Annotated in this window: 102 protein-coding genes, 1 other RNA gene and 3 pseudogenes (1 of these 106 cut by a window edge); 59 read left to right on the top strand and 47 right to left on the bottom strand. The window is 71.5% G+C overall.

What is annotated here, in order from left to right:
* The 4 genes from ACZ63I_RS24995 to ACZ63I_RS24980 form a co-directional block, all read left to right on the top strand.
* A protein-coding gene (locus tag ACZ63I_RS24995) for an ABC transporter permease (protein WP_469341228.1) crosses the window boundary here: on the top strand, positions 1-27 show its end. It extends 942 nt beyond the left edge of the window; 27 of the gene's 969 nt are visible here — the last part of the coding sequence; its start codon lies off the left edge, out of view; it ends in the stop codon at positions 25-27.
* Positions 24-1,025: an ABC transporter permease gene (locus ACZ63I_RS24990; protein ID WP_469341227.1), complete on the top strand. Its 1,002-nt coding sequence runs from the start codon at positions 24-26 to the stop codon at positions 1,023-1,025. Before ACZ63I_RS24995 ends, ACZ63I_RS24990 begins: the two co-directional genes overlap by 4 nt.
* Positions 1,026-1,121: 96 nt before the next feature.
* The gene (locus tag ACZ63I_RS24985; RefSeq protein ID WP_469341226.1) at positions 1,122-2,171 is read left to right on the top strand and encodes a LacI family DNA-binding transcriptional regulator; all 1,050 of its coding nucleotides are present in this window, start codon (positions 1,122-1,124) and stop codon (positions 2,169-2,171) included.
* Positions 2,172-2,300: 129 nt separating this feature from the next.
* On the top strand, positions 2,301-3,479 hold the full coding sequence (locus tag ACZ63I_RS24980) for an aldose epimerase family protein (protein ID WP_469341225.1): 1,179 nt from the start codon (positions 2,301-2,303) through the stop codon (positions 3,477-3,479).
* On the opposite strand, the gene ACZ63I_RS24975 is transcribed toward ACZ63I_RS24980, so the two are convergent.
* The 3 genes from ACZ63I_RS24975 to ACZ63I_RS24965 form a co-directional block, all read right to left on the bottom strand.
* Positions 3,470-6,835: a discoidin domain-containing protein gene (locus ACZ63I_RS24975; RefSeq protein ID WP_469341368.1), complete on the bottom strand. Its 3,366-nt coding sequence runs from the start codon at positions 6,833-6,835 to the stop codon at positions 3,470-3,472. The genes ACZ63I_RS24980 and ACZ63I_RS24975 overlap by 10 nt on opposite strands.
* A gap of 430 nt (positions 6,836-7,265) precedes the next feature.
* Complete coding sequence (locus ACZ63I_RS24970; protein WP_469341224.1) at positions 7,266-7,589, bottom strand: nuclear transport factor 2 family protein; 324 nt, start codon at positions 7,587-7,589, stop codon at positions 7,266-7,268.
* Between the two features lie 145 nt (positions 7,590-7,734).
* A complete protein-coding gene (locus ACZ63I_RS24965) occupies positions 7,735-8,148 on the bottom strand; it encodes a MarR family winged helix-turn-helix transcriptional regulator (RefSeq protein WP_469341223.1) in 414 nt (137 codons plus the stop codon).
* Positions 8,149-8,225: 77 nt separating this feature from the next.
* Here ACZ63I_RS24965 and ACZ63I_RS24960 point away from each other — a divergent pair, with 77 nt between their 5' ends.
* On the top strand, positions 8,226-8,834 hold the full coding sequence (locus ACZ63I_RS24960; RefSeq protein WP_469341222.1) for a TIGR03086 family metal-binding protein: 609 nt from the start codon (positions 8,226-8,228) through the stop codon (positions 8,832-8,834).
* Between the two features lie 84 nt (positions 8,835-8,918).
* Here ACZ63I_RS24960 and ACZ63I_RS24955 read toward each other — a convergent pair whose 3' ends face one another.
* The gene (locus tag ACZ63I_RS24955; RefSeq protein WP_469341221.1) at positions 8,919-9,785 is read right to left on the bottom strand and encodes a GNAT family N-acetyltransferase; all 867 of its coding nucleotides are present in this window, start codon (positions 9,783-9,785) and stop codon (positions 8,919-8,921) included.
* Between the two features lie 164 nt (positions 9,786-9,949).
* Between ACZ63I_RS24955 and ACZ63I_RS24950 the strand changes: the two genes are divergently transcribed.
* Together ACZ63I_RS24950 and ACZ63I_RS24945 are read left to right on the top strand one after the other, a co-directional pair.
* A complete protein-coding gene (locus ACZ63I_RS24950; RefSeq protein ID WP_469341220.1) occupies positions 9,950-11,218 on the top strand; it encodes an aspartate aminotransferase type Ic in 1,269 nt (422 codons plus the stop codon).
* 130 nt (positions 11,219-11,348) lie between these two features.
* On the top strand, positions 11,349-11,951 hold the full coding sequence (locus ACZ63I_RS24945) for a TetR/AcrR family transcriptional regulator (RefSeq protein WP_469341219.1): 603 nt from the start codon (positions 11,349-11,351) through the stop codon (positions 11,949-11,951).
* Here the strand turns inward: ACZ63I_RS24945 and ACZ63I_RS24940 are convergent.
* Genes ACZ63I_RS24940 through ACZ63I_RS24930 form a run of 3 tightly spaced genes read right to left on the bottom strand, consistent with a single transcriptional unit; the run spans position 11,948 to position 14,672 of the window.
* Positions 11,948-12,679 carry a class F sortase gene (locus tag ACZ63I_RS24940; protein WP_469341218.1) on the bottom strand — a complete coding sequence of 244 codons (732 nt, stop codon included), beginning with the start codon at positions 12,677-12,679 and terminating at the stop codon, positions 11,948-11,950. The two genes, ACZ63I_RS24945 and ACZ63I_RS24940, sit on opposite strands and share 4 nt — an antisense overlap.
* Positions 12,680-12,684: 5 nt before the next feature.
* The gene (locus tag ACZ63I_RS24935) at positions 12,685-13,620 is read right to left on the bottom strand and encodes a DUF4397 domain-containing protein (protein WP_469341217.1); all 936 of its coding nucleotides are present in this window, start codon (positions 13,618-13,620) and stop codon (positions 12,685-12,687) included.
* Between the two features lie 32 nt (positions 13,621-13,652).
* Complete coding sequence (locus tag ACZ63I_RS24930) at positions 13,653-14,672, bottom strand: hypothetical protein (RefSeq protein ID WP_469341216.1); 1,020 nt, start codon at positions 14,670-14,672, stop codon at positions 13,653-13,655.
* Between the two features lie 536 nt (positions 14,673-15,208).
* On the opposite strand from ACZ63I_RS24930, the gene ACZ63I_RS24925 reads away from it, so the two are divergent.
* Positions 15,209-15,610: an ATP-binding protein gene (locus ACZ63I_RS24925; RefSeq protein ID WP_469341215.1), complete on the top strand. Its 402-nt coding sequence runs from the start codon at positions 15,209-15,211 to the stop codon at positions 15,608-15,610.
* Between the two features lie 47 nt (positions 15,611-15,657).
* On the opposite strand, the gene ACZ63I_RS24920 is transcribed toward ACZ63I_RS24925, so the two are convergent.
* Entirely contained in the window at positions 15,658-16,248 is a 591-nt protein-coding gene (locus ACZ63I_RS24920) for a mismatch-specific DNA-glycosylase (protein ID WP_469341214.1), read from the bottom strand.
* 133 nt (positions 16,249-16,381) lie between these two features.
* Between ACZ63I_RS24920 and ACZ63I_RS24915 the strand changes: the two genes are divergently transcribed.
* Positions 16,382-17,173, top strand: coding sequence for an SAM-dependent methyltransferase (locus ACZ63I_RS24915; RefSeq protein ID WP_469341213.1), 792 nt, complete (start codon positions 16,382-16,384; stop codon positions 17,171-17,173).
* 27 nt (positions 17,174-17,200) lie between these two features.
* Here ACZ63I_RS24915 and ACZ63I_RS24910 read toward each other — a convergent pair whose 3' ends face one another.
* Positions 17,201-17,731 carry a TetR/AcrR family transcriptional regulator gene (locus ACZ63I_RS24910; RefSeq protein ID WP_469341212.1) on the bottom strand — a complete coding sequence of 177 codons (531 nt, stop codon included), beginning with the start codon at positions 17,729-17,731 and terminating at the stop codon, positions 17,201-17,203.
* A 116-nt stretch (positions 17,732-17,847) separates the two neighbouring features.
* On the opposite strand from ACZ63I_RS24910, the gene ACZ63I_RS24905 reads away from it, so the two are divergent.
* Positions 17,848-18,561 (top strand): MBL fold metallo-hydrolase, encoded by a 714-nt coding sequence (locus ACZ63I_RS24905; RefSeq protein WP_469341211.1) that lies wholly within the window; start codon positions 17,848-17,850, stop codon positions 18,559-18,561.
* On the opposite strand, the gene ACZ63I_RS24900 is transcribed toward ACZ63I_RS24905, so the two are convergent.
* On the bottom strand, positions 18,542-19,939 hold the full coding sequence (locus ACZ63I_RS24900; RefSeq protein WP_469341210.1) for an MFS transporter: 1,398 nt from the start codon (positions 19,937-19,939) through the stop codon (positions 18,542-18,544). The genes ACZ63I_RS24905 and ACZ63I_RS24900 overlap by 20 nt on opposite strands.
* 384 nt (positions 19,940-20,323) lie before the next feature.
* Between ACZ63I_RS24900 and ACZ63I_RS24895 the strand changes: the two genes are divergently transcribed.
* From ACZ63I_RS24895 to ACZ63I_RS24885, 3 genes are read left to right on the top strand one after another with little or no spacing between them, the layout of a single operon-like run.
* Positions 20,324-22,048 (top strand): PP2C family protein-serine/threonine phosphatase, encoded by a 1,725-nt coding sequence (locus ACZ63I_RS24895; RefSeq protein ID WP_469341209.1) that lies wholly within the window; start codon positions 20,324-20,326, stop codon positions 22,046-22,048.
* On the top strand, positions 22,045-23,148 hold the full coding sequence (locus ACZ63I_RS24890) for a cobalamin B12-binding domain-containing protein (RefSeq protein WP_469341208.1): 1,104 nt from the start codon (positions 22,045-22,047) through the stop codon (positions 23,146-23,148). Before ACZ63I_RS24895 ends, ACZ63I_RS24890 begins: the two co-directional genes overlap by 4 nt.
* Positions 23,145-23,576 carry an STAS domain-containing protein gene (locus tag ACZ63I_RS24885; protein ID WP_469341207.1) on the top strand — a complete coding sequence of 144 codons (432 nt, stop codon included), beginning with the start codon at positions 23,145-23,147 and terminating at the stop codon, positions 23,574-23,576. Before ACZ63I_RS24890 ends, ACZ63I_RS24885 begins: the two co-directional genes overlap by 4 nt.
* A 26-nt stretch (positions 23,577-23,602) precedes the next feature.
* Here ACZ63I_RS24885 and ACZ63I_RS24880 read toward each other — a convergent pair whose 3' ends face one another.
* Positions 23,603-24,409, bottom strand: a complete 807-nt coding sequence (locus ACZ63I_RS24880) for a DUF899 family protein (protein WP_469341206.1) — start codon at positions 24,407-24,409, stop codon at positions 23,603-23,605.
* Positions 24,410-24,608: 199 nt separating this feature from the next.
* Here ACZ63I_RS24880 and ACZ63I_RS24875 point away from each other — a divergent pair, with 199 nt between their 5' ends.
* Together ACZ63I_RS24875 and ACZ63I_RS24870 are read left to right on the top strand one after the other, a co-directional pair.
* Positions 24,609-25,523 carry a DUF3152 domain-containing protein gene (locus ACZ63I_RS24875; protein WP_469341205.1) on the top strand — a complete coding sequence of 305 codons (915 nt, stop codon included), beginning with the start codon at positions 24,609-24,611 and terminating at the stop codon, positions 25,521-25,523.
* 140 nt (positions 25,524-25,663) lie between these two features.
* A complete protein-coding gene (locus tag ACZ63I_RS24870) occupies positions 25,664-26,686 on the top strand; it encodes an alcohol dehydrogenase (RefSeq protein ID WP_469341204.1) in 1,023 nt (340 codons plus the stop codon).
* 63 nt (positions 26,687-26,749) lie between these two features.
* Here the strand turns inward: ACZ63I_RS24870 and ACZ63I_RS24865 are convergent, their stop codons facing one another.
* The 3 genes from ACZ63I_RS24865 to ACZ63I_RS24855 are packed head-to-tail and all read right to left on the bottom strand — an operon-like array spanning position 26,750 to position 31,656.
* Complete coding sequence (locus tag ACZ63I_RS24865; RefSeq protein WP_469341203.1) at positions 26,750-29,116, bottom strand: FdhF/YdeP family oxidoreductase; 2,367 nt, start codon at positions 29,114-29,116, stop codon at positions 26,750-26,752.
* Between the two features lie 52 nt (positions 29,117-29,168).
* Entirely contained in the window at positions 29,169-30,197 is a 1,029-nt protein-coding gene (locus ACZ63I_RS24860; RefSeq protein ID WP_469341202.1) for a cytochrome d ubiquinol oxidase subunit II, read from the bottom strand.
* A gap of 1 nt (position 30,198) precedes the next feature.
* Positions 30,199-31,656 carry a cytochrome ubiquinol oxidase subunit I gene (locus tag ACZ63I_RS24855; protein WP_469341201.1) on the bottom strand — a complete coding sequence of 486 codons (1,458 nt, stop codon included), beginning with the start codon at positions 31,654-31,656 and terminating at the stop codon, positions 30,199-30,201.
* 130 nt (positions 31,657-31,786) lie between these two features.
* Between ACZ63I_RS24855 and ACZ63I_RS24850 the strand changes: the two genes are divergently transcribed.
* Positions 31,787-32,911: a PP2C family protein-serine/threonine phosphatase gene (locus ACZ63I_RS24850; protein ID WP_469341200.1), complete on the top strand. Its 1,125-nt coding sequence runs from the start codon at positions 31,787-31,789 to the stop codon at positions 32,909-32,911.
* A gap of 66 nt (positions 32,912-32,977) precedes the next feature.
* Here ACZ63I_RS24850 and ACZ63I_RS24845 read toward each other — a convergent pair whose 3' ends face one another.
* The gene (locus ACZ63I_RS24845) at positions 32,978-33,970 is read right to left on the bottom strand and encodes a glycoside hydrolase family 6 protein (protein ID WP_469341199.1); all 993 of its coding nucleotides are present in this window, start codon (positions 33,968-33,970) and stop codon (positions 32,978-32,980) included.
* A 319-nt stretch (positions 33,971-34,289) separates the two neighbouring features.
* Positions 34,290-34,690: RNase P RNA component class A (gene rnpB / locus ACZ63I_RS24840), an RNA gene on the bottom strand.
* A 120-nt stretch (positions 34,691-34,810) separates the two neighbouring features.
* Between rnpB and yaaA the strand changes: the two genes are divergently transcribed.
* Both yaaA and eda read left to right on the top strand, forming a co-directional pair.
* Positions 34,811-35,626 (top strand): peroxide stress protein YaaA, encoded by an 816-nt coding sequence (gene yaaA, locus ACZ63I_RS24835; RefSeq protein ID WP_469341198.1) that lies wholly within the window; start codon positions 34,811-34,813, stop codon positions 35,624-35,626.
* 102 nt (positions 35,627-35,728) lie between these two features.
* Positions 35,729-36,358 (top strand): bifunctional 4-hydroxy-2-oxoglutarate aldolase/2-dehydro-3-deoxy-phosphogluconate aldolase, encoded by a 630-nt coding sequence (gene eda / locus ACZ63I_RS24830; protein ID WP_469341197.1) that lies wholly within the window; start codon positions 35,729-35,731, stop codon positions 36,356-36,358.
* Between the two features lie 17 nt (positions 36,359-36,375).
* On the opposite strand, the gene ACZ63I_RS24825 is transcribed toward eda, so the two are convergent.
* Genes ACZ63I_RS24825 through ACZ63I_RS24815 form a run of 3 tightly spaced genes read right to left on the bottom strand, consistent with a single transcriptional unit; the run spans position 36,376 to position 39,276 of the window.
* Entirely contained in the window at positions 36,376-37,233 is an 858-nt protein-coding gene (locus ACZ63I_RS24825; protein WP_469341196.1) for a GNAT family N-acetyltransferase, read from the bottom strand.
* A gap of 54 nt (positions 37,234-37,287) precedes the next feature.
* Positions 37,288-38,583 (bottom strand): bifunctional RNase H/acid phosphatase, encoded by a 1,296-nt coding sequence (locus ACZ63I_RS24820; RefSeq protein ID WP_469341195.1) that lies wholly within the window; start codon positions 38,581-38,583, stop codon positions 37,288-37,290.
* A 9-nt stretch (positions 38,584-38,592) separates the two neighbouring features.
* A complete protein-coding gene (locus tag ACZ63I_RS24815) occupies positions 38,593-39,276 on the bottom strand; it encodes a zinc ribbon domain-containing protein (protein ID WP_469341367.1) in 684 nt (227 codons plus the stop codon).
* On the opposite strand from ACZ63I_RS24815, the gene ACZ63I_RS24810 reads away from it, so the two are divergent.
* Entirely contained in the window at positions 39,235-39,357 is a 123-nt protein-coding gene (locus ACZ63I_RS24810) for a hypothetical protein (protein WP_469341380.1), read from the top strand. The genes ACZ63I_RS24815 and ACZ63I_RS24810 overlap by 42 nt on opposite strands.
* Here the strand turns inward: ACZ63I_RS24810 and ACZ63I_RS24805 are convergent.
* Positions 39,333-40,169 (bottom strand): Nif3-like dinuclear metal center hexameric protein, encoded by an 837-nt coding sequence (locus tag ACZ63I_RS24805; protein ID WP_469341194.1) that lies wholly within the window; start codon positions 40,167-40,169, stop codon positions 39,333-39,335. The two genes, ACZ63I_RS24810 and ACZ63I_RS24805, sit on opposite strands and share 25 nt — an antisense overlap.
* Before the next feature lie 271 nt (positions 40,170-40,440).
* A complete protein-coding gene (locus tag ACZ63I_RS24800; RefSeq protein ID WP_469341193.1) occupies positions 40,441-41,472 on the bottom strand; it encodes an ABC transporter substrate-binding protein in 1,032 nt (343 codons plus the stop codon).
* 227 nt (positions 41,473-41,699) lie between these two features.
* Here ACZ63I_RS24800 and ACZ63I_RS24795 point away from each other — a divergent pair, with 227 nt between their 5' ends.
* The 4 genes from ACZ63I_RS24795 (at position 41,700) to ACZ63I_RS24780 (ending at position 46,137) form a co-directional block, all read left to right on the top strand.
* Entirely contained in the window at positions 41,700-42,890 is a 1,191-nt protein-coding gene (locus tag ACZ63I_RS24795; RefSeq protein WP_469341192.1) for a hypothetical protein, read from the top strand.
* A gap of 402 nt (positions 42,891-43,292) precedes the next feature.
* A complete protein-coding gene (locus ACZ63I_RS24790) occupies positions 43,293-44,243 on the top strand; it encodes an ABC transporter ATP-binding protein (protein WP_469341191.1) in 951 nt (316 codons plus the stop codon).
* Entirely contained in the window at positions 44,243-44,971 is a 729-nt protein-coding gene (locus ACZ63I_RS24785) for an ABC transporter permease (RefSeq protein WP_469341190.1), read from the top strand. Before ACZ63I_RS24790 ends, ACZ63I_RS24785 begins: the two co-directional genes overlap by 1 nt.
* Positions 44,968-46,137, top strand: a complete 1,170-nt coding sequence (locus tag ACZ63I_RS24780) for a sensor histidine kinase (protein ID WP_469341189.1) — start codon at positions 44,968-44,970, stop codon at positions 46,135-46,137. Before ACZ63I_RS24785 ends, ACZ63I_RS24780 begins: the two co-directional genes overlap by 4 nt.
* A gap of 363 nt (positions 46,138-46,500) precedes the next feature.
* Here the strand turns inward: ACZ63I_RS24780 and ACZ63I_RS24775 are convergent, their stop codons facing one another.
* On the bottom strand, positions 46,501-47,133 hold the full coding sequence (locus ACZ63I_RS24775) for a response regulator (protein ID WP_469341366.1): 633 nt from the start codon (positions 47,131-47,133) through the stop codon (positions 46,501-46,503).
* Positions 47,134-47,258: 125 nt separating this feature from the next.
* Positions 47,259-48,722, bottom strand: coding sequence for an MFS transporter (locus ACZ63I_RS24770; protein WP_469341188.1), 1,464 nt, complete (start codon positions 48,720-48,722; stop codon positions 47,259-47,261).
* A gap of 269 nt (positions 48,723-48,991) precedes the next feature.
* Here ACZ63I_RS24770 and ACZ63I_RS24765 point away from each other — a divergent pair, with 269 nt between their 5' ends.
* The 4 genes from ACZ63I_RS24765 (at position 48,992) to ACZ63I_RS24750 (ending at position 53,661) form a co-directional block, all read left to right on the top strand.
* Positions 48,992-50,770, top strand: a complete 1,779-nt coding sequence (locus tag ACZ63I_RS24765) for an MFS transporter (protein ID WP_469341187.1) — start codon at positions 48,992-48,994, stop codon at positions 50,768-50,770.
* Positions 50,771-50,930: 160 nt separating this feature from the next.
* Positions 50,931-51,578, top strand: a complete 648-nt coding sequence (locus ACZ63I_RS24760; RefSeq protein WP_469341186.1) for a class I SAM-dependent methyltransferase — start codon at positions 50,931-50,933, stop codon at positions 51,576-51,578.
* A 101-nt stretch (positions 51,579-51,679) separates the two neighbouring features.
* The gene (locus tag ACZ63I_RS24755) at positions 51,680-52,606 is read left to right on the top strand and encodes an N-acetylmuramoyl-L-alanine amidase (RefSeq protein ID WP_469341185.1); all 927 of its coding nucleotides are present in this window, start codon (positions 51,680-51,682) and stop codon (positions 52,604-52,606) included.
* A 179-nt stretch (positions 52,607-52,785) separates the two neighbouring features.
* Positions 52,786-53,661, top strand: a complete 876-nt coding sequence (locus ACZ63I_RS24750) for a hypothetical protein (protein WP_469341184.1) — start codon at positions 52,786-52,788, stop codon at positions 53,659-53,661.
* A gap of 110 nt (positions 53,662-53,771) precedes the next feature.
* Here ACZ63I_RS24750 and ACZ63I_RS24745 read toward each other — a convergent pair whose 3' ends face one another.
* The gene (locus tag ACZ63I_RS24745) at positions 53,772-54,584 is read right to left on the bottom strand and encodes a maleylpyruvate isomerase family mycothiol-dependent enzyme (RefSeq protein WP_469341183.1); all 813 of its coding nucleotides are present in this window, start codon (positions 54,582-54,584) and stop codon (positions 53,772-53,774) included.
* 74 nt (positions 54,585-54,658) lie between these two features.
* Between ACZ63I_RS24745 and ACZ63I_RS24740 the strand changes: the two genes are divergently transcribed.
* On the top strand, positions 54,659-54,952 hold the full coding sequence (locus ACZ63I_RS24740; protein ID WP_469341182.1) for a hypothetical protein: 294 nt from the start codon (positions 54,659-54,661) through the stop codon (positions 54,950-54,952).
* An 11-nt stretch (positions 54,953-54,963) separates the two neighbouring features.
* Here ACZ63I_RS24740 and ACZ63I_RS24735 read toward each other — a convergent pair whose 3' ends face one another.
* The 3 genes from ACZ63I_RS24735 to ACZ63I_RS24725 form a co-directional block, all read right to left on the bottom strand.
* Complete coding sequence (locus ACZ63I_RS24735; protein ID WP_469341181.1) at positions 54,964-56,070, bottom strand: prenyltransferase; 1,107 nt, start codon at positions 56,068-56,070, stop codon at positions 54,964-54,966.
* On the bottom strand, positions 56,067-56,801 hold the full coding sequence (locus tag ACZ63I_RS24730; RefSeq protein WP_469341180.1) for a class I SAM-dependent methyltransferase: 735 nt from the start codon (positions 56,799-56,801) through the stop codon (positions 56,067-56,069). The genes ACZ63I_RS24735 and ACZ63I_RS24730 overlap by 4 nt, the downstream gene beginning before the upstream one ends.
* Positions 56,802-56,961: 160 nt before the next feature.
* Positions 56,962-58,332: a glycosyltransferase family 4 protein gene (locus tag ACZ63I_RS24725; protein ID WP_469341179.1), complete on the bottom strand. Its 1,371-nt coding sequence runs from the start codon at positions 58,330-58,332 to the stop codon at positions 56,962-56,964.
* Positions 58,333-58,459: 127 nt separating this feature from the next.
* On the opposite strand from ACZ63I_RS24725, the gene ACZ63I_RS24720 reads away from it, so the two are divergent.
* Positions 58,460-59,374, top strand: a complete 915-nt coding sequence (locus tag ACZ63I_RS24720; protein WP_469341178.1) for a TIGR03620 family F420-dependent LLM class oxidoreductase — start codon at positions 58,460-58,462, stop codon at positions 59,372-59,374.
* Between the two features lie 62 nt (positions 59,375-59,436).
* Here the strand turns inward: ACZ63I_RS24720 and ACZ63I_RS24715 are convergent, their stop codons facing one another.
* Positions 59,437-60,027, bottom strand: coding sequence for a DUF6461 domain-containing protein (locus tag ACZ63I_RS24715; protein ID WP_469341177.1), 591 nt, complete (start codon positions 60,025-60,027; stop codon positions 59,437-59,439).
* Positions 60,028-60,385: 358 nt separating this feature from the next.
* Between ACZ63I_RS24715 and ACZ63I_RS24710 the strand changes: the two genes are divergently transcribed.
* The gene (locus ACZ63I_RS24710; RefSeq protein ID WP_469341176.1) at positions 60,386-61,756 is read left to right on the top strand and encodes a prenyltransferase/squalene oxidase repeat-containing protein; all 1,371 of its coding nucleotides are present in this window, start codon (positions 60,386-60,388) and stop codon (positions 61,754-61,756) included.
* Positions 61,757-61,783: 27 nt separating this feature from the next.
* Here the strand turns inward: ACZ63I_RS24710 and ACZ63I_RS24705 are convergent, their stop codons facing one another.
* Positions 61,784-63,910, bottom strand: coding sequence for a bifunctional glycosyltransferase 87/phosphatase PAP2 family protein (locus tag ACZ63I_RS24705; protein ID WP_469341175.1), 2,127 nt, complete (start codon positions 63,908-63,910; stop codon positions 61,784-61,786).
* Positions 63,911-64,087: 177 nt separating this feature from the next.
* Here ACZ63I_RS24705 and ACZ63I_RS24700 point away from each other — a divergent pair, with 177 nt between their 5' ends.
* Positions 64,088-64,771 (top strand): O-methyltransferase, encoded by a 684-nt coding sequence (locus ACZ63I_RS24700; RefSeq protein ID WP_469341174.1) that lies wholly within the window; start codon positions 64,088-64,090, stop codon positions 64,769-64,771.
* A gap of 186 nt (positions 64,772-64,957) precedes the next feature.
* Here ACZ63I_RS24700 and ACZ63I_RS24695 read toward each other — a convergent pair whose 3' ends face one another.
* The 3 genes from ACZ63I_RS24695 to ACZ63I_RS24685 all read right to left on the bottom strand — a co-directional run bounded on the left by ACZ63I_RS24695 (position 64,958) and on the right by ACZ63I_RS24685 (position 68,950).
* Positions 64,958-65,965 carry a hypothetical protein gene (locus ACZ63I_RS24695; protein ID WP_469341173.1) on the bottom strand — a complete coding sequence of 336 codons (1,008 nt, stop codon included), beginning with the start codon at positions 65,963-65,965 and terminating at the stop codon, positions 64,958-64,960.
* On the bottom strand, positions 65,965-66,588 hold the full coding sequence (locus ACZ63I_RS24690) for a hypothetical protein (protein WP_469341172.1): 624 nt from the start codon (positions 66,586-66,588) through the stop codon (positions 65,965-65,967). The genes ACZ63I_RS24695 and ACZ63I_RS24690 overlap by 1 nt, the downstream gene beginning before the upstream one ends.
* A 295-nt stretch (positions 66,589-66,883) precedes the next feature.
* Complete coding sequence (locus ACZ63I_RS24685) at positions 66,884-68,950, bottom strand: MFS transporter (RefSeq protein WP_469341171.1); 2,067 nt, start codon at positions 68,948-68,950, stop codon at positions 66,884-66,886.
* A 207-nt stretch (positions 68,951-69,157) separates the two neighbouring features.
* Between ACZ63I_RS24685 and ACZ63I_RS24680 the strand changes: the two genes are divergently transcribed.
* Positions 69,158-70,105: a peptidoglycan-binding protein gene (locus ACZ63I_RS24680; protein ID WP_469341170.1), complete on the top strand. Its 948-nt coding sequence runs from the start codon at positions 69,158-69,160 to the stop codon at positions 70,103-70,105.
* A gap of 22 nt (positions 70,106-70,127) precedes the next feature.
* Here the strand turns inward: ACZ63I_RS24680 and ACZ63I_RS24675 are convergent, their stop codons facing one another.
* On the bottom strand, positions 70,128-71,111 hold the full coding sequence (locus ACZ63I_RS24675; RefSeq protein ID WP_469341169.1) for a quinone oxidoreductase family protein: 984 nt from the start codon (positions 71,109-71,111) through the stop codon (positions 70,128-70,130).
* Positions 71,112-71,212: 101 nt separating this feature from the next.
* Here ACZ63I_RS24675 and ACZ63I_RS24670 point away from each other — a divergent pair, with 101 nt between their 5' ends.
* The 3 genes and pseudogenes from ACZ63I_RS24670 to ACZ63I_RS24660 all read left to right on the top strand — a co-directional run.
* Positions 71,213-71,857, top strand: a complete 645-nt coding sequence (locus tag ACZ63I_RS24670; RefSeq protein ID WP_469341168.1) for a TetR family transcriptional regulator — start codon at positions 71,213-71,215, stop codon at positions 71,855-71,857.
* A 270-nt stretch (positions 71,858-72,127) separates the two neighbouring features.
* A complete protein-coding gene (locus ACZ63I_RS24665; RefSeq protein ID WP_469341167.1) occupies positions 72,128-72,475 on the top strand; it encodes a transcriptional regulator in 348 nt (115 codons plus the stop codon).
* A pseudogene (locus ACZ63I_RS24660) lies at positions 72,472-72,812 on the top strand (hypothetical protein); the annotation flags it as partial. The gene ACZ63I_RS24665 and the pseudogene ACZ63I_RS24660, both read left to right, overlap by 4 nt.
* Before the next feature lie 182 nt (positions 72,813-72,994).
* On the opposite strand, the pseudogene ACZ63I_RS24655 reads toward ACZ63I_RS24660, so the two are convergent.
* Positions 72,995-73,231: pseudogene (locus ACZ63I_RS24655) on the bottom strand (YdcF family protein); the annotation flags it as partial.
* Positions 73,232-73,455: pseudogene (locus ACZ63I_RS24650) on the bottom strand (hypothetical protein); the annotation flags it as partial.
* A gap of 235 nt (positions 73,456-73,690) precedes the next feature.
* Here ACZ63I_RS24650 and ACZ63I_RS24645 point away from each other — a divergent pair.
* The 4 genes from ACZ63I_RS24645 (at position 73,691) to ACZ63I_RS24630 (ending at position 76,203) form a co-directional block, all read left to right on the top strand.
* Entirely contained in the window at positions 73,691-74,311 is a 621-nt protein-coding gene (locus tag ACZ63I_RS24645; RefSeq protein WP_469341365.1) for a hypothetical protein, read from the top strand.
* Positions 74,308-74,961 carry a hypothetical protein gene (locus ACZ63I_RS24640; RefSeq protein WP_469341166.1) on the top strand — a complete coding sequence of 218 codons (654 nt, stop codon included), beginning with the start codon at positions 74,308-74,310 and terminating at the stop codon, positions 74,959-74,961. The genes ACZ63I_RS24645 and ACZ63I_RS24640 overlap by 4 nt, the downstream gene beginning before the upstream one ends.
* Positions 74,924-75,370 (top strand): NUDIX domain-containing protein, encoded by a 447-nt coding sequence (locus ACZ63I_RS24635; protein ID WP_469341165.1) that lies wholly within the window; start codon positions 74,924-74,926, stop codon positions 75,368-75,370. The genes ACZ63I_RS24640 and ACZ63I_RS24635 overlap by 38 nt, the downstream gene beginning before the upstream one ends.
* Positions 75,371-75,549: 179 nt before the next feature.
* Complete coding sequence (locus ACZ63I_RS24630) at positions 75,550-76,203, top strand: HAD-IA family hydrolase (RefSeq protein WP_469341364.1); 654 nt, start codon at positions 75,550-75,552, stop codon at positions 76,201-76,203.
* Here the strand turns inward: ACZ63I_RS24630 and ACZ63I_RS24625 are convergent.
* On the bottom strand, positions 76,193-76,768 hold the full coding sequence (locus tag ACZ63I_RS24625) for an XRE family transcriptional regulator (RefSeq protein ID WP_469341164.1): 576 nt from the start codon (positions 76,766-76,768) through the stop codon (positions 76,193-76,195). The genes ACZ63I_RS24630 and ACZ63I_RS24625 overlap by 11 nt on opposite strands.
* 47 nt (positions 76,769-76,815) lie before the next feature.
* Between ACZ63I_RS24625 and ACZ63I_RS24620 the strand changes: the two genes are divergently transcribed.
* The gene (locus ACZ63I_RS24620; RefSeq protein WP_469341163.1) at positions 76,816-77,709 is read left to right on the top strand and encodes a class I SAM-dependent methyltransferase; all 894 of its coding nucleotides are present in this window, start codon (positions 76,816-76,818) and stop codon (positions 77,707-77,709) included.
* 142 nt (positions 77,710-77,851) lie between these two features.
* Here ACZ63I_RS24620 and ACZ63I_RS24615 read toward each other — a convergent pair whose 3' ends face one another.
* Complete coding sequence (locus tag ACZ63I_RS24615; protein WP_469341162.1) at positions 77,852-78,781, bottom strand: RNA polymerase sigma-70 factor; 930 nt, start codon at positions 78,779-78,781, stop codon at positions 77,852-77,854.
* 257 nt (positions 78,782-79,038) lie between these two features.
* Positions 79,039-79,335, bottom strand: coding sequence for a zinc-binding dehydrogenase (locus tag ACZ63I_RS24610; RefSeq protein ID WP_469341161.1), 297 nt, complete (start codon positions 79,333-79,335; stop codon positions 79,039-79,041).
* Here ACZ63I_RS24610 and ACZ63I_RS24605 point away from each other — a divergent pair.
* The gene (locus tag ACZ63I_RS24605; protein WP_469341160.1) at positions 79,335-79,961 is read left to right on the top strand and encodes a TetR/AcrR family transcriptional regulator; all 627 of its coding nucleotides are present in this window, start codon (positions 79,335-79,337) and stop codon (positions 79,959-79,961) included. The two genes, ACZ63I_RS24610 and ACZ63I_RS24605, sit on opposite strands and share 1 nt — an antisense overlap.
* Here the strand turns inward: ACZ63I_RS24605 and ACZ63I_RS24600 are convergent.
* A complete protein-coding gene (locus ACZ63I_RS24600) occupies positions 79,951-80,535 on the bottom strand; it encodes a TMEM165/GDT1 family protein (RefSeq protein WP_469341159.1) in 585 nt (194 codons plus the stop codon). The two genes, ACZ63I_RS24605 and ACZ63I_RS24600, sit on opposite strands and share 11 nt — an antisense overlap.
* Positions 80,536-80,898: 363 nt before the next feature.
* Here ACZ63I_RS24600 and ACZ63I_RS24595 point away from each other — a divergent pair, with 363 nt between their 5' ends.
* From ACZ63I_RS24595 to ACZ63I_RS24585, 3 genes are all read left to right on the top strand, one after another.
* Positions 80,899-81,579, top strand: coding sequence for an HNH endonuclease family protein (locus ACZ63I_RS24595; protein ID WP_469341158.1), 681 nt, complete (start codon positions 80,899-80,901; stop codon positions 81,577-81,579).
* A gap of 189 nt (positions 81,580-81,768) precedes the next feature.
* Complete coding sequence (locus tag ACZ63I_RS24590) at positions 81,769-83,448, top strand: alkaline phosphatase D family protein (RefSeq protein WP_469341157.1); 1,680 nt, start codon at positions 81,769-81,771, stop codon at positions 83,446-83,448.
* A gap of 191 nt (positions 83,449-83,639) precedes the next feature.
* Positions 83,640-84,347, top strand: a complete 708-nt coding sequence (locus tag ACZ63I_RS24585) for a DedA family protein (protein ID WP_469341156.1) — start codon at positions 83,640-83,642, stop codon at positions 84,345-84,347.
* 35 nt (positions 84,348-84,382) lie between these two features.
* Here the strand turns inward: ACZ63I_RS24585 and ACZ63I_RS24580 are convergent, their stop codons facing one another.
* Together ACZ63I_RS24580 and ACZ63I_RS24575 are read right to left on the bottom strand one after the other, a co-directional pair.
* A complete protein-coding gene (locus ACZ63I_RS24580) occupies positions 84,383-84,613 on the bottom strand; it encodes a DUF2277 domain-containing protein (protein ID WP_469341155.1) in 231 nt (76 codons plus the stop codon).
* 115 nt (positions 84,614-84,728) lie between these two features.
* The gene (locus ACZ63I_RS24575; protein ID WP_469341154.1) at positions 84,729-85,763 is read right to left on the bottom strand and encodes a LacI family DNA-binding transcriptional regulator; all 1,035 of its coding nucleotides are present in this window, start codon (positions 85,761-85,763) and stop codon (positions 84,729-84,731) included.
* Between the two features lie 141 nt (positions 85,764-85,904).
* Here ACZ63I_RS24575 and ACZ63I_RS24570 point away from each other — a divergent pair, with 141 nt between their 5' ends.
* The 5 genes from ACZ63I_RS24570 (at position 85,905) to sigJ (ACZ63I_RS24550) (ending at position 92,486) form a co-directional block, all read left to right on the top strand.
* Complete coding sequence (locus tag ACZ63I_RS24570) at positions 85,905-87,203, top strand: ABC transporter substrate-binding protein (RefSeq protein WP_469341153.1); 1,299 nt, start codon at positions 85,905-85,907, stop codon at positions 87,201-87,203.
* Between the two features lie 30 nt (positions 87,204-87,233).
* A complete protein-coding gene (locus tag ACZ63I_RS24565; protein ID WP_469341152.1) occupies positions 87,234-88,112 on the top strand; it encodes a carbohydrate ABC transporter permease in 879 nt (292 codons plus the stop codon).
* Positions 88,109-88,948, top strand: a complete 840-nt coding sequence (locus tag ACZ63I_RS24560) for a carbohydrate ABC transporter permease (protein ID WP_469341151.1) — start codon at positions 88,109-88,111, stop codon at positions 88,946-88,948. The genes ACZ63I_RS24565 and ACZ63I_RS24560 overlap by 4 nt, the downstream gene beginning before the upstream one ends.
* A gap of 8 nt (positions 88,949-88,956) precedes the next feature.
* A complete protein-coding gene (locus ACZ63I_RS24555) occupies positions 88,957-91,359 on the top strand; it encodes a beta-xylosidase/alpha-l-arabinosidase (protein ID WP_469341150.1) in 2,403 nt (800 codons plus the stop codon).
* A 155-nt stretch (positions 91,360-91,514) separates the two neighbouring features.
* Entirely contained in the window at positions 91,515-92,486 is a 972-nt protein-coding gene (gene sigJ / locus ACZ63I_RS24550) for an RNA polymerase sigma factor SigJ (protein WP_469341149.1), read from the top strand.
* Between the two features lie 60 nt (positions 92,487-92,546).
* Here sigJ (ACZ63I_RS24550) and ACZ63I_RS24545 read toward each other — a convergent pair whose 3' ends face one another.
* From ACZ63I_RS24545 to ACZ63I_RS24530, 4 genes are all read right to left on the bottom strand, one after another.
* Positions 92,547-92,819 carry a DUF4873 domain-containing protein gene (locus ACZ63I_RS24545; protein WP_469341148.1) on the bottom strand — a complete coding sequence of 91 codons (273 nt, stop codon included), beginning with the start codon at positions 92,817-92,819 and terminating at the stop codon, positions 92,547-92,549.
* 58 nt (positions 92,820-92,877) lie between these two features.
* The gene (sigJ, locus tag ACZ63I_RS24540) at positions 92,878-93,687 is read right to left on the bottom strand and encodes an RNA polymerase sigma factor SigJ (protein WP_469341363.1); all 810 of its coding nucleotides are present in this window, start codon (positions 93,685-93,687) and stop codon (positions 92,878-92,880) included.
* A gap of 91 nt (positions 93,688-93,778) precedes the next feature.
* Positions 93,779-94,702: an NAD-dependent epimerase/dehydratase family protein gene (locus tag ACZ63I_RS24535; protein ID WP_469341147.1), complete on the bottom strand. Its 924-nt coding sequence runs from the start codon at positions 94,700-94,702 to the stop codon at positions 93,779-93,781.
* 104 nt (positions 94,703-94,806) lie between these two features.
* Positions 94,807-95,088, bottom strand: a complete 282-nt coding sequence (locus ACZ63I_RS24530) for a hypothetical protein (RefSeq protein ID WP_469341146.1) — start codon at positions 95,086-95,088, stop codon at positions 94,807-94,809.
* A 255-nt stretch (positions 95,089-95,343) separates the two neighbouring features.
* Here ACZ63I_RS24530 and ACZ63I_RS24525 point away from each other — a divergent pair, with 255 nt between their 5' ends.
* The 9 genes from ACZ63I_RS24525 (at position 95,344) to ispG (ending at position 106,641) form a co-directional block, all read left to right on the top strand.
* Positions 95,344-96,342 (top strand): 4-hydroxy-3-methylbut-2-enyl diphosphate reductase, encoded by a 999-nt coding sequence (locus ACZ63I_RS24525; RefSeq protein ID WP_469341145.1) that lies wholly within the window; start codon positions 95,344-95,346, stop codon positions 96,340-96,342.
* Positions 96,343-96,462: 120 nt separating this feature from the next.
* Entirely contained in the window at positions 96,463-97,527 is a 1,065-nt protein-coding gene (locus ACZ63I_RS24520) for a polyprenyl synthetase family protein (RefSeq protein ID WP_469341144.1), read from the top strand.
* 28 nt (positions 97,528-97,555) lie between these two features.
* Positions 97,556-98,632 (top strand): Gfo/Idh/MocA family oxidoreductase, encoded by a 1,077-nt coding sequence (locus ACZ63I_RS24515; protein ID WP_469341143.1) that lies wholly within the window; start codon positions 97,556-97,558, stop codon positions 98,630-98,632.
* Entirely contained in the window at positions 98,622-99,551 is a 930-nt protein-coding gene (locus tag ACZ63I_RS24510; RefSeq protein ID WP_469341142.1) for a sugar phosphate isomerase/epimerase family protein, read from the top strand. Before ACZ63I_RS24515 ends, ACZ63I_RS24510 begins: the two co-directional genes overlap by 11 nt.
* Entirely contained in the window at positions 99,548-100,867 is a 1,320-nt protein-coding gene (locus tag ACZ63I_RS24505) for a M20/M25/M40 family metallo-hydrolase (RefSeq protein WP_469341141.1), read from the top strand. Before ACZ63I_RS24510 ends, ACZ63I_RS24505 begins: the two co-directional genes overlap by 4 nt.
* Positions 100,864-102,021, top strand: coding sequence for an Ldh family oxidoreductase (locus ACZ63I_RS24500; protein WP_469341140.1), 1,158 nt, complete (start codon positions 100,864-100,866; stop codon positions 102,019-102,021). The genes ACZ63I_RS24505 and ACZ63I_RS24500 overlap by 4 nt, the downstream gene beginning before the upstream one ends.
* The gene (locus ACZ63I_RS24495) at positions 102,018-102,980 is read left to right on the top strand and encodes a Gfo/Idh/MocA family protein (protein WP_469341139.1); all 963 of its coding nucleotides are present in this window, start codon (positions 102,018-102,020) and stop codon (positions 102,978-102,980) included. The genes ACZ63I_RS24500 and ACZ63I_RS24495 overlap by 4 nt, the downstream gene beginning before the upstream one ends.
* Before the next feature lie 14 nt (positions 102,981-102,994).
* Complete coding sequence (gene dxs, locus ACZ63I_RS24490) at positions 102,995-105,343, top strand: 1-deoxy-D-xylulose-5-phosphate synthase (RefSeq protein ID WP_469341138.1); 2,349 nt, start codon at positions 102,995-102,997, stop codon at positions 105,341-105,343.
* 146 nt (positions 105,344-105,489) lie between these two features.
* On the top strand, positions 105,490-106,641 hold the full coding sequence (gene ispG, locus ACZ63I_RS24485) for a flavodoxin-dependent (E)-4-hydroxy-3-methylbut-2-enyl-diphosphate synthase (RefSeq protein WP_469341137.1): 1,152 nt from the start codon (positions 105,490-105,492) through the stop codon (positions 106,639-106,641).
* A gap of 119 nt (positions 106,642-106,760) precedes the next feature.
* Here the strand turns inward: ispG and ACZ63I_RS24480 are convergent, their stop codons facing one another.
* Positions 106,761-108,347: an AMP-binding protein gene (locus ACZ63I_RS24480; protein ID WP_469341136.1), complete on the bottom strand. Its 1,587-nt coding sequence runs from the start codon at positions 108,345-108,347 to the stop codon at positions 106,761-106,763.
* Positions 108,347-110,605, bottom strand: coding sequence for an ATP-binding protein (locus tag ACZ63I_RS24475; protein WP_469341135.1), 2,259 nt, complete (start codon positions 110,603-110,605; stop codon positions 108,347-108,349). The genes ACZ63I_RS24480 and ACZ63I_RS24475 overlap by 1 nt, the downstream gene beginning before the upstream one ends.
* A 202-nt stretch (positions 110,606-110,807) precedes the next feature.
* On the opposite strand from ACZ63I_RS24475, the gene ACZ63I_RS24470 reads away from it, so the two are divergent.
* The coding region (locus ACZ63I_RS24470) for a 2-oxoacid:acceptor oxidoreductase family protein (protein WP_469341134.1) at positions 110,808-111,352 on the top strand (545 nt) is incomplete at its 3' end.

Below are 111,352 nucleotides of genomic sequence, written 5' to 3'. Positions count from 1 at the left end.
GCCTCCCAGGAGCGAGGTACCCGATGAGCACCACCGCTCTCAGTCCCGCGGCCCCGGCCGCCGCCACCGCCCCCGCGCTGCGCGAGCGGCTGGCGTCCCAGGTGCAGCGGCGCGGCGCGCTCGCCGTGCTCGTACTGGTCGTCGTCATCGCCTCGGCCACCTCCGACACGTTCCCCACCTGGTCCAACATCAGTGGCATCCTCGGCAGCAACGCCTTCATCTGGCTGCTGGCGCTGGGCATGACCTTCGTCATCATCACCGGCGGCATCGATCTGTCCGTCGGTTCGATGTACGCGCTCGGCGGTGTCCTCGGCGCGTACGGCGCCCATACGGGCGGGACGTGGCTCGCGATCGTGCTGCCGCTCGCCGTCGGCGCGACCTGGGGTCTGGTGCAGGGGCTGCTGATCGCCCGCGCGGGGATGGCGCCCTTCATCGTCACGTTGGCGGGGCTGCTCGGGGCGCGCGGTCTGCTGCAGGCCATCACCGACGAAGGCGCCACCACCAACCTCGTCCCCGCGGGGTCGGCGTTCCGCCATCTCGGCCAGGGAGTGTGGACGCCGGTCATCATCGTCGCCGTGTTCTTCGGCCTCGGCGCGCTGCTGCTGACCCGTACCCGCTTCGGCGGTGTGCTGACGGCCATGGGCGGCAACGAGAACGCGGCCGAGTTGATGGGGCTGCCTGTCGTACGCACGAAAGTGCTGGTGTATCTGCTGTCCGGCACCCTGGCGGCCGCCGCGGGCGCACTCGGCAGTGCGCGGCTCGGCTCCGGCGTCACCACCATCGGGATCGGCTACGAACTCACCGCCATCGCGGCCGTCGTCATCGGCGGCACACTGCTCACCGGTGGCAGCGGGTCAGTGGCGGGAACGGTCAGTGGGGTGCTGCTGCTCGCGGTGATCCACAACCTGATCGACCACTACTTCTCGCAGTACGGCTCGGCCTTCACCGACGCGGTCAACGGCGGCTTCCTCGCCGTGGTGGTCCTGTTGCAGACGCTGCTCAGCCGTACCCAGCAACTGGCGTAGCGGACCAGCGGGAGCGCGTGGCGACGATACGGAAGCGCGTGCCCGACGAGCCGAACCAGCCGAACGAACGGGGCGAGACGAGAGAGTGGGGGTCCTGTGGGCGTCAGCCTGAAGGATGTGGCGCTGCGCGCCGGGGTGTCGGTGAAGACCGTCTCGAACGTGGTGAACAACTTTCCCCATGTCACACCGGCGACCCGCGAACGCGTCCAGCGCGTGATCGACGAGCTGGGCTACCGGCCGAACTTGACGGCCCGTCATCTGCGCAAGGGCCGTACGGGCATCATCACCCTGGCCGTACCGGAGTTGGCGAACCCGTACTTCGCCGAGTTGGCGGGCGCCGTCATCGACGCCGCGGCGCGCCATGACCAGACCGTCCTGCTCGACCACACGGCCGGGCGACGCGACAAAGAGGTGCTGGTCTCGCAGGGTTTCCGGTCCCATGTCATCGACGGGCTCATCCTCAGCCCGATCCGGCTGGAGGCACAGGACCTGCTCGCACGCGTCGCGGGGCCGCCGATGGTGCTGCTGGGCGAGCGCGAGTACGACGCGCCGTACGACCACATCGCCATCGACAACGTTGCCGCCGCCAGGGCGGCCGTACGGCATCTGCTCGACCTGGGCCGCCGGCGTATCGCGTTCCTCGGCGCCCAGCAGGAGAGCGCCCGGCAGCCGGCGCATCTGCGGTTGCAGGGCTGGCGCGAGGAGATCACCGCCTCCGGGGGGACCCCCGAGCAGTCCATGGTGGTGGTCACCGGCGGCTACGACCGGCGGGACGGCGCGGCGGCGATGGCCGCGCTGCTGGACCGCGGGCAGCGGCCGGACGCGGTGTTCGCGTACAACGACCTGGTGGCGCTCGGCGCGCTGCGCGTGCTGGCGGAGCGGGGCGTGCGGGTGCCGGACGACATCGCCGTGGTCGGTTTCGACGACATCGAGGAGGGCCGCTACGGCGCTGTGTCGCTGACGACGGTCGCTCCCGACAAGTCCACGATCGCCCAACTCGCCGTCGACTGCCTGGTGGAGCGCATCGGTGGGGGCGCAACCAGCCAGTCGGGCGCGGGCGGTGGGCAGGAGCCGCCCTCGCCACGGCGTATCCGGCCGGGCTACGAACTCGTGGTGCGCGAGTCGACGACGGTCCGCAGACGCTGAGACGACGGCGCCCCGCCGCCGCGTCGCCGTACACCCCACGTCGCCGTACACCCCACGTCGCCGTACACCCCACACCCCACGCCCCTCCCCCGGTCGCACTCCCGTGCCCGCACCCTCCGAAGGACCCCCATGTCCCGTCCCTCCCTGGCCAGTGCTCCCTTCGGTACGGCGCCGTCCGGCGCGGCCGTCGACCGGTGGACGCTGGACTCCGGCGGCGGTGTGCGCGCCGAGGTGCTGACGTACGGCGGGATCCTGCACCAGTTGTGGGTGCCGGACAGCTCGGGCGTCGCCGCGTGCGTGGTGCTCAACCTGCCGTCGGTGAGCGAATACGCGGCCCGCAGCCCGTACTTCGGCGCCCTGATCGGCCGGTACGCCAACCGCATCGACAGCGGGCGGTTCACGCTCGACGGCCGTGCGCACCAGATCCCCGTCAACGACCGCGGCCACGCCCTGCACGGCGGTACGGACGGCTTCGACCGGCGGGTGTGGACGGCACGGCCGGGCAGCACCGGACCCGCTGCCGCCTCCGGGTCCGATCTCCCGTCCGTGGCGCTGGAGTTGAGCCTGCACAGCCCCGACGGCGACATGGGCTTTCCCGGCGCGCTGGACGTCACCGTCACGTACACGCTGGACAGTGCGGGCACGCTCGCCGTCGACTACACGGCACGTACCGGACTGCCGACGGTCGTCTCCCTCACCAATCACGCCTACTTCAATCTCGCGGGCGCCGGCATCGGTACCGTCCTCGGCCACACCCTCGCCCTGGACGCCGACCACTATCTCCCGGTCACCGCCAGCGGTGTTCCGCTCGGACCGGCCGTCGCGACGTCCGGCACTCCTTTCGACTTCGCCGAGCCGCATGCGATCGGCGACGACATAGCCGCCGACGACGCGCAGTTGCGCGACGCCGGCGGCTATGACCACTGCTGGATCCTCACCCCGCCGGCCGTCCCCGGCGCACTGCGGCGCGCGGCGCGGCTCGCCCATCCGGAGAGCGGACGGCGGCTGGAGGTGTGGACCACCGAGCCCGGTATCCAGGTGTACACCGGCAACGAGCTGGACGGTTCACTCGCCGGTTCGCTCGCCGGTTCACTCGACGGTCCGCACGGCGGTAACGCCGCCGCGAAACCGTACGAACGGCACGGCGCGGTGTGTCTGGAGACCCAGCACTTTCCCGACTCGCCGAACCGGCCCGCGTACCCGACAACGGTGCTGCGCCCCGATGCCAGGTACACGAGCCGGACCGAATTCCGCTTCCCTTCAGTGGCCGGCGCGGATCAAGCCGCTCACCACACCGGTCAGGAGTAGACCCCGAACTCGTACAGCGAGTCGCCGTACGCGGTGCCGCGCTGCGTGATGTTGATCCGTACGTACCGGCCGCTGCCGGTGACGCCGAAGTCATCGACGCCGCCCGTGCCCGTGGTGGTGGAGTAGACGGTGGTCCAGTTGTCACCGTCGTTCGAGGTCTGGATCTGGTACGCCTTGCCGTAGGCGCCCTCCCAGCCCAGTTGGATGTGTTTGATCGCCGTCACAGCGCCGAGGTCGACCCGCACCCACTGCGGATCCGCCCAGGCACTGGCCCAACGGGTGGTCCACTTGCCGTCGGTGGCGTTGGACGCGGGGTACGGAGCGCCGTCGCCGTCGGCCTGGAAGGTGGACGCCGTGGTGGGTTTGCCGAGGGCGACGTTGGTGCCGCTGACCGGCGGCGCCACCACGTTGAAGGACTTGGTCTCGATGCCGACGTTGCCGTGGCCGTCGTAGGCGTAGACGTAGACCTTCCACACGCCCAGGGTCTTGGGCGCCGTCACGGTGAACTTGCCGTCGGCTGTCTCCTTGAAGTCGACCTGGCTGAAGCCGGTTCCGTTGTTGACGTACTTGCCGCAGTAGAGGAGCTGGTAGCGGACCAGGTCGCCGTTGGGATCGGTGGCCTTGGCGGTGATGTCGAACGTACCGCCCGCCGGGACCGTCTTGGTGTTGCTGAGTGACATGTCGCTGATCACCGGCGGGGTGTTGGCACCGGCCGCCGCGGCGCTGCCGCCGTAGTCCTTGGCGACCGAGTAGAAGCTGAGCCGCTTCCAGCCGGCCGGGACGGTGTTGTACCAGACACCGCCGAAGTCGTTCTCGGTGCCGTAGTGGAAGACGGTGGCGCCGAGCGCGACCCCGGCGTGCCCGGTGATGCAGCCCCAGTTGGTCAGGTAGGCGTCGCGCTTCTGGATGTCGGAGGGCTCGGTCGGCACCCCGTTGGCGTCGTCCGGCACCTCCCACTCACCGGGCTCGCCGGCCTCGGTGATGATGTAGGGCTTGTTGTAACCGCCGCTGGTCCAGTCGCCCTTGACGGTGCAGAGCGAGCCGTAGGAGTTCACGGCGAGCAGGTCCAGGCTGGGGGTGTACGTCTTGTAGTACGGCCAGGCGCCCGTCCAGGCGTCGGTCGAGGTGACCGGGTGGTTGGGGTCGATGGCGTGGATCGCCTGTGTGACCCGCTCCACGTACTTGGCGTAGGCGACCCGCTCCTGCTCGACGGTCGAGCCGTCGTACGTGTGGTCCTGGGTGGTGAGGATGACCTCGTTGCCGACGTCCCACATCAGTACGCCGGGGTGGTTCTTGTAGGTGGTCACCCACTGTTTGATCTGGTCAAGGGTGCTGTCCATGTACGCCGTGTCCTTGACGTAGTCGGCGCCCTGGTTGAGCCAGAAGCCGTTGACCACCTTGAGACCGTGCGCGGCTGCCGTGTCCAGCAGCGGTTTGGAACCGGCGTCGGTGCCCCAGGTACGCAGGGTGTTGACGCCCATGGACTTCAGCTCGCGGATGTGGGCTTCGGCCGTGTTGTTGGCCGGGCCCCAGGTGATGCCCTTCACCTGGTACGGCTGGCCGTTGACGGTCAGCGCCCAATTGCCCTGGCTGCCGGTCACCTTGACGGTGGAGCCGCCGGTGGGCACGGCCGGGTCGGTCAGCGGCGCGGGCGCGTTGCCCGTGGTCTTGGAGACGGTGACCTTGTCGATGCTCAGCGCGCCGCCCGAACTGGTCGCCGCGCTCGGCGTGGTGCAGCCGCAGGTGGCGTCCGGGTACGAGCCGCCGATGCCGAGGTTGAACGTCAGCAGGAAGCCGTGGTGTATGGCCGCGTCCCAGGTGGAGACGCCGACCTGCGACTCGTTGACCTGCCAGATCTGCCGGCCGTCGAGATACCAGCGGATCTGCTCGTCGGACACCGTGCGGTCGATGATCGTGGAGTAGGTGTGGTAACCGGTCTGGCAGCCGGTGCAGGAGGCCAGTCCGCTGGTCATGCCGTTGTACTCGTTGCAGTTGCCGCCGGGTGCCGTGCCGCAGTGCAGGGTGGCGGAGAGCTGGTTGCGGGCGTTGACGTTCTCCAGGATGTCGATCTCGCCGCTCTTCGGCCAGGACGCGGTGTCACCCCGGTAGGCGGCGCCCATCATGCGGAAGGACGGCCAATAGCCGAGCCCGTTGGCCGGGTTGGGCTGCTTGACGGTCGCCGAGACCTGCAACTGGCCGCCGGCCGGGGCCGCGTACTCGGTGCTCTGCGACTCGATCCGGCCCGATGTCCAACTGGTGCCGTTCTTCACGGCGGTGAGGTTGAGATGGCCGTTGCCGTCGAGGGAGACGTTGGCGGGGGCATTGGTCGCGGTCTCCACCTCGCCGGTGCCCCAGTTCGCCGCGCCGCCCGGGTACGAGGTGCCGGTGACCACCTTCCAGTCGTTGGAGGGGCCGCTGCCCGCCGCGCCGGTGAAGTCGTCGTTCCACACCGTGGACCAGTTGCCCGGCGGGTCGGTGGGCGGATCCGTCGGGGGGTCGGTGGGCGGGTCGGTGGGTCCGGCACCGGTGGTGCGGACCTGGAACTCCCAGAGGGAGTAGCCGTATCCGGTCGCGCGGGCCGTACCGTACAGCCGCACGTAGCGCGCAGTGCCGGACACGTTCAGCGTCTCCGTACCACCGGCGCCCGTGGTGGTCGAGTACGCCGTCGTCCAGTTCGAACCGTCCGTCGAAAGCTGGATCTGGTACGCCTTGCCGTACGCCGACTCCCAGGTCAGGACCACCTGGCAGACGGGCTGCGCCGAACCGAGGTCGACCTGGATCCACTGGGGATCGCTGTTCACGCTGGACCAGCGGGTGTTGGTGGCGTCCCCGTCGAAGGCACCCGATGCGGGCGTACCCGCGCCCTCGATGCTGGAGGCGGTGGCGCTGTGGCCCTTGGCCACGTTGGTGGTGCCGCAGGTGCCGCCGGTGCCGCCCGAGCCGCCGAACACCTGGAACTCCCAGAGGGAGTAGCCGTATCCGGTCGCGCGGGCCGTACCGTTCAACCGCACGTAACGCGCCGTGCCGGACACGTTCAGCGTCTCCGTACCACCGGCGCCCGTGGTGGTCGAGTACGCCGTCGTCCAGTTCGAACCGTCCGTCGAAAGCTGGATCTGGTACGCCTTGCCGTACGCCGACTCCCACTTCAGCACGACCTGGCTGACGGGCTGCGCCGAACCGAGGTCGACCTGGATCCACTGGGGATCGCTGTTCGCGCTGGACCAGCGGGTGTTGGCGTCGCCGTCGAAGGCGTTGGCGGCAGGCGTACCGCCGTTCTCGACGCTGGACGCGGTCGCGGTCTTGCCCTGGGACAGCGGAACCGCCGCCGCCTGGGCGCTGGTTGCGGGCAGCAGCATCAGCAGCGCGCCGATCAGCGCGGCGGCGCAGAGTGCGGCGACGGCCTTGAAGCGGACGAGCGAGGGTCTGTGCCGGGCGGGGGTGCCACGGGATGCGACGAGCATGTCGGTCCTCCTGGGAGGGGGATTCCGTCACAGCGAGGACGGAAGTGGGAGAGCGCTCTCCGACGCTCAAGATGCTCACCCTCGGCTCACTGCACGTCAAGACTCGTGCCGGAACTTGCTTCCGGGAGGTTGCGAGGATCGTCGCGGGGCCGCCGGAGAGCGCTCTCCGGAGCAGGCGGAAATGACCAGCCGTCAGAACCCCGCTCGTACGCGCGTATCGCGACGCACCGCGGGGCGGGCCCGGATCATGGGCCCGCCCCGCGGGGAACGGCGTTCGCGGACGGTCAGGCGAGAGGGGTCAGGTACGACGGTCGGGCGCGGCCCGTCACGCCTGGCCCGTCTCGAAGCGGCCGATCTTGCCGCCCTCGACCGTGAACCGCCACGCGGTCCGCATCTCGCCGTAGGTGTCGTTGCGGTACGTCGCGATCAGCGCGCGCCCGCCGTCCGCCTGCGACTCGACGTCCATGCGCCCGCGCGAGGAGAAGATCTCCCGGTCGGTCCAGTCGGCGAGATCGCGCTCGCTGCCGTCGTCGGACATGGTGGCGCCGGGTGCGAGCGCCTGCCGGAAGGCGTCGCGATCGCCCTTGTTGAGGGCGCCGACGAAGGCGCGGACCGCCGGGTCGGTGAGCTTGTCGACGGAGATGGGCACGGGGAGCTCCTTCGGGAAGCGGACGTACGGGGGGGTGCGTGCGGTGCGAGGTCACCACGCCCTCATCCCTACACCGGTACGCGGCGCGGCACCCGTTGTCGGCCGCCACCTGTGGGACAGCCGGCCGCGCGATCCGCGACCGCCGTCAGCCCTTTTCGGCCAGTCGCGGCAGGACCGCGAGCAGCACGTCGCGCTCGGCGCCGTCGAGCTGCCCGAGCAGGTCTTCCTCCATCACGCGGATGTCCCCCCGCGCCTCGGCCAGCAGCCGCTCGCCGGCCGGTGTGAGCCGTACGATCCTGGCCCTGCGGTCGGCGGGGTCGGGCTCACGGGTGAGCAGGCCACGGCGCTCCAGCTCGTCGAGGAGCTTGATCAGCCGCGTCTTGTCGTAGTCGACGGCCTGCGCGAGCGCGAGCTGGGTCGGTGCGGTGCCGCGGGCGAGCTGGGCCAGGACGATGTAGTCCCACATCGCCAGGCCGCGCGCCGCGAGCAGCGGCTTCTCGGCGTCGATGAGGCGACGGGTGATCCGCGCGAAGAGTGCTCCTAGGTCCTGCCGCTCCATCTGCGGAATTCTACCCTTGACAGATGATAAGCAGAGATAGACTATCTATATACGCTTACTATTTTTTGGAGGCTCCGATGGCTGACCTCATCGAGCTGGACCGCCGCGCGGTCGAGCGCAGCGCCGAGATCGTCGACGGTGTGGACGGCGCGTCGCTGGACCGGCCGACACCGTGCGCGGGCTGGACGCTGCGCGACCTGCTCGGCCATATGACCGCCCAGCACCACGGGTTCGCGGCGGCCGCCGAGGGCGCCGTCTCCGAACGGGCGGACTGGGCGCCGTCGGCCGTCGGCGCCGAACCCTCCTGGGAGTACCGGTCGGCGGCCGTGCGGGTGACGGCCGCGTTCGCGGCCGACGGCGTGCTCGACCGACCCTTCTGGCTGCCCGAGGTCCGCGACGGCGGCCCGTTCCCCGGCCGCTTCGCGATCGGATTCCACCTCGTCGACTACGTGGCGCACGGCTGGGACGTCGCGGCCGCGCTCGGCGTCGAGGCGTCGTACGAGTCCGACGTGGTCGAGGCGGCCCTGACGATCGCGGAGAAGGTATCGACGGGCACCGACCGCCTGCGACCGGGCGCGGCCTTCGCACCGGTACGGCCGTACGGGGCGGACGCGTCCGCCATGGACCGCGTGCTGTCGCTGCTGGGCCGCGACCCGGCCTGGCGCGCCGAAGTGACCAGCGGCTAGGCCGGACAGGGCCAAGCCGCTGTTGACCGGCCCGGACTGCCGCCTGCCGCCTGCCGCCTGCCGCCTCGCCGAGCAGCCCCGGCGTCAGGCCGGCCGGATCCGGTCCCGCACCTCGGGCCGCGCCTCGAACCCGGCCGCCTTGTACGTGGCGACGCCGCCGGCATTGGCACTCGACGTGCACACGCGCACGCTCGACGAGCCCATCTCCCGCAGCGCGGCCGCCCCGGCCACGGTGATCGCCCGGCCGTAGCCGCGGCCGCGGTGGTCCTCGTGGACGCCCATCGGCTCGACCAGCCCCGGCTTCCCCGGTCCTGCCGACCACACCGTCACCACCCCGGCCACCCTGCCCTGGTCGTCATAGGCGCCCAGGCAGCGGGCGTCGGCGTAGAACGGTCCCGCCGACATCCCGTGCCAGTAATCGGCCGTGGGCCGCGAGGTGTTGAACGCCGACCGCAGGACGTCGGCGAAGTCCTGCGCCTGCGCCGGGCCGATCGACGTGATCCGCACGCCGGGGTCCTCCACCGGCTCGGTGAGGTCGCGGAAGAGCGGCGTCCACGGTGTGTCGACGCCCCAGCCCTCCTCGCTCAGCAGGTCGTGGAGCAGCAGGCCCAGCGGGGCCTCGACGGAGACCGCTCCTTCCGGCAGCACACCGCGCTCGGGCAGCGAGAGGTCCGCGACGAGCCGCCGCGCCAACTCCGCGTCCTGGAAGGCGTCCGGAGCGACTGTCATCCGTACCAGTGTCGGCGAGTCGAGCATCCCGACCGCGAGAATCCGCCCGTCCCGGCGCCAGGTCCTGACCGCCGCGGCCGTCTCGGCCGTTCCGAAGCGGTAGTTCCAGCCGATGTCCCCGGAGTGCAACTGCATCGGCGCCGCGTCGTCCTGCCACTCCCGCAGCGCGGCCATGGCCTCGCGTACCCCGTCGGCGGTCGGTGTGCCCAGCGCAATCGTCATAGCCGGGATCAGACACGCCGTCCCGAAGCTCCGCAACCGATTAACCCTGCCGACAAGACCCGAGGAGAAGACCTGCGGAGAAGACCCGCGGAAAGGAAGCGGGCGCGCCGGTTTGTATTCTCGGCGGCAGCACCTGTCGAAGCAGTACCGCGAGAGGAAACACCATGACCACCGAGCTGAGCCCAGACGCCCTGACGCGGCTCCTCGACCGGGCCCGCCAGGACTACCAGGACCTCGCGGGCCGCGGGCTCTCGCTCGATCTCACCCGTGGCAAGCCCGCTGCCGAGCAACTCGACCTCTCCGACGCGCTGTTGAGCCTGCCCGGCGGTCCGCACACCGCCGCCGACGGCACGGACGTACGCAACTACGGCGGCCTGCAAGGGCTTCCCGAGCTTCGCGAGATCTTCGCCGGGCTGCTCCAGGTGCCCGCCGCGCAGTTGCTCGCCGCGGGCAACTCCAGCCTTGAGCTGATGCACGACAGCCTGGTGCACGCCCTGTTGAGCGTGCTGCCGGGCGCCGAGTCGCGCTGGGTCGACCAGGAGCGGATCGCGTTCCTGTGCCCGGTGCCCGGCTACGACCGGCACTTCGCGCTGTGCGAGCGGTTCGGCATCGACATGATCCCGGTGCCGATGACCGAGGACGGCCCCGACATGGACGCCGTGGAGCGGCTGGTCGCCGAGGACCCGGCGGTCAAGGGCATCTGGTGCGTGCCGAAGTACAGCAACCCGAGCGGCGTTTCGTACAGCGACACGACCGTGGCGCGGCTCGCGGCGATGACCACGGCGGCGCCCGACTTCCGGATCTTCTGGGACAACGCCTACGCGGCGCACCATCTCACCGACGAGCCCGCCGAGATCGCCGATCTGCTCGGCGCCTGCGCCGAAGCGGGCAACGCCGACCGGGTGTTCGTCTTCGGCTCGACGTCGAAGATCACGACGGCCGGCGCCGGCGTCGCCTTCTTCGGCGCTTCCCCCGCCAACGTGAAGTGGCTGCTGGCGAACAACGCCAAGCGGTCGATAGGACCCGACAAGGTCAACCAGCTCCGGCACGTGATGTTCCTGCGGGACGCCGACGGCGTACGGACCCACATGGAGCGCCAACGCGCGCTGCTGCAGCCGAAGTTCGACACGGTGGCGCGGATCCTGGAAGCGGAACTCGGCGGGACGGGACTCGCGAGGTGGACGTCGCCCAAGGGCGGTTACTTCGTGACCCTGGAGGTGCCGGACGGCTGCGCCAAGGAGGTCGTACGCCGAGCGGGCGAGGCGGGCATCGTCCTGACCCCGGCCGGTGCCACCCACCCGTACGGTGACGACCCGCGCGACGCGGTGATCCGCGTGGCGCCCACCTACCCGAGCCTCGCCGAGCTGGAACAGGCGATGCTGGGCCTCACGGTCTGCGTCCGGCTCGTGGGGTACGAGCAGCGCGCCCGATAGGGGCGGGGCTTGGCCGGCCGCTCGCCGCTCTGGCATCATCGGGTAACCGGAACCTTGCTCCGATAACGGTACGGAACGTCGGACGCCGTGGTGTACCAGTGCCGGAGTGACGCGCAGAGAGGACGGCCCAGTGAGCGACAGCGACGCCGCCGGGGGCTCGGGCGCGGGGCCGGCCGCCCGGCCCCAGCGGGCCGACGCCCGGCGCAACAAGGAAACACTGCTCGACGCCGCCGCCGCGATCTTCGTCACCGCCGGTGTGGAAGCGCCGGTCCGTGACATCGCGGCCAAGGCCGGTGTCGGCACGGGCACGATCTACCGCCACTTCCCGACCCGGGCGGACCTGATCATCGCCGTCTACCGGCACCAGGTCGAGGCGTGCGCCGAGGCCGGGCCCGCCCTGCTGGCGAGCAGCGCCACCCCGCACGCGGCGCTGGCACAGTGGATCGACCTCTTCGTCGACTTCCTCGTCACCAAGCACGGCCTCGCCGCCGCGCTCCAGTCCGACGACGCGGGCCTGCAGTCGCTGCTCAGCTACTTCCGCGACCGGCTCGTACCGGTCTGCGGCGAGCTGCTCGAAGCCGCTGCCGCCGCCGGTGAGATCCGCCCCGACATGGACCCGTTGGAGCTGATGCACGGCGTAGGGAACCTCTGCGTCGGCGCCGACAGCGATCCGCGCTACGACGCACGGCGGCTGGTCGGGCTGCTCATCGCGGGGCTGCGGCTACCGCGCTAGCGCGTAGCCGGTTGGAGGCGGGCGAACACCACCACGTTGTCCGGGTAGCGGTTCCCGTCGAACGTACCGCCGCAGGTGATCAGCCGCAGTTGGGGGTCCGGCCGCGCGCCGTACACGGCCTCCGTGGGGAAGGCGTCCTTCGCGTACCGCCGGACCGACGTGACCTGGAAGCGTACGTAACCGCCGTCACTGAGCGAGACGGTGATGGTGTCGCCCTGGCGCAGCAGCGACAGATCGGCGAAGACGGCGGGGCCGTCGAGCGAGTCCACATGGCCGACCAGCACGGCGGGTCCCGGCTGTCCCGGCAGCGCGCCCCCGTCGAACCAGCCCGCCTGCTGGGGATCGGTGGGCGAGTTGAGCGTGCCGCCGGAGCCGAGGCCGAGCGTCTGAAGCGAACTGCGCACCTGGAGCGCGGGGATGGAGACCGTGGTCGGCCGTGCGCCTGACTCCGGTGCGGCGATGGAGGGTTGCGCGACGACCGCGCCCTGCGGGTGCGCGACGTTGGGGCCTTGGTCACCGCCCCGCGTACCGGCCGCCTCGGTGTCGGGCGCCGTCGCCGCCGTCCTCGCCGGGTCGATAAGTCCCGTCCCTCCGGCGGCGAAGGGCCCCGCGTGGGCCAGTTGCAGCCCGAGGCCCACCGCGCCGCCCGCCGCCGAGGCCGCGCCGAGCAGCGTGAGCGAACCGAGCACGGCGCGGCGCGGAGAGCGGCGTCTGGCGTGGCGGCCCACGGGTGTCAGGACCTGCGCAGCCGTCGTACGCCGAAGAAGGCCAGCGCGACTCCCGCGAGGAGCGCCGCCGCCCACCCGGCTGTCGCACCGACGCCGGACGAAGCACCGTCAGCGGCGGACGCGTTGGACGCGGTGGGCACATCGGACGCGGTGGACTTCGTACCGCTCAGCCCGCCGAAGCCGGCCTCGACGCCGCCCTGCGGCTCGATGGAGGCGCCGTCCGAGTCCGTCAGGTCGAGGAGCTTCGGGGCGGCGCCGGACGACGACAGCACGACCAGGGTGTGGGTGCTGCGGCCCGCGAGGTCCAGCGTCCGCGAGCTGGTCGCGCCGCCGCTGCTGACCTGGACGGCCGTCGCGCCGGCCGGCACCGAGGCGTACGGCGTGGAGGTCGGGAAGCGCAGGGTGCCGCGGTCGCCGCCGGCGACGTTGACGGTGACCGACGGCTGGTTCAACGACGCCTGGATGATGCGCAGTCCGGCCCGGTCGGCGCCGGCGGATATCTGGTCGGGCAGGGTGCGCAGTTGGAGCGCCGAGCCGGGACCGAGCCCCGCGACGGTGTACGCCTTGCCCTTCTTGACCTGGACGGTCGAGCTGATGACGGGCGTGGCCGAGGCGGCGGCGCCCGCCGCGCGCATCGCCACGGTGTACTGGCCGGTGGCGACCGACTCGTACGGGGACGCGTCACCGTACGACACGTTCCGCAGGACCATCGCGGCCTTGGCGCCGCCGAACGGGTAGAGGTAGACGTCGACGGGCGGCGCGCCGGGCGAGAAGTGCGCCAGCCGCACCCAGCCGCCCGACCAGGCGTCGCTGCCGGAGGCGGCGGCGGGACCGGCGAGCACACCGGTGCCGAGGGCGGCGGACAGCAGCACGGCAGCGCACACCCGGACCGCACGGACCTGGGGCCTGCGGGTGGCGGCGGGCGGAGCGGTGGATCTCATGCGTCGGGCCTTTCTCTGGTACGGGGAGGAGGTCAGGAAGCCGCTGACGCGGCCGACTCGGCGGTGGGCGCGGCGAGCAGATCGAGAGGCGCGGGCTGGGAGTAGCGCAGGCTCAGCACGCCCGGCTCCCGGCCGCGCGCCGCCCGTACGGCGGTCTCCAGCGGCAGGTAGGGCGCGCGTTGGGCGGTGACCAGCTCGCGCAGGACGACGGCCGCCGCGGCGTGGCCCGCCGCCGACACCCGGTCGACGGTCGAGATCTCCAGCGCGCTGCGCGGTACGCCCACCGCGGCGCCGGGCGCGGCAGGGCCGAACGACGTGACGGTGACGGTGTGTTGGCCGCCCAGTGCGGCGAGCAGCGCGCACACGCGCATGTCCACCTTTCCCGCGCCGAGCAGTTGGCGGGCGGCCCCCGTGAAGGTCAGCCGGTCGTTGCCGAGCAGCGCCTTGCCCGCCGCGCGCCGCGCCGCCGCCTCGTCCGAGGCCTGTACGACGTACGCGGTGCGGCCGGCGTGTGCGACGGGGTACAGGGCGGTGGCCCGGTCGCCGGTTCCGAAGACGGCGAGCGCGTCCGGCGCGATCACGTTGTCGATGCCCGCGCCGAGCCGGCGCCGCAACGTCGAGGTCACGGCCACCACATCGGCGCTCTGCAGGTCCTCGGCGCTGTCGCCGACGCGGACGGTCGAGGCGACGGGAAAGCCGACGGCGGCGAGCGATCCGCACACGGCGGCGTCGCAGGCCACCACCTGTCCCGCGCCGACATGGGTGGCAATCCACCGGGCCGCCTCGATCCGGACCTCGGGCGAAGGGCCGCTGCCCGGACCGCTCTTGGCGTCGGCGGAGTCCTGCGGGTGGTCCCGCCCCGTCTCCCCGTCCACCAGCAGGACCGATCCGGTCACCAGCGCGGCGACGACCACGACGGCCGCCGCGACGTACGGCCAACGCCGCTGCCGGCGGCCGAAGTTCCTGCGCGCGAAGGACCGGAGGGTGTTCCAGTAGATGCGCGCCCACGACGGTTCGGGCGGACGCCGGGCTTCGGAGAGATTCTGTGGCATCGCACATTCGCTAAGAAAGGACAGGACGGGTCTGCATATCAACACAAACGATCGCGTGTAGCAATACTTGTCGCTCAATGTTCATAAGGAGCAGTCAGCGGCGGACCGAAAAGGAAACGCCGAAAGACACACCGCATCGACTCCTGGCCGGGAATGGAATTCTCCGGCGGGAGTGCGGTGTGCTCGTCACCCGTTCACAAGATCCAGATCTGCGCTCCTTCTGCTGGCTGCCAACAGGTATTCGGAGCCGCACGCGCAGCGGATTGGTCGGGGTTCAAAAAGGCGTGGACCGGCGCCGCCGGGCGTAGGGGCGCCCGGCGACACCGGCGCCGGGCCGAAGTCAAGCCCCGGCTCGGGGCGGAAGTCAAGAGTGATCTTGACGGAATCCGCAATTCGGGACCCATCCGCCGGGCGCCCGGCACCGAATAGCCGATGGCAGACCGAAAGAAAGGCGGTGGGCAGCCCCTGCGAAAACAGCTTGTCCGACGAAGGGGTACGTTTGTGCTGCCCCGAAAGCAGCGCCGGAGGCCGAAGGAATGATCCCGCCCGAGATCCTGGGCGAGGAAAAGCCAGGCGAGGAAAACCCGCCGGTGCTGCCGGCGGAAGCGCGCCGCCGGGTACATGACGCCCTGCGCGGCCCGGCAGTGCGCACGGACGAAGAGTGCCTGGAGAACGCCTTGTTGGTGACGTCGGAGCTGGTGACGAACGCCATCAGGCACGGCGGAGGTCTGACCGGGTTCTCCGTTGCGGTGCTGGACGACGCGTGCGTGGTGACGGTCGCCGACCGCAGCACTCGGCTCCCGCACGCCCGCTTACGGCGCCACGACAGCACCCCGGGCGGCTTCGGCTGGCCCATCGTGCGCCGCCTGGCGGACGCGGTCGCCATCACCGTCACCACGACGGGAAAGACCATCCGCGTGGCCCTGCCGCTGCGTTGACGCGAACTCCGCACACCTGCCCGGGTGGTGCGGGTTAAGCGGGTGGGTTACGCGGGGGGCACGGGTGGCGCGAAGACGTCGATGCCCGCCGCGACCGCCACTTCGCGGTACGCCTCGCCGAGGCCCGCCGCCGTGGCGTGGGCGTTCAGACCGCTCGGATTCGGGACGACCCACAGGTGCGCACCGCCGATGTCCTCCGGCTGGCGGCCCACGACGGCCTTCGGGCGGCCGAAGGCGATCCGGTAGGCCGTGATGCCCAGCATCGCCACGGCGTTGGGGCCGATACGGGGGACCCGCAGCGCCAAGGACCGTGCGCCCTCGGTCAGTTCGTCGCGCGACAGCTCGTCGGCACGGGCCGTCGCACCGGGCACGAGGCTGGTGATCCCGACACCGCGCGCCTCCAGATGCGCCCGGTCGGCCGGGTCGAACCCCTCGGACGCGTCGATCTCCCGGTCCAGGATGCCCGCCCGGTACAGGGCCGGATAGAAGCGGTTGCCCCTGCGGCCGAAGTGCGCCTGCACCGCGACCGTCCGCAGCCCCGGGTTGATGCCGACGAAGAGCAGCCGCACCTCGGGCCCCAGCAGGTCGGGCAACGTGCCGCCGCGAAAGGCCGCCAACTCGGCGTGGGTGAATTTCACAGCCGGACTGTAGAGCACCCGGCAGCCGCGGGGCGTCTCGGGAGCCGCTGTGGCAGGATGCGGCGCGTGGGCGACGGCGCAGGCAGGACCGCCGACCCGACATCCACCGAGCAGCCATCCCGGGAGCACCGCCATGACGGTAGGCAAGCCGAAGCCGCAGGTCGACACCAGCAAGCCCAACTCGGCGCGGGTGTACGACTATCTCCTGGGCGGCAAGGACAACTACCCCGTGGACCAGCAGGTCGGCCGGCAGATGCCGGACGCGGCCAGGGAGGGCGTGCAGGCGAACCGGGCCTTCATGCACCGTGCCATCGGCTGGGTGGCCCGGGGCGGCATCGACCAGTTCCTCGACATCGGCACCGGCATTCCCACCGAGCCGAACCTCCACCAGATCGCCCAGGGCGTCAATCCGAAGGCCCGCGTCGTCTACACGGACAACGATCCCATCGTGCTGCGGCACGCCGAGGCGCTGCTCGTCAGCACGCCGGAGGGCGCGACCGACTACACCGAGGCCGACGCGCGCGAGCCGGGGAAGATCCTCGAACGCGCCCGCACCGTACTGGACTTCGACCGGCCCGTCGCGCTGTCGCTCGTCGCGCTCATGCACTTCGTACCGGACGAGGACGACGCGTACGGGATCGTCCGCACCCTCGTCGGCGCGCTCGCGCCGGGCAGTTACCTCATCCTGTCGCACTTCACGGCCGACGCCCTGCCGAAGGAGCAGAACAAGGTCGAGGAGTACCGGTCGAGCGGGATCGGGCTCCGGCCGCGCACGTACGCGGAAGTCGCCCGCTTCTTCGAGGGACTTGACCTGGTCGAGCCGGGCATCGTCACGCCTCGCCGCTGGTACAAGGACACGCCGGCACCGGAGGAGGGCAGCGGCGTGGACGGCTTCTACGTCGGCGTCGCCCACGTCCCCAACTGACGTCGCGCCGCCCGGCGCCGGTCACCGTCAGTCGTCCGTGAGCGCGCGGCGCATCCGGACGAGGCCGTACTCGAACGCCTGCTCGACGTCTCCGCCGAGCCGGAAGGCGCCGGCCAGCTCCATCTGGATGAAGCCGGTGGCCCAGGCGGTCACCAGCCGCGCGGCGTCAAGTGCGTTCCTCTCCCCCGCGAGTTGCCGGGACGCGTGCAGAATCGGGGCCGCCGCCCGCTCCAGGGCCTCCTTCGGCGTGAGCGTGGAACCCATCGTCAGCCGAAAGGCCTCGGGACGCTCCTTGGCGAACCCGCGGTACGTGCGCACCACCTCTTCGAGCGAGCCGTCGGTCACCTCGATCCGGACCATCAGCTCGTCGATCGTGGCCTCGCCGACGGCGACGAGCAGCGCCGCGCGGTCGCGTACGTGCTTGTAGAGGGACGGGGCGCGGACCCCGACGCGCTTGGCGACGCTCTGCATCGTCAGCCCGTCCTGACCGGCCGACTCCAGGATGTCCCGGCCCGCCGCCACGATCGCGCTCCGCGAGGTCTTCTCAGGAGTCGGCATTGATCACCCTTCCACAGCGAAAGCTATTGCTCATAGCCATCAAGGCTATGTATCGTAGCCATCGTAGCCGACCGTAATTCTCGACCGGCGATCCAGCAGTCCCCGAAAGGCCAGTCATGAAGCTCGCTCCGCACCTCCACCGCCTCGGCAACGATGTCGTGTCGTGCTATCTGATCGACACCGACGACGGCATCACGCTCGTCGATGCGGGCCTCCCCGGCCACTGGCACGACCTGCAGAGCGAGTTGCGCTCGCTGGGCAAGACCGCCGACGACATCCGGGGCCTCGTGCTGACGCACGGGGACTCCGACCACATCGGCTTCGCCGAACGGCTGCGCCGCGAACACGGCGTACCGGTCTACGTGCACGCCGCCGACGCCGACCGGGCGCGCACGGGCGAGAAGCCCAAGACGCCGCTCGGCACGATGAAGGCCGGTGCCACGCTCGGCTTCTTCTCGTACACCCTGCGCAAGAACGGTCTGCGCACCGCCTACGTCAGCGAGGTGGTCGAGGTCGCCGACGGCGACGTACTGGACCTGCCGGGCAGCCCGGTCATCGTCGGGATGCCGGGGCACTCGCCGGGCAGCGTCGCCGTGCATGTGCCGGTCGCCGACGCCGTGTTCGTGGGGGACGCGCTGACGACGCGGCACGTGCTGACGGGACGTACGGGCCCGCAGCCCGCCCCCTTCACCGACGATCCGGCCGCGTCGCGCGCGTCGCTCGACCGGCTCGCCCAACTGCCGGCGTCCTGGGTGCTGCCCGGCCACGGCGCGCCCTCGCACGCGTCGCCCGCCGAGGTGGCGGAAGCGGTCAGGCGGGCCGACGCGTAAGAGGCGAATCCGCGCTCGTGTCCGCCGCCGTACCTGTGTCCGCCGTCGTACCCGCTTCCGCCGTCGTACCCGCTTCCGCGCTCGTATCCGCCTCCGCGCCCGTATCCGCCTCCGCGCCCGTATCCGCCTCCGCGCCCGTATCCGCTTCCGCGTCCCGCAGTGCCTCCTCGCGGCGCGGCAGCAGCAGCGGGGTGGCGAGCAGCAGCACCCCGGCGAGTGCGATCGCCGTACGGGGGCCGGTGATTGCGGCCAACAGACCCCATACGGCGGTCAGGGCCGCGATAGAGAGGCTGCTGCTGACCGACCAGGCGGACAGGGTGCGGGCGGCCCGGCCGTGCGCGGTGTGGTCGAGCCGGTAGGTGGCCAGCACGGGGTTGAAGACTCCGATGCAGGTCACCAGGCCGAGCTGGACCACGATGACGAGGACGATGCCGGGGAGCCCCGGCTGGACGAACGCGAGACCGACGGGCCAGCAGGCGCGCGCCGTACCGGAGACGAGCAGCACCGTGCGCCGCCCGAACCGCGCAACCAGCCGGTGTGCGACGCGGGAGCCGACGAGCCCGCCGACGCAGGGGGCGGCGAACGCGAGACCGTACTGCCACGGCGTGAACCCGAGCCGGCCCAGCAGGAGTACGGCGAGCAGCGGCTCGGAGGCCATGATCAGGCCGTTGACCAGGATCGAGTTGAGGAAGAACGGGCGCAGTACGCGATGGGTGAGGATGGAGCGCCACCCGTCGAGCAGATCGCCGGCCCGCATCCGCGCCGCCGTACCTTTCCGCGCGGGGTACGGTTCGCCGCCGCCGATGGCGCGGATGCCGAGCGCCGAGAGCAGATAGCTGACGGCGTCGGCCAGCACCGTCGTCACCGGCCCGAACAGCCCGATGGCGGCGCCCCCGAGCGGCGGTCCGACCACCGTCGCCGACCATGTCGTCGACTCGAAGCGGCCGTTGGCGACGAGCAGGTGCTCCGGCGGCACGAGCGCCTTCAGATACGGCCCGCTTGCCGACTTGAAGGCGATGTCGGCGGCCGCGACGAGCACGGCGACGACAAGGAGCTGGCCGAAGCTGAGCCGGCCGATCGCGTAGGCGGCGGGGATGCTGATCATCGCGGCGAACCGGGTCAGGTCCATCGCGATCATGACCGGCCGTTTACGGCGGAACTCGACCCACGGGCCGAGCGGCACGGCGACCACGGCCCCCACCGCACGCCCCGCGGCGGCCAGCGCCGCCACCTGCGTCGGCCCCGAGTGCAGCACGACGACGGCGATCAGCGGGAACGCGCCGAACCCGAACCCCGTGCCGTACGAACTGACCGCGAACGCCGCCCACAGCCAGCCGAACCGCCGCCCCAGCGCCTGCCCGCCCACCGTCGCCGCCATTCCGCACGCACCCCTCCCCGACCTGCACGAACAGCCGTCCGCTGACCACCGGCATCAAAACGCGAGGAAGACGGCCAGATCAAACAACCGACCAACCGAGCAGCCACAACCGTTCGTTGTGCTGGGAGGCGTGAGTGGGGCGGCTCCCGCTTTGTTCGGTCGGGTCCGAACACGTTTCACCCGCACCGGGAAAGCCCGCCGCACCGGATCGCCGGCTCCGGCACCGGAACCCGGAAGGCCAGGGCAGGAACGGTGGAGGACTGATCCGCCGCGTTCGGGGAACCAGCGTGGTTGCGATACCGACAGCGCTTGAGAGATCGTTGCTGGGAGGCAAGGTTCTTCGGATCGGGGAGGTGAGGGATTCGCACAGCGGGTCCTCAACGCATGGTGATTTCAACCCGGACGGAATCGGATGCGGGCTCATCGACGAGCGTGTCGTGGCGCGGTGCCCCGTACCCGGTGCTGGTGGCTGACACCCGCGGGACTCTTGTCTTTGTGAACGAAGCGGCGGGTGCGCTTCTGCCGCGGGCCCGAGCGGGCGCCGCGCTGGACGATGTGGCGCCGGACTGGCTGTCCTTGGCGCACGAGACGTTCCAGCCGTCTCTCCCGGACGCATCCCTGGGCACATCCCTGGGCACATCCCAGGAAACCCCGACAACGGACGTTGTCCGGGGCACTGTGGGCGAGCGCAGTTTCGAGGCCCATCCGACCGTCCAGACAGGCCCGGCGTCCCTGGCGGCCCAAGCGGCCCCGGGCGAGCGCACCGTGGCATGGTGGCTGGTCGAGGACACGGATCAGCGGCTGGCGCGCGAAGCGCTGCGCATGGAGCGCTCACACACCGAACTTCTCGCCCGCTCCTCCAACTTGTTGCTCTCCTCTCTCAACCTGGAACGCTGCATGGACGTGACAGCGCAGATGGCGGCAGCCCATCTCGCCGACGCGGCGCTGGTCATCGCCACCCCGCGAGGCGGCCGGCTGCCGGTGGTGACCTGTCTGCGCGACGGCACCCCTTCCCTGTCCCACCCGACCGTGGATCCGGACGAAGTGCCGGGCCTCAGCGAGGCGTTGCAGGGCTTCCCGCCGGTGCCGTCGCGCTGGCTGGACCCTGTCCTCGCGCCGAAGTGGCTGGTGCCCGAGGGGTTCGGCACGGTCGGCTCGATCGTGATCACCCCGCTGCCCGGCCACGGGATGCCGGCCGGGGCCCTGGTCCTGCTGAGACGTCCGGACACGCCCGCGTTCACGGAGCGCGAGGAAGTCTTCGCCCGGCTGTTCGCCGCGCGTGCGGGCGCCGCGATGTCGGCGGCGCGGCTGTACGCGGAGCAGTCGGCGATCTCGGAAGTCCTGATGCGCGAACTGCTGCCGCCCGCCCTGCACCAGGTCGGCGGGGTCGACTTCGCCGGTGGCTACCGGCCGTCCGGGGACCACGAGCGGATCGGCGGGGACTTCTACGACGTACACCCGTCGGCCACGGAGGGTGAGGCGTCGCTGGCCGTGCTCGGAGATGTCTGCGGCAAGGGGCTGGAAGCAGCCGTGCTGACGGGCAAGATCCGCAACACCCTGCACGCCTTGCTGCCCATGGCCGACGACCACCAGCAGATGCTCAGCCTGCTCAACACGGCGCTGCTGAACTCCCACCACACCCGGTTCGCGACGCTGGTCCTGGCTTCGGCGCTCCGCCAGGGGCACGAGGTGCGGTTGCGGCTGACCAGCGCCGGCCATCTCGCCCCGCTGATCCTGCGGGCCGGCGGTGAGGTCGAGGAGGCCGACACGCACGGCACGCTGGTCGGCGCGATCCCCGACGCCCGCTCGCACACCACGGCGCTCACCCTCGCACCGGGCGAGACGTGCGTGCTGTACACGGACGGGATCACGGAGGCGCGCGGCGGCCCGCTGGGCGAAACCCTGTTCGGCGAGAAGCGGTTGCGCCGCACGCTGTCGGAGTGCGCCGGCATGCCGGCGGAAGGGATCGTGGAGCGGGTGCAGATGCTCGCCTCCGAGTGGGTCGGCGACGGCCGCCACGACGACATGGCCGTCGTGGTGATCTCCGCTCCGCGTACCCACCACCTCAGTGCGGTGAACGGCCGCACTCGGGGCAGGTACACCGCGTGAGCCCGAGCACCTCAGCTTTCCCCGCCGCCTCGGCCCCGCACGGGGCCGGGCGGTGGGCGGACGAGCTGTGGCAGGCCGTCGCACGCGCCGACGAGTACACCGCGACGGCTGTGGTGGTGCACGCGCTGGAGCAGACCCTGGACCCGGAAGGCGTGTTGCTCGACTTGATCGCGCCCGTGCAGGGCAGGGTCGGCGAGGAGTGGGCGGCCAACCGGCTGAGTGTCGCGCAGGAGCACGCTGCCACGGCCATCAACGACCGGGCCGTGGCGGCGCTTTCGCTGCATCCCCTGGCCTGTAAGGCCGTTGAGCGGCCGGGCAGGATCACGGTCGCCTGCGTCGATGGCGAATGGCACGCCCTGCCCGCCCGGATCCTGGCCGAGGTGCTGAAGCTGCGCGGCTGGCAGGTCGACTACCTCGGCGCCCAGGTGCCCACGCCCCATCTCATCACGCATCTGCACCGCGCGAACTGCGACGCGGTCGCGCTTTCCAGCTCGGTCGCCACCCGGCTGCCCGGCGCACACGCGGCGATCACCGCCTGCCAGGCGGTGGGGGTGCCGGTCCTCGTCGGCGGAGCCGCCTTCGGTACGGACGGCCGCTACGCCCGCCTCCTCGGCGCCGACGCCTGGGCTCCCGACGCCCGCGCCGCCGCCGACCTCCTCGTCCGCACCCCGCTGTCGCGCCCGCACCCCCACCACCAGGCCATCGACGACCTGCCCCATCTGGCCGACCAGGAGTACACCATGGTCGCCCGCAGCGGCCGGGCCCTGGTGCGCGCGGTCTTCAGCAAGCTGGAGACGGCCTTCCCCGCCATGCGCGACTACAGCGAACCGCAGCGTGAACACACCGCCGAAGACCTCGCGCACATCGTGGAGTTCCTCGGCGTCGCCCTCTACACGGGCGACGCCGACCTCTTCACCGACTTCCTCACCTGGACCGCCGCGATCCTCACCGCCCGCGACGTGCCCGCCCACAGTCTGCCCCCCGCACTGCGCTTCCTGGCCGCCGAGCTGAAGGACTTCCCTCGCGCGACAAGGATCGTCCAACTCGGCGCCGAGCGCCTGACCTTGTCCTCCCTCATCACCGCCGGGAGCACCGCATGACCACATTGCCCCCCAGCCACCTGCGCCTGACGGCCGTCGACACCGAGACGACGGTCCGCATAGAGCTGCACGGCGACCTGGACTTCGACAACGCCGACCAGCTCCTGACGGCCGTCACCGGCAAACTCATGGACAACCCGCACCTGCGCGACCTGCACCTGCACTGCGCGGGTCTCGGCACCACCGACTCCATGGGCCTGGCGACGCTGCTGATGATCCGCCGCCGCGCCGACGACGCGAACGTACGCCTCCACCTGGACGACCGCTCACCGGGCCTGAACCGGCTGCTGTCGATCACCGGCACCCTCGACCACCTGACGGCGGCACCCGCCGACGCGGACGACACCTTCGCGGAAGCCGAAGAATCCTCCGGCGGCCAGGAGCAGGCGCTCTCGGCCCGCATCCCGGGCCCGGACCACGGCGCCTGAACTGGTCAAGCCACATCCGGAAGGCGTCAGTGGTGGTGGCCCTGCCGGCCGAGGGTTTCCACCGGGGTGGCGCCCGGACGGGTCCACTGCGGTACGGGGCGGCTGGTCGGCCCCCAGGTGGGGGTGCCGTCCGCGTCCGCGCGCCAGGACCAGCACGCGTCGCGGCCCTCGGGCCAGCCTTCGGGGGTGTCCTCCCACGCCTCGCGGCGGCCGTAGGGCGTCATGTCGAACAGCCCGATGGAGCCGTTGACCCGCTCGACGCCGCGGCCCGTTGTGGCGTACGTCAGGAAGACCCGGTCGCCGTCGCGCAGGTAGCTGGTGAGGGAGCCCATGCTGTCGCCGATCGGCGCGTCCGCGTCGCGCACCGAGTACCAGGGCTGGGTGTAGCCCATGAACGCGACGTAGGGGGCGACCTCGTCCCAGCGGCCCGTGGTCAGGACGGCGTACGAGACGCCGCCGGCGTTGAGGTACGTGGCGTCCCACAGGTGCCAGGCCGAGGTGGTGCAGCCCTCGCACTGCCCCTGGTGCGGCGCGCCGTCGTGCCACATGTGCTTGTAGACGACCAGCTCGTCGCGGCCCTGGAAGAGGTCCAGGAACGGGACGGCGCCCTCGGCCCCGACGACCTCGGCCTTCCCGTCGAACTCCACCATCGGCAGCCGCCGCCTGGCAGCGGCGATGGCGTCCCCCTCCCGGGTGTGGGCCTTCTCGCGGACCAGCAGCTCGTCGCGGGCGGCCTGCCAGGTGGCCAGGTCGACGACGGGCGGACGGGCGGCGGCCGGTGTGCTGGTCTGGTCGTTCGGCGCGCTGGTCGGATCGTTCGGCGTGGTGGTCATGGTGCCTCCGTGGCGTCTCGTACCGGGCGGCGTCGTACGGCGTACTACGACGCTCACCCGAACAGACCCGCGACCGGGCCGAAACTCATCGCGGCAGGAGCGCCCCACCGGCCCGCGTGCCGCCCACCGAGCCGTTCGTTATGGTTTCGTGACCATCCGGACCAACGTCCATCATGTGGCGTGAGCAGTCTGCGCTGCCATGCCCTCCGTACGACAGCAAGAACCCGCACCTCACACCGACAGCACCGCCGCCGCCCACCGGCGCGGCCGTACGCGTGGCCGTACGCGCGGCAGTGTCCGCCGCCGCGTCCGCCGCCGCCGACGCGCGGTACTGCTCGGCGCCCTCGTCACCGTCGGACTGCTCGGTTCGGCGGCGTTCTTCCTCGGCGGCGAGCGCGGTGACGTGTCGAGCGCCCCTTCGCGGGCGCCGCGCGTGGTGTACGTCAGGCCGACCCCCGCCGCCCCCTCCCCCAGCCTCGCCCCCACCCCCGAGCCGACACCGTCGCCGTCCGCCCCCGGCGCGACCAAGCTCCCCGCGTCGGGCCCCGGTACGTTCGCCACCGCCCGCACCAAGGGCGCCACCGGCACCACGGTCGGTCACGGCACCGATCCGCTCCGCTACCGGGTGGAGGTCGAGGACGGTACGGGCCTGTCGCCCGTCGCCGCGGCCGACGAGATCGCCGACATACTGGGCGCTCCCCGCGGCTGGACCGACGACGGCGTCTCCTCGTTCCAACTGGTGGGCCCCGGGCAGGCGTACGACCTCCGGGTGCGGATCGCGACTGCGCATACGGCCGACCGCCTGTGCTGGGCGGGCATCCACCAGGACACCGGAGGCGAGTACAACTGCGAGGTCCCCAACGGGGTGGTGGTGAACCTGAAGCGCTGGACCAAGGGCTCGCCCACGTTCGAAGGACCGATCCACGACTACCGGGCGCTGATCATCAACCACGAGATGGGGCACTTCCTGGGCCACCAGCACGAGTCCTGTCCGGGCCCGGGGCGGTTGGCCCCCGTCATGATGCAGCAGATCAAGGGCCTGCACGGCTGCGTCGCCAACGCGTGGCCGTACGACAAGAAGGGCCGCCCGGTCGCGGGACCGCCGGCGCTGTGAACACATGCGCTTTACACACACGGACTGCGCACACACGGACTGTGCACACACCGGCACCTACCGTCGTCTCGGCATGCGTGATCCTGCCTGACCTGGTTCGCTGGTACGGGGGCCGTCTCAGCATGGATGCGGGAGATCCGATGAGCACCTATCGAGTCGCACAAGTCGACGTCGCCAACGGTCCGTTCACGATCACCGAGCGCGAGGTACCCGTCCCCGGCCCGGGGCACGTACGGGTACGGGTCGAAGCCTGCGGCGTCTGTCACAGCGACGCCTTCTTCGTCAGCGGCGGACTGCCCGGTGTGACCTTCCCCCTCGTCTCGGGGCACGAGATCGCGGGACGTATCGAGGAGGTCGGTGAGAGCGTCTACGAGGGCTGGCGTGCGGGCGACCGCGTCGGCGTCGGCTGGTTCGGCGGCAGTTGCGGCCACTGCACGCCCTGCCGGCGGGGCGACTTCATCGTCTGCGAGAACCTCAAGGTGCCCGGCTGGAGTTACGACGGCGGCTTCGCCGAGACGGTGATCGTGCCGCAGGACGCCCTGGCCCGGATCCCCGACGGCCTCTCGGCCGCCGAGGCGGCGCCGCTCGGCTGCGCGGGGGTGACCGTGTACAACAGCATGCGGCGCAGCTCCGCCCGCGCCGGTGACCTGGTCGCCGTCCTGGGCATCGGCGGACTGGGGCATCTCGGCGTCCAGTACGCGGTGGCGATGGGGTTCGAGACCGTGGCGATCGCCCGTGGCGCCGACAAGGCCGACCTGGCCAAGCAGCTCGGCGCGCACCACTACATCGACAGCACGGCCGGCACCTCGGTCGCCGAAGCGCTCCAAGCCCTGGGCGGCGCTCGGGCGGTCCTGGCGACCGCCGCCAACTCGCGGGCCATCTCGGCCGTTGTGGACGGCCTGCTGCCGCGCGGCGAACTCATCGCGGTGGGCGCTGACACGGCGTCCCTGGACATCGCCCCCACCCAACTGGTCATCCCTGGCAGGGTCGTGCAAGGCCACCCGTCCGGCACGTCCCAGGACGTCGAGGACACCTACGCGTTCAGCGTGCGCAGCGGGGTCCGTCCGATGGTCGAGACCGTGCCGCTGGACGCGGCGGGCGAGGCCTACCAGCGGATGATGTCCGGTGACGCCAGGTTCCGCATGGTGCTGACCATGTCCTGAGCGGGGGCCGCTCGCCTCTCAGCCCTGGTCACCCCGAGGCGGTCACCCCGAGGCCAGCCCTGATCACCCCGAGGCGGCCTCCGGCTGACCGGAGGCCGCCACGCTCACCAACTGGTGCTTCATCAGCGGCTGATCACTCTGCGGGCTGTAATCGCCGAGCCCGCAGAGGATGTTCAGCTCCGGCATGTACCCGGCCACGTTGCCGCGCGGGATGTCGTAGGCGACGACGTGGTATCCGTACACCGAGCGGGTGCTGCCGTCGCGGGCGTGGCTGGTGATGTCGATCAGGTCCAGCTCGCCAAGCCCGCGTGCCGCCATGTCCTCGCGGTTCATGAAGAGCAGGGTGCGCAGGTTCTTCACCCCGCGGTAGCGGTCGTCGTCCGAGTAGATCGTGGTGTTGAACTGGTCGTGCGAGCGCATCGTCGACAGGACGAGCCGCCCGTCCGGCGGCACCACGTCCGGCAGGGGCGAGTCGTGGAACTCGGCGCTGCCGGAGGCCGTGAGGAAGACGCGGTCGCGGGCGGGCTGGGCGATACGGAAGCCGAGGGGCTCGCGCACCCGGCGGTTGAAGTCCTCGAAACCCGGGAGCACGCGTGCCATGGTGTCGCGGATCCGGTCGTAGTCGGCGGTGTACGACTCCCACGGGGTGTGCGACGCCGGCAGCGTCGCGCGGGCCATCCCGGCCAGGATCGCGCACTCCGACTTCAGGTGGGGCGACACAGGATGCCGCATGCCGTACGAGATGTGCACCATGCTCATCCCGTCCTCGACGCTCACGCCCTGCTCCCCCGCGGCCTGCATGTCGTGTTCGGTGCGCCCGAGGCACGGCAGGATCAGCGCCCGCCTGCCGTGCGCGAGGTGGCTGCGGTTGAGTTTGGTGCTGACCTGGACCGTCAGTTCGGTGGTGCGCAGCCCGGCGTCGGTGGCATCGGTGTCGGGCGTGGCCAGCGCGAAGTTGCCGCCGAGCGCGACGAACACCTTCACCTTCCCCTCGCCCATGGCCTTGATCGTGTGGACGGTGTCCAGGCCGTGCGCACGCGGCGCGTTGATCCCGCAGACCTCGTCCAGCACGTCGAGGAACCGGGGCGTCGGACGGTGGTCGATACCGCACGTCCTGTTGCCCTGCACGTTGCTGTGCCCGCGCACCGGCGAAGGCCCGGCGCCCTCCCGGCCGATGTTGCCCCGCAGCATCAGCAGGTTTACGATCTCGCGGACCGTGTCGACCCCGTGCTCCTGCTGCGTGAGGCCGAGGCACCACGAGATGACCGTGCGGTCCGAACGGAGGTACGCCTGGGCCAGTTTCCTGATCTGCTGCTCGTCGATCGCGGACTGGCGGACCAGGTCCGCCCACTCCGTACGCCGTACCAGCTCGCGGTACGCGTCGAAGCCCGCCGTGTGTCCTTCGACGAACTCGCGGTCGAGTACGGCCGGATCGTCCTCGGCGGCTTCGAGTACGGCTTTGGCCACGCCGCGCAGCAGCGCCAGGTCGCCGCCGATGCGCACCTGCACATCCATGGTGCCGGTGTCGGTGGGGTGGAAGGTGGCCATCGCGCCGAATTCGTGCGGCACGATCGTGCGCCGCGAGGCGGCCTCGACCAGCGGATTGACGTGCACGATCTGCACGCCCCGCCGGTACGCCTCCGCCAACGCGGTCAGCATCCGGGGGGCGTTGGTGGCCGCGTTGACCCCCATGACGATCAACAGGTCTGCTTCTTCCCAGTCCTTGAGGTCGCAGGTGCCTTTGCCGGTGCCGAGGGACGCCTGCAACGCGCGCCCGGAGGCCTCGTGGCACATGTTCGAGCAGTCGGGCAGGTTGTTGGTGCCGAATTCGCGCGCCCACAACTGGTAGAGGAACGTCGCCTCGTTGCTCAGCCGCCCTGAGGTGTAGAACGCGGCCTCGTCCGGGCTGTCCAGTCCGCGGAGCGCCGTACCGACCAGGTCGAACGCGTCCTGCCAGCCGATGGGCACGTACTTGTCGGTGGCCGGGTCGTAGACCATCGGCTCGGCCAGCCGCCCCTGGTCCTCCAGCGCGAAGTCGCTCCAGCCGGACAGTTCCGTGACGGTGTGCGCGGCGAAGAAATCACGGCCCGCCTTCTTGTGCGTCATCTCCCACGTGACGTGCTTGATGCCGTTCTCACACACGTCCAGATGCAGGCCCTTGATGTCGTCGGGCCAGGCGCACCCCGGGCAGTCGAACCCGCCGTTCTCGTGGTTCATCTTCATGACGGCCTTCGGACCGTTCGCCGGCTCGTGCGTCCTGGCCAGGACCTTCAGCACACTGCGGGCGGCGCCCCAGCCCGCCGACGGCGCCGTGTCGTCCTGCTGGGACGGGGCCTCCCCCGGGCGGTTCGGGCCGCGCCCGCGCGCCGCGACGCCGGGCGCTCCCCGGCCCAGGTCGTCCCCGGGAACCCTGCGGGGCGTGTTCGACATGAGGATCTCCTCGTCGCACGAATTATCGTGTGATTCCGGACATCACCTCAGGCTACGCCGGGTCGCCGGGACCCTCATCCGCTGGGTGGTCAGCGCCGATGGCGCCGCGCCCCGCCAGCCGCAGGAGCAGGACCACCGAGGGCAGGATCAGCACCACCGCCACGCACGCGACGCCCACGAGCACATCGAGGGTGGCGTCGGGGGACGCGGCGTCGTGCAGCGAGAGGTGCGTACCCAGCAGGTACGGGTACTGCGACACACCCCAGCCGCACACCACGAGCGCGACGGCCCCCGCCGCGATCACGCGCTGGCCGCGGGTCCGGCCCGCCCACAGCCCGAGCAGGCCGAGCACACCGCCGAGCGCGGCCAGGACCACCAGGGGCAGCGCCCGGTGGCTGAGGTTGTGGAAGAGGCGGGGCGCGTCCGACCGGAGGACGAAGATGCCGCCGATGCTGACGGCGCCGGTCACCGCGCCCACGGCCAGGCTCCGGTCGCGGAAGTAGCGGTACATCCCCCGGTCGCCGGCGCGGTGCGTGGCCACCATCAGATAGGTGGCGGCGAGGTACGCGCAGACGAGCACCGCGAGCACGCCGCCGAGGGCGCTGGTGGGGTTGAGCCAACTGGTGACGGCGTCGCCGTTGCCCCGGGTCGGCACCCGGCCCGAGGCGAGGGCCCCGGCGACGGAGCCGAAGCAGTACGGCGTCAGCACCGACGAGAGCGCGAACGCGGCTCCGTACAGGCGCTGTTCGCGGGTGCGGATGGCGGTCTTGCGGAACGCGAACCCGGCGCCGCGCAGCACGATGCCGAGCGCGGCGAGGACCAGTGGCAGGTAGAGGGTGGTGGTGATGGCGGTGAACGCGGTGGGGAATCCGCTCCACAGGATGACGAGGCAGTAGATCAGCCAGGTGTGGTTGGCCTCCCACACCGGGGCGAGCGAGGCGTCGATCGCCGCGCGTGGCGCGCGCCCTCGGCGCGCGCCGCCGGCGACCAGGTCCCAGAAGCCGGCTCCGAAGTCGGCGCCGCCGAGCAGGCAGTAGGCGATGACGCCGATGAAGAGGAATACCGCCACCGCGTCGGGCACGCTAGGACACCTTTCCCTGGGAGTGCCCGGCTTGCGCGGCGGGCGGTGGGCCAGGGGGCCCGTCGCCCGACTCGGGACCGTACGGTACGTCGACGGTCTCGTCGCCGTGCTGCCGCCAGCGGGACCGCATGGACCGCAGCACCCACAGCGCCCCGGCGCCGACGGCGAGGTAGAGGGCGAGGACGCAGCCGAACAGCGCCCACAGGTTGCCCCGGGTGGTCACGGCGTCGCGGGTGAGCAGCAGCCCGTCCACGGTCCAGGGCTGGCGGCCGACCTCGGTGACCACCCAGCCGCTCTCCAGGCACAGGATGGCGACGAGGCCGCTGACGGAGGCGGCCCACAGGAACGGGCGGCTGACGGCGATACGTTCGCGGCGGCGCCACCACAGCCAGGCGTACCAGAGCGCGAGGAGCAGCAGGAGGCTCGCGGTGCCGACCATGATGTCGAACGCCCAGTGGACGATGTTGACCTGCCGGTCCGTGGGCCGTACGCCGGCGGGGATGGCGTCGATGCCCTTGATGGTGGTCGACGGGGAGAAGCCGGCCAGCAGGGAGGCCACGTCGGGGACGGGCAGCCCGTAGCGGGCCTTGCCGTCGATCAGCACACCGCCCAGCGTCTCGGAGACATGGCTGTCGGTCTTGGGAAGCAGTTCGATGGCGGCGAACTTGTTCGGCTGGTCGTTGAAGACCTGCCGGGCGATGGTGTCACCGACCAGCATCTGGAACGGCAGTACGCAGGCGGCGACGGTGAAGCCGATCGTGAAGCCCAGCCGGTGGTAGGCGCTCCTGCGGCCCTTGAGCATGCCCCACGCGTACACCCCGGCGACGGCGAAGCCGGCGACGATGTACGCGGCGAGGAGCATGTGCAGGAACTCCCACCAGAAGGCCTTGTTGAAGAACACCTCGGCGGGCCGTACGCCGACGACCGTGCCGTGCCGGACGGTGATACCGCCGGGCTCGTTCATCCAGGAGTTCGCCGCGATGACCGAGGCGGTGCCGCCGATGCTCGACAGCGCGACGGGCACACCGGACCAGAAATGCGCCCAGGGCCGCATTCGGCCCCATCCGTAGATGTAGATGGAGACGAAGATGGCCTCAAGAAAGAAGAAGAGCCCTTCGACGGCGAAGGGGAATCCGAAGGCGGGGCCGTATTTCCTCATCAATCCGGGCCACAGAATGCCCAGTTCGAAGGAGAGCACGGTCCCCGTGATGGCTCCGACGGCGAACAGCACGGCCGCCACCTTCGACCACCGCCGCGCCAGCAGCAGTGCCTGGCTGTCGCCGGTGCGCAGGCCGCGGTGGTGGGCGATGAGCATCAGCGTGGTCAGGGCGACGCCGAAGGGCACCAGGATGATGTGGAAGCCGAGGGTGAAGGCCATCTGCTCCCGGGCCGGGAGGAGTTGGGCGGGCTCTGCGGGCAGCGCCAGGAGGTGCCGGGCCACGTCGGACGGTCTGAACACCTTGCACCTCTGTTTATGCGAAGTGCGTGAATTTTAGGTTTTTCGCGCACCGAGGATGCGGTGACGCGCCGCCGCCTTCACCGCATTCGGTGCGTCGGGCAACAAGAATGGGCAGATGGATATCCGGCGGTTGCATGATTTTCCAGGCCGCGCCGCAGGACGGCTGCTGATCGTTCCCATTGCGCTGATTATTGTGATCATCACGGCGGCCCTGGTGTCGCCGAGCGATGTCTATCTCAGCCCGCTGCTGGTGATCGCACCGGCGCTGACCGCGTCGTTCGCCGGGCCCTGGCGCACCGCCATCATCGCGGCGGCAGCGGTGGTGGCGCAGGTTGTGATCACGGCGCTGGACGGCGGGGTCGGCACCACGAACCACGAGTGGCAGTTCGCCGCGCTGGTACTGCTGTCGGCGGTGGTGGTCTTCTTCTGCTACCTGCGCGAGGCGCACAGCCAGCAGTTGAGCCGGGTACGGGTGGTGGCGGAGACCGCCCAGCGCGTCCTGCTGCGGCCGCCCCCCGAACGCCTGGGACCGCTGGGGGTGGCCTGGCGGTATCTGACGGCCGACGCCGACGCGCAGATCGGCGGTGACCTGTTCGCCGTCGTACGCCCCGACAGGACCCGCAGCCGGGTCGTCATCGGCGACGTACGGGGCAAGGGCCTGGCCGCCATCGGCGAGGCGTCCGTCGTCCTGGGCGCGTTCCGCGAGGGGGCCAGGCACTGCGAGACGCTGGCCGCGCTCGTACAGGCGATGGAGGACAGCGTCAGCGCGGACATCGAGGACGCGGGAGACATCGAACAGGACCCCGGTGAGCACTTCGTGACGGCCCTCGTCCTGGACCTGCCGGACGCCACCGGACAGGGCACGATGATCAACTGCGGCCACCCGCCGCCCCTGCTGCTGCGCGACGGCCACATCACGGTCCTGGAGTCGAGCGACCCCGCACCCCCACTGGGCCTCGGCAGCCTGGCGGCCCCCGGCCTGCACACCGACACCTTCACCTTCGCCGAGGGCGACACGCTGCTGCTCTACACGGACGGCGTGATCGAAGCCCGCTCGCCCCAGGGCGCGTTCTACCCCTTGGCCGAGCGCGCGGCGGCCTTCCCGCTGACCGGCCCGGAGGAACTGCTCCACCACCTGCTCCAGGACATGACGGCACACACGGAAGGCCGGCTCTCGGACGACGTGGCGGTCCTGGCGATCCAGCAACTCCCGCCGCCGCCCCGCATCCCGGTCAGCGCCGAACGGGACCGATGACTGCGGGACCGATGACTGCGGGCCGCACCCCGGAGGGCGCGGCCCGCAGTGACGCGTCGGGGGGGCTCAGTATCCGTAGATCAGCTTGTACGCGATCTCCGGGAGGAACTGGCCGGCCGCCGAGCCCGCGCCGACTCCGCAGTCGCCGTCGGAGTCACCGGGGGTCTTCAGCCACAGCAGCATCTCCGCCCCGCCGCCCGTCTGGCTGGCGGCGCCGGTCTTCCGCCCGGCGGGGTTGCACCACTCGCCGTTGGAGTCGTTGCCGTTGCGGCTGGTGTCGATGACGAACGGCTTCGTGTAGCCGAAGGACGACGACAGCGCCGAGTTGACGGAGTTGCCGTAGCCGATGTTCCGGTCGTTGCTGTAGTAGTTCGAGATGTTCGAAGCGAAGCCGTGCGCGTCGCGGATCCCCGCGCCGTCGAGAGCCCGCGCCATGGCACCCGCGTCGATCCAGCCGGGATTACCGGCGTCCAGGTACGTCCAGGTGTTGGGCGCCTGCGCCGAGAACTGCGCCACGGCGTCCTTGAGCATGCCGTTGCGCTCGTCTATCGCCTGCTGGGACATGCAACTGAAGTCGCCGAGGGAGTCGGGCTCGATCACCACGAGCGCCGGTCGGCCGCCGATGGCCGAGGCGAAGGAGGAGATCCAGGAGCGGTACGCGTCCGGAGAACCGGCACCGCCGCCGGAGTGCCCGCCGCAGGCGTCGCGGCCGGGGATGTTGTAGGCGACCAGGAGGGGAAGCTTGTCGGCGGCGTCGGCGGCTCCCACGTACGAGCCCACCGCCGCCCCGATGTCACCGCTCCAGGCACCGAACCAGCGGGCCATGGGCCGCGAGGCGATGTTGTCCCGGATCGCCGCCGCCCGCCCGTCACCGGGGTTCGCCGCGACCCAGGCGGCCGGATTCGAGTTCGGGTCCACGTAGAACCCGCTGGTCATACCGATCGGATCCGCCTGCACGCCGGCCTCGGCCTGCACGCCGGCGGCGGCCTGCCCGACGCCGAGGGGCAGGACCAGACACGCGAATGCCGTCGCGGCGAGCGTACGCATCATTTTTCTCATGAGCGCAAACCTCTCTGGGAGCGCTCCCACCTTGGCGATGACTCAGCCGCGGGGGAACGCAGGTGGGGGGAGGGTCGAGCGGCGGACCCCTCGGAATTCTCCGAGAACCGCCGCTGTCAGACGAGACAGTGACAGGGGCCACAGTCCGCTGTCAATGAGTTCGACGAGGCTCTAGGGATGTCCGGGAGGGCGCGACGGCGGACGCCCACCGAGACGCGCGCCGAGCAACCGCAGCCCGGAATCCGCCGGATGACGCCCCCTCACGAGGCGGCCACCGCAGGTGACGTGGGAGGTCCGGGACGCCGTCCGTGGTGGGCGGCAGACGAGTCGGGCTGTACGCCGGGTTCTGTCGCCCGGTCGCCTCGCGGCGGCCGGGGAGGCGGCCATCCATCTAGGGCCGGCGTTGCCGCCGGCCTCGTGCGGTCTACCCGCGGACTCGGGCGAGCAGCCCTCGGACGTCCGCGCAGGGCCGTCAACCGACGGCCCCTCTTGACCTTGCTCCGGGTGGGGTTTACCTAGCCGCCCGAGTCACCTCGGGCGCTGGTGGTCTCTTACACCACCGTTTCACCCTTACCCGGCACCGAAGCGCCGGGCGGTCTGTTTTCTGTGGCACTGTCCCGCGGGTCACCCCGGGTGGGCGTTACCCACCACCCTGCTGTGTGGAGCCCGGACGTTCCTCGGCAAGATCGGAGATCTTGACGCGGCCGCCCGCCCGGCTCGTCTGCCGTGGGGCTCATGTTACCCGGCCGGAGGGGTGCGGAACGCCTCGGCGGCTGTTCGCCTACCCTGGCGCCCGGGGGCCGCGCACCCCGTCAGTTGATCCCCCGAAGGAGAACCACCGTGCTCGTGCTGCTGCCGCCGTCGGAGGGAAAGGCCGCGTCCGGGCGCGGTGCCCCGCTGAAGCCCGAGTCGCTGTCCCTGCCGGGACTCGCCGGGGCGCGGGAGGCCGTGCTGGACGAGCTGGTCGAGCTGTGCGCCGCCGACGAGGAGAAGGCGCGCGAGGTGCTCGGGCTGACCGAGGGGTTGCGCGGCGAGGTCGCCAAGAACGTACTGCTGCGGACGGCGGGGACCCGGCCGGCCGGGCAGCTCTACACCGGCGTGCTGTACGACGCGCTGGACCTGGCCACGCTGGACGCTGCGGCGCGGCGGCGGGCCGCGAAGTCGCTGCTGGTCTTCTCCGGGCTGTGGGGCGCCGTGCACATCGGTGACCGCATCCCGCCCTACCGCTGCGCGATGGGCGTGAAGCTGCCCGGCATCGGCGCGCTCGCCGCGCACTGGCGCGCTCCCATGGCGGCCGTCCTGCCGTCGGCCGCCGAGGCGGCGGGCGGCGGTGTCGTCCTGGACCTGCGGTCGTCGGCGTACGCGGGCGCCTGGCGCGCCGAGGGTGAACTGGCGGGCCGTACGGCGACGGTACGGGTGCTGCACGCGCAGATCGACCCGGCGACCGGCGCCGAGAAGCGGTCCGTGGTCAGCCACTTCAACAAGGCCACGAAGGGCCGGATCGTCCGGGACCTGCTGACGGCGGGCGCCCGGCCGAAGGATCCCGCGCGGCTGGTGGAGGCGCTGCGGGAGCTGGGGTACGTGGTCGAGGCGACGCCCCCGGCGCGTGCGGGGAAGACGTGGGAGCTGGATGTGGTGGTCTCCGAGATCCACTGATCCGCTTGGGCGTCATCCAGCCGTCATGCTGTCATGACCGTCCGTTGCATCCTGCGCAACGGGCATTGCGGACGGTGGGACGCGCGCGGCAGGATGACCCCCATGACCTCCGTGCTCGACCTCGCCCCCGTGATACCGGTCGTCGTCCTCGACGACGCCGCCGACGCCGTACCGCTGGCCCGCGCCCTGGTCGCCGGCGGCCTGCCCGCGATCGAGGTGACGCTCCGCACGCCCGCCGCGCTGGACGCGATCCGCGCGATCGTCGACGGTGTGCCGGACGCGGTGGTCGGCGCCGGTACGGTGCTGACGCCCGCCGCCGTGACCGATTCCGTGGCGGCGGGGGCCCGGTTCCTGGTCAGCCCGGGGTGGACGGACACCCTGCTGACGGCAATGCGAGGGTCAGGGGTGCCGTTCCTGCCGGGGGTCTCCACGACCTCCGAGGTGGTGGCGCTGCTGGAGCGCGGGGTGACGGAGATGAAGTTCTTCCCCGCGGAGGCCGCGGGCGGCACGGCCTATCTCACGTCCCTGTCGAGCCCGCTCCCCCAGGCCACCTTCTGCCCGACCGGCGGCATCACGGCCGAGTCGGCGCCGTCGTACCTCGCGCTGCCGAACGTCCGCTGCGTGGGCGGCACATGGATGCTCCCGGCGGACGCCGTCGCGGCGAAGGACTGGGACCGGGTGGAGGCGCTGGCGCGCGAGGCGTCCACACTGCGGCTCAGTCGCCGGGCCTGAGCTACGGGGGGCCTGGCCTACGGCTCGAACGACAGCGAGGCGAAGTCCGCCACCGGGCGGTAACCGAGCCGCTGGTAGAGCGCGTTGCTCGTCGGGTTCGCCAGGTCCGTGAAGAGGACGACCTGTTGGGCGCCCGCACGCCGCGCCGCCTCACCGGCCGCCGCCGTCACCGCTCCCGCGTAGCCGCGTCCGCGCAGTCCGGCAGGGGTGTAGACGGGTGCGATCCGGATCTGTCCGGCGACGAGCGGGGAAACACCGGCCATGGACACCGGACTGCCGTCGACCTCCCACAGGAACAACCGGCCTTCGGCGGCCCGCTGTTCGGCTGCGGCGCGCGGCTCCGTCCGGCGCGGCTCCGTCCGGCGCGGCTCCCCCGCCTCGGCGGCGAACGCGCTCAGCCACCGCGCCACCAGCGGTACGTCGTCCGCGGCCGCCGGCCGTACCCGTCCCCGGGGCGCCGGGAGTTGGGGCGTCGGCTCGCCGAGCCGGTAGAGCCGCATCTCCTTGGCCGCTGTCCAGCCGCCGTCGCGCCCCGTCCACGCCCGCGCGAAGGCCGCTGCGGTCTCGGCCGTCCCCCGCACCCCGGTCACCGGCACCAAGCCGTCGGCGCGCAGCACGCCCACCAGTTCGGTCACCGCACGGGCCGGCAGCGGCCCGAGGAAAGGCGGCAGCGGCGGCGTACGGAAGAACGCGCCGGTGACCGGCGCGTCCGGCCGCTCGCGCCACCAGCCGAACTGCGCCGAGGACGCCCCCCGTTCGCGGCGCAGCGACTCGCTGACGGTGAGCAGTACGGAGTGCCGCGCCGCGTCGGCGGCCAGATGCTCGTCGGCGGCGCGGCGGAACTCCTCGGCGTCCGAGGTCAGTTGCCAGGTCATGGCTCATGATCCCGGCCGACAACAGGCCGCCGCAACCGTATTGACGCCTGCGCCTCAGCGCAGGTGCGACGTGTCGTTCAGCAGCCGCAGCGACGCGTTGCCGTCCGTGTAGTGCGCCACGACCGACACCGAGGCCGCCGAGAGTTCCATCCGGAACAGCGACTCGGGCGGTGCGCCCAGCGCCAGTCGTACCAGCGTCTTCACCGGGGTGACATGCGTGACGACCAGCACCGTACGGCCCTGGTACCGCTCCAGCAGCCGGTCGCGGGCCGCCTCGACCCGGCGGCCGACCGTGTCGAAGCTCTCGCCGCCGCCCGTCGGTGCGACGGAGGTCGAGCCGAGCCAGGCCGTCAGGTCGTCGGGGTACCGGTCGCGCACCTCGGCGAAGCTCAGCCCTTCCCAGGCGCCGAAGTCCGCCTCGCGCAGCCCTTCTTCGATCCGGACGTCGAGTCCGAGCCGGGCCGCCACGGCTTCCGCCGTCTCGCGGCAGCGCCTGAGCGGCGACGACACGATGTCCTGGATCGTGCCGCGCGCCGCGAAGGCGGCGGCTGCCGCCTCGGCCTGGCGGCGGCCGACCGCCGACAGCTCGGGGTCGGTGCCGCCGCTGCCCGAGAACCGCTTGTCGGGGGTGAGGTGCGTCTCGCCGTGCCGCAGCAGGACGAAGGTGGCGGGCGTCCCGAGATCGGCGGCGCCCCAGCCGACGGCCGGGGCCTCTTCGCTCTCGTCCGAGGCGGCGGCGGTGTCGGAAGCGAAGTCAAGGCCCGTCTGGACGTGCCCTGTCACCGCCGCGCCTCGCCCCGCCAGCGCCGCCCGCGCCTTCGCCGCACCGGCCGCCGCGTCACCGGGAACCTGCGCCTGGGTCACCGCGGCCGTACGGGCAGCGCGCGCGTCCAGTTCGGCGGTGGAGGCGGACTGCTCCCACTGCTTGCCCTTCTTGCCCGCGTCCATCGCCTCGTTGGCCAGCCGGTCCGCGTGCTTGTTCTTCTCGCGCGGGATCCACTCGTAACTGACCTGCCCGGTCGGGAAGATCCGGGCTGCCTCAGCCGCCAGCGGCTTCATGTCCGGGTGCTTGATCTTCCAGCGTCCCGACATCTGCTCGACGACGAGTTTGGAGTCCATCCGGACATGCACGACGGCCGCGGGGTCCAGCGCCTTCGCCGCTTTGAGCCCGGCGATCAGGCCCTTGTACTCGGCGACGTTGTTGGTGGCGACGCCGATGTACTCGGCGGCCTCGGCCAGCGCCTCGCCGGTCTTCGGGTCGAGGACGACCGAACCGTAGCCCGCAGGGCCCGGGTTGCCACGGGAGCCGCCGTCCGCCTCCACCACGAACTTCGGGGTCTGCCTGGGCATCGCTACCGCCTACAGGCCCGAGTCGGAGGTGCGGACGAGGATGCGGCGGCAGTTCTCGCACCGCAGGACGGTGTCCGGGCTCGCCGCCTTGACCTCGTTGACCTCGGTGATGTTCAGCTCAAGCTGGCAGCCCTCGCACTTGCGCCGGAAGAGCCGGGCCGCGCCCACCCCGCCGTGCTGGGTGCGCAGCTTCTCGTACAGCTTCAGCAGATCGGCCGGTACGGACCCGGCGACGACCTCGCGCTCCTTGGTGACGGAGGCGATCTCGGCGTCGAGGTCCTTGGTGGACGCGTCGCGCCGTACGGCGGCGTCGTCGTTCTTCGTCTGCACGGAGGAGACGCGCTCGGTCAGCTCGGCGACCCGCTCCTGCGCGGACTCGCGGCGCTCCATGACCTCAAGGACGACGTCCTCCAGATCACCCTGGCGCTTGGCGAGCGAGACGATCTCGCGCTGGATGCTCTCCAGGTCCTTGGGCGAGGAGACGGCGCCGGAGTCGAGGCGCTGCTGGTCGCGTGCGGCGCGCTGGCGGACCTGGTCGACGTCCTGCTCGGCCTTGGTCTGTTCGCGGGCGGTGTCGCTCTCCTCGGTCTGCGCCGCAACGAGGAGGCTGCGCAACTGGGCGAGGTCGGCGGTGAGCGATTCGATCTCGGCGTGCTCGGGCAGCGAGTCTCGCTTGTGGTCGAGCTGCGACAGTCGTACGTCGAGGGCCTGGACGTCGAGGAGTCGGATCTGGTCGGCGGGCGCGGCGTTCAGTTGGGGGCTCCTGAAGAGTGATGGGAGGACCAGGGGTCGGTGACCGTCTTCGAGACGTGGACCCGCAGGTCCCAGCCATGGCGGTCGGAAATCTCGTCGAGCTGGGCGGCGGCCTGCTCGCACCAGGGCCATTCGGTGGCCCAGTGCGCGGCGTCGATCAGCGCGAGCGCGCTGTGCTGGGTGGCTTCGGAGACCGGGTGGTGGCGCAGGTCGGCGGTGACGAAGGCGTCCACGCCCGCCGCCCTGACCTCGTCGAACAGGCTGTCGCCCGAGCCGCCGCTGACGGCGACCGTACGGATGAGGGCGGCCGGGTCGCCCGCCACGCGGATGCCCTGCGCGGTGGCCGGCAGCCGGTGCGCGACGCGCGCGGCGAAGTCGCGGAGGGCGGCGGGGCGGTCCAGCTCGCAGATCCGGCCGAGGCCGCGCCGTCCCGCCGGGTCGGTGGGGTCGGGCACGAGCGGCCGTACGATCCGCAGGTCGAGCGCGCCGGCGAGGGCGTCGGAGACTCCGGGATCGGCGCTGTCGGCGTTGGTGTGCGCGACGTGCAGGGCGATGTCGTTCTTGATCAGTGTGTGGACGACCCGGCCCTTGAAGGTGTCGGCGGCGACCGTCGTCGTCCCGCGCAGATAGAGCGGGTGGTGGGTGACGATCAGCTCGGCGCCGAGTTTCACGGCCTCCTCGGCGATGTCGTGCACCGGGTCGACGGCGAGCAGGACGCGGGTGACGGTGGCGTCGGGATCGCCGCAGACCGTGCCGACGGCATCCCACTGTTCGGCCCGCTCGGGCGGCCAGAGGGCGTCGAGCGCGGCGAGGACTTCGGACAGACGGGGCACGGGGAAAGGCTACCTGTCCCGCGTACCCCGTCGCCCATGGCTTGGGCAGCCGCTTTTCCGGCGGCACACCGCGTGAGATCCGGCGGCACACCGCGTGAGATCCGGCGGCACACCGCGTGAGGTCCCGGGGTACACCGCGTGAGGTCCCGCGACACGCCGTCGCCGGGGTGCGGCGCCGCCGTACGGTCCCGCCGTTGCCCGGTTGGCACGGGCACGCGTTACGAGCACGGCGCCACGGACCGGGCCGCAGGCGCCCGCCCCGTACCCGCGCCTACTTCGCGAGGTAGCCGTTCAGGTCGTCCAGCACCTGGTACGCCGCCGTCACACCGAGCCCGAGGTACCACGTCTCGTCCTTGACGTCCTTGGCCCTGCCGCCCTTGACCGCCGTCAGGTTCTTCCACAGCGGGTTGCCGCGCGCGGTGTCGCGGTCGGTCTTCTTCGCGTCGCCGTACACGCCCGTGAAGATCCAGTCGGCGTCCGCCTCGTCGATCTTCTCGGGGCTGATCTCCACGGCCAGGTCGTCGATCTGCTGGTTCTGCGGCCTGGGCAGGCCGGCGTCCTCAAGGATCGTGCCGATGAACGAGTCCTGGCCGTAGAGGCGCAGCTTGCCCGGCATGTAGCGGACCATGGAGATCGTCGGCTTGTCCGGTCCGACGGCCGTGCCGAGCGCCTTGGCCTTCTCCTCGTACGTGGCGAGCTTCGCCTCTGCCTGGTCGAGCCGGTCCAGCGCCTTGGCGTTCAGGAGGTAGTTCTGCTTCCAGGTGAAGCCGGGCCTGATGGAGAAGACCGTCGGAGCGATCTGGGCCAGTTCCTTGTACTTGTCCGCCGCGCGGAGCTGGCTGCCGAGGATCAGGTCGGGCTTGAGCTTGGCGATCGCCTCAAGGTTGAGGTTGTTGATCGTGCCGACGTTCTCCGGGGTGCCCGCGTCCTTCTTCAGATAGCTGGGGATGCCCTCGTCGCCCTCGGTGGGGGCGTAGCCGACGGGCTTGACGCCCAGCGAGACAACGTTGTCGAACTCGCCCACGTCGAGGACGACGACCCGCTCGGGGCGCTTCTTCTCGACGGTCTTGCCCATGGCGTGCGTGAGCGTGCGGGGGAACTGGCCGGGCTCGGCGTCGGTGCCGAAGGCCGCCGTCTTCTCGGCGGCGTCGCCGAAGTCCTTGCCGCCGGTGGCGACGTCGGCCTTCTTGGCGGCCGTGTCCGACGAGGCGGAACCGCTGTCGGAGCCACCGCCGCAGGCCGCGAGGGAAAGGGCCGCCGAGAGGGCGACCGCGGTGACGGCGCAGCGGCGTCGTATGGACATGGGTACTCGCTCCAGCTCTGTTCCGTCGACATGCCCACGCGGGGATACCGACTCGGTCGTACCTACTTAGGCGTACCTAACCTAAACCACCGCCGCGCTGACCAGCACAACCACCCCCGCCATTCCCGGCGAATCACCTCAGTGACACTCTTATGTGTGAAGTGGGGGCTCTCATGTTGTTCGGCTGGAAGTACGAAAACTACTTTCATGGCCGGAGGTGACACCGAATGACGGTCCGCGCCATGGGGACGGCCGCGGCGGGCGGCGCTGTGCGGCACACCGGATTCGCGATCACGGCGGACGGTACGTACGCGGCGCGGCTGACGCGCGCGACGCCGGACAGCGATGCCTGGTTCCCCGAGCGGTGGACGCTCGACGGCCATGAGCCCTACGCCGTACCGCTCCCGCTCGACCAGCCGGAGGAGCCCGGCACCCAGGTGCTGCCGCTGTCCGACGGGCGGGTGCTCATCGTCCGCAGGATCGCCGACCGGTTCGGGCTCTCGCTGCTCTACCCGGCGGGCCGCGGCACGGGCGAGCTGCCCGTCGGCGCTGTCGAGTGCGCGGAGCTGACGCTGCTGCCGCCCGCGCCCGACGGCCGGAGCGCGTACGCCCTCGCGCCCGGCCAACGGTCCACCGCTGTCTGGCTGGTGGCGGGCGGCGCCTTCGGGCCCGAGCTGGTCGCCGAGGTGCCGGGCCGCTGCTCGGGCGGCGGCTGGCTGGACCGTACGGGGCGGATGCTCGCGGTGGACCGGGAGTTGGACGGGGTCGTCAAGGCCGTCGCCGTCGATCTCGAACGCGGCGGTGAGGTAATGCCGTTGCTCCAGATCACGGAGGAGAGCAACGACCGGCTGCTGCTCGCCGACCCCGACAGCGGGCTGCTGCTGATCTGTTCCGACGCGCCGGGGCACGGCAGGATCGGCTGGGGGGTGCTCGGCAGCAGGCGGCCGGTGCGCTTCCCCGAATGCCTGCGCCCCGCCGACTGCGTGGTCACGCCGTTCGCGGTGCAGCCGGGGCAGATGCTGATGCCCGAGAACTGCGCGGTCGCGCTGCGGATCGACATCGCGCAGGACGGCGCTGACGGCGTGGCCGGGGGCAGTTGGCTCGGTGTGTGGCGCCCCGCCGGCCGCCAGTTGCATCAACTGCCCGCGCCGGAGGGGTGGCTGGCCGGCTCCGGGCTGTGGACGCGGGACGGTGAGCTGCGTCTGCCGTACGCGACGAGCGCGGTGCCGTGCGGGGTGGCGCGGCTCGCCGCCCCGGCGGACACCCCGCTCCCGGACGGGACCGCGCAAAACGATCCGTCGGGGCTGGAACCGTCCGGCGCTCCGCAGACTCCTGTGTTGTGCAGACCGGTTCCCCTTCAACAGGCGCCGCTCACCGGTCCGCAGGCACCTCTCACCGGCCGTGGAACGGCTGGATAGGGTGGTTTGGCGCAGCGAAGGCGACCACGACAGCGACAGTACGACGGAGTGACTTCACGACATGTCTGAGGCCCGAACCGACACGGCTCAGGACCGTCCGCAGACCGCGGACGCCGCCAGGGACGAAGCCGGAGGCTACGGAAAGCACCGCGGGGGTGCCGCATCGACGGAGGACTCGACGTCTCCGGCCTACGGCAGGCACCGACGCCACGGAGAACAGACCAAGGCCGCCTGACCGGCGGACCGTACAGCAGAGGGATCACAGCAGAGGGATCACAGCAGAAGGACCACTGCGAGGATCACAAGGGGCCGCCGGTGGCGGCCCCTTGTGACATTTGTACTGCCCGGGTCCGTACATGCGCATCTGCCGCAGGGGCCGCCCCGCTCCGTAGCGTCGTCGGTATGACGCAGACAGCAGAACCAGCCGCCGCGACGGCGGTGTGTTTCACCGGGGTCGGCAAGTCGTTCGGCGCCGTACGCGCCGTCGTGGCCGCCGATCTGAGCATTCCGCGCGGCGAGACCGTGGCCCTGCTCGGCCGCAACGGCGCGGGCAAGTCGACCGCCATCGGGCTGCTGCTCGGTCTCGACGAGCCGGACACCGGGACGGTGCGGCTCTTCGGCGGCCCGCCGTCGCGTGCCGTGGCCGCGGGCCGGGTCGGCGCGATGCTCCAGGACGGCCGGCCCATCAGGCGGGTGACGGTAAGGGAGTTGGTCGCGTTCGTGGCGAGCACCTTCCCCGCCCCGCTGCCGGTCCCCGAGGCACTGGCGCTCGCGGGTCTCGGCGAACTCGGCGACCGGCGCGTCGACAAGCTCTCCGGCGGCCAGCTCCAGCGGGTCAGGTTCGCGGTCGCGCTGGCCGGAGCGCCGGAACTGCTCGTACTCGACGAGCCGACCGCCGCGCTCGACGTGGAGGCCAGGCGCGCCTTCTGGGCGTCCATGCGGGCGTACGCGCGGCGCGGCAACACCGTGCTGTTCTCGACGCATTATCTGGAGGAGGCCGACGAGTACGCGGACCGGATCGTCGTCATCGACCACGGCCGGATCGTCGCCGACGGCGCGGGCGACCGCGTCAAGGCGACGGTCGGCGGCCATCTCGTCAGCTTCGACCTGCGGGGGCGCGGCTCGGAAGGGCTCGCCCTGCTGCCCGGTGTGGTCTCGGTCGAGGTGCGCGGCGACCGGGCCAGGCTCCGTACGGACGACTCGGACGCGACCGTCGTCGCACTCGCGGCGGCGCAGCGCATCCACCGGCTGGAAGTGACTCCGGCGACGCTGGAGGACGCGTTCCTGGCCCTGACCGGCGGACACCGGCAGACCGAGGCCCAAGGCCCTTACCTCGCGAAGGAGATGGCGTGATGTTCCAGTACGTCAAGCTGGAGGTCCGGCGGGCGCTGCGCGATCCCGGGTTCCTCGTCTTCGGCGCGGGGATGCCCGTCCTGATGTATCTGCTGTTCACCAACATCGGCGCGAGCAGCGGCCCCGACTCCGCCGAGTGGCGCACGGCCTCCATGGTCGGCATGGCGGCGTACGGGGCGCTCGGCGCCGCCGTCAGCACCGGCACCGGTATCGCCGAGGACAAGTCCCTCGGCTGGCTGCGCCAGTTGCGCGTCACACCGATGCTGCCGCGCCAGGTGGTGCTCGGCCGGGCGGTCACCGGATCCGTGACGGTCCTGCCCGCGCTGTGCGCCGTACTGCTGGCCGGTGCGCTGGTGAACGGCGTACGGATGGCCGCGTGGCAGTGGCCGGTGCTGGTCGTGGTGCTGTGGGCGGGCGCGCTGCCGTTCACCCTGCTCGGCATCGGCAACGGCTACCGGCTCACCGCCCAGACCACGGGCGTGGTCAATGTCGCCACGCTGATGGGCTTCTCCGTCATCGGCGGGCTGTGGTTCCCGCTGGAGCTGTTCCCCGGCTGGCTGCGCTCGGTCGCCCGCTTCACCCCCGCCAACCGGTTCGCTGATCTGGGCTGGTCGACGACGGCGGGCAACGCTCCCGGACTGCTCACCGTCGTGGTAATGCTGGGCTGGCTGACGCTGTTCGGTTCGTACGCTGTTGTCTCCTACCGCAGGTCAGGGAGGACGGTATGACACCCGCACTGAGGACCCGGCTGCTGGCACTGCCCTTCAGGCGCTCCGCCGCCTGCGCCGAGGAAGGCGAGCGCCGGCCGGGGCCGCCCAGCGGGTACGCCCTGCTGCCGTGGCTGCTGATGCTGCTCGGCGCGTTCTCCAACCTCGTCCAGGGCAAGACGCCCAACCCGTGGATCGGCGCCGTCGGCCTGCTCGTCTTCAACTCGCTGTACGTGGCTGTGGTGTTCCGCGCTTTCGTACCGAGGGCACGGGACAGCGCGGCCACCCGCTGGGCGCTGGTCGCGATGGGCGCTGTGACCTTCGGCCTCGGCATCGGGTACGGCGGAAGCTGGCTGCTGTTCTTCCCGCTGCTGGGTCTGGCGTGCGGCAGTGTGCTGCGCGGCCGGGCCGTGGGGGCGGTGGGGCTCGCGCTGAGTGTGTCGGCGGGGACGATCGGCGGGTACCAGGAGGGCTGGGACGCGGTGACCGTCGCGTACGGCACGTTCCTGTCCACGATGGTCACGGCCGTGATCCTCACGCTGGCCGAGACGGTGGTCGAACTGGGCGCGACCCGCCAGGAGTTGGCGCGCTCGGCGGTGGAGCGTGAGCGGCTGCGGTTCTCCCGCGACCTGCACGACCTGCTCGGCCACACGCTCTCCGTGATCGTGGTGAAGGCGGAGGCGGCGCGCAGGCTGGCACCGCGCCAGTTGGACTCGGCGCTGGGCCAGATCAGCGACATCGAGTCGGTCGGCAGGCAGGCGCTGACCGAGATCCGCGAGGCCGTCACCGGCTACCGCGAGGGCAGCCTCGCGGGCGACCTGGACCGCGCCCGCTCGGCGCTCAGCGGCGCCGGCGTCGAGCCGGTCGTACGGCAGTCGGGGCGCCCGCTGGACCCGCAGACGGAGGCGCTGTTCGGCTGGGTGGTACGGGAAGCCGTCACCAACGTCGTACGGCACAGCGGGGCGACGCGCTGCGAGATCGTGGTGGACAACTCGGCGGAACGGGCCGCCCTGACCGTGACCGACAACGGCATAGGAGCCCACCCCGACCTGGTCGACTCACCGCCCGGCAACGGCCTGAAGGGCCTGACGGAACGCCTGGCGGCGGCGGGCGGCTCACTGGAGGCGGGCGCGACAGGAGACGGCTTCCGCCTGACGGCGCGCTTGCCGCTGCCCGGGGGCGGGTAGTGCCGTGACCGGCAGGGTGTGCCCGCGAGGGAGCGGGCGCCGGTGGGTGTGGTCGCGAGGCGGCCGGGAGCGCGCTTGTAGCGGAGCTACTTGGGCTTTCGGCCAGGCGGCGAGCGTGCGTGCCGGACCCCGTGACAGGGCAAAGGGTGCCGGGAGGCGCACCAGGGCCTGTCCGGCGGATCCCGGCTGGCTTGCGGCGGCTGGCGCGTGCGATCGCGAGGCCGCGGGTCGTCCTCGTACTGGACGTACGTGTACGAGCCCAGCAACGCCGCGAGCATGCGGGCCGGGCGAGGGCCGGGGTGCGTGTCCTCCGCGCGTCGCGAACGGCGTCCCCGCGGCAGGCGATCCCCTCGTACCGACGCGTTACAGCCAGCCCTGGCGGCGGGCCGCGCGTACGGCCTCCATGCGGTTGCGGGTGCCGGTCTTGCCGATCGCGGACGACAGGTAGTTGCGTACGGTCGACTCGGACAGGTGCAGCTTCGCCGCGATGTCCGCGACCGTCGCGCCGTCCACGGACGCGTTCAGCACATCCCGCTCACGCGCCGTCAGCGGACTGGGTCCCGCGCTCAGCGCGGCTGCCGCGAGCGCCGGGTCGATGACCGTCTCACCCGCGAGCACCCGCCGGATCGCCGCCGCCAGTTCCTCCACCGGGCCGTCCTTGACGAGGAACCCGGCGGCCCCCGCCTCCATGGCCCGGCGCAGATAGCCGGGCCTGCCGAACGTCGTCAGGATCAGCACCCGGCAGTCCGGCACCTCGTCGCGCAGCAGCGCTGCCGCGTCGAGACCGCTGAGGCCGGGCAGTTCGATGTCGAGCAGAGCCACATCGGGCCGCGAGCTGAGCGCCGCACCCACGATGGCGTCGCCGGTCGCCACCTGCGCGACCACCTCGATGTCCGCCTCCATACCGAGCAGCAGCGCGAGCGCGCCCCGCATCATGCCCTGGTCCTCGGCGAGCAGGACGCGTACCGAAGCGGCCGGCCTGTGGTCCTGCGGCATCTCGTTGTCCACGGGCAAAGAGTAGGCCGCGAGCCCGGCCGACCGGCGCCGATCGGGCGGCGTCGATCGGGCAGCGCCGATCGGGCAGCGTCGACCGGGCAGCGTCGACCGGGCAGCGGCCGAGGTCATGTCTCGGCGCGCCGGTGCGGCAGCCACACGAGCATCAGCAGCGCGGCGAAGACCAGGGTCAGACAGCCGATGCGGAACGACAGCGCGTAGCCGGCCGTCAGCGCCTCGGGGTCCGTGCCGCCCGCCGTACGGGCCGCGGCGGCCGTGGAGAGTACGGCGAGGCCGAGCGCGCCGCCCATCGTCCGGGAGGTGTTGATCAGCCCGGAGACCAGGCCCGCGTCGCCGGGCGCCGCGCCCGACGTGGCGAGGGCGGCGAGCGGGGTGGAGGCGAGGCCGAGGCCGGTCATCATGAGGATGCCGGGGCCGAGGAGCGACGTCACGAACGTACCGTCGGCGGTCATCATCGACTGCCACCAGAACCCGGCCACCGCGATCAGCGTGCCGAGCACCGAGAGGTTGCGGGCACCGACCCTCGGCATCAGCCGGGGCGCCAGTTTCGAGCCGACGACGATGCTCAGCGAGCTGGGCACGAGCGCGAGCCCGGCCTTCAACGGCGAGTAGTGCAGCACGTTCTGGGCGTAGACCGTCATGAAGAACCACACGGCGAACGAGGTCGCGCCCGACACGAACATCCCCGCGTTGGCCGCCGAGACCGCCCGGCTCCTGAACACCTTGAGCGGTACGAGCGGCGAGGCCGTACGCGCCTCGACGGCGACGAACGCGCCGAGCAGCAGCAGTCCGCCGATCAGCGGCACCAGCGTCGCGGCTGCGCCCCAGCCCTTCTCCTCCGTCGAGACGATGCCGTACGCGAGGACGGCGAGCCCGACCGTGGCCAACAGGGCGCCCGGCAGGTCGAGTCGGCGCCGCCGGTCGTTCCTGCTCTCGCTGACCCACACGGCGGCGCCCGCGATGACGAGCAGCCCGATCGGCACATTGATCAGCAGCACCCAGCGCCAGGACAGCAGATCCGTGAGGACCCCGCCGACGAGCCCGCCCGCCGCGCCGCCGCCCGCGCCGACCGCCGCCCAGGTGCCGATCGCGCGGGTCCTCGCGGGCCCCGGCGGTACGGCAGAGGTGAGGATCGTCAGCGTGGCGGGGGCGAGCACGGCGGCGCCGAGGCCCTGCACGGCGCGGGCGGCGAGCAGTTGCCAGTCCGCCTGGGCGAGACCGCCGGCGAGGGAGGCGAAGGTGAAGACCGCGAGTCCGACGAGGAACATCCTCTTGCGGCCGAAGAGGTCCGCCGCGCGCCCGCCGAGCAGCATGAAGCCGGCGAAGGCGATCGAGTAGGCGTTGAGCACCCACTGGAGTCCGAGGGCGGACATCCCGAGGTCCGCGCGCATCGACGGCAGGGCGACATTCACCACGGACACGTCGAGGACGACGAGGAACTGTCCGGCGCAGGCGGCGAGGACCACCGCCCAGGTGCGCCCGTGGCGTGCCCCGGTGGACGCGGGGCCGGCTGGAGGGCCGGGTATCGAATCGGTTCCGGTTCCTGCTGCGGCTCTGACCATGCGTGTCATGGTCGCAGCCGGTGCGCGGTCCATACATCGGTTTTCCGGCGGAGCGGCAGCGGGTCCCCGGTCCTACGACCGGGTCCACGTGTGACCGTGTCCGACCGATATTCACTCGTTACGAACCGATGCCGACCGAGTGCCGCGAGCCGGAATAGCCCGCCGACGAGAAAGCGTTCACATGACATCCATCGGCGGTCAACGGGGCCCGCCCTGGGCTCTTTTGATGAGCATTCGACCGTTCTGTCCTGATTTCTTCCTGCCCGGAGGGCGCACGTATGCCGCTGACGACGACCGAACAGCCCTCCGGGGCACTCCCGGATCCACGGGAGCGCAGAACCGCCGGAGTCGTACCCGTCCTCGCCTTCGCGGGCATCACGGTCGCCGTGATGCAGACCCTGCTCGTACCGGTCATCAAGGACCTGCCCGCCCTGCTGCGGACATCACCGTCCAACGCGACCTGGGTGATGACCGCCACCCTGCTCGCGGGCGCGATATCCACCCCGATCATGGGGCGGCTCGGCGACCTCTTCGGCAAGCGGCGGATGCTGCTCGCCAGCCTCGCCGTCATGGTGGTCGGCTCGCTCATCTGCGGCTTCACCGACGACCTGCTGACGATGATCGTCGGCAGGGCGCTCCAGGGCTTCGCGATGGGCGCGATCCCGCTCGGCATCGGCATCATGCGGGACGAGCTGCCGCGCGAGAAGCTCGGCTCGGCGATGGCGCTGATGAGTTCGTCCATCGGCGTGGGCGGCGGACTCGCCCTGCCCGTCGCCGCGCTGATCGCGCAGAACGCCGACTGGCACGCGCTGTTCTTCGCCTCGGCCGGGCTCGGCGTGCTGTCGATGCTGCTCACCGTCCTCGTCGTACCCGAGTCCACCGTACGCGCCGTCGGCACCTTCGACTGGCGCGGCGCGATCGGGCTCTCCGCAGGACTCGTCGCCCTGCTGCTGCCCATCACCAAGGGCAGCGACTGGGGCTGGGGTTCGGGCACCACGCTCGGCCTGTTCGGCGTCGCCGTCGCCGTCCTGCTCCTGTGGGGCGTCATGGAGCTGCGCAGCTCGGCGCCGCTGGTCGATCTGCGCACCACCGCCCGGCGCGAGGTGCTGCTCACCAACCTCGCCTCGATCATGGTCGGGGTCGCCTTCTACGCGATCTCGCTGGTCCTGCCGCAGCTCCTCCAGCTCCCCAAGTCCAACGGCTACGGCCTGGGCCAGTCGATGGTCGTCGCGGGTCTGTGCGTGGCGCCGCTCGGCCTGACGATGATGCTCACGGCCCCGCTCTACGCCAAGATCGCGGCCCGGCGCGGCCCCAAGGTCTCGCTGATGATCGGCATGGTCGTCATAGCGATCGGGTACGGCGCCGGCATCGGCCTGATGGGCGCCGCCTGGCAGACCATCGTCATCTCGGTCGTCATCGGTGCCGGCATCGGCCTGGCGTACTCCTCGCTGCCCGCCCTGATCATCGGCGCCGTCGATCCGTCCGAGACCGGCGCCGCCACCGGCCTGAACACGCTGATGCGGTCGATCGGTACGTCCGTGTCGAGCGCGGTCATCGGCATGGTCCTCGCGAAGACCTCGGTCCAGGTCGGCGGGTTCGCCGTACCGACGATGAGCGGCTTCCGCATCTCGTTCATGATCGCCACCGGCGCCGTGCTCGGCGGTCTCGCGCTCGCCGCGTTCCTGCCGTCGCAGCGGCCGGCGGGACCGAAGGCCGTCACGGGCGGCGCCGACGAGGGCGCGCTGTCCTTGACGCTGGTCGCCGGGTCCGGCGGCTTCCGCGGCCGGGTGCTGACGGTCGACGGCGAGCCCGTCGCGCGGGCCAACGTGACGCTCATCGACCGGCACGGCCGGCAGGCCGGGCTCACGGTCGCGGGCGACGACGGCCGCTACACCCTGCTCCCGCCGTCCGGCGGCGCGTACGTACTGGCGGGTTCCGCGACCGGCCACGCGCCGCACGCGCACCCGGTGTCGTACGCGGGTGACGGCGTCGCCGTCGAGGTCGACCTGGTGCTGCCGCAGGCGGCGGGCGAGCGCAGCGGCGCGGTCACGACCTGACCGTACGGAACACAGCAGCGTCCGCACCTCCGCCACCACCTCCCGCCTCCACCTCCGCCCCCGGCGCCGTCGCGCCGGGGGCGGCTTGGCACGATGGGCGGCCACGCCCGTACCGCGATCACCACGTCCGTACCCAGATCAAGAATCAAGAGGAGAACGCATGGCCGCGCCCGCGCCCGCACCGGGGACGCTCGACGCCTTCGAGGCGGCCAAGGGGTTCATGCCGTCCCACGAAGGGCTCGCCCTGTACGCGGCGGCGGCCGATGCGGCGGCGCTCGGGCTGCCGCTCCTCGAAGTCGGCACGTACTGCGGGCGCTCGACCCTGCTGCTCGCCGACGCCGCCCGGGGCGCGGGTACGGTCGCCGTCACCGTCGACCACCACCGGGGCAGCGAGGAGCAGCAGCCCGGCTGGGAGTACCACGACCCGGCGCTGGTCGACCCGGAGGCCGGTGTGCTGGACACGCTCCCCACCTTCCGCCGCACCCTGCGCGCGGCGGGTCTCGAGGAGTACGTGATCGCAGTCGTCGGCCGCTCCCCGCAGGTCGCCGCGGTGTGGGGCGGTCCGCTCGGGCTGGTCTTCATCGACGGCGGGCACACGGAAGAGCATGCGAACGGCGACTACGAGGGCTGGGCGCCGCTGCTGGCCGACGGCGGTCTGCTGGTGATCCACGACGTGTTCCCCGACCCGGCCGACGGCGGCCGGCCCCCGTACGGCATCTACCGCCGCGCGCTGGCCTCCGGCGCCTTCACCGAGGTCTCCGCCACGGACTCGCTGCGCGTGCTGCGCCGCACCGGGCCCGGCGTGTGACGTGCACGCGTGACGCGCCGGTGTGACGCACACGTGTGACGCGCGGCACCGGAGCCGGGAAGAGGGGCGGAGTGTGCGGGGCGGGGCACTAGCATCGCCGGGTGTCGTACGACGAAAGCCAAGCGCCCGCACGCCGGCCCCTCACCCGGTCCACCGTCACCGTCACACTCGCCGCGCTCGTGGCGGGCGGCCTGGCCGGGTGGCTGGTCTGGCGGGGCACCGACGGATCCGACAGCGGCGGGCCGCCGGCCGCGATGTCCCCGCACGGCGCCGGCGGCGGCTCGTCCCCCTCCTCCTCACCGTCCGGCGGTCGCGGTCGGGACGACGACTCCCCGGGCGACCGCGACCCGGCGAAGCCGCTCGCAGGGAAGCTCGTCGTCATCGACCCCGGTCACAATCCGCGCAACGCCGAGCACACCGCCGAGATCGACAAGCCGGTGAAGTACGGCAACAGCACCAAGGAGTGCGACACCACCGGCACTTCGACCAACGACGGTTACGCGGAAGCCCGGTTCACCCTCGATGTGGCGCACCGCGTCAGGGCGTTGCTGGAGAAGCAGGGCGCCACGGTGCTGTTCACGCAGGACGACGACCGCCCGTGGGGCCCGTGCGTGGACGAGCGCGCCGAGATCGGCAACAAGGCGAGGGCGGACGCGGCTCTCTCCATCCACGCCGACGGCGCTCCCGAGGGCGACCGCGGCTTCCACGTCATCCTTCCCGCCCTGGTCAAGGGGGGTGGCGCGGATACCTCAGCGATCGTCGCGCCGTCCCGCGCGCTGGGCGAACTGATCGTCGGCACGTTCGCAGACGCAACCGGAACCAAGCCCTCCAACTACATCGGCGAGGGAACGGGGTTGGACGTGCGCAAGGACCTCGGCGGACTGACCCTGTCAACCGTCCCCAAGGTCATGGTCGAATGCGGCAACATGCGTGACGCGAAGGACGCGGCGCTGGTGAAGAGCGCGGCCTGGCGGCAGAAAGCCGCCCAGGGTCTCGCCGAAGGCGTCAGCGGCTTTCTGGCGAAGTAACGGAAAGCAAACGGGAAAAGGAGTCGGACCGAGGGCGGATACCGGGCAGACGGGGCGATCGGGCAGGCGATACATTCATCCGTACGATAGGGAGCCGCCCCCGAGCTTCGCACCCCGCACCGCCGTACCCGCGGCAGCGACGACCGCCCCGACGAGACGACTGACGAAGGACTTTTCACGTGAACATCCGCTCCCTCTCTAGAGGCGACGGCGTGGTGATCGGAGCAGCGGTGTTGCTGTTCATCGCCTCGTTCCTCTCTCTGTACAGCTCCAGCGGCCTCGGGTCCATCGACTCTCCGAACGCCTGGGACTCACTGGGCATCGTGATGAGCATCTATCTGGCCGGAGTCATCGCGGCGGCGCTGATCGTCGTCTCGCACGCGCTGCCGGCGCCGCGCGTCATCGTGGGGCTCGACCTCGGCCAGTTCGGTGTCGCGCTGTCCATCTTCGCGGCCTGGACGGCGCTGTGGAGCCTGCTCGGCCTCGACGGCCTCGACGCGGGCAGCGGCCTGATCCTCGGCTTCATCGCCGCGCTGATCCTCGCCGCCGCCGCGGTCGCGACGCCGCTCGTGCCGGCCCTGAAGGTCGCCCTCGTGGGCGCCCCGAAGCCGCCGACTCAGCAGCCTCCGTACGGTGTCCAGCCCGGTGGCCCCGGCGGTGCCGGGCAGGGCTACGGCTACCCGGGCGGCGGCCAGCAGCCGTACGGCGCGCAGCCGGGCCAGCCGCAGTTCGGCGGCGGCGCTCCCGGGCAGCCGCAGTCCGGCCAGCCGCAGTCGTTCGGCGGGCAGCCGCAGCAGGGCGCCCCGCAGGCGGCCCCGCAGGGCGGCTCCGCGCAGAGTGGCGCAGCGCAGGGCGGGGAGTTCGCACCGTTCTGGTTCGCGGTGCCGGTCGCCCGTCCGCTGTACGGGGAGGACGGCTCGCCGTCCCCGATCGCCGAACTCGCCCCGGGTACCTGGTACTTGGCAGTCGAGCAGCGCGGTCAAGGCCTGGTGGCCCAGACGCAGGACGGCCGTCGTGGCGTGCTGCAGGACACCACGGGCATTCAGCGCGGCTGATCAGCACGGCCTGTGGTGACAGGTCGCGACAGGTACGGCAGTGGCCCCCGCCAGGACGGCGGGGGCCACTGCCGTATCCGCTCCCTCGTCGGGCCGGGTTTCGGCGCCGGTCAGCCGAAACTCGCCCGCTCCAGCCAGAAGTCGAGCAGTCGCGCGTCCCCCAGCAGCGCCACCCGGTCGCTGTCCGCGGGCAGCCGCCGGTAGAAGACCAGCAGCAGATCGGTGAGTCCGCCGCGCAGCGCCACCGTCGCCTTCCCGTGCCCGCGGCGCCAGTTGAAGCCGTCGTCGGTGAACTCGACGAGCCACTCGGCCTCGACGCCGCCGAGCACCTCCGGCGGGTCCGTGGCATGCAGATGGATGCTGCGTCCCGCGCCGCGCAGCTCCAGCGCCTCGGCGTCACCGTCGGCGGCGGCGAACTCCACGATGCGCAGCCACTCGTCGATCGCGTCGGCGGCGACGGCGGGCTCGACCTCGTACGGCTCGCGCCCGTCCGGTACGCGTACGGCGAGTGCCGCGTCCGCCCGGTGGACCACCGTCTCGTGTGTCATCCGGCGCGCCCAGAAGTCAGCGGTGCGCTCCCAGCCCCAACTCCACACCTCGGCGCCGGAACCCGCGGCGCGCAGCTCGGCGGCGAGCAGCCCCGCGCCGTCCGCGAGCCACGCGTCCAGCGCCGCAGGTTCGCCGTCGCCGGGGCCCGCGTGGTCCGGCACGGCCTCCTCGGGGATGTCGTCGCGCGCCCGGGTGCGGACGAGTTCGGCGGCCCAGCGGTGTGCGCCGCCGACGTGCCGGGCCAGTTCCCCCAGCGTCCAGTCGGGGCAGCTCGGTACGGTCGCCGTCAGCTCGGCGCCGTCGAGCAGGGCGCGCAACTGATCGGTCTGGCGTACGATTTCGGCGCAATACCGGTCGAAACTCATCGCTTTCATGCGCCGCACTGTAAGCTTTTCACCAAGCCCACGCCAAAGAGTTTCACGCGCGCACAAACGGCAACACGGTCGGCATGTCCTCACGTACTCGCAGTGGAAGCGGCTCCGCGGCAACGATCATCGTCATCATCGCGGACATCATGGCCTTCATCCTGGGCCTGTGGATCCTCATGTACCTGCTGGACGCCAACCGCGCCAACGACCTGGTGGACTTCATCCAGGACGCGGCCCGCTGGCTGGCCGGCTGGTCCTACGACCTGTTCACCTTCGACGAGGCATGGGCCCGCGTTGTCTGCGGTTACGGCCTCGCCGCCGTCGTGTACCTCTTCATCGGGCACGGCCTGGCCAACCGGCTGCGCCGTTACTGATCCCCAGTCTTTCACCGGTCCGGCCGGCAGCAGTCCGGCTCCAGTCCCCGCGGCAGTCGTTCGCCGCTGAACACGGCGGTGGTCGCCTCGTCCCCCCCGAGCGCGGCCACCGCCAACAGCAGGGAACCCGCCGTCCAGGTCGTCAACTCCTGCGGCCAGAAGGCCCGGTTGCCCTCGAAGACGTAGCCCGTCCAGTACATCCCGCCGTCAGCGCGCAGATGCTGGACCGACTGCAGGATCTCCAGGGCCCGGTCGGACTCCCCCATCACCCAGAGCGCCAGGGCGAGTTCACAGCTCTCGCCGCCGGTCACCCACGGGTTGGGCAGCACGCAGCGCACCCCGAGCCCGGGGACCACGAACCGCTCCCAGCCCGCCGCCAGCCGGGCCGTCGCCCGCTCGCCGGTCAACGCGCCGCCGAGGACCGGGTAGTACCAGTCCATCGAGTAGTGGCCCTTGTCCAGGAACCGCTCCGGGTGGCTGCGGATCGCATGGCCGAGCGCACCGGCCGCCAACTCCCAGTCCGGCTGCGGCTCTTCGCGTTCCTCGGCGATGGCGAGAGCGCAGCGCAGCGCCTGGTAGACGGATGAACTTCCGGTCAGCAGAGCGTCGTTGACGGGCTCGCCCGCCGCCTTACGCTTCCAGCCGATCTGGCCGCCCGGCTGCTGCAGTGCCAGGACGAATTCGATCGCGGCGTGCACGACGGGCCACATCGCGTCGAGGAACCCGTCGTCGCCGGTGGCGAGATAGTGGTGCCAGACGCCGACGGCCGCGTAGGCGCAGAAGTTGGTCTCGCGGTCCAGGTCGTCGGGGACGCTGGCCTCGCCGTCGGTGTAGGAGTCCCGGTACGACGCGTACCAGGACCCGTCCTCGTTCTGCGCGCGGGCCAGCCACGCGTACGCGGCGGCAGCCGCCTCGTGTTCACCCGCGGCGTCCAGCGCCATCGCGGCCTCGACATGGTCCCAGGGGTCGAGATGGTGCCCGCGGAACCACGGGATCGCGCCGTCGGGGCGCTGGACGGCGAGGATGCCGGCGACGGTCAGCGCGGCCTGCTCGGCGGTGAGCACGCCGGGCAGCACGAGATGTTCCGTACGGCCGGGTCCCGGCCCGGAGAAGGTCACTTGGCGGCCACGGCCGGCAGGTGCGGCTTCGTCGCGTAGGCCACGAAGCTCTTGCCCAGGACCGGGTTGAGGAGCTGTTCGGCCGCCCTCGTCGCGAAGGGCTTCTTCATGATGTCCCAGACCAGCAGCTTGTGGTACGCCCGGACGGGCAGCGCACGGTCGTTGTCCACGCCGAACGCGCACTTGAGCCACCAGTACGGCGCGTGCAGCGCGTGCGCGTGGTGGCTGCCGTACGGCTTGAGCCCGGCTTCCCGCATCCTGCCCAGCAGTTGGTCGGCCTTGTAGATACGGATATGGCCGCCCTCGACCTCGTGGTACGCGTCGGACAGCGCCCAGCACACCTTCTCCGGGCCGTAGCGCGGCACGGTCACCGCGATCCGGCCGCCGGGCCGCAGCACCCGGACCATCTCGGCGAGCACGGCCTTGTCGTCGGGGATGTGCTCCATCACCTCGGAGATGATGACGACGTCGAACGACTCGTCGGGGAAAGGCAAGTTGAGCGCGTCGCCCTCCATGGCGGTGGCGGTGGCACCCGCGGGCGCCTCCCCCTCCTCCTTCATCGCGGCGAACCAGTTCGCCACCTCGCGGATCTCCTCGCCGTCGCGGTCCAGCGCCACCACCTGGGCGCCGCGCCGGTAGCACTCGAAGGCGTGCCGGCCGGCGCCGCAGCCCAGGTCGAGTACGCGGTCGCCCGCGGCCAGCGGGAAGCGGGTGAAGTCCACGGTCAGCACAGGGTCCTGCTTTCGCGGTCGGAACGGTCGGTGGAACGGCGGCTCATGGCGGGAAAGTTTACGGAGGGCGCGGGGTCGCCGGTACGGGCGCACGGGGCGGCGGCCGGAGCCTCGCCGCCGCCGGCGGAAACCGCCGGCGGCGCCCTGCGCCGGTCGCGGGTCAGCCGGCGCCGCGCGGGAGCGCCGTACGCCCCTGCCGGTCGATCGCAGCGCGGTACAGCTCGGCCGTACCCTGCGCGGCTCTGGCCCAGGTGAACCGGGACAGCACCCGCTCGCGCCCCGCGGCGCCGAGCCGGGCGCGCAGCCGCGCGTCGCCGAGCAGCAGGCCGAGCGCCGCGGCCAGCGCCGCCGGATCGCCGGGCGGTACGGCGAGACACGTCTCACCGTCGCGGCCGGCGACTTCGGGGATGGCGCCGCCGGTGGTGGCGACCAGCGGGGTGCCGGTGGCCATGGCCTCGGCTGCGGGCAGCGAGAACCCCTCGTACAGGGACGGTACGCAGGCGGCCTGCGCCCCGCGTACCAGGTCGACGAGTTCGGCGTCGGAGATGCCCTTGACGAACTCGACGGCGCCGCCGAGCCCGTAGCGCTCGATGGCCTGCGCCACCGGGCCGTCCTCCGCGCGCTTCCCGACGACGACGAGATGCGCCCGCGGATGGTCGGCGCGGAGCTTTGCCAGGGCCTCCACGAGATGGACGAGCCCCTTCAGCGGTACGTCGGCGCTGGAGGTGGTCACGATCCGGCCGGGGATCTCGGGCACGGCGGGATCGGGCGAGAACAGCTCGGTGTCGGCGCCGATATGGACGACCTCGATCCGGTCGGGCCGCACTCCGAGGTGTTCGGTGATCTCCTGTTTCGAGGTGCCGGACACGGTCAGCACGGACGGCATCCTGCGCGCGACCCGCTTCTGCATCCGGGTGAAGCCGTACCAGCGCCGGACGGAGGCGCGCCGCCGCCAGTTGGGCGCCGCCGCCAGGTCGAGCTGCCGGTCGACGGTGATCGGGTGGTGGATGGTGGTGACCAGGGGCGCGCCCAGCTCGCCCAGCAGACCGTAGCCGAGCGTCTGGTTGTCGTGCACGACGTCGAACTCCCCCGCGCGGGCGGCCAGATGGCGCCTCGCCCGGAGCGAGAAGGTCAGCGGTTCGGGAAAGCCGCCCGTCCACATCGTGGCGACCTCCAGCGAGTCGATCCAGTCGCGGTACTCTCCGGGCCGCGGCGTCCGGAACGGATCGGGGTGCCGGTAGAGGTCGAGGCTGGGCAGTTCGGTGAGGCGTACGCCGTCGTCGAGCACGGGATAGGGCTGGGCGCCGATCACCTCGACGCTGTGTCCGAGCCGCGCCAGCTCGCGCGAGAGATGCCGGACGTAGACGCCCTGGCCTCCGCAGAACGGATTCCCCTTGTAGCTGAGGAGGGCGATGCGCAACGGCCGCCCGTCCGCGCCGCCGGGTACCGCGCGGGCCCCCGCGCTCTCGCGTGCCCCCGCCTTCTCGCGGGCCCCCGCACCGGTGTCCGCCGCTATGGCCTCAGCGGTCACTCTCGGCCCCCTGTCTCCCTGATCGTCGGCAGCCTCTGAATCTACCGGCAGGTAGCCTCGCACGAACCTCCCGAGCAGGTGATTCGTGCCACGGAATAACAAGATCCAATCCGTTGTTGGCGACTGCATGAGTACTGATGCCACGAGTGATGCCAGGAGCACTGACCGCACCGCCCTCGGCCGGATCGGTGTCTGGAGCAGCGCGCTGCGCACCGGCAACGGCGACCCCGCGCACGACGAGGCGGTCGCCGCCGCCTCGGCCGAGCTGGAGGCGCTCGGCTACGGCGCGCTGTGGATCGGCGGCAGTCCGGCCGTGACGCAGGCGGCGCCGCTGCTGGACGCCACGTCCACGATCGTCGTCGCGACGGGCATCCTGTCCATCTGGGACCACGAGGCGGCGGACGTCGCGGCGGACCGCGCCGTCGTGGAGCGGGCGCATCCGGGCCGCTTCCTGCTGGGCATCGGGGTGAGCCACAGCCTGCTCACCGAGCGGTACGCCCGGCCGTACTCGGCGATGCGCGAGTATCTGACCGCGCTCGACGCGGCCCCCGCCCCCGTACCGGCGGGCGCGCGCGTCCTGGCCGCGCTCGGCCCGAAGATGCTGGAGCTGTCCCGGGACCGCGCGGCAGGCGCGCACCCGTATCTCGTCACCCCCGAACACACCGCGAAGGCGCGCGCCGTCCTCGGCCCCGACGCGCTGCTCGCACCGGAGTTCAAGGTCGTGCTCGACCCGGACGTCGACAGCGCCCGTGCCACCGCGCGCGCGTATCTGAGCGGCTATCTCAAGATGCCCAACTACACCAAGAACTTCACCAGGATGGGCTTCGACGACGCCGACTACCGCGACGGCGGCAGCGACCGGCTGCTGGACGCGGTGTTCGCCCTCGGCGACGCCGGCACGGTCGCCCGCAGGGCGGCGGAATTCCTCGAAGCGGGCGCCGACCACCTCGCGCTCCAGGTGGTCTCGGACAACCCGCGCACCGATCTGCCGCTGGACGCCTGGCGCGAGCTGGCGTCCACGCTGGGCCTGGCCAGGAGCTGAGTCCGCGCGGCCGCCCGAGTCTCCCGTGCGCATCTCAGCGCGCGAACCTCAGCGAGCGAATCTCAGCGCTCCCGTACGAGATACAGCGGCAGCCGGCCCTCCACGACGTCCTCCCTGGGCAGTTGGAGACCGAAGTGCTCCCCGACGGCCAGCACACTGAGCCGGCGGCCGCGTTCGCGGTCCGCCCCCGTCCGGGCGCGGTGGCCGGGCAGCACACCGGCGCGGGACAGCGCGGGCAGCAGCAGATCGCGGTCCTGTCCCCACCGGTGGGCCTCCTCGCCGATGCCGAAGGAGCAGACCCGCACCCCGTCCCGGTAGTAGTTGAACAGCGACGGCGGATGCCACGGCGTCAGCAGGAAGTTCACCGCCTCGGCCCCGTCGCGCGACGCCTCCGCCAGCCCGGCGCGGGTCCAGCCGACCGCGTCCCCGTACTCGACGGCGTACGACCACTCGCCCGCCGTACCGACCCGGGCGACGCTGTCGACGCCGGGTGACGTGAGCAGATCCATCGCCTCCTCGGCCGTCGCCGACCGTGCGGGCGGGCCGCCGCGCGCGCCCAGCCGCAGTACGAGATCGACGGGGCCGATACCGCGCGCGAACGTCACGCAGTCGACCACGTACGGCTCCAGGAGCCATCCGATTCCCCCGGCCATGTGCGCTCCCCCGGTCCACCGCGTCGTCGTCCCGGTCCAGTCTGCGCCGCCCGTACGCGCCCCGCACCGGGCGTGCGCGACGCGCTCGCGGTCCGGCAGGGGACGCGCGTGCGACGGCCGGTACAGTGGGCGGGTCGTCATCATGCCCGTACGGGGAAAAGCCGGTGCAAAACCGGCCGCCGACCCGCAGCCGTGAGCCGCCCTTGCCGGTGGCGGGCCGGAGTGCCCCGTTGGCGGTCATGACCGGCTCGTGCCACCGGAATCCGCCGGTGGCCCGGCACCGTCGAGGTTCACGGGGCCGGAGCCTGGTGCCTGAGTGTGCCTGAGCCCGGCTCCCGCAGGAGAGGCACCGCCCGCCATGACCACCGTCCGCCGCAGCGCCACAGCGCTCGCCGCATCCGCCGCGCTGTGTGTGGCTCTGGCCCCGGCAGCCGCAGCCGACGACACGACGGCCGGCACCGCCTCGCCCTCCCCGGTCGCCACCTCGCCTTCCCCCGCCGCCGCCTCGCCTTCCCCCGCCGCCGCCTCGCCCTCGCCCTCCCCCGCCGCAGGCGCGCCCGCCCGGCTCCCCGCAGGGCTGTACGGCACGAACGACCCCACCCACGACGGTGTGTGGCGGCAGTCGCTGGCGATGCTCGGGCAGTACGCGGCCGGGCTGCGGCCCGCCAACTCCGCCATCCTCTGGCTCAAGAGCCAGCAGTGCGCGGACGGTTCGTTCCCCGCGTACCGCCCCAACCCTGCCGTGCCCTGCGACCTGAACACCGCGACGGACGTCAACTCCACCGCAGCGGCGCTCCAGGCGCTCGCCAGCGTCGGCGGGCAGCGGGAGTTCATGCAGAAGGCGGTCGGCTGGCTGCGGCTCGCGCAGAACAAGGACGGCGGCTGGGGCCGGACCAACGGCGCCCCCACCGACGCCAACTCGACCGGGCTCGTGATCGGTTCACTGACCACGGCGGGCGCGCACCCCGGCTCCATGCGGTCGCTGGACGGCAAGAACGGCTACGACGCGCTGATCGGCCTCGCCATCCCGTGCGACGCCGCCACCGGCGCGGGCGCCTTCGCCCACCGGCCCGACGCTGCGGGCAAGCTCGTCGCCGACAACGACGCCACGGCCGCAGCCGTGCTCGGCGGCATCGGCAAGCGGATGGTCGCCGCCCCCGTACCGCCGGGCCCCGCCCCCACCTGCCACAAGTCAGCTTCTCCGACACCGGAGTTCACGGCGCGCAACGGCGCCGCCTACCTCGCGCGGATACTCGCCACGAGCGGGCACCTCGACCAGCCGGCCCTGCCGGGCGCCGCTGCCGGACCCTCCCGGCCCGACCCCGGCAACACCGCCGACGCGGTCGTGGCGCTGGGCGCTGCGGGTTACGGGGACAAGGCGACGGGCGCGCTCGACTGGCTGAAGAAGAACGCCGCGTCCTGGGCCACCGCGAACGGTCCGGCGGCCTGGGCCCAGCTCATCTTCGCCGCCCACACGGCGGGCGTCGACCCGCACGACTTCGGCGGTGTGGACCTGGTGCGGCGGCTCAACGCGACGGGCCCGGCCCCCACGCCGGTGCCCGCCCTCTCCCCCTCGTCGACCGTCCCCGCCAGCGCACAGGCCGCCGCCGTAAGGGAAGCCAGCGTCGGCAAGGCGCAGGCGGCGCTGTGGGTCATCGCCGTCGGTCTGGTGGTGTGCGTCGGGGCCGTCGTCTACGTCAGCCGCCGCCGCAGGTCCGTACGGTCCTGAGCCCCGCCTGCGGGACCGGCTTCCCCGCTACCCGGCAGGCCCGCCGGCCGGGACGGAGGCGCCCGCCGGTCCCGCGTCGTCCTTGTCACCGTTTCCGCCCTTGCCGCCGTTGCCGCCCTGGCCCCCGTTGCCGCCCTGCGGGAACGGGTCGCGGCCGGCGTCGGCCGGCTCCTTCGGGGCGGGCTCCACGAGCCTGCGCGGGCCCGCCAGCAGATACGTCAGACCGAAGCCCGCACCGACCACGGCGGCGCCGCCGACCGCGTCCAGCACCCAGTGGTTGGCGGTCGCGACGATCGCGCAGACCGTGAACAGCGGGTGCAGCAGCGCCAGTAGCTTCATCCACAGCTTCGGCGCCAGTACGACGATGACCAGGCCGCACCACAGCGACCAGCCGAAGTGCAGCGAGGGCATGGCCGCGTACTGGTTGGTGAGCGCCGTCATCGCGCCGTAGCTCGGATTGGCCAGGTCCTGCGGGCCGTGCACGGTGTCGATGAAGCTGAGGCCCGGCATCAGCCGGGGCGGGGCCAGCGGGTAGAACCAGAAGCCGATCAGCGCGAGGATCGTGGCGAAGCCGAGCGAGGAGCGGGCCCAGCGGTAGTCGGCGGGGCGGCGGACGTACAGCACGGCGAGGACCGTCAGCGGCAGGATGAAGTGGAACGTCTCGTAGTAGAAGTCGAAGAACTTCTCGGCCCAGCCCAGATGGACGACGGTGTGGTTGACCCACTCCTCGATGTCGATGCCGAGCGCCCGCTCGATCGAGATCACCTGGCGGCCGTGCGCCTCGGCCTCGATCCTGCCGCCCGTCGCGGCGAGCCTGATGTGCGAGTAGGCGGAGTAGCCGACCCGGATCACGAGCAGTTCGAGCACGAGGTTGGGGCGGCTCAGCAGCCGCCGCCAGACGGGCGCCGCGAGCGGTACCCGGCTCCAGCGTGACGGTACGGACTGCGCGTAGTCCGTCGGCACGGGTCTGTCGAAGTACGCCGAAGCCCTCGGCAGGAACGGTACGGCGCAGGCGGCGGCGAGCGCGGCGAACAGCGGCACGTTCTCCCGCAGCGGGTAGAGCATCGCCATGTTGGGCAGCAGCATCGTGCCCGGCAGGGTCATCACCAGCACCACGACGGCGGGCCACACCAGCCGGTCCTTGGCGCGCTTGCCGACCCGGCCGACCAGCGCCAGCAGTATCCACAGCAGTTGGTGCTGCCAGGCCGTCGGCGAGACGGCGACGCTGACGCAGCCGGTCACGGCGACGGCGAGCAGCAGTTGCCCGTCCCGCGCGTACCGCACGGCGCGCCGCAGACCGACGTAGACGACGGCAGCGGCGAGGAGAACGAACACCGCGATCTCCAGCGGCCCCGACAGCCCGATCCGCAGGAGCGCGCCGTGCAGGGACTGGTTGGCGAGGCTGTCGGGGCTGTCACCGAGGCCCGCACCCGCGATGTGGTGCACCCAGTACGTCCACGAGTCCTTCGGCAGCGCCGCCCAGGCGAGGGCCGTGCACACGGCGAAGGTGCCGACCGTGGTCGCCGCCGCCTTCTTGCGGCCGGTGAACCACAGCAGCGGCGCGAACAGCACCACACCCGGCTGGAGCGCTGCGCCGAGACCGATCAGCACGCCCGCCGCCTGCCGGGCCCGCGGCCCGCGCACCACGAAGCAGCCGACGAGCACCAGCAGGACCGGCAGGATGCTGGTCTGCCCGAGGTAGAAGCTGTTGCGCACCGGCAGGGACAGCATGAGCAGACTGACCGCGACGGGGGCTGCGAGGATGCGGGTACGGCGCGACACGGGCCCCGGCAGGGCGCGCGCGGCCACGACGCCGAGAGCGACGACGAGCAGCAGCGTGGCGAACGTCCAGACGATACCGAGGCTCTCCTCGGCCGAGCGGGTCAACGGTTTGAGTACGAGCCCCGCGAACGGCGTACCCGTGAATTTTCCCGTCGAGTAGAGCGAACCGGCGACATGGAGCACTCCGTTGTCGCCGGTCCAGGTCTCCAGGTCGGTGAGCCGGCGCCCGGGGGGCTGCCTGAGCACCGCTGCCGCCTGTCTTACCGCGAGCACCGCCGCGACCAGCCACAGGACCGCACGGGCTGTACCGAAACCGGTGCCCGCGCCTCCTGCCGCCGCTCCGCCGCGCACGCTGTGATCTGCATTCGCCACGCCGCGCCGACCCTCCGTCCGAAACCGCCGTACCTGGGGCCATGAGCCTCGCACTGCCCCATTCAGGAGACTCAGGCAACCCCCTCTTCGCCTGACTGTCATCCTTGTTTTGCTTGTTTGCTTGTTTTGTCTCAATGCCGATGATCCAGATACTGATGATCCAGGGAAGAGGCTTTCATGTCCCAACGACAAGAGCACGAGCTGTGGGACGCGGTCGACCGCTACTTCACCGATCAGCTCGTACCCGCCGACGATGCTCTGTCGGCGGCACTCACCGCCAGTGACGCGGCCGGTCTGCCCGACATCAATGTGGCACCCAACCAGGGGAAGCTGCTGCATCTGCTGGTGGGTATCCAGGGGGCACGGAGCATTCTCGAAATCGGCACGCTGGGCGGCTACAGCACCATCTGGCTGGCCCGCGCCCTGCCGGCCGGCGGCAGGCTGATCTCGCTGGAGTACGACCCGGCCCACGCGGACGTGGCGCGGGCGAACCTGGCGCGGGCGGGACTCGACGAGATCGCCGAGGTACGGACGGGCCAGGCGCTGGAGTCCCTGCCCGTGCTCGTCGAGGAGGGCGCCGGCCCCTTCGACTTCGTCTTCATCGACGCCGACAAGCCCAACAACCCGGGCTATCTGGAGTGGGCGCTGAAGTTGACGCGCCCCGGCAGCGTCATCGTCTGCGACAACGTCGTACGCGGTGGCGCCGTGGCCGACCCGACGGGTGACGGCGACCCGAAGGTGATCGGCACCCGGCGCATGATCGAGCTGATGTCCGAGGAGCCCCGGCTGTCGGCGACGGCGATCCAGACGGTCGGCAGCAAGGGGTACGACGGTTTCGCGCTGGCGCGCGTGGTGTCCTGAGCCGTCGGACGGCGGACGGCGGACGTCGGGCGTTGGACGGCGAACGTCGGACGGCGGACGTCGGACGGCGGACGTCGGACGGCGGACGTCGGACGGCGGACGTCGGACGCCGTGCGGAGAACGCCCGCACGCGCCGGCGGCGGCGGACCGTCTCCGGTCTGCCGCCGCCGTGCTGTGCTGCCGCTGTCAGATCTTCAGCAGGCGCTCCGTGACCTCGCGGTAGTTCCGCAGGGCCAGCCGCAGGTCCTCGGTGTCCGAGCCGTCCGCCGAGGCGTCCGTGCCCGTCTTGCCGTCCTTGCCCGCCTTGCCGTCCCAGCCGGCCCGCATCGAGCGGCGGCGCTCTTCGAGCACGCGCGTGATGTGCTCGGTGGCCTCCTCCAGCACACCGGCCGCTTCCTCGACCGAGCGCCGGGGCCCGTCCACGAAGCCGCCGAGGGCTTCCTGGAGACGGTGGGCCAGCTTGTCGCTCTCCTCCTGCGGGAGCAGGCGGGTGTCGGCCGTCGAGCTGCCCGTCGTCGAGTCGGCTGTCGACCCGGTGGTCGAGCCCGTCGTCGAGCCGGTGGTCGAGCCGGCCTTGTGGTCGACAGGGGCCTTGTGGTCGACAGGGGCCTTGTGGTCGACAGCGGTCCGCTCGGAGGCGGTGCGGTCGGTGCTGGTCGCGGTGCGGTCGGTGGCGGTCTTGTCCGTACCCGCAGCCGTACCCGTACCCGTGCTGGTAGCGGTACCGGTCGTCGTGTCGACGCTGGTCCTGCCTATGTCCGTACGCGTCTTGTCGTCGCCCAGCGCTGTGCGGTCCGGGTTGGCCGTCTCGCGGGTCGCAGACCCGGTCTTCGTACCGCCGGTGAGCGCACCGGTCTTCGTCGCGCCCGTGCCCGTGTCCGTACCGGTGTCAACGCCGGTCTCCGCGCCGGTCACCGCGCCCGTCTCGGAACGCGAGTCCGTCCGGCCGACCTGCTTCTGCGGCCAGGCGGTGTCGTCCGCCGCCCGCTCGTCCGCCTGGGCCTCTTTCTCGTCCTCGCTCCGCACGGCACGCTCCCGGTCGCTGAACAGCCCCGGCTTCTCGCGCTTCTCGTGCGCGTCCTGGGCCTCGCGCGCGGCGGACGGCGGGACCTCGGGCGTCGTACCCGCCGGGTCCTTCGTCACGCTCTCGTCGTTCGTGCCCTGCTGGTCACGCGCTGCTTCGTCGTTCTTCATCACACGTCACTTCCCTTCGGCCGCAGTGAGACGTTCTGTTCGCGACCCGCACCACGGGTGCGGCCCTTGCCGCCACCGTCCGGACGAGCGAGGATCAGTTGCTCGAAGAGTTCCCGCGCGCCGACCATGGCCTCGCGCAGCTCTTCCGTGTTCGTACCGCGGCCCTCGTCCGATGCCGCGTGGTGCACCCTGCGGTAACCGTCCACCTGGTGCGCGTGGTGGACCGACAGGGCGTCAAGCTGTTCGTCGTACCGGCCGGCCTCGGGGTAACCACGCTCGGCGGCGAGCTGCGCGACCAACTGGTCGGCGTCGGCGACCGCCTGCTTCGGTGAGTCCACGAACTGCTCCTGCAGTCCGGCCCACCGGGCGACGTACTGTTCCCTGGCCTCGTCGGACAGGGGCTTGGTACGCAGGTCGCCGTGGCGCTTGACGCGCTCGCCCAGCTCGCGCTTGGCTGCCTTCGCGTCACCGTCGTGCCGGGCGAGCGCCCGGTCGTACTCAGGCCCGAACCGCCGCTTCAGCCCGGTCCGCTCGCCTCCCCGGCCAGGTCCCGCGTAGAGCACGGCAGCGACAATGATCACGAACACCACGATCAGACCGATGACGATCAGGACTGTGGACATGGTTACCTTCCTGGTTCTTGGCTCGTCCGGTACTGCTCGTAACCGGTACTGCTCGTAACGGGTCGTTCTCCCCGCCGGGTTGCCCGTATTCGCCGGGTCAAACGGCTGCGGAGCAGGCGAGCGGGATGACCATGACGCGGCGGTACCGCCCACGGACGGGGAGTCCATGAGCGGTACCGACCGGTAGCGACGCGCCCGGGTCGGGGGCGCGGGTCAGCGGCGCGGGTCAGCGGCGCGGGTCTAGAGGGCGCGGGTCAGAGGGCCCTGCTCTCAGGCTTCGCCCGGCACGTGCCCGTCAGGCTCCGTGCCTGTCCGGGGCCGTGTGGTCCCGGTGCGTCTCGGGTGTGTGCGGGCGTTCGCCGTCCGAGCCGCCCAGTTCGGCGCACAGCTCCTCGACCAGCCGCACCAGGTCGGTCGGCCGCTCCGGGCCCCACCAGTCGCCGAGCAGTTCGGCCAGCGACTCCTCGCGCGCCGCTGCCAGCACCTGCGCCGCTTCGACGCCCGCGTCCGTGAGCACCAGCTCGACGCCGACCCTGCGGGCAAGACCGCGCCCCTCCACCTGCCGGGCCGCCTCGACGATGACGCCGAGCGGTACGGGCACGGTCTCGGCCAGCTCGGACGGCTCGACCAGGCCGTGGCGCCTGATCCGCAGCAGCAGCCAACTGGCCGCTGGGAGCAGGTCGTACCCGGCCTTCGCCGTGATCGTCTCGTAGATCTCCCTGCGGCCCTCGCGGGTGCCGAGCACGGACAGCGCGCGTGCGCACTCGTCGTACGACGAACGCTCGACGGGATTGGACGCCAGCGTCTCGGTGGCTTCCGGGGCCGTGACCGAGCCGCGCAGCTTGTCCTCCTTCAGGAACCACGCGACGGCGAAGGCGAGCAGCACCACCGGCACCGCGTACAGGAAGACGTCCGTGATGGACGAGGAGAACGCGTGCAGCACGCCGGGCCGCACCGAGTCCGGCAGCCGGCCGGCCGCGCGCGGATCGGCGGCCAGCCGTCCCGCGCTGACGCCGGGCGGCAGTTGCTTGCCGGCGAGCGCTCCGGCGAGTTTGTCGTCGAGCCTGCTGGTGAAGATCGTGCCGAAGATCGCCACACCGAAGGAGGCGCCGATGGAGCGGAAGAAGGTCGCGCCCGAGGTGGCGACCCCGAGATCCTGGTAGCCGACGGCGTTCTGCACGACCAGGACGAGCACCTGCATGACGAGACCGAGCCCCGCGCCGAAGACGAAGAAGTAGACGCTCATCTCCCAGACGCCGCTGGTCTCCGTGAGCTGGTGCAGCAGGAAGAGGCCGACGGCCGTGATGCCCGTACCGGCGATGGGGAAGACCTTCCACCGCCCGGTGCGGCTGATGATCTGCCCGGAGGTGGTCGAGGCGATCAGCAGCCCCGCCACCATCGGCAGCATGTGCACTCCGGACAGGGTGGGGCTGATGCCCTGCACGATCTGCAGGAACGTCGGCAGGTAGGTCATCGCGCCGAACATCGCGAAGCCCACGATGAAGCTGATCAGCGCGACGAGTGTGAACGTCCGCACGCGGAACAGCCGCAGCGGCAGGACGGGTTCGGCGGCGCCGCGTTCGACCCGTACGAACACCGCCAGCAGGACCAGGCCGATGACGGCGAGCCCGATGATCTGCGCCGAGCCCCAGGCCCAGGTGGTGCCGCCGAGCGAGGCGACCAGCACCAGGCAGGTGGCGACGGTGGCGATCAGCAGGGTGCCGAGATAGTCGATGGTGTGTTTCGTCGAGCGCACGGGGATGTGCAGCACGGCGGAGATGACGAGCAGCGCGACGACACCGATCGGCAGGTTGATGTAGAAGACCCAGCGCCAGCTCAGATGCTGGGTGAACAGCCCGCCGAGCAGCGGCCCGAGCACGCTCGTCGCGCCGAAGACCGCCCCGAAGAGACCCTGGTACTTGCCGCGCTCACGCGGCGGGACGATGTCGCCGACGATCGCCATCGACAGCACGATGAGCCCGCCGCCGCCGAGCCCCTGGAGCGCACGGAAGCCGATGAGCTGCGGCATGTTCTGGGCGATGCCGCAGAGCGCCGAGCCGATGAGGAAGATGACGATGGCGGTCTGGAAGAGCTTCTTGCGGCCGTACTGGTCGCCGAGCTTGCCCCACAGCGGGGTGGCGGCCGTCGACGCCAGCAGATACGCGGTGACGACCCAGGAGAGATGGTCGAGCCCGCCGAGGTCGCTGACGATGGTCGGCAGCGCGGTGGACACGATGGTCTGGTCGAGTGCGGCGAGCAGCAGACCGAGCAGCAGCGCGCCGATCGCGACGACCACGGTCCGCTGCTGCTGCCCCTGGCCCGGCACGGGTTCCACGGCCGGGGCGTCGACTTCCTGCGCCATGGAGTTCTCCTCGCGACTGCTCCTCGTGACCTCTCCTCAGGGCCCCATCCTGGCCGCAATGTCCGGTTATGGCCTGCCGAATGCACGCCGGACGCGCGCCGAACGCGTACCGGAGCGCGCCGATGTGCCGCGAAGGGGCCGGGCGGGCGTACGCCGGGCGCGGTGGGGCTGCATAATCACTGACAGTTCAAGGGGAGGGGATCCACGTTGAACGGACAGATATGCGCGCACTGCGGTACGCCGTGGGCGTCGGCCGCCGGACCGGGCTGCGGCTGCGCGGCGCGCGCCGTACAGGCGGTGCAGGCGGAGCGCTCGGTGGAACGGACGATGGAGATCGCCCGCGCCGAGGATTTCGACCCGCTGCGGATACGGCCGTACGTGGAACTCGACTCCCGGGACGCCCCGCCGGGCGCCTTCCGTACGGCGGGCCCGCTGCCGCCGCTGGCGCCCGAGACGTCGGGCGGCGCGCGCCGCCCGCTCGTACCGCCGCCCGCGGTCCCTTTCCCCGACGAGCGGCGCCCGCAGCGCAGGCCGCTGAAGGCGGTCGCGATCGGCCTCACCGCGGTGGCGGTGCTGGGCACGGCCGCGTTCGCGGGCGGGCTGTTCTCGGGTGACGACGATCCGGACGCGACGCTGGCGGACAGTACGAGCACGGGCCTGCCGGACGACCTGGACACCCGGCCCGCCGCGGCCACACCCTCGGCATCCCCGTCGACTTCGGTGTCACCTCCCGTGGCGACTTCCGTGTCGCCGACGACTCCCCCGTCGGCTTCGGCGACCACCCCGCGCGCGGTCCCGAAGGCACCGCGCGCCACGCCCAAGGCCCCGGCGCCCCCGTCCCGCGAGGCGCAGACCCCGGTGGCGCAGGTGCGCAGCGGGGTGGGGCTGCGTCAGGGGGACAGCGGTCCCGAGGTCGTGGCGTTGCAGCAGCGCCTGGAGTCGATCTATCTCTACCAGGGCGCGGCGGACGGCCAGTACGACCAGGGCGTGGCGAGTTCTGTCCGCATCTACCAGATGTACCGGCACATCGACGGCGACCCGCAGGGCGTCTACGGCCCGTACACGCAGCGTGCGCTGGAGGCGGAGCAGGCACCGACGGCGGGCGGCCCGGGTGGTCACAACGGGTTCCCGGGCCGAGGCGGCCACCGGCGCTGACCGCATACAGAGTGCGGACGATTTACGGGGTGAGGACGATGCGCCCGCCGGCCGTGTGGCTCTCCAGCCGTTCGTGCGCGGTCGCCGCTTCCGCCAGGGGAAGGATCTCGACCTCGGTGTCGACGAGTCCTTCGGCGACCGCCTTCAGCGCGACCTCGGCGGCGGGCCGGATCGCCTCGGGGTGGGCCGGCAGGTAGGCGCCGGCGTTGAATCCGGCGACGGTGGCGTTGCGGAGCCAGATCTGGTTGCCGTCGATACCTGCCGCATCCCAGTCGCCGCCGGCGTTGCCGACCAGCAGGAGCCGGCCGGACGGCGCGAGCAGGTCCAGGCTCTGGGCGCGGACGGTGCCGCCCACCGGGTCGACGATGACGTCGAACTTCTCGCCGTCGAGGACGTCGGGCAGGTGGGCGGAGTCGACGACGGCGTCGTACGGCAGCTTGGTGGCGGCGGCGGCCGCCAGCCGCTCCGTGCGGACCGTACCGACCACGCGTGAGGCGCCGAGTTGGCGCGCGACGCCGGGGAAGGTGGCGGCGAACGCGCCCAGCGCGCCGTGGACGAGCACGCTCTCGCCCGCCGACAGGTGGATGGCCCGGGTGAGCGCGACATGCGCCATGATCGCGTTGGGCACGACGGCGGCGGCGAGGGCGGGATCGATGCCGTGACGCTCGGTGGACACGACGCGCGCCTGGTCGCTGACGTACACCGACGCGTATCCGCCCGACGCGTTGCCGGGCAGCGCCACCACCTTCTCGCCGACGGCGAACCCGGTGACCCCCGCACCGAGCGCGCGTACCGTACCGGCGACTTCGAGCCCGGGGACGTACGGCGGCTGCGGGACCCCTTCGGCGTCCTTGAACAGCCCCTGCCGGATGTAGACGTCGATGAGCCCGACGGCGGCGTGCGTGACGTCGATCGCGATCCGGCCGGGGCCGGGCTCCGGATCCGGCAGCTCGGTGAGCGCGAGCACGTCCGGCGCGCCGAACTGAGTGACGTGTACGGCCTTCATAGCGATCCCCCTCTATTCATAACGCACCCCATGATGCGCTAACTCGACCCTAACACCACGCATCGCCGTAACGCATCTCAGGGTGCGTTATGATTCCGGTTATGCGCCAGAGAGCCCGGTCGACCGAGGACAAGACCCGCCGCTCGGAAGACCTCCTGGACGCGGCGGAGGCGCTCGCACTCGAACTGGGCGGCGTCCGGTACGTCACGCTGGCACCGGTCACCGAACGGGCCGGACTGCACCGCACCGGCGTACGCCGCTACTACGCCGGCAAGGAGGAGCTGCTCCTCGAACTGGCCGAGCGGGGCTGGGGCCAGTGGCGCGACGCGATCAAGGCCGAGGCCGCCGGGCGCACCGGCCTGGGACCCGCGCAGACGGCGGCGGTGGTGGGCGAGACGCTGGTGGCGCTGCCGGTCTTCTGCGACCTGCTGACGCACGTCCCGCTGAACCTCGAAGGCGACGTCGACATCGAACGGGCCCGCCGCTACAAGACCAACGCCTTCGCCGCCCACGACGAGATCGCCGCCGCACTGGACCGCGCGAGCACCATGACGATCGACCAGCTCGGCAACCTCCTGGCGGTGGCGATCACCCTGGCCGCCGGCTTCTGGCAGGTCTCCCACCCGACACCCACACTGGCGGAGCTGTACGCACAGGAACCACGCTGGGCCCACGCAGCCCTCGACTTCGCCCCACGCCTCAACCGCTCCCTGACGGCGTGCGCGATCGGCCTCACAAAATCCTGAGAACTGGCGCAAGCCTCTCCCAGTTTGTACAGTACAGAAACAAAGTGGCCCCGTCCGCACTCCCTGACCAGCGGACGGGGCCACTCTTGTCCTCCCGACCGCCCGCGCTCACGCACGACCCCGCCGGTGCGCAGGGCGAGCTTCTCCAAGTCCCGCATCGAGTGGCTGGAGCGGCGCGCGAGAGAACTTGGGCAGAGCCCACATGAAGGCCCGACCTCCGTAGCGCGAATCGGTCAGCTCAGCGGAGTCGTCTCCGCGATAATCGACCGCATGGCGTCACAGCCCAGCGCTTCCGAACTTCGTCGTTCCAGGTTCGCGCGACGCGCGCCCGCAGCACTCTCCGAGCTTGCCGGTCCCGTGCAGGGCACGGTGAGCCTGCCGCTGCACCTGGCGTGGTCCGGGCTGACCACGTTCGACCTCGATCAGCCCCGACTGCGGATGAGCTATTACCGAATCGTCCTGGCCGAAGGCCAGCACGACGACCTGGTCCGCCACCTCAACCGCGACCTGCTCACGGACATGTGGCCCGTACTGCGCACGCTGATCAGTCGCGATATGCGCGAGGTCTGGGAGCGCGCCTTTCAGGAACTGGCTCCCGACACCCGGACCGCTGCGTGAACCTCACAGCCCTGCACCGCCGCCTGCCGGCAGATGTGCTCGCCGTAGGCGGTGCGTATCCGCTGGCCCTGACCGGCGGATACGCGGTCCGGGCACGGCCTCGTCGACCGGTCCGCCAGCGAGCTATGAGGAGTGTGAGGTCGACATCCTCAAGGAGGCCCTCTGGAAGCCTCCCGTACACACCGAGCACGGACAGGTGCTAGCCCTCGAAGACGTCGTCGGAACCAAGGTGCGCGCGCTTGCCGACCGCGGACTCGCCAGGGACCTGATCAACGCACAAACCGCCGCAACCCGCTGGAGCCACGTCGAACTCGAAGGACTCAAAGGCAGACTGGCCACGTCGGACGAGCGCCGAGGAACCCACAGTGAAGCGCGCGGGCGCCCCAATCGCACTCGCGGATCTACTGAACGTCGTCCAGGACGATCCAGCAGTCCGCCGCGAACAGCTTGGCCAGTGTGGTCAGTCTCGGGAACAGGTTGGGCTGATGAATCGCGCACAGTCCGCCCGGCTCCGGCAGGTCAGGAAGCGATGAGACGGCTGGTGAAGCCGTCATGGATGAGGGATGCGTACGCTCCATGCACGTCCTCCGGGACCTCCTGCTCGATGGCGAATCCGAGCTTCGGATACTCGATGACCCGCTGGAGATCGCCGACGAGCATGTCCAGGACGAGCTTCTCGTCGCCGATGGACTTCGCGTAGTCGTCGAACTCCAACGGCTCCGACGCGCAGAGGATCTCGACGTCGGGCCAGAGCTTGGCCTTGATGCCCTCGACACTGCGCAGTTGGTGCACGAGCCCGTACTGCGCGGCCGTACGGGTGGCCTGATCAAGGACGAGGAGACCATCATCCCGGGTCGCCGCGTCGGAGGCAGGATGTGGCCGTGGGCGGCGTCCAGCCGTACACGCTGCATCGGGGAGTCGACGGTCCCGCTGCTGCGGGCGATGTCGATGAAGTGCAGGGCCACCTCGACGAGGTCACCGTCAGCCTCCTCGACCTGTGGCATCGCGAGCGATACCGTCGCCGGCCCGCAACCCGCAATCCGCAATCCGCACCTGCTCGTCAGCCGGCAGACCGCCGCGGAGACCGGACCAGTCCACGCCTGCCCGGAGCGCACCGCGAAACCGCCCATGTAGCGGGCCCGCTCCGAGCCCGATGCCAGATGAAAGCCCGTGGCGGTGTAGCAGTGGGTCCGGCATCATCCCCATGTGATTGTGATGCAACCCGTTCTGGAGATCTCCGCTGCCGACGACTTCGTGCTCTGGCCGGTGGGAGAGCACGAGCCATATGGCTACCTCGTGCTGAACGGGGAGCTGACAACGGCGGAGATCGGCACGGCGGTTATGCAGATCGCCGAATGCAACGACTTCGAGCCGGAGGAGGAGCACGGACCGTGCCCGACCGACCCGCTCGGCACTTTCCTGCACGGGCTGCTCACCATGCCTGATCTGTTCGCCGCCGGCGGCTTCCGAGTGACCGACAACGCCACCGACACCGTCTTCGTCGAGCCGGGCTGCTGCAACGGCCTGGAGACCTGGCGCGACTGGCTGGAGGTGCTTAACGGCACCGGCTGCTCCTCCTTCGGCCACGATCCGTCCTCTATGGCCGAACGTCTTGGCGACATCGTCCGGCTGACGCTCGACGCTCACGGGACGGACAGCAGCCCGGTGATCGAGCTGTCAGTAGACCAGATACGGACGCTCGTCACCGGCGCCCAGCAGGATTTGCAGGACTTCCTCAGCCTTGCCGAAACCTGGGCTGAACAACACCTGCCAACACACGCCGCCGCCGTCACTGCCGCCCTGACACGGGCACTGGACCTGGCGCCTGCACAATGACCAGCTTCCTGACCCACCGAGCGCACGTGCACGACGCCCGGCTCCCCCTCCACCGGCGGCACAGCGCCTTGCGCACTTGCCTCACCGTTTTTGCTCCTTACGGCTTGCGCGCGACATACCACCACCTCACGCTCAGCGCCGCGATCCCCCGGCGGCTGGAGGCGGACTCGGATGCGCTGGCGAGGGCGGTGGAAGAACTGCACGAGGCGCGGGTCCTGTGGCTCGTGCGGGCAGACGAGTACGCCGCACAGCGCCGGGCGGAGAAGCAGGCTGGGCGGCGGACTGTACCGAACCCTCGGCCGTGGTGGCTGCGGAACTGGTGGGAAAGCCCCGACCGCGCCTGGTACGAAGACCCGTTTCGCCACCCGTCGCTGCGCCTGACCGAGTACGTCCAGCGGCAGAACGCGATTTTGGATGGTGCCGAGCCGCCTGGCTGCCCGGCTTGCGGGGATGAGGGACCACGAGTGCTGAGCTCGACCGGGCACGGTTGGGTCGAACTGTGCGGTGGGTGCGCGCGGGCGCTGGCGCCATGTCCGTGCGGGCAGCGGCACCGGTTCGTGCCGGAGACCCCGTTCAACTGGAACGAAATCTGGCAACGGGCGCACATGAGCGATGACGGCACGCCGAACCCACATTGGCCTACCGGTTAGCCAGTCAGACGCGGCACGGCAGACGCTCGGAAAATCAGAGCCCGTCAGCTTCGCCGGAACCCGTGCGCGGGACCGCCACAGCCATCAACTGACACGCAGGTTCCGGCCTGCCAGCGTTCAGGAATCTGGGAACCTGCGCGCTTCACCCGGCGGCCACATCGAGCCGTCCAACAACACGCTCCTGCAAGCCGCCGGCCGTGAACTCGCCGAGGAGACCGGCATCCCGTCCCATGTCGTCACTCCGCACAGCGAGATCCCCCTCCACATCGACATCCACCCCATCGACGCCAACCCCGCCAAGAACGAACCCGCCCACCAGCACGTCGACTTCCGCTTCCTCTTCCGTACCACCGCCGACATCGGCGAACTTCACACCGAAGAAGTCACCGACGCCGCGTGGGCACGGTAGAGAGCCTCGCCGACGAGAAGCTGAGGCAGCGGGTCGCCCGAGTGCTTCGCTGACACAGCCGGGGGCGGCGGTGGGGAGGGATTGGCCAGATGGGGTGGGGCTTTGTATCGTGGGTGAACAAATCGGTCGCCAGTTGCGACGCCCGCTCACGACTAAGGACGGCAGTCTTGCCCAGCCCGATGACGCTTGGCCCCTTCAAGGCCCTCCTGCTGGACATGGACGGGACCCTGGTCAATTCCGACGCTGTTGTGGAGCGCTGCTGGCGGCGGTGGGCCGTGGGGCAGGGGTTGGATCCTGCCGAGGTGTTGAAGGTCGTGCACGGGCGGCAGGGGCACGCGACGATGGCTGTGCTGCTTCCTGAGCGGCCGATGGAGCAGAACTACGCCGACAACCGGCTTCTGCTGGCGGAGGAGACGGCCGACACGGACGGCATCGTGCCCGTCCATGGCGCGCCCGCCTTTCTGGCCGCCGTGGCGGCGCTTCCGCACGCACTGGTCACCTCGGCGGATGTCGCGCTGGCCGAGGCGCGGATGGGGGCGGCCGGGCTGCCGATGCCGCAGGTTCGCGTCACGTCGGAGGACGTGTCCGCGAGCAAGCCCGATCCGGAGGGCTTCCTGAAGGGCGCCGCCGAGTTGGGGTTCGCCGCTTCGGAGTGTCTGGCCCTTGAGGACTCCGACGCCGGTGTCACCGCCGCCCGCGCGGCCGGCGCCAAGGTGCTGGGCATCGGTCCCCGCGCCGCCGCGCTCGGCACGGACGCCCACGTGCAGGACCTCACCCAGGTGACCGTCGCGCCCACCGGGACCGGTGAGTTCCTCCTCCACGTCATCGCCTGAGCGCGGCGGACCCGCGGGTGTGCCGGGCGTCGTGGTCGAAGATGCCCAGCGCCTCCGCCGGCCGGCCGCCGTGTGCGCCGAAGGCGTGCGGGACCATGGTGGAGAACTCCGCCGCCTCGCCCGTCTTCACCAGGATCTTGCGGTCGCCGAGGAGCAGTACGAGCGTCCCTGACAGGACGGTGAACCAGTCGGTGCCGGGATGAACCTTCAGCGCCGAAGCGTCTGTTGGGGCCGGTTTGGTGAACCGTATCTTGGCCACGCTCACCCCGGCCTCCCCCTTCAGCATCCAGGTGGTGCGCCCGCGCGCGGCGTCGTGGTGCGGCCTGATGACCACGTTCTCGTCCGCCGAGTCGACCAGTTGGTCCAGCGTGGTGCCCAAGGCCCGTGCGATCACGGTCAGTTGGTCCAGGCTGATACGCCGGTGGCCCGTCTCGATGCGGCTCAGCGTCGACGGGCTCAGGTAGCAGCGGGCGGCCAGATCGTCGAGCGACCAGCCCATGGCCACCCGCAGCCCTCTGATGCGCTTGCGCACCAGAACGTCGAGATCCCCATCTTCTTGCGTCATACGCAAGACCTTATGCCACTGCCGCAAGAGCCTTGTACGTTCAAGGCATGACATCCCTCTCACCCGAGCATCACCCGCACCAGCACCAGCACGAGCACCACGGCAACGACGGCGGCTTCGACGAACCCGGCATGGCCGAGCTGCTCGACCTCGACGCCGAGGTCCTGCACGCGCATCTCGCCGACGTGACCGCCTGGCTGGCCGAGGCCGCCGGGGACATGCCCGTACGCCGGCTGCTCGACCTGGGCAGCGGCACGGGTACCGGCACCCTCGCCCTGCTCCAGCGGTTCGCGGACGCCGAGGCGGTCGCCGTGGACGCCTCAGGCCCTCTGCTGCACCGGCTGCGGGACAAGGCCGAGGCGCGGGGCGTGGCAGGGCGGGTACGTACCGTCCAGGCCGATCTGGACGAGGCCTGGCCCGACTTCGGCGCCGTGGACCTGGTCTGGACATCGGCTGCCCTGCACCACATGGCCGACCCCGACAGCGCCCTGCGCGAGGTGTTCGCCGCGCTGCGGCCCGGCGGGCTGCTCGCCGTCGTCGAGATGGAGGGCTTCCCGCGCTTCCTGCCCGACGATCTCGGCATCGGCGAGCCGGGCCTTGAGACCCGTCTGCACGAGCTGACCGCCCACGAGCACGCCGAGCGGGTCCCCCACCTCGGCGCCGACTGGGGACCGCGCCTCGCCGCGGCCGGGTTCGCCGTCGCGGCCGAGCGGCGCTTCGCCGTGGATCTGCTGCCGCCGCTCCCGGCCGCCACCGGCCGTTACGCGCAGGCGATGCTACGACGCCTGCGCGGCGCTCTCGCCGAGCGGCTGGGCACGGACGACCGGTCCGTGCTGGACACGCTCCTCGACGGTGAGGGCCCGGACAGCGTCACGCGCCGCGGCGACCTGACCGTACGCACCGAGCGGCCCGCCTGGCTGGCCCGGCGGCCCGCCGTCTGACCGGCCCGGGATCACGACTCCCCCGGCCCGGGATCACGTCTCCCTCGGCCCGGGATCACGTCTCCCCCGGCCCGGGATCATGACTCGCTCCGCCCGGGTCCCCGGCCCCGGGCGACCGGGGCCCGAGCACCCGTAGCCCCGCTCAATTCGGCGGCCGGCGTGCCTCGTTCACCTCGCGCAGCACCGCCCACGCGTCCGCCACCGGACCCACATGCCCGAGCTTGTCGGGGTTCATCACCGAGCGGATCGTCTGGATCTGCCCGTCCAGCACCTCGAACGACATCGTGTTGAGCACCTTGTCGTCCCGGTCGCGGAGGATCACGCCCGGGTGGCCGTTCAGTTCGTGCGGCTCCATCTCCACCCCGATCTGGAAGAGCCACGGGAAGGTGGCCGCGAGCACCCGGGCCACCTTGTCGGCGCCGAAGACGCCGGCGCTCCACTGCGGGACCTTGCCGCCGCCGTCGCCGACCAGATGGACGTCGGCGGCGAGCAGTTCCCGCAGGCTCTCGACGTCACCTTCGCGCAGCGCGTCGAAGAAGCGCGCCGCCAGCTCCGCGCGCTCGGTGCGGTCCGCCTCGAAACGGGGGCGTCCCGCGTCCATGTGGCGCCTCGCCCGTACCGCGAGTTGGCGGCACGCCGACTCCGATCGGCCCACCGCCGGGGCGATTTCGGGGAAGCCGAACCCGAACACCTCCCGCAGTACGAAGACCGCCCGCTCCAGCGGGCTCAGCCGCTCCAGCAGCAACAGGGCCGCCATCGAGACCGAGTCGGCCAGTTCCGCCGCGCGCTCGGGATCCTCGTACGGGTCGGTGAGCAGCGGCTCGGGGAACCACTCCCCGACGTACTCCTCCCGCCGTACGCGCGCGGAGCGCAGTACGTCGATCGAGATCCGGGTCACGACGGCCGAGAGGAAGGCCCTGGTCGACCGGGGCGGGGTCGGGGCCGCCTCGTAGCGCAGCCAGGTCTCCTGCACGGCGTCCTCGGCCTCGCTGACGCTGCCGAGCACCCGGTAGGCGATGGAGAACAGCAACGGCCGCAGCTCCTCGAACTCCTCGGCCCGCGCCCCGCTCACGCCGCCACCTCCCGGAATCCCCGCCGCACCGGCGGCAACCGCCGCTTCCGTACGAGCTTGGCCGCCCCCGCACACGCGGCCATGCCCCACCCAGGGTCCGTTCCCGTTCGCGTCACGTCGTGGCCCCCAGTCGCATGGCCGTCACCTTCCTGCTGTCAGGATCGCCTCCAGCACCTGGGACGAGACAGCCCCGCCGGCTGTGACATCGGCCGGCATGTCGTTCGCGCGAACCGCGGTTACGACAACGCGAGCCGCGGTTACGACAACCCGGCGAGGTCGAGCACGATCTTCCCCCGCCGTGGCCCCCGAGCGGCGGCAGCATGGGCGTCGGCCGCCCGTGTCGCCGGGAAGACGTCCTGTACCGGCACCCGGAAGCGCCCCTGCGCGGACAGGGCCGCGGCCAAGGCCAGGCCGTGCCGGCTGTCCGGCTCTCCGGCGTACCGGCCGCGCGAGAGGCGTACGCCGCGCCCGGGGCCCGTGAAGTCCGCGCGGTAGGCATGGATACGGAGCGGCTGTTCCGGATGACGGCGAAGTGAGAGGCGCGCGGACGACAATGACTCGGAATCCCCGTACGGACGCGGAACGCAACCGTCGGCACATTGCCTCTGTCGCCCGCGCGGCGTTCGCCGACGAGGGCCTCGACCTGCCGATGCGGGAGATCGCCCGACGGGCGGGGCTTGGCATCGCGACGTTCTCCCGGCACTTCCCCACCCGCGCGGATCTCGTCACCGCCGCGCTCACCGAGCATGTGGCCGCCTGCCGCGCCGACATGCGGGCCGCGCTCGACGAGCCCGACGCCTGGCGGGCGTTGAGCAGAACGATCAACCGCTTCGCGCAACGCCAGGTACGGGACCGGGGGTTGAACGAGGCGCTGTTCGGCTGGCACGAAGCGGCTGCCGCGTTCGCCGAGGACCGCCGCGCGCACGCACGCGGCCTGGAGCAGTTGGTCGACCGGGCGCGGCGCGCGGGCGCCGTCCGCGCGGGGCTTTCGGTCGAGGACGTACGGGTCGGCCTGACGGCCATCGCCACGTTCCGCGCCCCGCGGCCGGAGAAGGCGGCGGCCTCGACCCGGCGCCTGGTGAACCTTCTCCTGGCCGGCCTGGCCGGCCAGGCCGCGGAACGTGACTCCGCAGGGGACGAACGGCCCGCGCCGCTCACCCCGCGCCCGCTCAGCCCGTGATCGCCTCGAAGATGCTGAACCCCGCCAGCGCCAGCATCACGGCCGCCGCGATCTTCGTGATCAGCCGCAGCGGAACGCGCTTCATCAGCGCCCTGCCGCCCAGGATGCCGAGCGCCGCCACCGACCACAGGGCCAGTACGGCGCCGATCCCCACCGAGACCGGATTGTCGTAGCGGGCGGCCAAGTTGGCCGTCATGATCTGGGTCAGATCGCCGAACTCGGCGACGAGGATCAGCATGAAGCCCGCCCCCGAAACCTTCCAGAACGACTGGTCGGCAGGGGCCTTGATCTTCTCCTCCTCGTCGTCCTCCTTCTTGAACAGCAGGACGGCGGCGCCCGCCACGAAGAGCACCCCCACCACCGCCTCCACCAACCGGTGCGGCAGCAGGGTCAGTACGCTGCCGGCCGCGATGGCGAGCGCGACGTGTACGACGAAGGCGGCGGCGATGCCGGCGAAGACGTAGGACGCGCGGTAGCGGGTCCCCAGCATCAGGGCGGCGAGCGCGGTCTTGTCGGGTAGCTCGGCAAGAAACACGACGCCGAAGACAATTGCCATGACAGTGAAGCTGATCACTGGTCGATTCCTCTATCGGTCGGGCGTGCCGCACCGAGAGACTGACCGTGAAAAAAGGGGTCGCTTCGGCACGGCAGCGTCGTCAAACGGACACTGCTGGCCGAAGGTCTCGCTGGCGAACCGCTGTCGCGGTCGCCTCCGGGCGCCGGCCGGGCGCGAGGCCCAGCAGTATGTCGACGGTTCCGGCGAAGAGCTACTCCCCTTCTGCGCTGAACAGCTTACGGCATGTCCGCCCTCTTGAACTGACGTGTCCATGTCGTCACGCTGTTACCTGGCGCCCACCTCACGGAAACCCGGTGGCGCCACGCTTGCCCCTGAACGGACAGATTCCCCCCACATCGCCCCCACGCCAAGGGAGTTCGCATGTTCGGTGTCTACGCGCGTCGAGTCAGTGAAGCTCATGGAACACGTCGCATACCCCGCACCGCCGTCCTCGCCGCCTCCGCCGCCCTCGCCGCTTCGGCCACCCTGCTCGCCGCCCCCTCGGCGCAGGCCTCGCCCCCCACCCCCATCGCCGCTTCGACAGCCCGCACCTATCTCGGCCAGCTCACCGTGCAGGCCGAAGGCTCGTCCAGCGGTTACAGCCGCGACAAGTTCCCGCACTGGATCACCCAGTCCGGCGCCTGCGACACCCGCGAGGTGGTCCTCAAGCGCGACGGCACCAACGTCGCGCAGAACTCCAGTTGTACCGCCACCAGCGGCAGTTGGTACTCCGAGTACGACGGCGCCACCTGGTCCGCCGCCTCCGACGTGGACATCGACCACGTCATACCGCTCTCCGAGGCGTGGAAGTCGGGGGCCAGCGGCTGGACCACGGCGCAGCGCCAGGCCCTCGCCAACGACCTCACCCGGCCGCAGCTCATCGCGGTCACCGACAACGTGAACCAATCGAAGGGCGACCAGGACCCGGCGAGCTGGCTGCCGTCCCGCACCGCCTACCGGTGCACGTACGTCCGGATGTGGGTGCAGGTGAAGCACTACTACGCCATGACGGTCGACTCGGCCGAGAAGAGCGCGCTGCAGTCGGTCCTCAACGGCTGCTGATCCCGGCCGCTCACCGGGGCCGCTGATTCCGGCCGCTGATTCCGGTCGCTGATTCCGGTCGCCGACCCCGGCCGCTCACCCGGGGCCGCCGATCCGGGCGACCGCCGCCCGTCCGGGGGCCCTCCCGGGGGCCCTCCTTCGTACCGTACGGTGCCGTACGTTGCTTCGTGCGACGGAGGAGGGCCACCTATGACCGGGCTACGCCTGGGACCACTGCTGCGATACGTCGACTGGAACGCCGCGGGCACGGCGACCGTATGGATCGAGGCCGAGCGGCCGTGCACGGCCGAAGTGCGCTGCGCCGACGGCGCCGGCGGGTCGTCCCGTACGTTCCAGATCGGCGGCCACCACTACGCGCTGATCCCGGTGACCGGCCTCACGCCGGGCACCACCACGCCCTACGAGGTGCTGCTGGACGAGCAGCCCGTCTGGCCGCCACCGGACTCGCCGTTCCCGCCGAGCACCATACGTACGCCCGAGGTGCCCGCAGCCGAGCTGCGCGTCTCCTTCGGCTCCTGCCGGTGGGCGGCGCCCGCCGAGGGCGCGCACGACCCCGTGGGACCCGACGCGCTGGACACCCTCGCGTCGAAGCTGGCCGCCGATCCCGAGGCGCGACGGCCCGATGTGCTGCTGCTCGTCGGCGACCAGGTCTACGCGGACGAGACGTCGCAGCACACCCAGGAGTGGATGGCCAAGCGCCGCGACCTGGACGAGCCGCCGGGTGCCGAGGTGGCCGACTACCAGGAGTACACGCATCTGTACGACGAGTCCTGGTGCGACCCCGAGGTGCGCTGGCTGCTGTCGACCGTGCCCAGTTGCATGATCTTCGACGACCACGACGTGATCGACGACTGGAACACCAGCGCCTCCTGGCTCGCCGAGATGCGCGAGACGGCCTGGTGGCAGGAGCGGCTGCTGAGCGGCCTCATGTCGTACTGGGTCTACCAGCACCTGGGCAACCTCTCACCGGACGAACTGGCGGCGGACGAGCTGTACGCGGCCGTGCGGGCGGCGCCCGACGGCACCGATCTGCTGCGGGAGTTCGCCTCCGAGGCGGACCGGGACCCGGAGGGCGTGCGCTGGAGCTACCGGCGCGACTTCGGGCGCACCCGGCTGCTGATGGTGGACTCGCGCGCCGCGCGCGTCCTGGCCGAAGAGGACCGCGCGATGCTCGACAACGGCGAGTCGCGCTGGGTACGGGAGCAGGCGCTGGAGGCGCGCGGTTCGTACGACCACCTGCTGCTCGGTACGTCGCTGCCGTGGCTGCTGCCGCCCGCCATCCACGACGTGGAGAGCTGGGCGACGGCGCTGACCGGCGGCGAGCGGGGCGCGCGGTGGGCGCGGATCGGCGAATGGATGCGCAGGACGGGCGATCTGGAGCACTGGGCGGCCTTCCCGCGCTCGTTCGAGGAACTGGCCGCGCTGATCGCCGAGGTGGGCAGCGGACCCGAAGCGCCGGCGACGGTGTCCGTGCTGTCGGGCGACGTGCACCACGCGTACATCGCCGAGCCGAAGTGGCCGGGCGGCCAGCCGGACGCGCACGTCGTACAGCTCACGTGTTCGCCGGTGCACAACTCCGTACCCAGCTATATGAAGTTCGGTTTCCGGTTCGGCTGGAGCGGGTTCGGCAGGCGGCTGGGACGGCTGTTCAAGCGGCACGGCCGCGTCCCTGACCCGTCGGTGAACTGGCGCAAGACGGGCGGCCCTTGGTTCGGCAACCAGCTCATGACCCTGACGCTGAGCGGCCGTTCGGCCGGGCTGCGGCTCGACCAGGCCCGCGGCCACGACGGCGGGAAGGACAGCGACGGCACCGGCGGCAGCGCCGAACTCGTCACCGTGGACGAGAGGTCTCTCACTCAGGACTCCTGAACCAGGTCATAGCTCCCCGAACGCGCGCCCGCCGTGCAGCGCGCCGCCGTGTGAAAGTCCTGTGAGGTGGACAACATCATCCCACCGGGTGATCTCGGCTTATTCACACAGGCGTACGCTGTATGGCTGGTAAGCCGTCCCTGCCGCTCCTGCGACATCGCGGCACTGTGACGGGATCGGGGAGACGGAAAGTGCTGGACAGTTTGGGGCCGTTGACGGGCAGCCCATGGATCTACGCGGTCGTCGCCGTCTCCGTACTCCTCGATGTGTTCGTGCCCGTACTACCCAGCGGTGTCCTGGTGGTGACGGCGGCCACGGCCGCCGCCGCGGGCTCCGACACCGTCGCCGTGGCCGCCGACAAGGTCTCGCACGTGGCGCGGGTGCCGCACGAGGTGCCGTCGCTGCTGATACTCGTGCTGTGCGCGGTCAGTGCGTCCGTGCTGGGCGATCTGGTGGCGTTCCGGCTCGCGCGGATCGGCGGTGACCGGCTCGACCGGGCCATCGCCCGCTCCCGCCGGCTGACCAGCGCGCAGGCACGTCTCGGCGCTGCGCTCAGCGCGGGCGGCGGTCTGCTGGTCGTGATAGCCCGGTTCGCCCCCGCGGGCCGCTCCGTGGTGTCCCTCGGGGCCGGTGCGGCGCACCGCAAGGTGCGGGAGTTCCTGCCCTGGTCGGTGCTGGCGGGGGTGGCCTGGACCGCGTACAGCGTGGGGCTCGGCTACTTCGGCGGCCAGTGGCTGGGAGCGAGCTGGGTCGGTACGGCCATCTCCGTACTGGCGCTGTTCGCGGCGGGAACGATCGCGGGCCTGGTCATGCGGCGCCCGGCGGCGCGAGCGGCACAGGCGGCGCACGCGCAACGTACCGAACTCGCGACGGCGCCGACGACGGCGCCGGTCGTCTAGAGCCCGGCCCGGCCCGGCCTGGGTGGGCTGCGCTGCTACGACGCGGCTTTCGCCGTCGCGCCCCGTACCTCGATCCCGGCGAGCAGCCGCTGCGTCGCCGCCGCGATCTCCTCGACGGCCTGGTCGAACACCTCGCGGTTGTGCGCGGCGGGCGCGCGGAAGCCGGAGACCTTGCGTACGTACTGCAGGGCGGCGGCCTGAATCTCCTCCTCGGTGGCCTCTTCGGGGAGTACGGGCGGGCGGAGGGTCTTGATGCTGCGGCACATACGTCCAGTGTGCCGCGCGTGCGCCGCCCCTGTCATGGCCGCTCCGGAACGCGTCCGGAGCACGTCGGGAACGGATGCCGGAACGCGTCCGGAGCGCGTCCGGCCGTCGGTCGGCTCACTTTCCCGGCGCCGTGACCTCCGCCGGGGGCGCCGTGCTGTCCCGTACCACCAGCCGCGTGCCGAACTCGATGCTGGACTCGGTGTGTTCGGAGCTGCGCAGCCGCAGCAGCATCCGTACCGCCTCCTCCGCCATCGCGACGAGCGGCTGGTCGACGGTCGTCAGCGCGGGGCTCGACCACCGCGCGGGCGGAATGTCGTCGTACCCGACGACCGACAGATCTTCCGGGACCTGGAGCCCGCGCACCCGGGCCGCCTCCAGCACCCCCAGTGCCTGGAGGTCGCTGCCCGCGAAAATCGCGGTCGGCCGGTCGGGACCCCGCAGTAGTTCGAGCGCGTGGTCGTGTCCGGCGCGTACGTGGAAGTCGCCGAATCTGACGAGCGCGGGGTCGGTCTCAAGTCCCGCCATGCTCATCGCCGAGCGGAACCCGTCGAGCCGCGCGAGGGAGCAGAGCATGTCCTCGGGCCCGGTGATGACGGCGATCCTGCGGTGGCCCAGCTCGATGAGATGCCGGGTCGCGGCGAGGCCGCCGGCCCAGTTCGCCGAGCCGACGGACGGTACGTCGGGCTCGGGGTCGCCCGCCGGGTCGACGATGACGAACGGGATGGCCCGGGACCACAGCTTCTTCTTCTGCTCGTCGGGGAGCGTGGAGAAGACCAGGATCACGCCGAGCGGCCGGCGCCGCAGCACCCCTTCGACCCAGTCGGCGCCCGGCGAGTGGCGGGTGCCGGTCTCGGTGAGCACGACGCTCATGCCGTTGGCCTGCGCCACGTTCTGCACACCCCTGATGAGCTGCATGGACCAGGTGCTGTCCAGCTCGTGGAAGACGATCTCGATCAGCGGAGCCTCGGGGGGCGTGGGCGCCGAGCGCCGGTAGCCGTGCTCGTCGAGCAGCTCCTCGACCTTGACCCGGGTCGGTGCCGACACATCGGCCCGCCCGTTGAGCACTTTCGAAACTGTCGAAAGCGAAACCCCGGCCTGAGAAGCCACCTGGGCGAGGGTGACTCGACCTGCACTCCTGTCTTCACGCATGGGCTGAAGGATAAGGCACCGAGCCCTGTAACGGTTTGATCGCACAGGAACAAGGCTGTTGACCCATCCACGGCCGGACCTTACGGTCACTCGCCAAGAAGACTTTCGGCAAAGAGGCCGATACTTTCGAGGGGTCGATCGATGAAGACACGGTTTTCTCGGACTGTCGCGAGCGGCGCCGTCCTGGCGCTGGCACTGAGCCTGGCGGCGTGCGGCGGGGGCAGCGGCTCCGCCGGCGGCAAGGACGAGTTCCACGTACTCGTCTACGGCGACGCGGGCAACAAGGTGGAAAAGCAGATCGTCGCCACCTTCAACAAGACCTCCAAGGTCAAGGCGGTGCTGGACACCATCCCCGGCGCCGACTACCAGCAGAAGCTGCAAACGATCATCAACACCCCGCAGGCCCCCGACGTCTTCTTCAACTGGGGCGGCGGCAGCATCCAGCCGTTCGTCAAGGCGGACCTGCTGCTCCCGCTGGACGACATGATCAAGCAGGACCCGGCGCTCAAGGCCAACTTCCTGCCGTCGGTGTTCAACAGCGCGGCGATCGACGGCAAGGCGTACGGCGTGCCCATGCGCGGCACCCAGCCCGTCCTGCTGTTCAACAACAAGAAGGTGCTCGCCGACGCCGGGGTCCAACCGCCGCAGACGTGGGACGAGTTGCTCGCGGCGGTCAAGAAGCTCAAGGCGAAGGGGGTCACCCCGATCGCCCTCGGCGGCGGCGACCAGTGGCCGACGCTGATGTGGTTCGAGTACCTCTACGACCGGACAGCAGGACCCGGGCTGATCGAAAAGGCCCTGTCCGGCGACAAGAGCGTCTGGGACAGCGCCGACAGCAAGAAGGCGCTCGGCATGCTCAAGGAGCTGGTCGACGCGGGCGCCTTCGGCACCAACTACGACTCGGTGAAGTTCACCGACGGCGGGTCGCCTGCGCTGCTGGCGAGCGGCAAGGCGGGCTTCGAGCTGATGGGCTCGTGGGAGTACTCGACCCAGCAGAACGCGGCTCCTGACTTCGCCAAGAACGACCTGGGATACAGCAACTTCCCGAGCGTGCCGGGCGGCAAGGGCGACGCGGCCGACCTCGTCGGCAACACGAACAACTTCTACTCGGTGCTGAAGAAGACCAAGCACGCCGACGACATCGCGAAGTTCCTCAAGCTCATGTACTCGGACGAGTTCGTCAAGGCGCAGTTGGCCGTCGGCAACCTGCCGACCACCACCGACACCGACAAGTTCCTCGGCACCGGCGGCGACCCGGACTATCTGAAGTACCAGCTCGATCTCGTGGGCAAGGCACCGGCGTTCCAGCTCTCCTGGGACCAGGCGTACACCCAGGACAACAGCACGCCGCTGCACCAGGCCGTGCAGCAGTTCGTGAACGGGCGGCTGGACGCGGGCGGCTTCATCAAGGCCATGCAGGCCCTGAAGACCAGCGGCTGAGCGCGGGGCGAGCGACGTGAGGCTACCGAAATGACCGACCGGACGGCCCGCCCCGGGCTCGGCTGGGCGCTGCCCGCCGTACTGTTCTTCGGACTGTTCGCGATCGTCCCGCTGGTGCTGGTCGCCGTGCTGTCCTTCGCCCGCTGGAACGGCCTGGGCGCACCGGAGTTCGCGGGTTTCGACAACTGGGTCACGCTCTTCCACGACCCGGTGATGATCAAGAGTCTGTGGCTCAGTGTGCTGCTCACCGTGCTCGGCGCCGCCGTACAGACGCCGCTCAGTCTGCTGCTCGGCGTGTGGGCCGCCGGGCCGCAGCGCAACCGCGCGGTGCTGGCCGCGATCTTCTTCGTACCGCTGCTGCTGTCGGCCACCGCCGTCTCCGTACTGTGGCGGGCGCTGCTCGACCCCAACTTCGGGGTGCCGGCGCAGGCCGAGTGGCTGTTCGGGGACGGCAATCTGCTGGGGTCGCGCACCGGCGCCATCGGGGTGCTGGTGCTGGTGGGCGCCTGGCAGTTCACACCGCTGCACACGCTGATCTACCAGGGCGCCACCAAGGCCGTCCCGCAGGTGCTCTACCAGGCGGCGGCGATCGACGGGGCCGGCACCGTACGGCAGTTCTTCCACATCACGCTGCCGCAGCTCCGCAACTCCATCCTCACGTCGGTGATCCTGATGATCGTCGGCGGGCTCACCACCTTCGACACCGTGCTGATCCTCACCCAGGGCGGTCCGGGCACCGACACCACCATCAGCGCCTTCTACATGTACCAAAAGGCCTTCAAGAGCTTCGACTTCGGCGCGGGCGCCGCCATCGCCCTGCTGCTGGTCGTCGTCGCCACGGTCATCTCGCTGATCGTGGTGCGGATTTCGGGCTACGACAAAATGGCCGGCACCCAGGAGGGGCTGTGACCCGAGGCCGCCGCGGCTCGCTGAGCCGCCCCAACTACGCCGCGGGCTTCGGCGCGTTGCTCTGGCTCTGCGTGGTCGGTCTGCCGATCTACGTGATGCTCGGCGCCACCGTCCAGACCCGCCCCGACTACAGCGCGAACGGCGCCTTCGCCTTCCCGAAGCACGTCACCCTGTCCAACTACGCGGACGACTTCACCAGCGGCTTCGGCCGGTACTTCCTCAACACGGCGATCGTGACGGCCAGTGTCGTGGCGATCGTGCTGCTGCTCGTACCGCCGCTGGCGTTCGCGATCGTCCGCAACAGGGGCGTGGCCACCTCGCGGGTCTTCCGGCTCTTCCTGCTGGGCCTGGCCATCCCCGCGCAGGCCGTGATCGTCCCGATGTTCTACGTGATCAGCAAGGTCGGCCTCTACGACAACCTCATCGGCGTCATCCTGCCGACCGCCGCCTTCTGCATGCCGATCTGCGCGCTCATCCTCACGGGCGTGATGCGCGACATCACCGGTGAACTCTTCGAGGCCATGGCCATCGACGGGGCCACCACCCGGCGCGTCTTCTTCGAGTTGGTCGTCCCGCTGTCGAAGAGCGGGCTCGCGACGATCGTCGTGTTCGCCGCGCTCCAGGCGTGGAACGGCTTCCTCTTCCCGCTCGTGCTGACCCAGTCGGAGAACACCAAGGTGCTCACCCTGGGGCTCTACAACTTCCAGACCCAGTACGGCATCGACATCCCCGGGCTGCTGGCCGCTGTGGTGCTGTCCACCCTGCCGGTCCTGCTCGTCTACCTTTTCGCCCGACGGGCCCTGGTCCAGGGGCTGATGGGCGTCGGAGGAAAGTGAACGACAACGTGACCACCGACATCCGCCGCACCCCCTCCGACTCCGTCGCCGCGCGCCGGGCAGCGCGAGTCGAGGAGCTGATCGCCGCCATGACACTGGAGGAAAAGCTGGCGCAGTTGTACGGGCTGTGGGCGGGCGCCTCCGGCGACGGCGCCGAGGTCGCCCCGCACCAGCACGACACCATGGACGAGCCGCCCACCCTTGAGGAACTGCTGCCGACCGGGCTCGGACAGCTCACCAGGCCGTTCGGCACCCTGCCCGTCGACCCGGCGCTCGGCGCGCTGTCGCTGCTGCGTACCCAGACGCTGATCGCCGCACGGAATCGTTTCGGCATCCCGGCGCTGGCCCACGACGAATGCCTCGCCGGCTTCGCCGCCTGGGGGGCCACCGCCTACCCCGTACCGCTGTCCTGGGGGGCCGCTTTCGACCCCGCGCTGGTCAGGGAGATGGCGGCGGCGATCGGCACGGACATGCGGTCGGTCGGCGTCCACCAGGGCCTGGCACCGGTGCTCGACGTCGTACGCGACGCGCGCTGGGGCCGGGTCGAGGAGACGATCGGCGAGGACCCGTACCTGGTCGGCACGACGGCCACCGCGTACGTCCAGGGCCTGGAGTCCGCCGGGATCGTGGCCACGCTGAAGCACTTCGCCGGCTACTCGGCGTCGCGTGCGGGACGCAACCTCGCACCGGTCGGCATGGGCGCGCGGGAGCGGGCCGACGTCATCCTGCCGCCGTTCGAGATGGCGGTACGGGAGAGCGGCGTCCGGTCCGTCATGCACGCGTACAGCGACACGGACGGCATCCCGAGCGCGGCCGACGAGGAACTGCTGACCACGCTGCTCCGGGACACCTGGGGCTTCGAAGGCACCGTCGTGGCCGACTACTTCGGCGTCGCCTTCCTGCACAGCCTGCACGGTGTGGCGGCGGGCCTCGGCGACGCGGCGGCCACCGCGCTGACGGCGGGCGTCGACGTCGAACTACCGACGGTAAGCGCCTTCGGGCAGCCGCTGCGGGACACGATCGCGGCGGGCGGGCTCAAGGCGGAGTTCGTGGACCGGGCGCTGCGGCGGGTGTTGACGCAGAAGGCTCAACTGGGGCTGCTGGACCCGGAGTGGAGCCCGGTGCCGACGGCGCTGGGAGATGTCGGGGCGGGGCTGCCGGCCGGCGGTACGGGGGACGCCGGCGACCAGGACCGTACGGAGGCGGCCGAGCGGCTGCGGGGCACCGTCAGTCTCAACAGCCCGGCGAACCAGGACATTGCCCGGCGCCTCGCCGAACAGGCGGTGATCCTGCTGCGCAACGACGGGACGCTGCCGCTGGACCGCCCCGCCAGGATCGCCCTGGTGGGACCGCAGGCCGAGGTCCCGACGGCGGTGCTCGGCTGCTACTCCTTCCCCGTCCACATCGGCTCGCAGCACCCGGAAACACCGGTCGGCATCGAACTGCCCACGCTGCGCGCCTCGCTGGCGGCCGAGTTCCCCGGCAGCGAACTCGTGACCGAGCGGGGCGCCGGGATCGACACCCCCGGGACCGACGGTTTCGCCGCCGCCGTCGAGGCGGCGCGGGACGCCGATGTGGTCATCGCCGCCCTGGGCGACAGGGCCGGGCTCTTCGGCCGGGGCACCAGCGGTGAGGGCTGCGACGCCGAGAGCCTGGAACTGCCGGGCGTACAGCAGCAGTTGCTGAACGCGCTGCTGGACTCCGGTACGCCGGTGGTGGTGACGCTGCTGGCCGGACGCCCCTACGCGCTCGGCCGGGCGGCGGACGAGGCGGCGGCGATCGTCCAGTCGTTCTTCCCCGGTCAGGAGGGCACCCCCGCCGTCGCCGGGGTGCTCGGCGGCCGGATCAACCCGTCGGGCCGGCTGCCGGTGAGCGTTCCGCGCCTCGCGGGCGCCCAGCCGTCGACGTACCTCGCGGCGCCGCTGGGCCGCGCGAGCGGGGTCTCCAACATCGACCCGACACCGGCCTTCGGCTTCGGGCACGGGCTGACGTACACCTCGTTCGCCTGGTCGGACCTGGAGGTCGGATCGGGCGAGACCGGTACGGACGGTGCGCTGGAGTTGTCCTTCACGGTGCGCAACACGGGTGGGCGGACGGGTGTCGAGGTCGTCCAGCTCTATCTGCACGACCCGGTGGCGTCGGTGGTCCAGCCGGTCCAGCGGCTGATCGGTTACGCGCGCGTCGAGTTGGCCGCGGGACAGTCGGCCAGGATCGGCGTACGCGCCCCCGCCGACCTCGCGTCCTTCACCGGGCGCGACGGTCAACGGATCGTCGAGCCGGGCGAGTTGGAGCTGCGGCTCGGCGCGTCGAGTGCGGACGTACGGCTCACGGCACGCTGGCTGCTGAGCGGGCCGGTACGGCGGGTTGACCACACGCGCGAGCTGCACGCGCGCATCACGGTCGAGAGCTGAGAGGGACGTGACGCCGTTGCCGCGCCGGGGCCGTCGAAGAGGCCCCGGCGCGGGAGGCACGGCTGCCCGAAACCTTGTGGGGAGCGGATGTCACACTCCCGGCTCCAGGACACTCTCAGGGGGTGTCAAGCGACCACGGCGACAAGGGGGACCCGATGTCCGAGACTCCAGCGGCGGACCACCACACCCACGAAGGTGCCGCGGACGCGGCGACCTCGGTGTTCGTGGACAACCGGGAGCTGCTGTTCTCGCTCGTGTACAACATGCTCAGCAGCGTCGCCGACACCGAGGACGTCCTGCAGGAGGCGTGGCTGGCGTGGGTCGCCAGATCGACGGCGCCGGACGCCGAGCCGATCGAGAATCCGCGCGCCTATCTGGTGCGGATCGCGGTGAACGGAGCCCTTGCCAGACAGGCGGCGATCAAGCGCCGCCGCGAGACGTATGTGGGCCCCTGGCTGCCTGAGCCGCTCGTCACGTCCCTCGCCGGGGCGAAGGACCCGGTGGAGGCGGGCGACGCGGCGGAGGCCGTCGAGCGCGCCGAGTCGGTGTCGCTGGCGCTGCTGGTGGTTCTGGAGACCCTCACTCCGCTTGAGCGGGCGGTCTTCGTGCTGCACGAGGTGTTCGGGTACCAGCACGCGGAGACCGCCGAGATCCTCGGCCGCACGCCCGCCGCCGTACGGCAGCTCGCGCACCGCGCGCGGGAGCACGTCCAGGCCCGCAGGCCCCGCTACCGCGCCGATCCGCGGCTGCGGCAGCAGGTGACCGAGCGGTTCGTGTCGGCGGCCTTCGGCGGCGACCTGGAGGAGCTGCTGCAGATGCTGGCGCCCGACGTGACGCTGTGGAGCGACGGCGGCGGCAAGTCCTCGGCCGGCGGCCCGCGCCCCGTCCACGGCCGCGACAAGGTCGCCCGCGTCCTGCTCGCGGGAGCCCGCAGGGCGGCGGACAACACCCGTGTCAGCTACCGGCAGGTCAACGGTGACCCGTCGGCGCTGGTGTTCCACGGCGATACGCCGTTCGCGGTGATGGTCCTCGATCTGACGGAGGACGGCGCGCAGGTGAGCGACATCTACAACATCAGCAACCCCGACAAGCTCTCCGGGGTGGAACCTGAAGAAGGCCGGGGCTAGGGAGTGTCCGCGAAGTGTCGTCGTCCGCCCGCGAGCCGGACGAGACTTCGCGGACACGGCCTAGAACGGGGTGGCCCCGCTCCCGGAGACCCTGAGTCGGCCGCTCCCGATGGCGGTGTGCGTGGCGACCACGGCGCCCTCCCGCCCGTCGGGGAGCCGGATCGTCACGTCGTCGTCCTCCATGTGCAGGAAGAAGTCGTCGGCCGTGTCGTCGGTCTGCACGCTGCCGCCCCACTGCTGGACCTGACCCGAAAGGCTCGCGCTCAGCGTGGCGTGGACTGACATCTCGGAGCCGCCGGCGACGAGTGTCGCGGGCCCCTGGTAGTTGCTCATGTCCTCAGTGTGCGCTCCTCGGAGCCCGGCCCGGCACGATCGGGGGCGCGGAGCGGCGTCAGCGGGTGAGGCCGCGGAGTTTGTCGGGGTTGACCTGGAAGCGGAGTTCGGTGATGCGGCCGTCGGTGATTTCCAGTGTGAGGGCGCCGGCAGGGTGGCCTTCGAGGGTGAACAGGACGCCCGGGTGGCCGTTGATGGCGGTGAGGGAGCCGCTCAGACCGGTGAGTTCGGGTTTGGCGAGGACGCCGAGGACCCAGCGGGCGACCGGGTCGGCGCGGTGCAGGGGGCGGATGGCCGCTGTGACCTTGCCGCCGCCGTCGGACCAGGCGGTGACGTCCGGGGCCAGCAGTTCCATGACGGCGTTGAGATCGCCGCCCGCGCAGGCGGCCAGGAACTTCTCGGTGACTTCCCTGCGGGCGGCTTCGTCGGCGTCGTAGCGCGGGCGACGGGCCTGCACATGCGCGCGGGCGCGATGGGCGGTCTGGCGTACGGCCGCTTCCTCGCGTTCGAGGGTGCGGGCGATCTCGGCGTACTCGTAGCCGAAGACCTCGCGCAGCACGAACACCGCGCGCTCCAGCGGGCTGAGCGATTCCAGGATCACGAGCATCGCCATGGAGACGGAGTCCGCCATCTCCGCCTCCTCGGCACCGTCCGGACCCGTGGGGCCGGTCAGAAGTGGCTCCGGCAGCCACGGTCCGACGTAGGTCTCGCGGGTGGCACGCGCGGAGGTGAGCCGGTTCAGGGAGAGCCGGGTGACCGTACGCACCAGGTAGGCGGAGGGGTGCCGGACGGTGCCGCGGTCCACCGCCGCCCAGCGCAGCCAGGCGTCCTGGAGGACGTCCTCCGCGTCCGCCACGCTGCCCAGCATCTGGTACGCCGTGGAGAACAGCAGCCCCCGGTGCCGGGTGAAGGGGTCCTCGTCGTCGGTGCCCTGGCCGCTGGGAGATTCACTCACCCGGTCAGGTTGTCAGCAGCGAGGCACCCTCTGCAACCGCCCGCACGCCCGCCGTCGTATTCCTGTGCGACGGCGACCAGCCCAGCTCCGCGACGGCTTTCGTACTGTCGAGCCGGATCCGGGTCAGCATGATCGCGCGGGCCAGCGGCGCCGCGTACAGCAGCCAGCGCGGCACGGTGAGGGGCCGCGGCGCACCGAACGCCTTGGCGACCTCCTTGACGTGCGTACCGAAGCCGAGCGGCTGCTCGTCGGCGATGTTGTACGCCTCGCCCGCGCGGCCGGCCGTCACGGCGAGCGCCAGAGCGCGTGCGGCGTCGGAGACGTCGACCCAGGAGAGCTGGTAGTGCTCGTCGGCGATCACCGGCAGAGCCCGTTTGCGGACCATCGGCAGGATGGTGGTGTCGGTGACGCCCGCGCCGTAGAACATGCCGAACCGCAGCGTGACGCCGTCGAGGCCGTCGGCGCCGAGGACCAGCTCCTCCTTGGTGCGCATGGCGGCGACGTGCCGCTCCAGGTGCCGGTTCTCGGAGTGCGGCCCGAAGGGTGTTCCCGCCTCGGTGACCGGTTCGTCGCCGTGGTCCCCGTACCCGTAGCCGAACATCATCGACTCGGCCACGAAGCGCCGCGCCCCGGTGGCGCGCGCGGCGGCCAGCAGGTTCGGGGTGCCGGTGAGCCGCAGCGCGTCGGTGCCGTTCATGTCCTTGTGCTGTGTCATCGACTTGCCGGACAGCGCGGTCGCCGCGTGGACCACCACGTCGAAGCCGAGCCCGTCGACCGCCCGGAGCAGCGCGTCGCGGTCGAGGAGGTCGGCGCGCACGTCGTTGGCCTGGCCCCGGCCGAGCCGCGTCACCTGATGCCCGGCCGTCGTCATCCTGTCGGCGGCGAGCCGGCCCAGAACACCGCTTCCGCCTGCGAGCAGAACCCTCATGTCGTCCTCCGTCAGTGGCGGGCCGGAGGTTCACCGGCCGCATCGTCGAGGTCCATAGGACAAGGGAGGGCCTGCTCTCGTGACATGTGCGGATGTGATGTGGGTCACATGTCGGGCCTCGCCTTGTCCGCGCCGTCGGCGGGCGGCGGCCGGACGGCGTCGAACGCCTCCACGACCGACAGCAGAGCCGCCATGAGCAACGGCTCGCTCGCCGCCGCGCCGGGCCCGTCGGGGTGCCCGGGGGCTCCGCCGGGCCCGCGCAGGAAGGCGACCAGTTGTTCGACTCTCGCCTGGGGCGCCCCCTCGCCGCGGGGCAGCGCGGCAAGCTGGGCCTGCAGCCGCTCCACCAGACCGCGGCCTTCCTCGGACTCCGGCATGTAGGTCATGCGACCAGGAGTGCCACACGGTCCCAAGGGGCGGCTAAAGCACCCGGCCGGTAGCAGCTCCATGGCAATACGCGGCGCCCGCGCTGCCGCGCCTCTGGCAAGAATCCGGGGCAGCCGCCCGGACATGGCAGCAGACGGGCAGGAAAAGGTCCCGGGCGTGCCGTGGTTGCGTCGCGGTCGGCGGGTTCGTTGACGCCATTTCCGGGAGGTCGGCAGTCTCTGAGCACTCGACCAAGGAAGCGGGAGACGCCAGCGATGTCAGATACCACAAATCCCCGAGCGGGAGCCGGCCAGCCGAAAAAGGTGATTCTGGCCGAGCCCCGTGGATTCTGTGCGGGTGTCCGTCGCGCGATATCCATCGTAGAGGAGGCACTCACCAAATACGGGCGGCCGGTATATGTCCGCAAGGAAATCGTGCACAACCACTATGTGGTCCGCTCGCTGGAGCAGCGCGGCGCCGTTTTCGTCGACTCCGAGGAGGACGTGCCGAACGGCGCCGTCTGCGTCTTCTCGGCGCACGGCGTCTCACCCGCGGTACGCGGCAACGCGGCCGTCCGTGAGCTGGACGTGATCGACGCGACCTGCCCGCTGGTGTCCAAGGTGCATCAGGAAGCGCGGCGTTACGCGCGGGACGGCAAGACCATCCTGCTCATCGGGCACGGTGACCACGAGGAGGTGGAGGGCACCTTCGGCGAGGCCCCGGACCGTACGGTGATCGTCGAGGACGTGGCCGCTGTCGACAGCCTGGACCTGCCGGCCGACGCCTCCGTCGGCTATCTGTCCCAGACCACGCTGTCTCTCGACGAGACGTCGGACATAGTCGACGCCCTGCACGCCAAGTTCCCGCAACTGGAAGGGCCGGCCGGCGGCGACATCTGCTACGCGAGCCAGAATCGGCAGAACGCGGTGAAGTCGATCGCGGAACGCAGCGATCTCGTCCTGGTGGTGGGGTCCACCAATTCCAGCAACTCCATCCGCATGGTCGAGGTGGCACGTCAACTCGGCACGGCCGCCCATCTCGTGCCCGATGTGGGACATCTGCGCGGCGAATGGCTCAAGGACGTGCGGACCGTGGGAGTGAGCGCGGGGGCCAGCGCGCCGGAAATCCTCGTCACGCAAGTACTCGACCGCCTGGCGGAACTCGGCTACGCGGATCTCGAAATCGAGCGGTCCGCCGAGGAGAACGTCGTGTTCGGCCTTCCGTCCAGCCTGACGGAGAACTCGCCCGGGAAATCGCCGGAGAAATCCGTCTGACGCCCCGTCGTACCGCTCTCTCCCCGTCAGCCGCCCGTGCCCCCGTCCCCGTCCCCTCCCCGTCCCCTCCCCGTCCCCCCCGTCAACGTCTGCGTCCACGTACCGAAGAGAAGGCCGGCCATGACCACTGTCGCCCCGAGAGTCCTCGCAAGCGAACTCCATCAGACCAGGTCGGCGCTGCTCGATCTGGTGGAGGAGCGCCTCCAGTACTTCCTCACCGAGCAGCGTGCCCGGTGGCATGCCCTCGACCCCCGCGCCGCCCAGCCCGTCGACGCCATCAGCGCCCTGCTGGCGAGCGGCGGAAAACGGCTGCGGCCGGTCTTCTGCCTGAGCGGATATCTGGCCGCGGGGGGCTCGTCGGCCGACACGACGGTCGTGGCCGCATCGGCCGCCCTGGAACTGCTCCAGGCGTTCGCGCTGATCCATGACGACGTGGTCGACAACTCGGCGCTGCGCAGGGGCTCGCCCACCGTGCACGTCCAGCACGCCGCCGCGCACAAGGCGCACGGCTGGCAGGGCGAGGCCCGCCGGTTCGGGGAGGGCGTGGCGGTGCTCGCGGGCGATCTCGCGCTCGCCTACGCCGACGGGCAGACCACGGACTTCCCCGAACCGGCCCGGCGGGTCTGGGACGAACTCAAGGCCGAGATGATCATCGGCCAGCATCTTGATGTCGCCGTCGCGGCCGAGGCCGTCGTCGATCCCGGCCTGTCCCGGTGGATCGCGGTCTGCAAGTCCGGCCGCTACACGATCCAGCAGCCGCTGGTGCTCGGCGCGACGCTGGCCGGCCGGCCCGATCTGGCCTCCGCGTTCGAGACGTACGGACTCGCGCTCGGCGAGGCGTTCCAGCTCCGGGACGACCTCATCGACGCCTTCGGCAGTACCGAGGACGCCGGCAAGCCCACCGGGCTGGACTTCGCCGAGCACAAGATGACGCTCCTGCTCGCGCTCGCCGCCGAACGCGACCCGCGGATCCGCGCGCTGCTCGACCGCAAGGACGGCGCAGCGTGGGACGCCGACATGATCCGTGACGCGCTGGAGCGCACCGGTGTACGGGCCGCCGTGGAGGACACCATCGCCGCACTGGTCGACCGGGCCTGCTCCTCCGTCGAGTCGTCCGGTCTCGACCAGGTCTGGGTGGCGGAGTTCTCCCGGCTGGCCGATCAGGTCGCCTACCGCAGCCGCTGACCCGGCGTCACCCAAGGAATGAGTAGCGATGCCCAGAACACTGATCGTGGGATTCGGCCGGGCCGGTCACGGACTGCACTGGTCCGTGCTGAAACGGCTGCGGCGCGACGAGGCCGGCGCCGCCCTTCTCTCCCCCCTGCCGCCGGTGGTCCACGACTTCGACCCCACGACCCCGCAGCTCGCGGACCACGAGGTCATAGCGGCACCCAGCCTCGTCGCCGCCCGCGATCTGCTGGACCCCGCCGACACGGTCGTCCATCTGTGCACACCGCCCACCCACCGCCTGCAGCCCCTGCGTGAACTCGCCGAACTCGGCTTCCGCAGCATCCTCGTGGAGAAGCCGCTGCTCGCTCGGGCGGAGGATCTGCCCGCCGTCGAGGAGCTGCGCCGCGCCTACGGACTGCGGCTGACCGTGGTGGCCCACTGGCTCCGCAGCGCGCTGACCCAGCGGCTCGCACGTCTGGTGGCGGAGGGCGAACTCGGCGAGCTGCGCACCGTGTACGTGGCCCAGCGCAAGCCGCGGCTGGGCCGCACGCTCAGCAGACAGGGCCATCCCACCGCGTTCGACGTCGAACTCCCGCACTCCGTCGGGGTGACCCTGCGGCTGGCCGGGGACGCCGAGGTGGCGGGCGCCGAGCTGGGCGACATGCGGGCAGGGGAGACCGTGGTGCCCGAGATGGGCACGGCGCGGCTGCTGCTCGACCATCTGAGCGGTGTGCAGACGGAGATCTTCTCCGATCTCGCCTCGCCGGTCAGGGAGCGGGTGATCAAACTCGGCTTCGGCAAAGGCTGGGCGGTCGGTCACTATCCGGTCAGCGAGAGCGACGACTACGCCCATCTCGACACCTCACTCGGGAGCGGGGGCAGCGCCGAGGTGTTCCGTGACGACTCCCTCGGCCGCTTCCTGCTGCACGCGTACGGGGAGTTCACCTCGGGCGCCGACCTGGAGCCCGACTTCGCGCTCAACACCCGGGTGACCACGGTCCTCGCCGAGGCCAAGCAGCTCGCGCGGGCGACCAGGGCGGCGCTCCCAGCGGACCGGGCGCCGGGCGCGCAGGCGCAGTTGGCCGCGGACGTGCAGGAGGTACTGCCGCATGCGTCGTGACGCCGTCGGCCGCCCCCGGCATCCGCCGCCGGGCGAGGCCGTACCCGGAGTCCTCTTCGCGGGGATCGGCGACGAGGCGGGCCGCGAGCTGGGGCAGCAGATCGCGGCGATCTCCGGCCTCGGCTGGCAGTTGATCGAGCTGCGCAGCGTCGGCGGGGTCGCCCTGTCCGATCTCGGCGACCGCGCCTTCGACTCCTGCATCGAGCAACTGTCCGCCGCCGGGCTCGGTATCGCCTGTGTGGACTCGCGGATCGCCGACTGGTCGCGCCCCATCAGCCAGGGGATCGAGCAGGATCTGCTGGAACTCGACCGGCTCGGCGGCCGGTGCGCCGCGCTCGGCACCCGCTACGTGCGCGTCATGTCGTACCCCAACGACGGCTGGGACGAGGCGAACTGGGGCCGCGAGGTGATCCGCAGGATGCGGCTGCTCACCGCGCGCGCCGCGGACCACGGCCTTGTCCTGCTGCACGAGAACTGCGCCGGCTGGGCCGGCAGCAGCGCCCGGCGGATGCTGCGGCTGCTCGCCGAGATCGACAGCCCGGCGCTGCGGCTGCTGTTCGACACCGGGAACGGCGCCGCCTACCACTACGAGACGTACGACGTGCTGTGCGAACTGCTGCGGCAGCAGCCGGAAGCCGTGGCGCACGTGCACATCAAGGATGCCGTGGGCTCCGGCGCTTCGGCGGCGTACACCCTGCCGGGGACCGGGGAGAGCCGGGTCGCCGACTGTCTGCGGCTGCTGCTCGACCGCGGCTTCACCGGGGTGTGGTCCATCGAACCGCACCTGAGTCTGCGGCCGCACGAGAGCCGCACCGAACTCGGCGAGGACGGACCTGTGCTGTTCGTCGAGTACGGACGCCGGCTCGAACAGCTCGTCGCCACCGAGGTGGCAGGACCGACGGAAGGAGGAACACCGTGACCACATCGACGCTCGGGCGGCAGGGGGCCGCCGCGCTGGACGACGCCGACGCGCGCCTGCTGCTGAAGCTGCTCGCACTGCCCACCGCCGGCCCCCTCGAAGGGACGCCGAGCCGAGCCGTCCGGCTGTGGGACGCCCAGCGCGCCTACGCCGAGGCCGCCGCCGGCATCGGCTTCACCACCGCGTGGCACGGCGCCGCCGCTCCCGACGAGCTGACCGACGAGCAGGTGCCCACCGCCGTGCGGGAGGCCGTCGCCGGCGACCCGGACTTCCTTTCGGCGCAGCCGAGTCTGGTGCTCCGGCTCGGGCCCCGGCTGCCCCGGCGTGCCACGGTGATGTTCAACGTGCATCTGGACACCGTCGCGGGTGACCAGCCGGTCCGGCTGGCGGACGGCCGCTTCCACGGCAGGGGCGCCATCGACGCCAAGGGCCCGGCCGTCGCTCTGCTGGCCGGCGTCCGGGCCGCCGTACGGGCCGAGCCGCGCCTCGGGCGGGACGTCGGTGTCCTCATCCAGGCGGTGGCCGGCGAAGAGGGCGGCGCCATGGGGGTCTTCGGCACCCGGAAGCTGATCCGGGCGGGTTTCACCGGCCGGCTGAACATCTTCTGCGAGCCCACCGGGAGGCGGCTGCTCACCCGCTCGACCGCGTCGATGACGGCCCGGCTGCGGGTGCGCGGCACGGACGCCATCGACGACGCCCCGGCGGCCGGGCACAACGCCACCGTGCTGCTCGGGCACCTCGCCACGCATCTGGCGAGGACCCTGCCCGCCGAGGCCAGGAGCGGCCAGGTCTGTGTGGCCGGACTCCAGACGGGGCCGCTGCACAACAAGGTGTACGGCTCGGGCACACTCCTGCTCAACCTGTCGTACGGCTCGGCGGCCGACGGCGACCGCCTGGAACGGGCCACGGAGCGCGAACTGCGGTCCGGGATCGCCGGTTTCCGCCACGTCTTCGCCGACAGCCCGCTGCTCGCCCGTACCGCGCGCGACGCCGACGGCATCGTCCGGCTCGACTGGCTCAAACGCCGGCTGCCCGCACTCGAATCCGCCGACCCCTGGGGCGGCCGGTCGCTGACCGAAGAGGCGGGCATCGCACCCTGGCCGGCCGGCCTGCCCGCCTTCACCTGCGACGCGATCTGGGCCCACGGGCTGCCCGGCGCCTTCACCGCTGTGCTGGGTCCCGGGGACCTGGCACTCAACAACGCCCACGCGGAGGGGGAGTTCGCCGACCGCGCCGAACTGGACCTGTTCGCCGGGGACATCGCACGGCTCCTCACCGCCTTCGCCACCTCATCCGATCCCACGAGGACGACATGACCACTCTCACCCAGCCTCCCGGCACCGAGCCGGCCACCGGCGGGACGGCGCGGACCGTACGCGTCGCCGCCACCGAACTGATCCGGTTCACCACCGAGGTGTTCACCCGGCGGGGCCTCGCCGAGGACCGCTCGTCGGCCGCGGCGCGCGCCCTGGTCCACGGCGACCTGACCGGCGTCACCTCGCACGGCCTCACCAATCTCACCCGGCTCTACCTGCCGCTCTTCGACGACGGGCGCACCGATCCGAAGGCCGATCTCGAAATTGTGGCCGACCGGGGCGCCGCCCTGCTCGTCGACGCGCACCGGGCGCTGGGGCTGTGGTCGGCCGGCGCGGCGATGGACCTGGCGATGGAGCGGGCGGACACCTACGGCATCGGTCTTGTCTCCCTCTACAACGGCACCCACTTCGGCTGTGCGGGCCACTTCACCGCACGGGCCGCCGAGGCGGGCGCCATCGGTCTGCTCGCCGGCAACTGCGGCGGTCAGCGCATCATCCGGCCGCCCGGCGCCGCCAGGCCGCTGCTCGGCACGAATCCGTTCAGCATCGCTGCGCCCGCCGGTGACCACCCCCCGTACGTCCTCGACATGAGCACCACCGTCGTCCCCACAGGCCGGATCCGCGCGGCGGCCCGGGAGGGCCGGCCGATCCCCGAGGGCTGGCTGACCGACGACCTCGGCAACCCGGTCACCGACCCGGCCGCCTTCGACCGGGGCGAGGCCCACCTGGGGTGGCTCGGCGGCCGTCCGGAGACGGGCGCGTTCAAGGGGTACGGGCTGAGTCTGCTCGTGGAGACCCTCGCCGCGCTGCTGCCCGGCGCCAACCTCGGCCCCACGGCGGCCGAGAAGGACGGTACGGGGCCGCTCGGCCGGGACGACAACATCGGCTTCTTCGCGCTGGCCATCGCGCCCGGCAAGCTGCGCCCGCAGGAGGAGTTCCTGCGCGACGCCCAGGACCTCTTCGGCACGCTCCTGGCGACCGAGCCCGTCGATCCGGCGGCGCCGGTGCGCTACCCCGGCTGGCCGGAGGCCGCACACGCGCGCGCGGCGGCCGCCGAGGGCGTACCGCTCAGCGCCGCGCTCCACGCCGAGCTGGTCCTGGTCGCGGACCAGCTCTCCCTCGACCCGCCCGCCACTCAGGGAGACAGCGCATGAGCAAGGTCAGGATCGGCATCGTCGGACTCGGGGTGATCTCCCGCTTCTACCTGGAGGCGCTCCCGTCCCTGCCGGGGCTCGAACTCGCCGCCGTGTGCGACCTGAACGCCGATGTCCTCGCCCCGTTCGACGGCCGGGTCCCCGCCTTCAGGGACCACCGTGAGCTGCTGGCCCGCGCCGACGTCGACGCCGTCGTGGTGAACGTGCCCAACGACGTGCACTTCCCGGTCGTCCGGGACGCGCTCACCGCAGGCAAGGCCGTCTGTGTCGAGAAGCCGCTCGCCATCGACGTCGAGGACGGCCGCGCGCTGCGGGACCTGGCGGCGGCCCGGGGCCTCCCGCTGTTCACCGCCTTCCACCGCCGCTACAACCGCAATGTCCTCGGCCTGCTCGGCGCGCTGCCGAAGGGCGTCCCCGTCGAACGTCTCACCGTGCGCTACTGGGAGAAGATCGAGGAGCACGTCGGCAGGGACCGCTGGTACCTGACGCCCGAGCGCTGCGGCGGCGGCTGCGTCGCCGACAACGGCCCCAACGCGATCGACGTCGTCCAGCTCATCCTCGGCGACGTCGCCCTGGAGCGGGCGCAGGTCACCCGCGACGAGGCCGGTGTCGACCAGCGGGCCCTGATCACCCTGCGGACCGGTGACGGCACCGAGGCCGTGGTCGACCTGGACTGGGGCTACGGGCAGGGAGAGGTGAAGGACGTCGAGGCGCGGCTCGCGGACGGACGGGTCCTGCACGCCGACATGCTGGCCGGCTATCCCGCGTTCAAGGGCTCGCTGACCCATGAGTACGCGGGTGTCCTGACGGAGTTCGCCGAGGTGGTGGGTGGGCTGCGCACCGTATGGCCGGACGGCCTGCGCGCGCTGGAACTGGTCACCGACGTCTACGAGGCCGAACGCGGAGCCGCGGTCCCCGCCGAGCATCTGTCCGGGCCTGGCCCGACCCTGAACCGCTGAGGAGCTGAACCGTCATGGCACATCCCGAGAACGGCAGGAAGAACAGCGTCCACGGCGTCCTGACCAAGGTGCTCAAGCATCACAGGGACGACCGCGGCATGCTCCTGGAGCCCTACACCAGCCGGTGTGTGCGCCAGGGCGAGGTCCACGAACTGGTGGCGACCGGACAGACGGACGCCCTTCCTGGCACGACCGTCGACGAAGTGGCCTTCCTCGGCTTCGTGGAGCTGTCCTGCGGCGGCGTCCTGGACAAGGGCGACGAGGTCTGGGCGGGTGACCGGCTGGTCGGCACCGTGCTCGGTTACGACGCCTGCCATTTCCCGAACCACTACAACATCCTCATCGCGGCCAGCCCCGCCCTGAGCGGCCCCGAACTCGGCCTTGAGCCGTCGGCCGACATCAGGTTCGTCCCCGCCCCCGGGCACCGTGCGCACGGCGACGGCCTCGGTCCTGTGCTGCGCGGTGTGCGCTCCCCCGCCGACCTCCGGACCATGAGCTACGAGGACCTGGGGGTGCTGGCAGGGGAGATCAGGGACGCACTGGTGGAGAAGGTCTCCAGGACCGGCGGCCACCTCGGCCCGAACCTGGGGGTCGTGGAACTGACCATCGCGCTGCACCGGGTCTTCGAATCGCCGCGCGACCGGATCGTGTGGGACACCGGCCACCAGGCGTACGTGCACAAGATGCTCACGGGGCGGTCCGGCCTGTTCGACACGCTGCGGCAGGCCGGCGGGCTGTCCGGCTACCCCTCGCGGGCGGAGTCACCGCACGACCTGGTGGAGAACTCGCACGCGTCCACGGCGCTGTCGTACGCCGACGGTTTCGCCAAGGCGCACCAGCTCAACGGCGAGGAGGACAGGGCGGTCGTGGCGGTGATCGGCGACGGCGCGCTGACCGGCGGGATGTGCTGGGAAGCCATCAACAACATCGCCGCGGCCAAGGACCGCCCGGTGATCATCGTGGTGAACGACAACGGCCGCTCGTACGCGCCGACCATCGGCGGGCTCGCCGAGCAGCTCAACAAACTGCGCACCTCGCACCGTTACGAGCGCTTCCTCCGCTGGGGCAAGCAGGTCTCCCAGCAGACGCCGCTCGTCGGTGAGGGGCTGTACGAGGGGCTGCACGCCGCCAAGAAGGGGCTGAAGGACGCCATCACCCCGCAGAACCTCTTCGACGGTCTCGGCCTCAAGTACATCGGCCCCGTCGACGGGCACGACACGGCGGCGCTGGAGCGGGCGCTGGGCAGGGCGCGGCACTTCGGCGGGCCCGTGCTGGTCCACTGCATCACCACCAAGGGCGCCGGTTACGCGCCGGCCGAGGACCACGAGCTGGACCGGCTGCACGCCACCGGCGCCTTCGACCCGCGCACCGGCCGCAGTTCGTCGACCGCGGCCCCCGCGCCGACCTGGACGTCGGTCTTCGCCGACGAGCTGCTGAAGGCGGGCAACGAGCGGCGGGACATCGTGGCGGTCACGGCGGCGATGCTGGAGCCCGCAGGGCTGGGGGACTTCTCGCGGGCCTTCCCCGAGCGCACCTTCGACGTGGGGATCGCCGAACAGCACGCGGTCACCTCGGCGGCCGGTATGGCGATCGGCGGACTGCACCCGGTGGTGGCCCTCTACGCGACGTTCCTGAACCGGGCCTTCGACCAGACGCTGATGGATGTGGCACTGCACCGCCTGCCGGTGACGTTCATGCTCGACAGGGCAGGGGTCACCGGGGACGACGGCGCCAGCCACAACGGGATGTGGGACATGTCGATCCTCCAGGTGGTGCCGGGGATGCGGGTCGCCGCGCCCCGGGACGGCCGGCGGCTCGCCGAGCTGTTCCGGGAGGCGATCGCGCACGAGGACGGCCCGACGGCGGTGCGCTACCCGAAGGGGGCGGCGCAGGCCGACATGGACACCCTCGACACCGTCGGCGGGCTGGACGTCCTGCACCGCGGCAGCCGCCAGGACGTCCTGCTGGTCGCGGTCGGCAGCATGGCGCGGATCTGCCTGGACGCCGCCTCGCTGCTGACGGCGGGCGGTATCGGCGCGACCGTCGTGGACCCGCGCTGGGTCAAGCCGGTCAACGCGGCGCTCGCCCCGCTGGCGGCCCGGCACCGGCTGGTGGTCACCGTCGAGGACAACGGCGTCGTGGGCGGGGTCGGTTCAGCCGTGGCGCAGGCGCTGCGCGCGGCCGGTGTGGACACCCCGGTGCGTGACTTCGGCATCGCGCAGGAGTTCCTTGACCACGCCAAGCGCGCCGACATCCTCGGTGCGCTGGGTCTCACGCCGGGCGCGATAGCGGCTGAGATCACCGAGACGCTCCAGCGCCAGGAGCCGCTGGTCGCCGTCGAGGACGTCGAGGAACTGGTCTGAGGCCGGCGGGGTCCGCGCCCGGTACCGGCGCGGCCCCCGGCTCCGTCCGGCGCGCGCCACCGCCCCGCGCGCCTCACCGCACCGCGCGCTCCACCGCACCGCCCGCTCCACCGCACCGCCCGCCGCGTCCGAAGGGAATTCTTGTCATGTCCGTTCTGCTCAGCACCCCGACCCTGCCGCCCAAGCCCGTCGCCGTCCGCCGGGTCTCCCGCCGGATCATGGTCGGCGACGTGCCGGTCGGCGGTGACGCCCCGGTCTCCGTACAGTCCATGACGACGACGCTCACCTCCGACGTGAACGCGACCCTCCAGCAGATCGCCCAGCTCACGACGGCCGGCTGCCAGATCGTACGGGTGGCCGTGCCGTCGCAGGACGACGCCGAGGCGCTGCCGCTGATCGCGAAGAAGTCGAAGATCCCGGTGATCGCCGATATCCACTTCCAGCCGAAGTACGTCTTCGCCGCGATCGACGCCGGCTGCGCCGCGGTCCGCGTCAACCCGGGGAACATCAGGCAGTTCGACGACAAGGTGAAGGAGATAGCGAAGGCGGCGTCCGACGCCGGCATCCCGATCAGGATCGGGGTCAACGCGGGGTCCCTGGACCAGCGGCTGATGAAGAAGTACGGCAAGGCGACCCCGGAGGCGCTGGTGGAGTCGGCCCTGTGGGAGTGCTCGCTCTTCGAGGAGCACGGCTTCCGCGACATCAAGATCTCCGTGAAGCACAACGACCCGGTCGTGATGATCGAGGCGTACCGGCAGCTCGCTGCGCAGTGCGACTACCCGCTGCACCTGGGAGTGACCGAAGCGGGCCCGGCGTTCCAGGGGACCATCAAGTCGGCGGTCGCGTTCGGGGCGCTGCTCGCCGAGGGCATCGGCGACACGCTGCGGGTGTCGCTGTCCACCCCGCCGGTCGAGGAGGTCAAGGTCGGCCTGCAGATCCTGGAGTCGCTGAACCTCAAACAGCGCGGACTGGAGATCGTGTCCTGCCCCGGCTGCGGCCGGGCGCAGGTGGATGTGTGGAAGCTCGCCGACGAGGTGACGGCGGGCCTGGAAGGGCTGGACGCGCCCCTGCGGGTGGCGGTGATGGGCTGCGTCGTGAACGGGCCGGGCGAGGCGCGGGAGGCGGACCTCGGAGTGGCCTCGGGCAACGGGAAGGGGCAGATCTTCATCAAGGGCAACCCCGTCAAGACCGTGCCCGAGTCGAAGATCGTGGAGACACTGATCGAGGAGGCTCTCAAACTCGTCGAGGCGATGCCCGAGTCGGACCGTGCGGGCTCTCCGAGCGTGGCGGTGCTGTGACCGGGGCGCCTGCCGCTCCCCCGCGTGCCTGACGCCCCGCCCCCTCCGGCCGTGGAGGGGGCGGGGCGTCAGGTACGGCATGAGCGCGGCCGGTGCGCGACGGGCGGGCCGTCGCTGTCCTACGCCGACAGGGTCAGCCGGCGGCCGAGCCAGTCCCGCAGCTCGCGGCGGTCCACCTCGCCCCGTTCGGTGCGGGGCAGCCCGCCCATCAGCTCGATGCGCGCGGGCAGATGGGCCCGGGTCACGCCGTGCGCGACGAGGTGCTCGCACACCTGGAGGAGGCTCGGCGGCGGCCCGGCAGGAACCACCACCGCGCAGGCGAGTTCGCCGTGGACGGGGTCGGTGTACGCGACGACGGCGGCCTCCGTGACGCGCGGGTGGGCGAGCAGCGCCGCTTCCAGTTCGGCGAGCGGCAGCAGGAAGAGACCGCCGATCTCGTCGGCCCCTGTCTGGTCGTCGCGGCCGGCCGCCGCACCGGGGAAGGTCGCGTCGTCCCGTCCCCAGGTGGGCAGGAGCCCGCCGCCCTCCTTGCGCCAGACGGCGACGCACGAAGCGGGTCCCGGGGTGCGCCGGCCGCCCGGCGCCGGCAGCACGGTCTCCCCCGTGCTCTCGGCGGGCACCGCGTACAGGGGGACCCGGAAGACCTCGTGCACCTGCTGGACGAGCCGCGTCGTGGTGCCGTCCGGGTCCGAGGAGAGCGCGCCGCGCAGCGCGGGCGCCCGCTTCGGCCGCAGCCGCTGCGCGGCCTCCAGCTCCGCCCAGTGCGCCGGTGAGGCGAGCACCGTGTCCACCCCGGACTCGGCCATCAGGTCGAGGGCGCCCTCCGGTTCCCACACGTCCTGGAGCAGCACCGTGCCGCCGTGGGTGAGCGGCCCGACGACCGCGTGCAGCAGCGAGGGGAGGCTGGCCAGCGGCAGCGCGGAGTAGCTCGCCCCGGTGAGCGAGGCGGACGCCGTGAGCGCCGCGTGCAGGGTGTTGCTGGTGTGCATGAACATGCTGTGGGTGTCGCGCAGCCCCACGGAGTTGACCACCAGGCAGACCCGGTCGGCGCCGTCGGGCGCGGCCCGCAGCCAGTCGGACCTGTGGTACCGCTCGTGCGGGGTACGCAGGAAGTGGCCGGCGAAGTCGACGGCGCCGGTGGCGGCCGCGTTCCCGTACACCACACGGTGGCGCAGCCAGGGCAGCGACGGGGCCAGCTCGGTCAGTGCCTCGGCGGGGGCGGCTCCTTCCCACAGGTCGGGTACGACGCACACCGTGGGCTGCGCGGCGACCAGCACGGCCTCCAGGTCCCTGGTGCCGTAGCCGGGCATGACCGGCACCGCGACGGCGCCGATCCGCAGGCAGGCCAGGAACAGGGCGCACGCTTCCCACCAGTTGGGCAGTTGGAAGGCGACCGGGTCGCCGGGCCGGACGCCGAGCGCGACCAGCCCGTGCGCGAACCGCTCGACGTACGCGGTGAGTTGCGCGTACGTGAGCCGTACGGTTCCGCCGCCGGCGGCGCGGTGCGCCACGATCGCGATCCGTCCCGGGTGTACGGCGCACCCCCGGTGGAGGTCGTGGATCAGGGTCTCCCGGCGCCACCGTCCGCTTCTGACGAAGCTTTCGACGATGTCGGCGGGCGGCCGGGTCCACGTGGGCGGCCCGGCCGGCGGGACACCGCCGGCCGGTCCCTCGGCGGTGTCCCGCTCGGTGCCGGCGCGCCTCATCACTGCCTCCTGCCGACGGCCCAGGCCACCTGCACACGAGAGCCGCACCGCAGTTTGCGCATCACGTGCCGGACGTGATTGACGACGGTCCACTCGGCGATGCCGAGCTGGTGCGCCACCTGACGGTTCGTCATCCCCTCGGCCACCAGGAGTGCCACCTGGAGTTGACGCGGCGTCAGAACGGCTGCCTCGCTGCGCTCTTCGGCGCGGCCGGGTTCCACGGCGGCAAGCGCCTCGCCGGCCATCGCCTCGGCGGGCAGTCTGAGCCCTTCGAGCCAGGCCGCGCCGAAGACGGTCCAGCCGAGCTGCTTGCGCAGCCCGGCGGCCGCCTCGTCGAGCCGGCCGGCGCGCTCCTCCGTCAGGCGCTCACCGGTGGTCCTGCGCAGCGCGTCGGCCGCGGCGAGCAGCCGGGTGGCGCGCCGCGGCTGGCCGGCGCCGTGCTGGATCAGCAGGGCGAACATCTCCAGGGCGGCGGGGAGTTCGGTCCGCTCGTCGATGGAGTCGAACAGCGTCAGGCTCTCGCGCAGCGCGGTGTGCGCGGCCGTCTCGTCGCCGGCGCGCAGCGACAGCCGGGCGCCGACCAGCAGGCTGTGCGCGAGATCGCGTATCTCGCCGTTCTGCCGCTGGAGACGGACACTGCGGTCGAGCAGTTCACGTGCCTCCTCCGTGCGCCCTGCCGCGTCCAGCGCCTCGGCAAGTCCGGCTGCCGCCTCGGCGGAGCCCGTGGTGTCGCCCTGCGCCTCCAGCCGGGTGTGGGCCGCGGTGAGCAGGGACTGTCCTACGGCCCGGTCGCCGCAGCGGAAGAGGGCGAGCCCCATCCGGGCCGAGGCGCGCGCGCCCCGCCGGCCGTCCTTGAGCCGCTTGTAGAGCGCGATCGACCGGCGGTGCAGATGCGAGGCGCGGTCGTGGTCGCCCAGGGCGGCGGCGAGCACCCCGGCGCCGGCGCAGAGCCGGGCCCGCAGGCGCAGCCCCGGCTCACTCTCGTCGCCGGGCAGCGCCTCCAGCGCCTCGTCGAAGCGCCGCAGGCCCTCCCGCAGCTCTCCGCGCACCAGCCACGGCCGCAGACAGGCGGCGACCAGCGCCGCGCGCTCCACGACCGCGCCGGTCACCCGGAGATGGTCCAGCGCGACCATCACATTGGCGTGTTCGTTTCCCGCGACCTGGAGCCAGCGGCGCTGCTCCGACCCCTGGAAGCGCCCCTCGACGGTGTGCAGCAGCTCGCGGTAGTGCCGGGCGTGCGCGTCGCGGGCGGCGGTGGTCTGCCCCGACTCTTCGAGCAGGGAGAGCCCGTAGGCCCTGATGGTGCGCGACATGACCAGTCTGCTGTCGGCGCGCGGCTGCTCCCTGATGGTCAGCAGATTCCGGTCGAGCAGCTCCTCGATGGCCTCCGCCGTCTCGCCGGCGGCCAGCGGGGAGACCTTCTCCGCCGTGGCGAGCGTCGCACCTCCGGCGAAGACGGCGAGTCCCGCCAGCAGGGCGCGCCGGCCCTCGTCCAGGCTCCGGCAGCTCCACGCGGCGATCGCGAGGACCGACCGCTGCCTGGCCGGCACGTCGACCGGCCCCGAGAAGTGGCTGTCGCCGCCCCGGTGCAGCCAGCCGCGCAGCTCGCGCAGCGGAAAGAGACGCAGCCTGCGGGCTGCGAGTTCCAGCAGCAGTGGCACGCCCTCCAGAAGGTTGCAGATGTCCACCACCTCCTCGACGTTCTCCGCCGTCAGTGCGAACTCCGGGTTGACCTCGTAGGCCCGTCGGACGAACAGCCGCACAGCCGGGTTGTCCTGGACATCGGCGATGCCGGGTTCCGGCAGCAGGCCGGGCGGCGGCAGCGGGTCTACGGGCAGCACCCGCTCCCCGTAGATGCGCAGGCCCTGCTGCCCGGTGGCCAGTACGGTCAGCCACGGCAGCTCGGCGAGCTGTCCCGCGACCACCGGAGCGAGCCGCCGGGCAAGGTGGTCCACACCGTCCAGGAACAGCAGTGCCCTGCCGTCGGGCACGGTCTCCCACGGCGCGCCGGCGTCCCGTACCGCCGCCTCGTCCGACGCGGCGGCGGGCAGGTCGACGAAACGGATACCGCCGGGGAACTCCCCAGCAGCCGAACGTACGGCGTCGGACGCGAGCCGGCTCTTGCCGACTCCGCCCGGCCCGGTGAGAGTGATGAGCCGGTTCGACGGGTCCTGGAGTCTGCCCTGTACTCCGATCAGGTCGAGCGCCCGGCCCACTGTGTCGGCAGGCTGCGGCGCCGTTCTCAAATCGGTCGACATGCTTCCCATTCATGCCCCCGTGCGCGGTGAAATCTGAAAGATCCTGCAATGTGTGCGGAACCTAGAGACCGGGCCTTAAGCGCGCCTGTAGAGACGGGGCGGCCCCGCGGCTCTTTAGCTCTCCGCAAGCAGCCGCGGCTCCAATGGCGCCGATCCGAAGGATCGGATCAGCCGCAGATACACCGAGAGGGGCCCGTCTGTCGTGAGCGCTCAGACCAAACCCGTACAGCGTCTGGACCGGGTGGTCATCCGTTTCGCGGGTGACTCGGGGGACGGTATGCAACTGACGGGTGACCGGTTCACCTCGGAGACGGCGTCGTTCGGCAACGACCTGTCGACGCTGCCGAACTTCCCTGCCGAGATCAGGGCGCCCGCCGGGACCCTGCCGGGTGTCTCCTCGTTCCAGCTCCACTTCGCCGACCACGACATCCTCACCCCCGGTGACGCGCCGAACGTCCTGGTCGCGATGAACCCCGCCGCACTCAAGGCGAACATCGCCGACGTACCGCGCGGCGCGGAGATCATCGTCAACACGGACGAGTTCACGAAACGCCCGATGGCGAAGGTCGGCTACGCGGTCTCACCGCTGGAGGACGGGTCCCTCGACGGCTACCAGGTCCACCCCGTGCCCCTGACGACGCTGACGATCGAAGCGCTCAAGGACTTCGGGCTCTCCCGCAAGGAGGCCGAGCGCAGCAAGAACATGTTCGCGCTGGGGCTGCTGTCGTGGATGTACCACCGCCCGAC

It is taken from the genome of Streptomyces sp. NPDC087906 (assembly GCF_055584925.1).
The sequence above is the reverse complement of the archived record's forward strand: the minus strand, read 5'-3'. Positions and strand labels throughout refer to the sequence as shown.

Excerpts from the sequence above, each read along its gene's own strand:
- ACZ63I_RS24990 (WP_469341227.1), top strand. The coding sequence starts at position 24 with ATGAGCACCACCGCTCTCAGTCCCGCGGCCCCGGCCGCCGCCACCGCC.
- ACZ63I_RS24980 (WP_469341225.1), top strand. The coding sequence starts at position 2,301 with ATGTCCCGTCCCTCCCTGGCCAGTGCTCCCTTCGGTACGGCGCCGTCC.
- ACZ63I_RS24975 (WP_469341368.1), bottom strand. The coding sequence starts at position 6,835 with ATGCTGCTGCCCGCAACCAGCGCCCAGGCGGCGGCGGTTCCGCTGTCC.
- ACZ63I_RS24965 (WP_469341223.1), bottom strand. The coding sequence starts at position 8,148 with ATGGAGCGGCAGGACCTAGGAGCACTCTTCGCGCGGATCACCCGTCGC.
- ACZ63I_RS24960 (WP_469341222.1), top strand. The coding sequence starts at position 8,226 with ATGGCTGACCTCATCGAGCTGGACCGCCGCGCGGTCGAGCGCAGCGCC.
- ACZ63I_RS24955 (WP_469341221.1), bottom strand. The coding sequence starts at position 9,785 with ATGACGATTGCGCTGGGCACACCGACCGCCGACGGGGTACGCGAGGCC.
- ACZ63I_RS24950 (WP_469341220.1), top strand. The coding sequence starts at position 9,950 with ATGACCACCGAGCTGAGCCCAGACGCCCTGACGCGGCTCCTCGACCGG.
- ACZ63I_RS24935 (WP_469341217.1), bottom strand. The coding sequence starts at position 13,620 with ATGAGATCCACCGCTCCGCCCGCCGCCACCCGCAGGCCCCAGGTCCGT.
- ACZ63I_RS24930 (WP_469341216.1), bottom strand. The coding sequence starts at position 14,672 with ATGCCACAGAATCTCTCCGAAGCCCGGCGTCCGCCCGAACCGTCGTGG.
- ACZ63I_RS24925 (WP_469341215.1), top strand. The coding sequence starts at position 15,209 with ATGATCCCGCCCGAGATCCTGGGCGAGGAAAAGCCAGGCGAGGAAAAC.
- ACZ63I_RS24915 (WP_469341213.1), top strand. The coding sequence starts at position 16,382 with ATGACGGTAGGCAAGCCGAAGCCGCAGGTCGACACCAGCAAGCCCAAC.
- ACZ63I_RS24910 (WP_469341212.1), bottom strand. The coding sequence starts at position 17,731 with ATGCCGACTCCTGAGAAGACCTCGCGGAGCGCGATCGTGGCGGCGGGC.
- ACZ63I_RS24905 (WP_469341211.1), top strand. The coding sequence starts at position 17,848 with ATGAAGCTCGCTCCGCACCTCCACCGCCTCGGCAACGATGTCGTGTCG.
- ACZ63I_RS24900 (WP_469341210.1), bottom strand. The coding sequence starts at position 19,939 with ATGGCGGCGACGGTGGGCGGGCAGGCGCTGGGGCGGCGGTTCGGCTGG.
- ACZ63I_RS24895 (WP_469341209.1), top strand. The coding sequence starts at position 20,324 with ATGGTGATTTCAACCCGGACGGAATCGGATGCGGGCTCATCGACGAGC.
- ACZ63I_RS24885 (WP_469341207.1), top strand. The coding sequence starts at position 23,145 with ATGACCACATTGCCCCCCAGCCACCTGCGCCTGACGGCCGTCGACACC.
- ACZ63I_RS24880 (WP_469341206.1), bottom strand. The coding sequence starts at position 24,409 with ATGACCACCACGCCGAACGATCCGACCAGCGCGCCGAACGACCAGACC.
- ACZ63I_RS24875 (WP_469341205.1), top strand. The coding sequence starts at position 24,609 with ATGCCCTCCGTACGACAGCAAGAACCCGCACCTCACACCGACAGCACC.
- ACZ63I_RS24870 (WP_469341204.1), top strand. The coding sequence starts at position 25,664 with ATGAGCACCTATCGAGTCGCACAAGTCGACGTCGCCAACGGTCCGTTC.
- ACZ63I_RS24865 (WP_469341203.1), bottom strand. The coding sequence starts at position 29,116 with ATGTCGAACACGCCCCGCAGGGTTCCCGGGGACGACCTGGGCCGGGGA.
- ACZ63I_RS24845 (WP_469341199.1), bottom strand. The coding sequence starts at position 33,970 with ATGAGAAAAATGATGCGTACGCTCGCCGCGACGGCATTCGCGTGTCTG.
- eda (WP_469341197.1), top strand. The coding sequence starts at position 35,729 with ATGACCTCCGTGCTCGACCTCGCCCCCGTGATACCGGTCGTCGTCCTC.
- ACZ63I_RS24825 (WP_469341196.1), bottom strand. The coding sequence starts at position 37,233 with ATGACCTGGCAACTGACCTCGGACGCCGAGGAGTTCCGCCGCGCCGCC.
- ACZ63I_RS24820 (WP_469341195.1), bottom strand. The coding sequence starts at position 38,583 with ATGCCCAGGCAGACCCCGAAGTTCGTGGTGGAGGCGGACGGCGGCTCC.
- ACZ63I_RS24800 (WP_469341193.1), bottom strand. The coding sequence starts at position 41,472 with ATGTCCATACGACGCCGCTGCGCCGTCACCGCGGTCGCCCTCTCGGCG.
- ACZ63I_RS24795 (WP_469341192.1), top strand. The coding sequence starts at position 41,700 with ATGACGGTCCGCGCCATGGGGACGGCCGCGGCGGGCGGCGCTGTGCGG.
- ACZ63I_RS24790 (WP_469341191.1), top strand. The coding sequence starts at position 43,293 with ATGACGCAGACAGCAGAACCAGCCGCCGCGACGGCGGTGTGTTTCACC.
- ACZ63I_RS24785 (WP_469341190.1), top strand. The coding sequence starts at position 44,243 with ATGTTCCAGTACGTCAAGCTGGAGGTCCGGCGGGCGCTGCGCGATCCC.
- ACZ63I_RS24780 (WP_469341189.1), top strand. The coding sequence starts at position 44,968 with ATGACACCCGCACTGAGGACCCGGCTGCTGGCACTGCCCTTCAGGCGC.
- ACZ63I_RS24775 (WP_469341366.1), bottom strand. The coding sequence starts at position 47,133 with ATGCCGCAGGACCACAGGCCGGCCGCTTCGGTACGCGTCCTGCTCGCC.
- ACZ63I_RS24770 (WP_469341188.1), bottom strand. The coding sequence starts at position 48,722 with ATGACACGCATGGTCAGAGCCGCAGCAGGAACCGGAACCGATTCGATA.
- ACZ63I_RS24765 (WP_469341187.1), top strand. The coding sequence starts at position 48,992 with ATGCCGCTGACGACGACCGAACAGCCCTCCGGGGCACTCCCGGATCCA.
- ACZ63I_RS24760 (WP_469341186.1), top strand. The coding sequence starts at position 50,931 with ATGGCCGCGCCCGCGCCCGCACCGGGGACGCTCGACGCCTTCGAGGCG.
- ACZ63I_RS24745 (WP_469341183.1), bottom strand. The coding sequence starts at position 54,584 with ATGAAAGCGATGAGTTTCGACCGGTATTGCGCCGAAATCGTACGCCAG.
- ACZ63I_RS24740 (WP_469341182.1), top strand. The coding sequence starts at position 54,659 with ATGTCCTCACGTACTCGCAGTGGAAGCGGCTCCGCGGCAACGATCATC.
- ACZ63I_RS24720 (WP_469341178.1), top strand. The coding sequence starts at position 58,460 with ATGAGTACTGATGCCACGAGTGATGCCAGGAGCACTGACCGCACCGCC.
- ACZ63I_RS24715 (WP_469341177.1), bottom strand. The coding sequence starts at position 60,027 with ATGGCCGGGGGAATCGGATGGCTCCTGGAGCCGTACGTGGTCGACTGC.
- ACZ63I_RS24710 (WP_469341176.1), top strand. The coding sequence starts at position 60,386 with ATGACCACCGTCCGCCGCAGCGCCACAGCGCTCGCCGCATCCGCCGCG.
- ACZ63I_RS24700 (WP_469341174.1), top strand. The coding sequence starts at position 64,088 with ATGTCCCAACGACAAGAGCACGAGCTGTGGGACGCGGTCGACCGCTAC.
- ACZ63I_RS24695 (WP_469341173.1), bottom strand. The coding sequence starts at position 65,965 with ATGAAGAACGACGAAGCAGCGCGTGACCAGCAGGGCACGAACGACGAG.
- ACZ63I_RS24690 (WP_469341172.1), bottom strand. The coding sequence starts at position 66,588 with ATGTCCACAGTCCTGATCGTCATCGGTCTGATCGTGGTGTTCGTGATC.
- ACZ63I_RS24685 (WP_469341171.1), bottom strand. The coding sequence starts at position 68,950 with ATGGCGCAGGAAGTCGACGCCCCGGCCGTGGAACCCGTGCCGGGCCAG.
- ACZ63I_RS24675 (WP_469341169.1), bottom strand. The coding sequence starts at position 71,111 with ATGAAGGCCGTACACGTCACTCAGTTCGGCGCGCCGGACGTGCTCGCG.
- ACZ63I_RS24670 (WP_469341168.1), top strand. The coding sequence starts at position 71,213 with ATGCGCCAGAGAGCCCGGTCGACCGAGGACAAGACCCGCCGCTCGGAA.
- ACZ63I_RS24665 (WP_469341167.1), top strand. The coding sequence starts at position 72,128 with ATGGCGTCACAGCCCAGCGCTTCCGAACTTCGTCGTTCCAGGTTCGCG.
- ACZ63I_RS24645 (WP_469341365.1), top strand. The coding sequence starts at position 73,691 with ATGCAACCCGTTCTGGAGATCTCCGCTGCCGACGACTTCGTGCTCTGG.
- ACZ63I_RS24640 (WP_469341166.1), top strand. The coding sequence starts at position 74,308 with ATGACCAGCTTCCTGACCCACCGAGCGCACGTGCACGACGCCCGGCTC.
- ACZ63I_RS24635 (WP_469341165.1), top strand. The coding sequence starts at position 74,924 with ATGACGGCACGCCGAACCCACATTGGCCTACCGGTTAGCCAGTCAGAC.
- ACZ63I_RS24630 (WP_469341364.1), top strand. The coding sequence starts at position 75,550 with ATGACGCTTGGCCCCTTCAAGGCCCTCCTGCTGGACATGGACGGGACC.
- ACZ63I_RS24625 (WP_469341164.1), bottom strand. The coding sequence starts at position 76,768 with ATGACGCAAGAAGATGGGGATCTCGACGTTCTGGTGCGCAAGCGCATC.
- ACZ63I_RS24620 (WP_469341163.1), top strand. The coding sequence starts at position 76,816 with ATGACATCCCTCTCACCCGAGCATCACCCGCACCAGCACCAGCACGAG.
- ACZ63I_RS24605 (WP_469341160.1), top strand. The coding sequence starts at position 79,335 with ATGACTCGGAATCCCCGTACGGACGCGGAACGCAACCGTCGGCACATT.
- ACZ63I_RS24595 (WP_469341158.1), top strand. The coding sequence starts at position 80,899 with ATGTTCGGTGTCTACGCGCGTCGAGTCAGTGAAGCTCATGGAACACGT.
- ACZ63I_RS24590 (WP_469341157.1), top strand. The coding sequence starts at position 81,769 with ATGACCGGGCTACGCCTGGGACCACTGCTGCGATACGTCGACTGGAAC.
- ACZ63I_RS24580 (WP_469341155.1), bottom strand. The coding sequence starts at position 84,613 with ATGTGCCGCAGCATCAAGACCCTCCGCCCGCCCGTACTCCCCGAAGAG.
- ACZ63I_RS24575 (WP_469341154.1), bottom strand. The coding sequence starts at position 85,763 with ATGCGTGAAGACAGGAGTGCAGGTCGAGTCACCCTCGCCCAGGTGGCT.
- ACZ63I_RS24570 (WP_469341153.1), top strand. The coding sequence starts at position 85,905 with ATGAAGACACGGTTTTCTCGGACTGTCGCGAGCGGCGCCGTCCTGGCG.
- ACZ63I_RS24565 (WP_469341152.1), top strand. The coding sequence starts at position 87,234 with ATGACCGACCGGACGGCCCGCCCCGGGCTCGGCTGGGCGCTGCCCGCC.
- sigJ (WP_469341149.1), top strand. The coding sequence starts at position 91,515 with ATGTCCGAGACTCCAGCGGCGGACCACCACACCCACGAAGGTGCCGCG.
- ACZ63I_RS24545 (WP_469341148.1), bottom strand. The coding sequence starts at position 92,819 with ATGAGCAACTACCAGGGGCCCGCGACACTCGTCGCCGGCGGCTCCGAG.
- sigJ (WP_469341363.1), bottom strand. The coding sequence starts at position 93,687 with ATGCTGGGCAGCGTGGCGGACGCGGAGGACGTCCTCCAGGACGCCTGG.
- ACZ63I_RS24535 (WP_469341147.1), bottom strand. The coding sequence starts at position 94,702 with ATGAGGGTTCTGCTCGCAGGCGGAAGCGGTGTTCTGGGCCGGCTCGCC.
- ACZ63I_RS24530 (WP_469341146.1), bottom strand. The coding sequence starts at position 95,088 with ATGACCTACATGCCGGAGTCCGAGGAAGGCCGCGGTCTGGTGGAGCGG.
- ACZ63I_RS24525 (WP_469341145.1), top strand. The coding sequence starts at position 95,344 with ATGTCAGATACCACAAATCCCCGAGCGGGAGCCGGCCAGCCGAAAAAG.
- ACZ63I_RS24520 (WP_469341144.1), top strand. The coding sequence starts at position 96,463 with ATGACCACTGTCGCCCCGAGAGTCCTCGCAAGCGAACTCCATCAGACC.
- ACZ63I_RS24515 (WP_469341143.1), top strand. The coding sequence starts at position 97,556 with ATGCCCAGAACACTGATCGTGGGATTCGGCCGGGCCGGTCACGGACTG.
- ACZ63I_RS24510 (WP_469341142.1), top strand. The coding sequence starts at position 98,622 with ATGCGTCGTGACGCCGTCGGCCGCCCCCGGCATCCGCCGCCGGGCGAG.
- ACZ63I_RS24500 (WP_469341140.1), top strand. The coding sequence starts at position 100,864 with ATGACCACTCTCACCCAGCCTCCCGGCACCGAGCCGGCCACCGGCGGG.
- ACZ63I_RS24495 (WP_469341139.1), top strand. The coding sequence starts at position 102,018 with ATGAGCAAGGTCAGGATCGGCATCGTCGGACTCGGGGTGATCTCCCGC.
- dxs (WP_469341138.1), top strand. The coding sequence starts at position 102,995 with ATGGCACATCCCGAGAACGGCAGGAAGAACAGCGTCCACGGCGTCCTG.
- ispG (WP_469341137.1), top strand. The coding sequence starts at position 105,490 with ATGTCCGTTCTGCTCAGCACCCCGACCCTGCCGCCCAAGCCCGTCGCC.
- ACZ63I_RS24480 (WP_469341136.1), bottom strand. The coding sequence starts at position 108,347 with ATGAGGCGCGCCGGCACCGAGCGGGACACCGCCGAGGGACCGGCCGGC.
- ACZ63I_RS24475 (WP_469341135.1), bottom strand. The coding sequence starts at position 110,605 with ATGTCGACCGATTTGAGAACGGCGCCGCAGCCTGCCGACACAGTGGGC.